Annotated in this window: 94 protein-coding genes and 3 tRNA genes (2 of these 97 running past the window's edge); 53 read left to right on the top strand and 44 right to left on the bottom strand. The window is 73.2% G+C overall.

Going from position 1 to position 115,343, the window contains the following annotated elements; all coding sequences use genetic code 11:
* Positions 1-1,243 carry the 5' portion of a vWA domain-containing protein gene (locus tag ABD981_RS25825; RefSeq protein ID WP_046907189.1) on the bottom strand. It extends 326 nt beyond the left edge of the window, so 1,243 of the gene's 1,569 nt are visible here — the first part of the coding sequence; the start codon lies at positions 1,241-1,243; its stop codon lies beyond the left edge, outside the window.
* 238 nt (positions 1,244-1,481) lie between these two features.
* Here ABD981_RS25825 and ABD981_RS25820 point away from each other — a divergent pair, with 238 nt between their 5' ends.
* Positions 1,482-2,192: a helix-turn-helix transcriptional regulator gene (locus ABD981_RS25820; protein WP_046907188.1), complete on the top strand. Its 711-nt coding sequence runs from the start codon at positions 1,482-1,484 to the stop codon at positions 2,190-2,192.
* 54 nt (positions 2,193-2,246) lie between these two features.
* Here the strand turns inward: ABD981_RS25820 and ABD981_RS25815 are convergent, their stop codons facing one another.
* Both ABD981_RS25815 and ABD981_RS25810 read right to left on the bottom strand, forming a co-directional pair.
* Entirely contained in the window at positions 2,247-3,095 is an 849-nt protein-coding gene (locus ABD981_RS25815) for an ABC transporter permease (protein ID WP_046907187.1), read from the bottom strand.
* Positions 3,092-5,911: an alpha/beta fold hydrolase gene (locus ABD981_RS25810; RefSeq protein WP_046907186.1), complete on the bottom strand. Its 2,820-nt coding sequence runs from the start codon at positions 5,909-5,911 to the stop codon at positions 3,092-3,094. The genes ABD981_RS25815 and ABD981_RS25810 overlap by 4 nt, the downstream gene beginning before the upstream one ends.
* Before the next feature lie 139 nt (positions 5,912-6,050).
* On the opposite strand from ABD981_RS25810, the gene ABD981_RS25805 reads away from it, so the two are divergent.
* Complete coding sequence (locus tag ABD981_RS25805) at positions 6,051-6,470, top strand: GNAT family N-acetyltransferase (protein WP_046907251.1); 420 nt, start codon at positions 6,051-6,053, stop codon at positions 6,468-6,470.
* A 236-nt stretch (positions 6,471-6,706) separates the two neighbouring features.
* Entirely contained in the window at positions 6,707-7,930 is a 1,224-nt protein-coding gene (locus ABD981_RS25800; protein ID WP_123954373.1) for a S8 family peptidase, read from the top strand.
* A gap of 58 nt (positions 7,931-7,988) precedes the next feature.
* Here ABD981_RS25800 and ABD981_RS25795 read toward each other — a convergent pair whose 3' ends face one another.
* From ABD981_RS25795 to iolC, 5 genes are read right to left on the bottom strand one after another with little or no spacing between them, the layout of a single operon-like run.
* Positions 7,989-8,615 carry a DUF4291 domain-containing protein gene (locus ABD981_RS25795; protein WP_046907185.1) on the bottom strand — a complete coding sequence of 209 codons (627 nt, stop codon included), beginning with the start codon at positions 8,613-8,615 and terminating at the stop codon, positions 7,989-7,991.
* Positions 8,616-8,669: 54 nt separating this feature from the next.
* Positions 8,670-10,172, bottom strand: a complete 1,503-nt coding sequence (gene mmsA / locus ABD981_RS25790) for a CoA-acylating methylmalonate-semialdehyde dehydrogenase (protein ID WP_046907184.1) — start codon at positions 10,170-10,172, stop codon at positions 8,670-8,672.
* A gap of 22 nt (positions 10,173-10,194) precedes the next feature.
* Positions 10,195-12,057 (bottom strand): 3D-(3,5/4)-trihydroxycyclohexane-1,2-dione acylhydrolase (decyclizing), encoded by a 1,863-nt coding sequence (gene iolD, locus ABD981_RS25785; RefSeq protein WP_046907183.1) that lies wholly within the window; start codon positions 12,055-12,057, stop codon positions 10,195-10,197.
* Positions 12,054-12,962 carry a 5-deoxy-glucuronate isomerase gene (locus tag ABD981_RS25780; protein ID WP_046907182.1) on the bottom strand — a complete coding sequence of 303 codons (909 nt, stop codon included), beginning with the start codon at positions 12,960-12,962 and terminating at the stop codon, positions 12,054-12,056. The genes iolD and ABD981_RS25780 overlap by 4 nt, the downstream gene beginning before the upstream one ends.
* A 46-nt stretch (positions 12,963-13,008) precedes the next feature.
* On the bottom strand, positions 13,009-14,001 hold the full coding sequence (gene iolC / locus ABD981_RS25775) for a 5-dehydro-2-deoxygluconokinase (RefSeq protein ID WP_046907181.1): 993 nt from the start codon (positions 13,999-14,001) through the stop codon (positions 13,009-13,011).
* Between the two features lie 112 nt (positions 14,002-14,113).
* On the opposite strand from iolC, the gene ABD981_RS25770 reads away from it, so the two are divergent.
* The gene (locus ABD981_RS25770) at positions 14,114-15,055 is read left to right on the top strand and encodes a sugar phosphate isomerase/epimerase family protein (RefSeq protein ID WP_046907249.1); all 942 of its coding nucleotides are present in this window, start codon (positions 14,114-14,116) and stop codon (positions 15,053-15,055) included.
* Between the two features lie 212 nt (positions 15,056-15,267).
* Positions 15,268-15,465, top strand: a complete 198-nt coding sequence (locus tag ABD981_RS25765) for a helix-turn-helix transcriptional regulator (protein ID WP_046907180.1) — start codon at positions 15,268-15,270, stop codon at positions 15,463-15,465.
* 76 nt (positions 15,466-15,541) lie between these two features.
* Here the strand turns inward: ABD981_RS25765 and ABD981_RS25760 are convergent, their stop codons facing one another.
* Positions 15,542-17,842 (bottom strand): MMPL family transporter, encoded by a 2,301-nt coding sequence (locus tag ABD981_RS25760; RefSeq protein ID WP_046907179.1) that lies wholly within the window; start codon positions 17,840-17,842, stop codon positions 15,542-15,544.
* Positions 17,843-18,006: 164 nt separating this feature from the next.
* On the opposite strand from ABD981_RS25760, the gene ABD981_RS25755 reads away from it, so the two are divergent.
* Positions 18,007-18,741, top strand: a complete 735-nt coding sequence (locus ABD981_RS25755) for a TetR/AcrR family transcriptional regulator (protein ID WP_046907178.1) — start codon at positions 18,007-18,009, stop codon at positions 18,739-18,741.
* On the opposite strand, the gene ABD981_RS25750 is transcribed toward ABD981_RS25755, so the two are convergent.
* Positions 18,719-19,933, bottom strand: coding sequence for a cation:proton antiporter (locus ABD981_RS25750; protein ID WP_046907177.1), 1,215 nt, complete (start codon positions 19,931-19,933; stop codon positions 18,719-18,721). The genes ABD981_RS25755 and ABD981_RS25750 overlap by 23 nt on opposite strands.
* Positions 19,934-19,997: 64 nt before the next feature.
* On the opposite strand from ABD981_RS25750, the gene ABD981_RS25745 reads away from it, so the two are divergent.
* The 3 genes from ABD981_RS25745 to ABD981_RS25735 all read left to right on the top strand — a co-directional run bounded on the left by ABD981_RS25745 (position 19,998) and on the right by ABD981_RS25735 (position 23,523).
* Positions 19,998-20,933 carry a PrsW family intramembrane metalloprotease gene (locus ABD981_RS25745; protein ID WP_046907176.1) on the top strand — a complete coding sequence of 312 codons (936 nt, stop codon included), beginning with the start codon at positions 19,998-20,000 and terminating at the stop codon, positions 20,931-20,933.
* Positions 20,934-20,999: 66 nt separating this feature from the next.
* Positions 21,000-21,221, top strand: coding sequence for a heavy-metal-associated domain-containing protein (locus ABD981_RS25740; protein WP_046907175.1), 222 nt, complete (start codon positions 21,000-21,002; stop codon positions 21,219-21,221).
* A gap of 76 nt (positions 21,222-21,297) precedes the next feature.
* On the top strand, positions 21,298-23,523 hold the full coding sequence (locus ABD981_RS25735) for a heavy metal translocating P-type ATPase (RefSeq protein ID WP_046907174.1): 2,226 nt from the start codon (positions 21,298-21,300) through the stop codon (positions 23,521-23,523).
* A 380-nt stretch (positions 23,524-23,903) separates the two neighbouring features.
* Here ABD981_RS25735 and ABD981_RS25730 read toward each other — a convergent pair whose 3' ends face one another.
* The gene (locus ABD981_RS25730; protein ID WP_046907173.1) at positions 23,904-25,193 is read right to left on the bottom strand and encodes a citrate synthase; all 1,290 of its coding nucleotides are present in this window, start codon (positions 25,191-25,193) and stop codon (positions 23,904-23,906) included.
* A gap of 179 nt (positions 25,194-25,372) precedes the next feature.
* A complete protein-coding gene (recD2, locus tag ABD981_RS25725) occupies positions 25,373-27,586 on the bottom strand; it encodes an SF1B family DNA helicase RecD2 (protein ID WP_046907172.1) in 2,214 nt (737 codons plus the stop codon).
* Positions 27,587-27,702: 116 nt separating this feature from the next.
* On the opposite strand from recD2, the gene ABD981_RS25720 reads away from it, so the two are divergent.
* Positions 27,703-28,161, top strand: coding sequence for a DUF937 domain-containing protein (locus ABD981_RS25720; RefSeq protein ID WP_046907171.1), 459 nt, complete (start codon positions 27,703-27,705; stop codon positions 28,159-28,161).
* 66 nt (positions 28,162-28,227) lie between these two features.
* Here ABD981_RS25720 and ABD981_RS25715 read toward each other — a convergent pair whose 3' ends face one another.
* The 3 genes from ABD981_RS25715 to ABD981_RS25705 are packed head-to-tail and all read right to left on the bottom strand — an operon-like array spanning position 28,228 to position 31,483.
* On the bottom strand, positions 28,228-29,001 hold the full coding sequence (locus tag ABD981_RS25715; RefSeq protein WP_046907248.1) for a sugar phosphate isomerase/epimerase family protein: 774 nt from the start codon (positions 28,999-29,001) through the stop codon (positions 28,228-28,230).
* 26 nt (positions 29,002-29,027) lie between these two features.
* Complete coding sequence (locus ABD981_RS25710; protein WP_240495170.1) at positions 29,028-30,329, bottom strand: dihydrodipicolinate synthase family protein; 1,302 nt, start codon at positions 30,327-30,329, stop codon at positions 29,028-29,030.
* Positions 30,326-31,483: a Gfo/Idh/MocA family protein gene (locus tag ABD981_RS25705; RefSeq protein WP_046907170.1), complete on the bottom strand. Its 1,158-nt coding sequence runs from the start codon at positions 31,481-31,483 to the stop codon at positions 30,326-30,328. Before ABD981_RS25705 ends, ABD981_RS25710 begins: the two co-directional genes overlap by 4 nt.
* Positions 31,484-31,625: 142 nt before the next feature.
* Here ABD981_RS25705 and ABD981_RS25700 point away from each other — a divergent pair, with 142 nt between their 5' ends.
* Complete coding sequence (locus ABD981_RS25700) at positions 31,626-32,696, top strand: LacI family DNA-binding transcriptional regulator (protein ID WP_046907169.1); 1,071 nt, start codon at positions 31,626-31,628, stop codon at positions 32,694-32,696.
* A 1-nt stretch (position 32,697) separates the two neighbouring features.
* Here ABD981_RS25700 and ABD981_RS25695 read toward each other — a convergent pair whose 3' ends face one another.
* Together ABD981_RS25695 and ABD981_RS25690 are read right to left on the bottom strand one after the other, a co-directional pair.
* A complete protein-coding gene (locus ABD981_RS25695) occupies positions 32,698-33,261 on the bottom strand; it encodes an AAA family ATPase (RefSeq protein ID WP_046907168.1) in 564 nt (187 codons plus the stop codon).
* A complete protein-coding gene (locus tag ABD981_RS25690; protein ID WP_046907246.1) occupies positions 33,258-34,289 on the bottom strand; it encodes an EamA family transporter in 1,032 nt (343 codons plus the stop codon). Before ABD981_RS25690 ends, ABD981_RS25695 begins: the two co-directional genes overlap by 4 nt.
* A 102-nt stretch (positions 34,290-34,391) precedes the next feature.
* On the opposite strand from ABD981_RS25690, the gene ABD981_RS25685 reads away from it, so the two are divergent.
* Positions 34,392-35,303: a LysR family transcriptional regulator gene (locus ABD981_RS25685; protein WP_046907167.1), complete on the top strand. Its 912-nt coding sequence runs from the start codon at positions 34,392-34,394 to the stop codon at positions 35,301-35,303.
* 245 nt (positions 35,304-35,548) lie between these two features.
* Positions 35,549-37,408, top strand: coding sequence for a glycoside hydrolase family 3 protein (locus ABD981_RS25680; RefSeq protein ID WP_046907166.1), 1,860 nt, complete (start codon positions 35,549-35,551; stop codon positions 37,406-37,408).
* A gap of 88 nt (positions 37,409-37,496) precedes the next feature.
* Here ABD981_RS25680 and ABD981_RS25675 read toward each other — a convergent pair whose 3' ends face one another.
* The 7 genes from ABD981_RS25675 to ABD981_RS25645 all read right to left on the bottom strand — a co-directional run bounded on the left by ABD981_RS25675 (position 37,497) and on the right by ABD981_RS25645 (position 48,177).
* A complete protein-coding gene (locus ABD981_RS25675) occupies positions 37,497-38,942 on the bottom strand; it encodes an alpha/beta hydrolase family protein (protein ID WP_046907165.1) in 1,446 nt (481 codons plus the stop codon).
* An 87-nt stretch (positions 38,943-39,029) separates the two neighbouring features.
* A complete protein-coding gene (locus tag ABD981_RS25670; RefSeq protein WP_046907164.1) occupies positions 39,030-39,434 on the bottom strand; it encodes a hypothetical protein in 405 nt (134 codons plus the stop codon).
* A 63-nt stretch (positions 39,435-39,497) separates the two neighbouring features.
* Entirely contained in the window at positions 39,498-39,833 is a 336-nt protein-coding gene (locus tag ABD981_RS25665) for a hypothetical protein (protein WP_046907163.1), read from the bottom strand.
* 165 nt (positions 39,834-39,998) lie between these two features.
* The gene (locus ABD981_RS25660; protein WP_345530390.1) at positions 39,999-43,760 is read right to left on the bottom strand and encodes an ABC transporter ATP-binding protein; all 3,762 of its coding nucleotides are present in this window, start codon (positions 43,758-43,760) and stop codon (positions 39,999-40,001) included.
* A 98-nt stretch (positions 43,761-43,858) separates the two neighbouring features.
* Positions 43,859-45,541 (bottom strand): thiamine pyrophosphate-binding protein, encoded by a 1,683-nt coding sequence (locus ABD981_RS25655; RefSeq protein WP_046907161.1) that lies wholly within the window; start codon positions 45,539-45,541, stop codon positions 43,859-43,861.
* Between the two features lie 102 nt (positions 45,542-45,643).
* On the bottom strand, positions 45,644-46,621 hold the full coding sequence (gene speB, locus ABD981_RS25650; RefSeq protein ID WP_046907160.1) for an agmatinase: 978 nt from the start codon (positions 46,619-46,621) through the stop codon (positions 45,644-45,646).
* Positions 46,622-46,704: 83 nt separating this feature from the next.
* Positions 46,705-48,177, bottom strand: a complete 1,473-nt coding sequence (locus ABD981_RS25645; RefSeq protein ID WP_046907159.1) for a sodium:solute symporter family protein — start codon at positions 48,175-48,177, stop codon at positions 46,705-46,707.
* 181 nt (positions 48,178-48,358) lie between these two features.
* On the opposite strand from ABD981_RS25645, the gene ABD981_RS25640 reads away from it, so the two are divergent.
* A complete protein-coding gene (locus ABD981_RS25640) occupies positions 48,359-49,798 on the top strand; it encodes a helix-turn-helix domain-containing protein (RefSeq protein WP_046907158.1) in 1,440 nt (479 codons plus the stop codon).
* Between the two features lie 9 nt (positions 49,799-49,807).
* Here the strand turns inward: ABD981_RS25640 and ABD981_RS25635 are convergent, their stop codons facing one another.
* Positions 49,808-50,413: a hypothetical protein gene (locus ABD981_RS25635; protein WP_046907157.1), complete on the bottom strand. Its 606-nt coding sequence runs from the start codon at positions 50,411-50,413 to the stop codon at positions 49,808-49,810.
* 163 nt (positions 50,414-50,576) lie between these two features.
* Here ABD981_RS25635 and ABD981_RS25630 point away from each other — a divergent pair, with 163 nt between their 5' ends.
* From ABD981_RS25630 to ABD981_RS25615, 4 genes are all read left to right on the top strand, one after another.
* A complete protein-coding gene (locus tag ABD981_RS25630) occupies positions 50,577-51,767 on the top strand; it encodes a helix-turn-helix domain-containing protein (protein ID WP_046907156.1) in 1,191 nt (396 codons plus the stop codon).
* A 78-nt stretch (positions 51,768-51,845) separates the two neighbouring features.
* Complete coding sequence (locus ABD981_RS25625; protein WP_046907155.1) at positions 51,846-53,003, top strand: acyl-CoA dehydrogenase family protein; 1,158 nt, start codon at positions 51,846-51,848, stop codon at positions 53,001-53,003.
* The gene (locus tag ABD981_RS25620; RefSeq protein ID WP_046907154.1) at positions 53,004-53,876 is read left to right on the top strand and encodes an acyl-CoA thioesterase; all 873 of its coding nucleotides are present in this window, start codon (positions 53,004-53,006) and stop codon (positions 53,874-53,876) included.
* A gap of 19 nt (positions 53,877-53,895) precedes the next feature.
* Positions 53,896-54,855 (top strand): cation diffusion facilitator family transporter, encoded by a 960-nt coding sequence (locus ABD981_RS25615; RefSeq protein ID WP_046907245.1) that lies wholly within the window; start codon positions 53,896-53,898, stop codon positions 54,853-54,855.
* Positions 54,856-54,986: 131 nt separating this feature from the next.
* Here the strand turns inward: ABD981_RS25615 and ABD981_RS25610 are convergent, their stop codons facing one another.
* Positions 54,987-55,769 (bottom strand): phosphatase, encoded by a 783-nt coding sequence (locus ABD981_RS25610; RefSeq protein WP_046907153.1) that lies wholly within the window; start codon positions 55,767-55,769, stop codon positions 54,987-54,989.
* Between the two features lie 58 nt (positions 55,770-55,827).
* A complete protein-coding gene (locus ABD981_RS25605; protein ID WP_046907152.1) occupies positions 55,828-56,436 on the bottom strand; it encodes an SACE_7040 family transcriptional regulator in 609 nt (202 codons plus the stop codon).
* A 105-nt stretch (positions 56,437-56,541) separates the two neighbouring features.
* Between ABD981_RS25605 and ABD981_RS25600 the strand changes: the two genes are divergently transcribed.
* The 10 genes from ABD981_RS25600 to ABD981_RS25555 all read left to right on the top strand — a co-directional run bounded on the left by ABD981_RS25600 (position 56,542) and on the right by ABD981_RS25555 (position 69,517).
* Positions 56,542-58,149 carry a carboxyl transferase domain-containing protein gene (locus ABD981_RS25600; RefSeq protein WP_046907151.1) on the top strand — a complete coding sequence of 536 codons (1,608 nt, stop codon included), beginning with the start codon at positions 56,542-56,544 and terminating at the stop codon, positions 58,147-58,149.
* Between the two features lie 26 nt (positions 58,150-58,175).
* The gene (locus ABD981_RS25595) at positions 58,176-60,116 is read left to right on the top strand and encodes an acetyl-CoA carboxylase biotin carboxylase subunit (RefSeq protein WP_046907244.1); all 1,941 of its coding nucleotides are present in this window, start codon (positions 58,176-58,178) and stop codon (positions 60,114-60,116) included.
* Positions 60,113-61,048 (top strand): hydroxymethylglutaryl-CoA lyase, encoded by a 936-nt coding sequence (locus ABD981_RS25590; protein ID WP_046907150.1) that lies wholly within the window; start codon positions 60,113-60,115, stop codon positions 61,046-61,048. Before ABD981_RS25595 ends, ABD981_RS25590 begins: the two co-directional genes overlap by 4 nt.
* 2 nt (positions 61,049-61,050) lie before the next feature.
* On the top strand, positions 61,051-62,211 hold the full coding sequence (locus tag ABD981_RS25585) for an acyl-CoA dehydrogenase family protein (protein WP_046907149.1): 1,161 nt from the start codon (positions 61,051-61,053) through the stop codon (positions 62,209-62,211).
* A gap of 163 nt (positions 62,212-62,374) precedes the next feature.
* Positions 62,375-63,427 carry an ABC transporter substrate-binding protein gene (locus ABD981_RS25580; RefSeq protein ID WP_046907148.1) on the top strand — a complete coding sequence of 351 codons (1,053 nt, stop codon included), beginning with the start codon at positions 62,375-62,377 and terminating at the stop codon, positions 63,425-63,427.
* Between the two features lie 3 nt (positions 63,428-63,430).
* Positions 63,431-64,333, top strand: a complete 903-nt coding sequence (locus ABD981_RS25575) for a siderophore-interacting protein (RefSeq protein WP_046907147.1) — start codon at positions 63,431-63,433, stop codon at positions 64,331-64,333.
* Positions 64,334-64,487: 154 nt separating this feature from the next.
* Entirely contained in the window at positions 64,488-65,948 is a 1,461-nt protein-coding gene (locus tag ABD981_RS25570) for a pyridoxal phosphate-dependent decarboxylase family protein (protein ID WP_046907146.1), read from the top strand.
* Positions 65,935-67,212, top strand: coding sequence for a lysine N(6)-hydroxylase/L-ornithine N(5)-oxygenase family protein (locus tag ABD981_RS25565; RefSeq protein WP_046907145.1), 1,278 nt, complete (start codon positions 65,935-65,937; stop codon positions 67,210-67,212). The genes ABD981_RS25570 and ABD981_RS25565 overlap by 14 nt, the downstream gene beginning before the upstream one ends.
* Positions 67,209-67,739 carry a GNAT family N-acetyltransferase gene (locus ABD981_RS25560; protein ID WP_046907144.1) on the top strand — a complete coding sequence of 177 codons (531 nt, stop codon included), beginning with the start codon at positions 67,209-67,211 and terminating at the stop codon, positions 67,737-67,739. Before ABD981_RS25565 ends, ABD981_RS25560 begins: the two co-directional genes overlap by 4 nt.
* Positions 67,736-69,517: an IucA/IucC family protein gene (locus tag ABD981_RS25555; protein WP_046907143.1), complete on the top strand. Its 1,782-nt coding sequence runs from the start codon at positions 67,736-67,738 to the stop codon at positions 69,515-69,517. The genes ABD981_RS25560 and ABD981_RS25555 overlap by 4 nt, the downstream gene beginning before the upstream one ends.
* A 73-nt stretch (positions 69,518-69,590) precedes the next feature.
* Here ABD981_RS25555 and ABD981_RS25550 read toward each other — a convergent pair whose 3' ends face one another.
* On the bottom strand, positions 69,591-71,216 hold the full coding sequence (locus ABD981_RS25550; protein ID WP_046907142.1) for a beta-N-acetylhexosaminidase: 1,626 nt from the start codon (positions 71,214-71,216) through the stop codon (positions 69,591-69,593).
* Positions 71,217-71,399: 183 nt separating this feature from the next.
* Here ABD981_RS25550 and ABD981_RS25545 point away from each other — a divergent pair, with 183 nt between their 5' ends.
* Both ABD981_RS25545 and glmS read left to right on the top strand, forming a co-directional pair.
* On the top strand, positions 71,400-71,675 hold the full coding sequence (locus ABD981_RS25545; RefSeq protein WP_046907141.1) for a hypothetical protein: 276 nt from the start codon (positions 71,400-71,402) through the stop codon (positions 71,673-71,675).
* A 41-nt stretch (positions 71,676-71,716) separates the two neighbouring features.
* Positions 71,717-73,534 (top strand): glutamine--fructose-6-phosphate transaminase (isomerizing), encoded by a 1,818-nt coding sequence (glmS, locus tag ABD981_RS25540; protein WP_046907140.1) that lies wholly within the window; start codon positions 71,717-71,719, stop codon positions 73,532-73,534.
* Between the two features lie 129 nt (positions 73,535-73,663).
* Here glmS and ABD981_RS25535 read toward each other — a convergent pair whose 3' ends face one another.
* Together ABD981_RS25535 and ABD981_RS25530 are read right to left on the bottom strand one after the other, a co-directional pair.
* Positions 73,664-74,227 carry a GPR1/FUN34/YaaH family transporter gene (locus ABD981_RS25535; protein ID WP_046907139.1) on the bottom strand — a complete coding sequence of 188 codons (564 nt, stop codon included), beginning with the start codon at positions 74,225-74,227 and terminating at the stop codon, positions 73,664-73,666.
* A 174-nt stretch (positions 74,228-74,401) separates the two neighbouring features.
* Positions 74,402-74,923: a universal stress protein gene (locus ABD981_RS25530; protein ID WP_046907138.1), complete on the bottom strand. Its 522-nt coding sequence runs from the start codon at positions 74,921-74,923 to the stop codon at positions 74,402-74,404.
* A 319-nt stretch (positions 74,924-75,242) separates the two neighbouring features.
* Between ABD981_RS25530 and ABD981_RS38945 the strand changes: the two genes are divergently transcribed.
* The 11 genes from ABD981_RS38945 to ABD981_RS25475 all read left to right on the top strand — a co-directional run bounded on the left by ABD981_RS38945 (position 75,243) and on the right by ABD981_RS25475 (position 87,411).
* Positions 75,243-75,596, top strand: a complete 354-nt coding sequence (locus tag ABD981_RS38945; RefSeq protein ID WP_382748329.1) for a hypothetical protein — start codon at positions 75,243-75,245, stop codon at positions 75,594-75,596.
* Positions 75,597-75,903: 307 nt separating this feature from the next.
* The gene (locus ABD981_RS25520) at positions 75,904-77,076 is read left to right on the top strand and encodes a helix-turn-helix domain-containing protein (RefSeq protein WP_046911184.1); all 1,173 of its coding nucleotides are present in this window, start codon (positions 75,904-75,906) and stop codon (positions 77,074-77,076) included.
* A 120-nt stretch (positions 77,077-77,196) separates the two neighbouring features.
* Positions 77,197-77,799 carry an oligoribonuclease gene (gene orn / locus ABD981_RS25515; RefSeq protein WP_046911185.1) on the top strand — a complete coding sequence of 201 codons (603 nt, stop codon included), beginning with the start codon at positions 77,197-77,199 and terminating at the stop codon, positions 77,797-77,799.
* Between the two features lie 105 nt (positions 77,800-77,904).
* Positions 77,905-77,977, top strand: a tRNA-His gene (locus ABD981_RS25510).
* Positions 77,978-78,117: 140 nt separating this feature from the next.
* On the top strand, positions 78,118-79,446 hold the full coding sequence (locus ABD981_RS25505) for an ABC transporter substrate-binding protein (RefSeq protein WP_046911186.1): 1,329 nt from the start codon (positions 78,118-78,120) through the stop codon (positions 79,444-79,446).
* 4 nt (positions 79,447-79,450) lie between these two features.
* Positions 79,451-80,419, top strand: a complete 969-nt coding sequence (locus tag ABD981_RS25500; protein ID WP_046911187.1) for a carbohydrate ABC transporter permease — start codon at positions 79,451-79,453, stop codon at positions 80,417-80,419.
* A complete protein-coding gene (locus ABD981_RS25495; RefSeq protein ID WP_046911188.1) occupies positions 80,419-81,243 on the top strand; it encodes a carbohydrate ABC transporter permease in 825 nt (274 codons plus the stop codon). The genes ABD981_RS25500 and ABD981_RS25495 overlap by 1 nt, the downstream gene beginning before the upstream one ends.
* A 137-nt stretch (positions 81,244-81,380) precedes the next feature.
* Positions 81,381-83,063, top strand: coding sequence for an aspartate-alanine antiporter (gene aspT, locus ABD981_RS25490; RefSeq protein ID WP_046911189.1), 1,683 nt, complete (start codon positions 81,381-81,383; stop codon positions 83,061-83,063).
* A gap of 31 nt (positions 83,064-83,094) precedes the next feature.
* Entirely contained in the window at positions 83,095-84,798 is a 1,704-nt protein-coding gene (gene aspT / locus ABD981_RS25485) for an aspartate-alanine antiporter (protein ID WP_046911190.1), read from the top strand.
* A 20-nt stretch (positions 84,799-84,818) separates the two neighbouring features.
* Positions 84,819-86,471 (top strand): bifunctional aspartate transaminase/aspartate 4-decarboxylase, encoded by a 1,653-nt coding sequence (locus ABD981_RS25480; protein ID WP_046911191.1) that lies wholly within the window; start codon positions 84,819-84,821, stop codon positions 86,469-86,471.
* A 172-nt stretch (positions 86,472-86,643) separates the two neighbouring features.
* Positions 86,644-87,411 carry an alpha/beta fold hydrolase gene (locus tag ABD981_RS25475; protein ID WP_046911192.1) on the top strand — a complete coding sequence of 256 codons (768 nt, stop codon included), beginning with the start codon at positions 86,644-86,646 and terminating at the stop codon, positions 87,409-87,411.
* 145 nt (positions 87,412-87,556) lie between these two features.
* Here ABD981_RS25475 and ABD981_RS25470 read toward each other — a convergent pair whose 3' ends face one another.
* The 3 genes from ABD981_RS25470 to ABD981_RS25460 form a co-directional block, all read right to left on the bottom strand.
* On the bottom strand, positions 87,557-89,059 hold the full coding sequence (locus tag ABD981_RS25470) for a glycoside hydrolase family 18 protein (protein WP_046911193.1): 1,503 nt from the start codon (positions 89,057-89,059) through the stop codon (positions 87,557-87,559).
* A gap of 171 nt (positions 89,060-89,230) precedes the next feature.
* Complete coding sequence (locus ABD981_RS25465) at positions 89,231-90,637, bottom strand: HAMP domain-containing sensor histidine kinase (protein ID WP_046911194.1); 1,407 nt, start codon at positions 90,635-90,637, stop codon at positions 89,231-89,233.
* A complete protein-coding gene (locus tag ABD981_RS25460; RefSeq protein WP_046911195.1) occupies positions 90,634-91,335 on the bottom strand; it encodes a response regulator transcription factor in 702 nt (233 codons plus the stop codon). Before ABD981_RS25460 ends, ABD981_RS25465 begins: the two co-directional genes overlap by 4 nt.
* Positions 91,336-91,369: 34 nt before the next feature.
* On the opposite strand from ABD981_RS25460, the gene ABD981_RS25455 reads away from it, so the two are divergent.
* The gene (locus ABD981_RS25455; protein ID WP_046911196.1) at positions 91,370-91,963 is read left to right on the top strand and encodes a hypothetical protein; all 594 of its coding nucleotides are present in this window, start codon (positions 91,370-91,372) and stop codon (positions 91,961-91,963) included.
* 67 nt (positions 91,964-92,030) lie between these two features.
* Here the strand turns inward: ABD981_RS25455 and ABD981_RS25450 are convergent, their stop codons facing one another.
* Both ABD981_RS25450 and ABD981_RS25445 read right to left on the bottom strand, forming a co-directional pair.
* A complete protein-coding gene (locus ABD981_RS25450) occupies positions 92,031-92,897 on the bottom strand; it encodes a spermidine synthase (RefSeq protein ID WP_046911197.1) in 867 nt (288 codons plus the stop codon).
* A gap of 73 nt (positions 92,898-92,970) precedes the next feature.
* Positions 92,971-93,408 carry a hypothetical protein gene (locus ABD981_RS25445; protein WP_046911198.1) on the bottom strand — a complete coding sequence of 146 codons (438 nt, stop codon included), beginning with the start codon at positions 93,406-93,408 and terminating at the stop codon, positions 92,971-92,973.
* A 234-nt stretch (positions 93,409-93,642) separates the two neighbouring features.
* Here ABD981_RS25445 and ABD981_RS25440 point away from each other — a divergent pair, with 234 nt between their 5' ends.
* Positions 93,643-94,929 carry an NsdA family TPR-like regulatory protein gene (locus tag ABD981_RS25440; RefSeq protein WP_046911199.1) on the top strand — a complete coding sequence of 429 codons (1,287 nt, stop codon included), beginning with the start codon at positions 93,643-93,645 and terminating at the stop codon, positions 94,927-94,929.
* Between the two features lie 39 nt (positions 94,930-94,968).
* Here the strand turns inward: ABD981_RS25440 and ABD981_RS25435 are convergent, their stop codons facing one another.
* Positions 94,969-95,565, bottom strand: coding sequence for a histidine phosphatase family protein (locus tag ABD981_RS25435; protein WP_046911200.1), 597 nt, complete (start codon positions 95,563-95,565; stop codon positions 94,969-94,971).
* Between the two features lie 142 nt (positions 95,566-95,707).
* Here ABD981_RS25435 and ABD981_RS25430 point away from each other — a divergent pair, with 142 nt between their 5' ends.
* The 7 genes from ABD981_RS25430 (at position 95,708) to ABD981_RS25400 (ending at position 101,950) form a co-directional block, all read left to right on the top strand.
* Complete coding sequence (locus tag ABD981_RS25430) at positions 95,708-96,589, top strand: phosphatase PAP2 family protein (RefSeq protein WP_123955082.1); 882 nt, start codon at positions 95,708-95,710, stop codon at positions 96,587-96,589.
* The gene (locus tag ABD981_RS25425) at positions 96,522-97,673 is read left to right on the top strand and encodes a hypothetical protein (protein WP_123955083.1); all 1,152 of its coding nucleotides are present in this window, start codon (positions 96,522-96,524) and stop codon (positions 97,671-97,673) included. Before ABD981_RS25430 ends, ABD981_RS25425 begins: the two co-directional genes overlap by 68 nt.
* Positions 97,664-99,247: a membrane protein gene (locus ABD981_RS25420; protein ID WP_046911203.1), complete on the top strand. Its 1,584-nt coding sequence runs from the start codon at positions 97,664-97,666 to the stop codon at positions 99,245-99,247. The genes ABD981_RS25425 and ABD981_RS25420 overlap by 10 nt, the downstream gene beginning before the upstream one ends.
* Positions 99,248-99,249: 2 nt before the next feature.
* Positions 99,250-100,587, top strand: coding sequence for an AAA domain-containing protein (locus ABD981_RS25415; protein WP_046911204.1), 1,338 nt, complete (start codon positions 99,250-99,252; stop codon positions 100,585-100,587).
* A gap of 164 nt (positions 100,588-100,751) precedes the next feature.
* Entirely contained in the window at positions 100,752-101,108 is a 357-nt protein-coding gene (locus ABD981_RS25410; RefSeq protein ID WP_046911205.1) for a hypothetical protein, read from the top strand.
* A gap of 148 nt (positions 101,109-101,256) precedes the next feature.
* Positions 101,257-101,886, top strand: a complete 630-nt coding sequence (locus ABD981_RS25405) for a bifunctional DNA primase/polymerase (protein ID WP_123955084.1) — start codon at positions 101,257-101,259, stop codon at positions 101,884-101,886.
* Positions 101,877-101,950: transfer RNA gene (locus ABD981_RS25400), tRNA-Lys, on the top strand. The genes ABD981_RS25405 and ABD981_RS25400 overlap by 10 nt, the downstream gene beginning before the upstream one ends.
* Positions 101,951-102,009: 59 nt before the next feature.
* Here ABD981_RS25400 and ABD981_RS25395 read toward each other — a convergent pair.
* The gene (locus tag ABD981_RS25395; protein ID WP_046911214.1) at positions 102,010-103,287 is read right to left on the bottom strand and encodes a M6 family metalloprotease domain-containing protein; all 1,278 of its coding nucleotides are present in this window, start codon (positions 103,285-103,287) and stop codon (positions 102,010-102,012) included.
* A 355-nt stretch (positions 103,288-103,642) separates the two neighbouring features.
* Between ABD981_RS25395 and ABD981_RS25390 the strand changes: the two genes are divergently transcribed.
* The gene (locus tag ABD981_RS25390) at positions 103,643-105,478 is read left to right on the top strand and encodes a putative bifunctional diguanylate cyclase/phosphodiesterase (RefSeq protein WP_123955086.1); all 1,836 of its coding nucleotides are present in this window, start codon (positions 103,643-103,645) and stop codon (positions 105,476-105,478) included.
* Positions 105,479-105,618: 140 nt separating this feature from the next.
* Here the strand turns inward: ABD981_RS25390 and ABD981_RS25385 are convergent, their stop codons facing one another.
* Together ABD981_RS25385 and ABD981_RS25380 are read right to left on the bottom strand one after the other, a co-directional pair.
* Positions 105,619-107,337 carry a glycosyl hydrolase family 18 protein gene (locus tag ABD981_RS25385; protein ID WP_046911207.1) on the bottom strand — a complete coding sequence of 573 codons (1,719 nt, stop codon included), beginning with the start codon at positions 107,335-107,337 and terminating at the stop codon, positions 105,619-105,621.
* Positions 107,338-107,593: 256 nt separating this feature from the next.
* The gene (locus ABD981_RS25380) at positions 107,594-108,691 is read right to left on the bottom strand and encodes an LLM class flavin-dependent oxidoreductase (protein WP_046911208.1); all 1,098 of its coding nucleotides are present in this window, start codon (positions 108,689-108,691) and stop codon (positions 107,594-107,596) included.
* A 340-nt stretch (positions 108,692-109,031) separates the two neighbouring features.
* Between ABD981_RS25380 and ABD981_RS25375 the strand changes: the two genes are divergently transcribed.
* Positions 109,032-109,790: an IclR family transcriptional regulator gene (locus tag ABD981_RS25375; protein WP_345530389.1), complete on the top strand. Its 759-nt coding sequence runs from the start codon at positions 109,032-109,034 to the stop codon at positions 109,788-109,790.
* Between the two features lie 110 nt (positions 109,791-109,900).
* A tRNA-Lys gene (locus ABD981_RS25370) sits at positions 109,901-109,974 on the top strand.
* 58 nt (positions 109,975-110,032) lie between these two features.
* Here ABD981_RS25370 and ABD981_RS25365 read toward each other — a convergent pair.
* From ABD981_RS25365 to ABD981_RS25345, 5 genes are all read right to left on the bottom strand, one after another.
* Positions 110,033-110,686, bottom strand: a complete 654-nt coding sequence (locus tag ABD981_RS25365) for a response regulator (RefSeq protein ID WP_046911210.1) — start codon at positions 110,684-110,686, stop codon at positions 110,033-110,035.
* Positions 110,626-111,963 (bottom strand): sensor histidine kinase, encoded by a 1,338-nt coding sequence (locus ABD981_RS25360; RefSeq protein ID WP_123955087.1) that lies wholly within the window; start codon positions 111,961-111,963, stop codon positions 110,626-110,628. The genes ABD981_RS25365 and ABD981_RS25360 overlap by 61 nt, the downstream gene beginning before the upstream one ends.
* A 73-nt stretch (positions 111,964-112,036) precedes the next feature.
* Positions 112,037-113,731 (bottom strand): AMP-binding protein, encoded by a 1,695-nt coding sequence (locus tag ABD981_RS25355; RefSeq protein ID WP_046911211.1) that lies wholly within the window; start codon positions 113,729-113,731, stop codon positions 112,037-112,039.
* Positions 113,732-113,757: 26 nt separating this feature from the next.
* The gene (locus ABD981_RS25350; protein ID WP_046911212.1) at positions 113,758-114,348 is read right to left on the bottom strand and encodes a lytic polysaccharide monooxygenase auxiliary activity family 9 protein; all 591 of its coding nucleotides are present in this window, start codon (positions 114,346-114,348) and stop codon (positions 113,758-113,760) included.
* Positions 114,349-114,479: 131 nt separating this feature from the next.
* On the bottom strand, positions 114,480-115,343 hold the 3' end of the coding sequence (locus tag ABD981_RS25345; RefSeq protein ID WP_345530388.1) for an SPFH domain-containing protein. The gene runs 1,935 nt beyond the window's last position; only the last 864 of its 2,799 coding nucleotides appear in the window; its start codon lies off the right edge, out of view — the gene reads right to left on this strand; its stop codon occupies positions 114,480-114,482.

The following is a 115,343-nucleotide window of genomic DNA, read 5'->3' as shown; positions in this document are numbered from 1 at the left end:
TGACGGGGTCGAGCCAGCGGACGGTGGCGGTGGCGACCCGCCCGCTCTTCCCGGGGCGGAGCCTGACCGCGTACAGCGCGGTGACGGTGTGCCCGGCGCCGATCTCGCCGCCGTCGACCCGGTCGTCGCGGAAGTCCTCGTCGGCGACCTTGCGGTTCTCGTAGCCGACGAGCCGGAAGGTCTCCACGGTCTTCGGATCGAAGGCGACCTGCGCCTTGGCGTCCCGGGCGCGCAGTTCGATGTGCGCGGGGAGCTGGTCGACGAAGACCTTGCGGGCCTGTTCGGGGGTGGAGACGTACGTGGTGTGCCCGTCCCCCTTGTCGGCGAGCCGCTCCATGAACGCGTCCCCGTACTCGCTGCCCACCCCGACCCCGAAGAGGGTGATCCCGTACTCCCGCCGCTCCTCGTCGATCCGTTCCAGGATGCCGTCGGCGTCGGTGTCGCCGGTGTTGGCGAGGGCGTCGGAGAGGAGGACGACGCGGTTGGTGGCGCCCTTGCGGTGCCCCTCGACGGCGACGTCGTACCCGGTGCGGACGCCGGCCCCGACGTTGGTGGAGGAAGAGGTCTCCAGGCCGTCCACGGCCTCGCGCATCCGCTCCCGGTTCCCGCCGACCCGGGTCATGGGGAGCTCGGTCTCGGCCTCGGCGCTGAAGGTGACGAGCGCGATCGCGTCGTCGTCCCGCAGCCGGCCGACGAGCAGCCGGAGCGACTCCTTGACCAGGTCGAGCCGGCCGGGCTCGTCCATGGAGCCGGAGACGTCGACGACGAACGTGAGGGCGGCGGGCGGGCGTTCGCCGTCGCTGGGCCGGGTCGCGAGCCCGACGCGCAGCAGCGACCACGCGCCCGCGCTCGTCCGCGCGCCGTCGAGGGTGACGCTGAACCCGTTGTCCTTCGGGCGCGGATACCCCGGCTTGAAGCTGTTGACGAACTCCTCGGGCCGTACGTCCTCGGGCGCGGGCAGCCGTCCCTCGGCGAGGGTGCGGCGGGCGTAGCCGTAGGAGGCGGTGTCGACGTCGAGGGCGAAGGTGGAGAGCCGCGAGGGCGCGTCCCCGCGCCCTTCCGGCGCCGCGTCCGGCGCCGCGTCGGGCGCCGCGGCGTCGGGCACCGCCCGCTCACCCCCCGCCCGGCTCCCGCCCTGATGCCGGGCCCCGTCCCCCGAAGCCCCGCTGCACCCGGCGACGAGCAGCACACCGGCGAGCGCACCCCCCACGCCCCTGGCCCTCGCCCTCGTCCAGATCCCCATCCCCATCTCATCTCCCCCTCGAATGGGCACACTTGTGCATCCGACGTCCTGTGAATGTGACGCCCGAGCAGGTGGGAAGGAGCAGACGAAGGAGTTGCGGATGGATCTCAATGCGGCAACGGCGCCGGGGACACACCGCAGTGGCAGGGACTCGCCACCTTTGTCAACAGGGGTTGTCACCGTACGCAGTCGCATGCATACATGGAGTGGCACACCGAACGGGCGGGGGTGGTGAGCAGTGACAGAGACTGCGGGCTCCGTGATGCTCGCCCGCTCGGCGATGGGCCGGGCCGGACCCGAACTCCAGCGCCCTCCCGGGCGCCCCGTCCGCGGCACCCGCCGGGTCAGCGCGGCCCTCGCGGGCCTGGCCGCCTCGGCCCGGCACGAGCTGCTGACCTTCGACGACCCGGCCGCCTCCGCGTCCCGCGCGATCCCCGAGCCGTTCCTGGAGCTGGCGGGAGCGTGCATGCGGGCGGCGGCGGAGCGGGCCGGCGAGGTCCGCCGCATCGTCCCGCGCCACGCCCTCCCCCAGATCGCGGGCGCGATCGGGGTGCCCGGCCGGGCGAGGGTCACCGACGCCATCCCCTTCAAGATGATCGTCGTCGACCGCACGGTCGCGGCCGTCCCCCTGGACCTGGAGCTGCACTACAACGGCCTGCTCCTGATCCGCGACCCGGTCGTGGTGGCGGCCCTGGTCCGCGCCCACCACACCTCCTGGGACACGGGCCAGGAACTCACGGGCCTCACCCTCCCCACCCGCGACCTCCCCCCACAACTCCGCCCCGTCCTGGAGGCCCTCCTCTCCGGCCTCACCGACGAGACCGCCGCCACCCGCCTCGGCATGTCCCCCCGCACGTACAGCCGCCGCGTCGGCGAACTGATGGCCGCCCTGGGCACGACGAGCCGCTTCCGCGCGGGGGCGGAGGCGGCTCGTCGGGGGTGGGTGTGAGGGCGTGGCCCCGCTGCCCCGGCACGCGGACGCCGGCGCCGGCGCCGGCGCCGGCTACGACACGATGTCCTTCCGCGCGAACCCCCGGAACGCCAGCGCGAAGAGGACGACCGCGTAGGTCACCGAGATCGCCGTGCCCTTGAGCATGCCCGACCACTCCAGTTGGGGCTGGAGCGCGTCCGCCCAGGCGAACTGCCAGTGGGCGGGGAGGAAGGCGCGCCAGTCGCCCAGGGCGGTGACCGCGTCCAGGACGTTGCCGATGATCGTGAGGCCCACCGCTCCGCCGACCGCGCCCAGGGGGGCGTCGGTGCGGGTGGAGAGCCAGAAGGCCAGGGCCGCCGTGACCAGTTGGGAGACGTAGACGAAGGCCGTCGCCAGGGCCAGGCGGACGAGGGCGTCGGAGGCCGGGAGGGCGCCGCCGGTGGGGAGCTTCAGGGGGCCCCAGCCGTACGCGACCGTGCCCGCGGCGAGCGCCACCAGCGGCAGGAGGAGCATGGCCGCCGCGCTGAAGGCCAGGGCCACCGTCAGCTTCGACCACAGGAGGCGGGCGCGCGGGACGGGGGCCGCCAGGAGGTAGCGCAGGGAGGACCAGCCGGCCTCCGAGGCCACCGTGTCGCCGCAGAACAGGGCGACCGGGATGACCAGGAGGAAGCCGGCCGAGACGAACAGGCAGGTCGCCGCGAAGTTGGCGCCCGAGGCCGTCGCCGTGTCCATCAGGGTGATGCGGCTGTTCTCCGAGCCGTCCGGCCCGCCGCCGATCGCGAAGGCCGCGATGAGGACGAAGGGGAGGGCGGCCAGGATCAGGCCCATCACCAGCGTGCGGCGGCGCTTGAGCTGCCGCAGGGCCTCCACGCGCAGGGGCAGGGTGCGGCCGGGCGCGTAGCCGAGGGCGGCGGCGGTCATGCGGTTTCTCCGATCAGAGTCAGGAACGCGTCCTCCAGGCGCCGGTGCGGCCCCACGCCCGTCACCGGCACCTCCAGGCGGACGAGTTCGGCGATCAGGGCGGTGGGGGTGGCGTGCGTCGTGTCGGTCAGGCGGACGAGGAGGCCGGCGTCGACCCGTACCGCGCCGAGCTTCTCCACCACGGCGTCCGGGACCGGGGCTCCCAGCGTGACCAGGAGCGTGTCGTCGGAACCGGTGATCTCCTCGACCGGGCCCGCCTGCACCAGGCCGCCGCGGTCCATCACCACGAGGTGGGTGCAGGACTGCTCGACCTCGGCGAGGAGGTGACTGGAGACGATCACGGTCCGGCCCCCGGCCGCGTACCGGATCATCACCTCCCGCATCTCCCGGATCTGCGGCGGGTCGAGGCCGTTCGTCGGCTCGTCCAGGATCAACAGGTCGGGCAGGCCCAGCATGGCCTGGGCGATGGCGAGGCGCTGCCGCATGCCCTGCGAGTAGGTGCGGACGGCGCGTTCCAGGGCGCCGCCCAGGTTGGCGATCCGCAGCGCCTCGTCCAGGTGCGCGTCCTCGGCCGGACGGCCGGTGGCCCGCCAGTACAGCTCCAGGTTCTCGCGCCCCGACAGGTGCGGCAGGAAGCCCGCGCCCTCCACGAACGCGCCGACCCGGGAGAGCACGGGGGCGCCGGGCCGGATCGCCTGGCCGAAGACCCGGATCTCGCCCTCGTCCGGGCTGATCAGGCCCATGAGCATCCGCAGGGTCGTCGTCTTGCCGGCGCCGTTGGGGCCCAGCAGGCCCAGCACCTGGCCCTGTTCCACGCGGAAGGACAGGTCGCGGACGCTGTACCGGTCACCGCCCCTGTACTTCTTGGAGAGGCCCGTGATCTGGAGCGGGACCCCGGCCAGGTCCGCGTCGGGGGCGGGCGGCGCGGCCTTGCGGCGGACCGTCAGGAGCAGGGCCGCGGCGAGGACGGCGCCCGCGAGCGGCAGGCCCCACACCCACCACGGCAGACCCGCCGCCTGCGTCGTCACGCCCGGCGCCGTCGGCACGGTCAGCGCGCTCTCGACCCCGACCGTGTACGTGGCGGGGGCGGCCGGCGAGGCGTAGCCGAGGTCCGTGGCGGCGAGGACCAGGCGCAGCCGGTGCCCGGCCGCCACCTCGTGGTCCACGGCGGGCAGGGTCAGGTCGACCGTGCGCCCGCGCCCGGCGTCCGTCACCCGTACCGGCGTCACGAGCTGGGCGGGCAGCACCTGCTGCCGCCCGTCCGGCCCCACGTCGTACACCTTGGCGAACAGGACCGCCGAGCCGTCCGGGGCGGTCGACGTCACCCGCACCGTGACGGTCGGCGCGCCGGTGATCCGCAGCGGAGCGGTCTGCGGGCGGGCGTCGAAGGCCGCGTACTGGCCGGGGAAGTCCAGGGACAGTCCCACGCCGAGCGAGGAGAGCTGCGAGAGTCCGCCGCCCAGGCCCGGGACCGCCGAGATCGCGGGCGGGTTCGCGCCCGCGGGGTTGGCGAAGCTGCGCGGCGGGCCCGCGAGCGCCACCGAGACGGGGCCGGCCGAGAGGCCCGGGTAGGCGTCGGCCGTCGCCCCGCGCAGGGTCGCCCTCCCGTCGGTGGAGTCGACGCCCCCGGTCCGGCTCACCCGGAAGGCGGGGCCGGTCGGGGCCGACGCCTCCCGCTTGAGGTGGCGGTCGAACCAGGCCGAGATCCGGGCCTCGACCCGGTCCGTCTCCCGGTCGCCGCCGTCGTGGCCGCCGGCCGTCCAGTCCACCGCGACCGGAGCGCCGTTCGCGGCGATGGTCCGGGCCATGGCGTCGGACTGGGCGAGGGTGAAGAGGGAGTCGGACCGGCCCTGGACGATCAGCGCGGGCACCTTGATGCGGGCGCCGACGGCGGACGGGCTGCGCGCCTCCAGGAGCGCGCGGGCGGCGGCGTCGGGCTTCCCGGCGACGGCGACGCGCTCGTACAGGGCGCACACCTCGGGGCTGAAGCGCCCACAGGCCGCCGAGCCCGATCCCGAGCCCGATCCCGTTCCCGTTCCCGACGCCGTTCCCGACGCCGATCCCGACGCCGATCCCGACGCCGGAGCCGAAGCCGGCCCCGGCCCCGCCTTGCCGTCGCGCGCGCCCACACCCGCGCCCGTGTCAACGCCCGCGCCCGTGCCGGCTCCGGCTCCGGCTCCGGCTCCGGCTCCGGCCGAGAAGAAGACGCCGGCCCAGAGCTTCTTGAACACGCCGTTAGGGAACAGCGCGTCGGCCAGGTTCCAGTAGGTGATCTGCGGGGCGACGGCGTCCACCCGCGGGTCGTACCCGGCGGCGAGCAGCGCCACCGCCCCGCCGTAGGAGGCCCCGGTGACGCCGACGCGCGGGTCGCCCGCCTTGTCGAGCAGCACCTCCGGCCGTGCGGCCAGCCAGTCGACGAGGCCCCGGACGTCCTTCACCTCGCGGTCCGGGTCGTTGAGCCCGATCTGCCCGGTGGACGCGCCGAACCCGCGGGCGGACCAGGTCAGCACCGCGTAGCCGTCCCGCGCCAGCTTCTCGGCCTGCCCCCGGACGTCGTCCTTGGAACCGCCGAAGCCGTGCCCGAGGAGCACGGCGGGGCGGCGGGCGGAGCCGCCCGCGGTGAAGTACGAGGTGTCGATCCGTACGCCGTCGAGGTCCAGCATCCGGTCCGCGCGGTGCACGGGCGGCGGGGCGTCGGAGGCGACGGCGGTCCAGGTGCCGGCGCCGCCCGCCAGCACGGCGAGGGCGGCGGCGACCGCCGCCCACCGCGGCAGACCGGGTCGCGGGAGGCCCCTCCGGGGAAGTCGCAGCTGCATGGTGTCGAGCCTAGGCGGACGGACGGCGGGGACTCGGCTGCCCCGGGGCGGAACTCGGCGGCCTTCTCAGGTCGTACGCAGTACGGTCCGCGTACACCAACCGCGGTATACGGGAACGGGGTACGGCATGGAGAGCGGCATGGAGATCCGGCGGGCGACGACGGTGGCGGAGCTCATGGCGGCGGAGCACCTGTACGACGGGCCGCCGCGGGAGGAGTGGGCGGAGGCGTTCCTCGGCGCGCCCGGCCATCTGATGCTCCTCGCGTACGCCCCGGACGGCACCCCCGCCGGCTTCGTGTCGGGGATCGAGATGCGCCACCCCGACAAGGGCGTGGAGCTGTGCCTGTACGAGCTGTCCGTGGCCGAGCCGCACCGGCGGCGGGGCGTGGGGCGGGCGCTCACGACCGCGCTGGCCGCGGAGGCGCGGGAGCGGGGCTGTTACGGGATGTGGGTGGGGGTCGACACCGACAACGAGGCGGCGCTGCGGACGTACGGGTCGGCGGGGGCGGCGGACGAAGGGGTGTTCGCGATGCGGGGATGGGGGTTCGGCACGGACTGAGGCGGACCGGCACGGACCGGGGCCGGCTCACGGCGCTTCAGGACACCTCGGGGCGCCCCAGGAGGCCGAAGGCGACCGAAAATCGCGCCCCTACGGCGTCCGAACCACACTCTTGTGTCGTTCATGCCAACCCGCGACCGTGGAACCACTCCGCACCCCGCACCGCCGCACCACACGCGTACCCGTACTTGCCCGTGCCCCGTCCCGGACAACGAAAGGTTCAGGTGCCCACCCCCATGAAGCGGACAACCCCCCGCGTCGCTCCCGGCGCCAGCTCCCGCACGGCCCGCACGGCCCGCCGCGTCGGCGCCCTCGTCCCCGTGCTCGCCCTCGCCGCCGGCCTCCAGTTCGCCGCCTCCCCCGCCGCGCAGGGCACGCCCGCCGGCGATCTGCGGCTCGCGCCCGCCGCCACCGCCGTCGAGAACGGCTGGATCGTCGTCCTCAAGGACGGCTCGACCCGTGCCGCCGACCTGGGCGTCTCGCCCCGCTACGAGTACCGCTCCGCGCTCAAGGGCTTCGCCGCCCCGATGTCCCGGGCGAAGGCCGCCGCGCTCGCGGCCGACCCGCGGGTCGCGTACGTCGAGCAGGACGCGACCGTCCGGGTGGCCGACACCCAGACCGGCGCGACCTGGGGGCTCGACCGGATCGACCAGCGGGACCTGCCGCTGTCGACGACCTACACGTACGACACGAAGGCCGCGAACGTCACCGCGTACATCATCGACACCGGGATCCGCACCTCGCACGGCGAGTTCGGCGGCCGGGCCTCGGTCGGCACGGACACGGTCGGCGGCGGGCAGAACGGCCAGGACTGCCAGGGGCACGGCACGCACGTGGCCGGCACCGTCGGCGGCGCCACCTACGGCGTGGCCAAGGGCGTGAAGCTGGTGGCCGTCCGGGTCCTGGACTGCAACGGCTCGGGCACCAACGCCGGGGTCATCGCGGGCGTCGACTGGGTGACGGCGAACGCGGTCAAGCCGGCCGTCGCCAACATGAGCCTGGGCGGCGGGGCGAACACCTCGCTCGACGACGCCGTGAAGCGCTCGATCGCCTCGGGCGTCACGTACGCGATCGCCGCGGGCAACGGCAACTTCCTCGGCCTCCCGGCGAAGGCCTGCAACTACTCCCCGGCCCGCGTCCCCGAGGCGATCACGGTCGGCGCGACGGACTCCGCCGACAAGCGGGCCTCGTTCTCCAACTACGGCACCTGCGTGGACCTGTTCGCCCCGGGCGTCTCGGTCACCTCGGCGTGGAAGGACAACGACGGGGCGACCAACACGATCTCCGGCACCTCGATGGCCGCCCCGCACACCGCGGGCGTCGCGGCGCTCTACCTGTCGGCCAACCCGGCGGCCACCCCGGCGCAGGTGTCGGCCGCCCTGGTGGCCAACGCGACCAGCGGCAAGGTCCAGGACCCGAAGACGGGCTCCCCGAACAAGCTCCTGTACTCGCGCTGGTAGCCCGGCCGGACGGGCCGGCTCGATCCGATCCGATCCGATCCGATCCTGACGACAGGGCCTAGTAGGTCAGCTGCCCGAGGAGCCCGTTCCCCACGGGGTACGGCCGCTCCTCGGGCAGCAGCCGTCCGGCCCGCTCCAGGTCCCCGTCCCGGACCAGCGCGTGGATCTCGTGGGCGAGCGGGGTGACGTCACGGATGCCGACCGTCCACTCGTCCGCGTAACGGCGGGAGGCCTCCCCCGCCAGGCCCAGCTGGAGGGAGCGGTACGGGAGCGGGCCGAGCCGCAGGCTGCGCTCGGGGTCCCACTGGACGCGGGCCGGGGAGCGCTTCAGCTCGCGCTGCCAGGTGGCCTGGTCGGGGTGGATGCCGCGCACGTAGTGGGAGAGGCACGCGTGGCGCAGGGCCCACTCGAAGCCCTCGCGGGTGATCTCGACGGCGAGGACGGTCTCCTGGTCGGCCTTCAGGCCCCAGCCGCAGCGGTACATCATCCACAGGAACGAGGGCTTGATCCAGGTCATCCGCTCGCGCTTCCAGGCGGCGGGGAAGCGCCCGTCACGGGCGGCCGGGAGACCGAGGGCGGGGCGGTAGGCCTGGTAGACGGTCACCGTGGTGTCGGTGTGGAGCGCGCGGATCTGGTGCTTCGGCGGCTGCTGCGGGCGGTCGTCGTGGTGCGGTGGAACGGACATGGCCCCCAGGGTGCGTCGGAACGCGCCCCGGGGGCCAGTGGATTTCCGCGTGCGTCAGTGGTTGCGCGGGAAGCCCAGGTCGACGCCCGACGGGCCCTCGGACGGGTCCGGCCAGCGGGTCGTGACGACCTTGCCGCGGGTGTAGAAGTGGATGCCGTCGTTGCCGTAGATGTGGTGGTCGCCGAAGAGCGAGTCCTTCCAGCCACCGAAGGAGTGGTAGCCCACCGGCACCGGGATCGGCACGTTGACGCCGACCATGCCGGCCTCGACCTCCAGCTGGAAGCGGCGGGCGGCGCCGCCGTCGCGGGTGAAGATCGCGGTGCCGTTGCCGAACGGCGAGGCGTTGATGAGGGCCAGGCCCTCCTCGTAGGTGTCGGCGCGCAGCACGCACAGGACCGGGCCGAAGATCTCGTCCTGGTAGGCCTTGGCGGTGGTGGGCACGCGGTCCAGGAGGGACAGGCCGATCCAGTGGCCGTCCTCGAAGCCCTCGACGGTGTAGCCGGTGCCGTCCAGCACGACCTCGCAGCCCTCGGCCGCGGCGCCGTGCACGTAGGAGGCGACCTTGTCGCGGTGGACGGCCGTGATGAGCGGGCCCATCTCGGAGCTCGGGTCGTTGCCGGGGCCGATCTTGATCTTCTCGGCGCGCTCGCGGATCTTCTCGACCAGCTCGTCGCCGATCGCACCGACCGCGACGACGGCGGAGATCGCCATGCAGCGCTCGCCGGCGGAGCCGTACGCGGCCGAGACCGCCGCGTCGGCGGCCGCGTCCAGGTCGGCGTCGGGCAGCACCAGCATGTGGTTCTTGGCGCCGCCGAGGGCCTGCACGCGCTTGCCGTTGGCGGAGGCGGTGGTGTGGATGTGGCGGGCGATCGGGGTGGAGCCGACGAAGGAGATCGCGGCGATGTCCGGGTGCTCCAGGAGGCGGTCGACCGCGACCTTGTCACCGTGCAGGACGTTGAAGACGCCGTCCGGCAGGCCGGCCTCGGCGAGCAGCTCGGCGATCTTGAGGGACGGCGACGGGTCCTTCTCGCTCGGCTTGAGGATGAAGGTGTTGCCGGTCGCGATGGCGATCGGGAACATCCACATCGGCACCATGGCCGGGAAGTTGAAGGGCGTGATGCCGGCGACGACGCCGACGGGCTGGCGGATCGAGGCGACGTCCACGCGGTTCGACACCTGGGTGGACAGCTCGCCCTTGAGCTGGGTCGTGATGCCGCAGGCCAGGTCGACGATCTCCAGGCCGCGGGCGACCTCGCCGAGGGCGTCGGAGTGGACCTTGCCGTGCTCGGCGACGATCAGCTCGGCGATCGCGTCGCGGTTGGCGTCGAGCAGCGCGCGGAACTTGAAGAGGATCGTGGTGCGCTGGGCGAGCGAGGAGGTGCCCCAGGTCGCGAAGGCGTCCTTCGCGGCGGCGACGGCGGCGTCCACCTCCTCCACCGAGGCGAGGGCGACCTGCGTGGTCACGGCGCCGGTGGCCGGGTCGGTGACCGGGCCCCAGTTGCCCGACGTGCCCTCGACGCTCTTGCCACCGATCCAGTGGTTGACGGTCTTCGTCATGACGGAATGCTCCTTCTGGCTGCTACAGGTGGCGGCGTCGGGCGGTGACGTGCCGGTCGTACTCCTCGCGGGCCTTGACCGCCGACGGGCGGGTCGACGTCTCGGCCACGGGCACATCCCACCACGCCTGGGCGGGGGGCGGGCCCGACACACTGTCTGCCGTTTCGGTCTCGACGTAGACACATGTGGGAACCGTCGCCTCCCGGGCGTCCGCGAGGGCTTCTCGCAGGTCACGCATGGTGTGTGCACGCAGCACCCGCATGCCGAGGGAGGCGGCGTTGGCGGCCAGGTCGACGGGCAGCGGCGGCCCGGTGAAGCCGCCGTCGGGGTCCCTCAGCCGGTAGTCGGTGCCGAAGCGCTCGGCGCCGACGGCCGCCGAGAGGCCGCCGATCGAGGCGTAGCCGTGGTTCTGCAGGACGACCAGCTTGATGGGCAGGCCCTCCTGGACGGCGGTGACGATCTCGGTGGGATTCATCAGGTACGTACCGTCGCCGACCAGCGCCCAGACGGGCCGGCCGGGCGCGGCGAGGGCGACGCCGAGGGCGGCGGGGATCTCGTAGCCCATGCACGAGTAGCCGTATTCGACGTGGTACTGGTCGGCGGACCGGGCCCGCCACAGCTTGTGGAGGTCGCCGGGGAGCGAGCCGGCCGCGTTGATCAGGATGTCGTCCCCGGTGACCAGGGTGTCGAGTGCGCCGAGGACCTGCGCCTGGGTGGGGCGTGCGTCCTCGCTCTCCGGGGTGTACGCGGCGTCGGTGCGCGCCTGCCAGTCGCGCCGGGCGTCGGCCCATCGGGCGGGGTCGCGGCGGGGGTGGTCGCCGAGCGCCTCGGTGAGGGCGGTGAGGCCCTCGCGGGCGTCGGCGACGAGCGGCAGGGCGGCCTGTTTGTGGGCGTCGAAGCCGGTGATGTTGAGGTTGAGGAAGCGGGCCTCGGGGTGGAAGAGGGTGCCGGAGGCGGTGGTGAAGTCGGTGTGGCGGGTGCCGACGCCGATGATCAGGTCGCTGGTGCGGGCGAGCCCGTCGGCGGTCGCGGTGCCGGTGTGGCCGATGCCGCCGACCTCGCAGGGGTGGTCGTACGGCAGGACGCCCTTGCCGGCCTGGGTGGTGGCGACGGGCAGGCCGGCCCGCTCGGCGAGGGTGCGCAGGGCGTCCTCGGCGGCGCTGTACTTCACTCCCCCGCCGGCGACGACCAGCGGCCGCTCGGCGTCCCGGAGCGCCCGGACGGCGGCGTCGAGCTCGGCCCGGTCGGGGCGGGGGCGGCGCACGGTCCAGGTCCGTTCGGCGAGGAACTCCTCGGGCCAGTCGTACGCCTCGACCTGCACGTCCTGGGGCAGGGCGAGGGTGACGGCGCCGGTCTCGGCGGGGTCGGTGAGGACCCGTACGGCGGCGAGGGCGGCCGGGATCAGCGCCTCGGGGCGGGTGATCCGGTCGAAGTACTTCGACACGGGCCGCAGGCAGTCGTTGACGGACACCTCGCCCGCGTAGGGCACTTCGAGCTGCTGGAGGACGGGGTCGGCGGGGCGGGTGGCGAAGGTGTCGCCGGGGAGCAGGAGGACGGGCAGCCGGTTGACGGTGGCGAGGGCGGCGCCGGTGACGAGGTTGGTGGCGCCGGGGCCGATGGAGGTGGTGACGGCGTGCACCCGGAGCCTGCGGGACTGGCGGGCGTAGCCGACGGCGGCGTGCACCATGGCCTGTTCGTTGCGGCCCTGGTGGTACGGCATGAGCCCGGGGTGCTCGACGAGCGCCTGGCCGATCCCGGCGACGTTGCCGTGGCCGAAGATGCCCCAGGTCGCGGTGACGAGCCGGCGGCGCACGCCGTCGCGCTCGGTGTGCTGGGCGGCGAGGAAGCGCACCAGGGCCTGGGCGACGGTGAGCCGGACGCTCATGCGTATCCCTCCGTGTGGTCGGGGTGGAAGCAGATCTTCCATTCCCGTTCGGGACCGGGTCCCGCCATGACGTTCAGGTAATAGAGCGGATGGCCGGGCTGGGCGATGGAGGGGCCGTGCCAGCCGTCGGGCACGAGGACGGCGTCACCGGCGCGGACCTCGGCGAGGAGTTCGGCGCCGCCGGGCCGGGAGGGGGTGATGCGCTGGTAGCCGTAGGCGCGGCCGGGGGGCCTGCCCGGGGCCCGGCTCGCGTCCTGGCCGGGGGTGGGACCGGGGGCCTGGCCCGGGGCGGGACCGGGGGCCTGGCCCGGGGCCTCGGCCACCTCGTAGTAGTAGATCTCCTCCAGCACGGACTCCTCGCCGGGGCGGTGCTCGTCGTGCTTGTGCGGTGGGTAGGAGGACCAGTTGCCGCCGGGCGTGACCACCTCCACGGCGATCAGCCGGTCGCAGTCGAAGGCCCCGGCGGCGGCGAAGTTGCGCACCTCGCGGGCGCGGTTGCCGCTGCCGCGGGTCTCGACGGGAACCTCCGGCGCGGGGCCGTAGCGGGCGGGGAGTCGTCGCTCGCACTTCGCTCCTGCCAAAGCGAAGCGGCCTCCCGCACCGGAGGCGATCTCGACGTGGGCGCCCCTGGGCACATAGGCGAAGTCCGAGACCCCGTCGAACACACTGGCGCGGCCTACGAGTTCGAGGATTTCCCCGTCGACGCGCACCGTACCGCCACCGGACAGCGGAAGCACCACCCATTCGCTGATACCTGTCTCGAACCGGTGGGTGCCGCCGGGCGGGAGGTCGAGCACGCGCAGCGCGCTGTGGGTCCAGCCGGCCCGCTCGGGGTCGATGTCGACGGCGTACGGGCCGCGGGCGGCGGTCCCGGCGGGGAGGTGGAGCGAGCGTGCGGAGTCCATGGTCAGCTCCCTACCCGCGGCGGGGGTCCGGGAGACCGGCCGGGCGTCATGGCGTGCGCTCCGGGATCGAGCCGGTGCCGGTCGCCAGGGCGAGGGCGATCTCGTCCTCGTACGGCATGGCGGGCGAGCAGGCGAGCCGGCCCGCGACGATCGCGCCCGCCGCGTTGGCCTCGCGCAGGACGCGCTCCAGGTCCCGGCCGGCCAGCAGACCGTGGGCGAGCGCCCCGCCGAAGGCGTCGCCCGCGCCGAGGCCGTTGACGACCTCCACCGGCAGGGGCGGCAGCTCGGCGGCGGTGCCGTCGGCGGCCAGGGCGAGCACGCCCGCGGGCCCCTGTTTGACGACGGCGAGCCGCACGCCCGCGGCGAGCAGGGCGCGGGCGGCGGCGTACGGCTCGCGCTCGCCGGTGGCCACCTCGCACTCGTCCAGGTTGCCGACGGCGACCGTGGCGTGCCGCAGGGCCTCCCGGTAGAGCGGCGGGGCCTCGTCGGGGTCCTCCCAGAGGGCGGGCCGCCAGTCCAGGTCGAAGACGGTGAGCGCGCTGTCGGGGTCGAGCCGCTCGGACCGCTCCCACAGCGCCGCGAGGGTGGCGGTCCGGCTGGGCTCGGCGCTCAGCCCGGTGCCCGTCATCCACAGGGCGCGGGCGGCGCGGAGCGCGGGGAGGTCCAGCTCGTGGGGGTGGATCTCCAGGTCGGGGGCCTTGGGACGGCGGTAGAAGTGGATCGGGAAGTGGTCGGGCGGGAAGATCTCGCAGAAGGTGACCGGGGTCGGGTGGGCGGCGACGTCGGTGACCCACCGGTCGTCCACGCCGAACGCCCGCAGTTCGCGGTGGAGGTACTCGCCGAAGGGGTCGGCGCCGGTCCGGCTGACGAGGGCGGTCCTGCTGCCCAGGCGCGCGGCGGCGACGGCGACGTTCGCCGGGGAGCCGCCGAGGAACTTGCCGAAGCTCTCGACCCGGGCCAGCTCCACCCCGCTCTGCAGCGGATAGAGGTCCACGCCGAGCCGGCCCATCGTGATCAGGTCGTACGGCTCCGACGTCATGCCACGTCACCTCTCGCCTCGGCGCCCCCGCCCCGCACCCAGGTCTAGTCGCCGGTCCGGAAGGCTGTCAACGGCATGTCCTTACATTCGGACCTGTGTCATCGTGGCGGTCATGACGAAGCCGTCGCAGCCGTCGAGTCCGTCGCCGTCGAGTCCCTCGTCCCTGTCCCGCATCCGGGTCGGTTCCGCCCCGGACTCGTGGGGCGTCTGGTTCCCCGACGATCCGCGGCAGGTGCCGTGGCAGCGCTTCCTCGACGAGGTGTCGGGGGCCGGGTACGAGTGGATCGAGCTCGGCCCGTACGGCTATCTGCCGACCGATCCGGCGCTGCTCGCCGAGGAGACCGCCGGCCGGGGGCTGAAGGTGTCCGCGGCGACCGTCTTCACCGGGCTCCACCACGGCCCGGCGGTCTGGGAGCGCACCTGGGCCCATGTCGCCGAGAACGCGGCCCTGGCCCAGGCCATGGGCGCCCGGCACCTGGTGGTCATCCCGTCCTTCTGGCGCGACGACAAGACGGGCGAGGTCCTGGAGGACCGCACCCTCACGCCGGAGCAGTGGCGGCATCTGACCGGGCTGACCGAGCGGCTCGGCCACGAGGTCCGGGAGCGGTACGGGCTGCGGGTGGTCGTCCATCCGCACGCGGACACCCATGTCGACACCGAGGAGAACGTCACCCGTTTCCTCGACGCCACCGATCCGGAGCTGGTCGCGCTCTGTCTGGACACCGGGCACTACGCCTACTGCGGCGGCGACAGCGTGAAGCTGATCGAGACCTACGGCGAGCGGATCGGCTACCTCCATCTCAAGCAGGTCGACCCCGCGGTCCTGGCGCAGGTGGTCGCCGAGGAGCTGCCCTTCGGCCCGGCGGTGGCGCGGGGCGTGATGTGCGAGCCGCCGGCCGGGGTGCCGGCCCTCGAACCGGTCCTCGCGGCGGCGCGGGCGTTGGACGTGGACCTGTTCGCGATCGTGGAGCAGGACATGTACCCCTGCGAACCGGACCGGCCCTACCCCATCGCGCTGCGCACCCGCCGTTTCCTCCGCTCCTGTGGCGCCTGATGACCGTGCGTCACTTACGTCACATCCGTCGCCCCTTCGTCACGCATGTCTCCGTTACGCGGGATTTCCGTCACAGGCGCTCGACAGGCGCTCCCCTCCCGTCAGGAGGCGTCGTTCACCGGGCACAGGCTCAGTGATCGCGAGTGCACACCCGGCAGCTCCCCCGACGGCGCCCCCGCCGCCGCTGCCGGGTTCGCAGGGAGGTGCCACGCATGACGGACAAACGGCTCTGGTCGTACAAGGACATCGCCGCCCACATCAAGGTGCAGCCGGACACGGTCCGCTCCTACCGGAAGCACGGACTGCTGCCGGCCCCCGACCACGTGGAGTCGGGCAAGCCCTACTGGTACGCGGACACCATCCGCGCCTGGGTCGCGAACCGTCCCGGAAACCGGAGCCGCCGGGACTGACGGACTTCCCCCCGCTTCCACGCTCCTCCCCCTTACGGGCCCCGCACCCCCCGAACCGTGGTGCGGGGCCCTCCGGTCATCCGACGCGCTCCTCCTCCCGGGCGGCACCCCGCTCCGGCCCGGCGGTCCCGGCGGTCCCTTCGCCCTCCGGGTCCCCGTCGGGCCCGGGGGTCCCCGCGGTCCCGGGGCTGCCGCCCTCGCTGATCCCGAAGCGGTCGTGGAAGCGGCGCAGCGGACCCGGTGCCCACCAGGTGAGGCGGCCGGTCAGCTTCATCACGGACGGCACGAGCAGGCTGCGCACCACCATGGCGTCCATGAGCACGGCCAGGGCGACCCCGAGGCCCAGCATCTTGGTGTTGGTGACCCGGGAGGTGCCGATGGCGACCATCACCACCGCGAGGATGACGGCGGCCGCGGTGATCAGCCCGCCGGTGCGCCGCAGCCCGAAGCGGACCGCGTGCTCGTGGTCGCCGGTGGCGTCGTACTCCTCCTTGATCCGGGAGAGCAGGAACACCCCGTAGTCCATGGAGAGTCCGAAGGCCACGCAGAACATCAGCACGGGCAGGGTGGTCTCGATGTCCCCGGTGGACGTGAAGCCCAGCAGGCCGGAGAGGTGTCCCTCCTGGAAGACCCAGACGACCGCGCCGAACATGGCGGTGAGGCTGAGCGCGTTGAGCACGACCGCCTGGATCGGGATGAGCAGGCTTCCGGTGAGCAGGAAGACCAGGGCCAGGGTGACGACGACGATGATCGCGGCGGCCCAGGGCAGCCGCTCGCCGATGGCGTCCTTGGAGTCGACGAGGACGGCGGCCGCGCCGGTCACGGAGGTGTCGAAGGGGGCCTTCTCCGCCCGCAGTTCGCCGACCACGCGCTGGGCGTCGGGGCCGACGGTCTCGCCCTCGGGGACGACGGTGAAGTAGGCGTGCCCCCGCCCGCCGGCCGGGGAGGTCACCGGGCCCTCGACCCGCGCGACCCCGTCGAGGGACTCGATCCGCTCGCGGTACCCGGCGTACTGCCCGGGGGTGGCCGCGCCCTCGGCGAGGACGGTGATCCCGCCGCCGGGGTTGCCGGGGAAGCCGTCCCGCAGCCGGTCCTGGACCACCCGGGACTCGGCGGTCGCCGGGAGCTGGCGGTCGTCGGCGGTGCCGAACTTCACGCCGAGGAAGGGCAGTCCGAGGAGCACGAGCCCGGTGGCCGTGGCCACGGCGAAGAGCGGAGCCCGCCGCATCACCAGGGCCGCCGTGCGCGCCCAGCCGGCCCCGGTCTCCCGCTCGGCGGCCCCGGCACCGGCCGCTTCGGACCCGGCACCCGACCGGCGCCGGAAGAGCCGCCGCAGGTCCAGGGCGTTGACCCGGTCGCCGAGCAGGAGGAGCGCGGCCGGCAGCAGGATGAGCGCGGCCGCGGCGGCGAGCAGGACGACCGCGATGCCGGCGTAGGCGAAGGAGCGCAGGAAGTACTGCGGGAAGACCAGCATCGCGGCGAGCGAGACGGCGACGGTGAGGGCGGAGAAGAGCACGGTCCGCCCGGCGGTGCGCAGGGTGGTGGCGACGGCGGTCCCGGTGTCGGCGCCGCCGGCCAGCTCCTCGCGGAAGCGGCGGACCACGAACAGGGCGTAGTCGATGGCGAGGCCGAGTCCGAGGGCGGTGGTGAGGTTCTGGGCGAAGACGGAGACGTCGGTGAGTTCGGTGATGCCGCGCAGCACGGCGTTGGTACCGAGGATGGCGACGATGCCGATGCCGAGCGGGAGCAGGGCGGCGACGGCGCTGCCGAAGACCATGACGAGCAGGACGAGGGTGATCGGCAGGGCGATCATCTCGGCCCGGAGCAGGTCCTCCTGGATGACCGTCTGCATCTCGTGGCGCACGGCGAGCGGGCCTCCGACGGAGACCTCCACCGGTCCGTGGGTGCCCCGGAACTCGGGGGCGATGCGCTCCAGGACCTCGCCGGCGGCCTTCTCCTCGCCGTCGATCCGGGCGGCGATCACGGCCCGGCGCCCGTCCTCGGAGCGGAGCGCCGGGGAGCCGGTCTGCCAGTAGGAGCCGACTCCGCCGACGCCGGGCTCGGCGTCGAGCCGCTCGGCGAGCCGGCGGGCCTCCGCGGCGACGGCCGGGGAGTCGACCCCGGCGGCTCCCGCATCGACGAGGAGCAGCAGATTGGGCTGGGAGGCGGGGAACTCCCGCTCCAGGACCTCCAGCGCATACGTGGACTCGGCGTCCGGGTCCTCCCAGCCGCCGCTGCCCATCCGGTCGCCGACGCCGCTGCCGGCGAGGACGGCGAGCGCGGTGATCACGAGCGCGACGAGGAGCGAGAGGCGTGGCCTGGCCGTCACGAACCGGGTCCACCCCCCGCCGGCGGACGGTTTCTTGACTTCGGCCATGACGCGGTGTCCCCTTCACCGTGACCCAGGCGCTCGCTTCCCGGCAGGTCGCATGGGTCGCCCATTGCCATAGACTGGCAAACACGAGTGATCACTCGCGTTTCTCAAGAATGCGAGCGACCTCTCGTGTTTGTCAAACGCGTTGAAGGGAGCTGGGGACAGCCATGTCCGGAGGAAGGTCCGAGGGCGGGCCCGCAGACAGGTCCGCGGACGGGCCCGGCAGGACCGCGGGCGGGGCCGCGGACGGCGTCGGGGACGGGGCCGAGGAGCCGAGGCCGCGCCGCCGCCAGGCCCGCGGCGAGCGCCGTATCGCACAGCTGCTGCAGGCCGCCGCCAACGTCTTCTGCGCCTACGGGTACACGGCGACCAGCACCAACGCGATCGCCCGCGAGGCCAGCGTCTCCCCCGGCACGCTCTACCAGTACTTCCCCAACAAGGAGGCGATCGCCATAGAGCTCGGCGAGCGGCTGCTCACCGAGATGCGGGAGGCGCACGGGCAGGCCTTCACCCCCGAGAACCTGGCGCTGCCGCTGCCGCAGATGCTGGACGCGGTGCTCGACCCGATGATCGAGTTCAACTGCCAGAACCCGGCCTTCCTCGCCCTGATGCACGGCTCGGAGGTCCCCGGCCGGATCGCCGAGGAGCACGACGCCCTGCACGCCTCGCTGCTGGCCCGGGTCGGCGACCTGCTCGCCCACTACCTGCCGGACAGCGGGCCCGCCGAGCGGGCCCGGATCGCCGACATGACCTTCGCCGTCGTCAAGGCCGGTCTCGCGCTCGTGCTCGCCGCACCCGAGGGCCCCGAGCGGGACGCGGTGGTCGCCGAGATGAAGAAGGCGGTGCTGCGCTACCTCGACCCGGTCGTCGGGGACGCGCTCACCAGGATTCCGAGCCCGTGACCCGCTCGGCCGGCAGCGCCTTCTCGCCGGCCCGCGCGCGCAGCTTCAGGGCGAGCAGCGGGAAGACGAGGACCGAGACCATCCCGGCCCCCACGAGGGCCGCCGCCTCTCCCGCCGTCAGCGCCTCGTCGTCCACGCCGATGGTGGTGATGGCGACGACGAGCGGCAGCGCCGTGGAGCCGTAGAGGACCAGCGCGCCCCGGTCCCGCCGGCCGAGGTCGCGCGGGGCGAGGAACCAGACGGGGGCGCCCCGCACCACCAGGAACAGCGCAAGGAAGAGCGGCAGGAGCAGCAGCGTACGGCCGCCGGCGAGCAGCGAGTCGAGGTCGAACTCGATGCCGGTGACGACGAAGAAGACGGGGACGAGGAAGCCGAAGCCGACCGCCTCGACCTTCTCCAGGATCAGCTCGCCGGATTCGGGGGCGGCCCCGGTCAGGACCAGACGGGTGATCAGGCCGGCCGCGAACGCGCCCAGCAGCACGTCGAGTCCGAGCGCCGTGGACGCGCCCAGCATCAGCGCGAGCAGCAGGAAGACGAAGCGGACAGCGAACTGTCCGCTGGTGTGCAGGGTCCTGGCGATGATCCGGGAGAACCAGGGCCTGCGCGGCCTCAGCGCCCAGTAGACCGCGCCCGCGGTGAGCGCGGCGAAGGCGGCGAGCAGGGCGGTCGACTGGGCGGGGTTGCGGCCGCTCAGCAGCAGCGCCATGGCGATGATCGGCCCGAACTCGCCCACCGCGCCGAAGGCCATCACCACCGACCCGAACCGGCCGTGCAGGTCGCCCGCGTCGCGCAGCACCGGCAGGACCGTGCCGAGCGCGGTACTGGTCAGCGCCACGCCGATGAAGACGCCCTTCTCGTACCCGCCGCCCAGCAGCACGCCGGCCCCGAGGCCGAGCACGAGGGCGGCCGCCCAGGCCCACCCGGAGCGCTTCAGGGTGTCGCCGCGGACCTTGCCGAACTCGATCTCGTACCCGGCGAGGAAGATCAGCATCGTGAGGCCGAGCTGCGAGAGGCCGTCGATCAGCGCGCTCGGCTTCGCCCAGTCCAGGACGTCGGGCCCGACGACGATGCCGAGCAGGATCTCGAAGATGACGAGCGGCACGGGGAGCCAGCGGCCGGCCCCGTAGGCGAGCAGCGGCGCCAGGACGGCGATCGTCATGATCAGGATCAGCGTGGTCCCCGAATGCGACATATCGGGTATCTACCATAAGCTCCGGTCAGATGGCCCGTCGGCGGAGGGACTTGGAGGTCTCGCTGTGTACGACCAGCAACCCCGCACCCATACACCGCCCCCGCCCCCGCCCGTCGAGACGCCCCGCCCCGGCCTCTGGCGCCGCTGCCTGTGGGGCGGCCTCGCCCTGTGGGCGCTCACCGCGGTCGTCACGTACGCGACGGAGAACACCACGCTGCTGCCGACGCTGATCCTGCTCGGCAGCTTCCTGGTGCCCGCGGTCTTCGTGCTCTGGGCCTACGAGCGGCACGGCCGGGACTTCGGGGTGCCGGTCATCCTCGGCTGCTTCGTCACCGGCGGGGTGCTCGGGGTGCTCGGCGCCTCCGTCATGGAGTACTACCTGCTGCACCCCTCCCTGTGGATGTTCCTCGGGGTCGGCCTGATCGAGGAGGCGGTGAAGCTCGCGGCGCTGATGTTCGTGGTGCGCCACCGGCCCTGGCTGCGCGGGGTGCGGGCCGGCCTGGTGCTCGGCGGCACGGTCGGCTTCGGCTTCGCCGCGTTCGAGAGCGCGGGGTACGCGTTCAACGCGGCCGTGACCATGGACGGCATCGACCTGCGCTCGCTGCTGGAGACCGAGATCCTGCGCGGGGTCCTCGCCCCCTTCGGCCACGGCCTGTGGACGGCCGTCGCGGGCGGGGTCCTGCTGGCCTACCGGCGGACCGACGGTCGCTTCCGCTTCACGGGGCCGGTCGTCGGCGCGTACCTCGGGGTGGCCGTGCTGCACGCGCTGTGGGACTCGATGCACGGCATCGCGCTGTGGCTGGTGCTCCGGCTCACCACCACGGACCTGGACCGGTCGCTCTTCGCCCAGGGCTACCTGCCGGACCCGACCGCGCGGCAGGAGCACCTCTTCACCCTCTTCTCGGTGGGCGGTCTGGTGCTGGTCACGGCGGCGGGACTGGTCTGGCTGAGGTCGCTCGCGAGACCCGGGCGGGGCGCTTCCTGGATTCATACCCCCTAGGGGTATAATATGTGCTAGTACGGCATAGGCGCACCGAAGCGCACCACCCCGGAAGAGGAGAACGTCATGGCCGAACTCACCACCGTCTACCAGGTCAAGGGCATGACCTGCGGGCACTGCGAGGGCGCGGTCTCCAGTGAGATCTCCGAGATCTCCGGGGTCTCCTCCGTCAAGGCCGTCGCCGCCACCGGCGAGGTCACCGTGACCTCCGCCGCCCCGCTCGACCCGGAGGCCGTCCGCGCCGCCGTCGACGAGGCCGGCTACGAGCTGGTCGGCCCGGCCGCCTGATCCCCGCGCCACCCGTGCAGGGCCGTACCGTTGCGGTACGGCCCTGTACTCGTTTCGGAAGCCCTGGGACCCCCACATGACCTCCACGACCACCGAGCTGACGATCGGCGGGATGACCTGCGCCTCCTGCGCGGCCCGCGTCGAGAAGAAGCTCAACCGGATGGACGGCGTGACCGCGACGGTCAACTACGCCACGGAGAAGGCGCGCGTCGAACACCCCGCGGAGGTCACGGTCGACGAGCTGATCGCCACCGTCGTCAGGACCGGCTACACCGCCGAGGAACCCCTGCCGCCGGAGCCCGAGCCGCAGACGGAAACGGAGCCGGAGACCGGGCCGGGAAGCGCCGCCGCGGCCGGGAACCCCGCACTCGCCGCGCTCCGGCAGCGACTGACCGTCTCCGCCGTCCTCTCCCTCCCGGTCGTGCTGCTCGCCATGGTCCCGGCCCTCCAGTTCGACAACTGGCAGTGGCTCTCGCTCACCCTCGCCGCCCCCGTCGTCGTCTGGGGCGGACTGCCCTTCCACCGCGCCGCCTGGACCAACCTGAAGCACGGCGCCGCCACCATGGACACCCTCGTCTCGGTCGGCACCCTCGCCGCCTTCGGCTGGTCGCTGTGGGCGCTCTTCCTCGGCGACGCCGGCACCCCCGGCATGCGGCACCCCTTCGACCTCACCGTCACCCGCGACCACGCCTCCTCCACCATCTACCTGGAGGTCGCCGCCGGAGTCGTCACCTTCATCCTCCTCGGCCGCTACCTGGAGGCCCGCGCCAAGCGGAAGGCCGGCGCCGCCCTGCACGCCCTGATGCGCCTCGGCGCCAAGGACGTCGGCGTCCTGCGCGGCGGCACGGAGGTACGGATCCCCGTCTCCGCCCTCCGCACCGGCGACCGCTTCGTCGTACGCCCCGGCGAGAAGATCGCCACCGACGGCACCGTCACCGAGGGCGCCTCGGCCGTCGACGCCTCGATGCTCACCGGCGAGTCCGTCCCCGCCGACGTGACCGCGGGCGACCCCGTCACCGGCGGCTGCGTCAACGTCTCGGGCCGCCTCGTCGTCGAGGCCACCCGAGTCGGCGCCGACACCCGGCTGGCCCGGATGGCCAAGCTCGTCGAGGACGCCCAGAACGGAAAGGCCGAGGTCCAGCGGCTCGCCGACCGGATCTCCGCCGTCTTCGTGCCCGCGGTGCTCCTGATCGCCCTCGGCACCCTGGTCGGCTGGCTGCTGGCGACCAGCGACACCACGGCCTCCTTCACCGCCGCCGTCGCCGTCCTGATCATCGCCTGCCCCTGCGCCCTCGGCCTCGCCACCCCGACCGCCCTCATGGTCGGCACCGGCCGCGGCGCCCAGCTCGGCATCCTCATCAAGGGCCCCGAGGTGCTGGAGTCCACCCGCCGCGTCGACACCGTCGTCCTCGACAAGACCGGCACGGTCACCACCGGCCGGATGACCCTCACCGAGGTGTACGCGTACGAGGGCGTCGACGAGGCCGAACTGCTGCGCCTCGCGGGCGCCCTGGAACACTCCTCCGAGCACCCGGTCGCCCGCGCCGTGGCGGCCGGCGCCGCCGCGAGGACCGGCGAGCTCCCCGTACCGAAGGCCTTCGAGAACGTGCCCGGACTCGGCGTGCGCGGCTCGGTCGACGGACACCTGGTGCTGGTCGGACGCGCCGCGCTGCTGGCGGCCGAGGAGATCGGCGTACCGGACGGGACGACCGGGCCCGGGGTCGTGCACGTCGCCTGGGACGGGCTCGCCCGAGGGACGCTGACGGTCGCCGACACGGTCAAGGAGACCAGCGCGGAGGCAGTCGCCCGGCTGCGCGGCCTCGGGCTGCGGCCGGTGCTGCTCACCGGGGACGGCCGGGAGGCGGCCGAGCGGGTGGCGGCGGAGGTCGGCATCGACGAGGTGATCGCCGAGGTGCTGCCGCAGGACAAGGTCGACGTGGTCCGCGGGCTCCAGGAGCGGGGACGCACGGTGGCGATGGTCGGCGACGGGGTCAACGACGCCGCGGCGCTGGCGACGGCCGATCTGGGCCTGGCCATGGGCACCGGTACGGACGCGGCGATCGAGGCGAGCGACCTGACGCTGGTCCGCGGGGACCTGCGGGTCGCGGCGGACGCCATCCGGCTCTCCCGGCGCACGCTGGCGACGATCAAGGGGAACCTGGGCTGGGCCTTCGGCTACAACGTGGCCGCGCTGCCGCTGGCGGCGGCGGGACTGCTCAACCCGATGATCGCCGGACTGGCGATGGCGTTTTCCTCCGTTTTCGTCGTGACCAACAGCCTGCGGCTGCGGCGCTTCACGTGAATTCACCTACACGTGACGCACAGGACCTTCACAAAGAGATCTAGATCACAGATATTTGGGGGTAACCATCTGGGCTGTTCGCGAGTCTAAGTGGGCGATGCCGAGAACGTCTTGGGGGACGTTCATGGGATGTCTTGGGGGACGTCCCAGGCAAGCGCGGCCGGGGCACGTGCACGGGGAGCTTTGAGCGGCCCTCCCGTACGTACCCCGGCAGACCGCGCGAGCAGACGCCCGGCCCGGATCCCGTGGGGGGAATCCGCACCGGGATATGGAAAGCGCCCCGACCGCCGACCCGTGGGGGGATCGGCGGCGGGGCGCTTTTCGCACCGCGGGGCCCGCCGGGGCGGGCCGTACCGGTCGTGCTCCTCGCGCGCTGCGCGTCAGCGGGACTCGACCGGGACGAAGTCGCGCTCGACGACTCCGGTGTAGATCTGGCGCGGGCGGCCGATGCGGGAACCCGGCTCCTTGATCATCTCGTGCCACTGGGCGATCCAGCCCGGCAGGCGGCCGAGGGCGAAGAGCACGGTGAACATCTCGGTCGGGAAGCCCATCGCGCGGTAGATCAGACCCGTGTAGAAGTCCACGTTCGGGTACAGGTTGCGCGAGACGAAGTACTCGTCGGAGAGCGCGTGCTCCTCCAGCTTCAGCGCGATGTCCAGCAGCTCGTCGGACTTGCCGAGGGCCGAGAGGACGTCGTGCGCGGCAGCCTTGATGATCTTGGCGCGCGGGTCGAAGGACTTGTACACCCGGTGGCCGAAGCCCATCAGGCGGACGCCGTCCTCCTTGTTCTTCACCTTGCGGATGAAGGAGTCGACGTCGCCGCCGTTGGCCTTGATGCCCTCGAGCATCTCCAGCACCGACTGGTTGGCGCCACCGTGCAGCGGGCCCCACAGCGCCGAGATGCCGGCGGAGATCGAGGCGAACATGTTCGCCTGCGAGGAGCCGACCAGACGGACGGTGGAGGTCGAACAGTTCTGCTCGTGGTCCGCGTGGAGGATCAGCAGCTTGTCCAGCGCCGAGACCACGACCGGGTCGAGCTCGTACTCCTGCGCCGGGACCGAGAAGGTCATGCGCAGGAAGTTCTCGACGTACCCGAGGTCGTTGCGCGGGTAGACGAAGGGGTGGCCGATCGACTTCTTGTACGCGTACGCGGCGATTGTCGGCAGCTTCGCGAGCAGCCGGATCGTGGAGAGGTGACGCTGCTCCTCGTCGAACGGGTTGTGGCTGTCCTGGTAGAAGGTGGACAGCGCGGAGACCACGGAGGACAGCATCGCCATCGGGTGGGCGTCACGCGGGAAGCCCTGGAAGAAGCGCTTGACGTCCTCGTGCAGCAGCGTGTGCTGGGTGATCTCGTTCTGGAAGGCCGCGAGCTCGTCGGCCTTCGGAAGCTCACCGTTGATCAGCAGCGAAGCCACCTCAAGGAAGGTGGACTGCTCCGCCAGCTGCTCGATGGGGTAGCCGCGGTACCGCAGAATGCCCTGCTCACCATCGAGGTAGGTGATGGCGGATTTATAGGCGGCGGTGTTGCCGTATCCGCTGTCCAGGGTGACCAGACCGGTCTGGGCTCGGAGCTTCCCGATGTCGAAGCCCTTGTCGCCGACGGTGCTCTCGACCACCGGGTAGGTGTATTCACCGTCCGCGTACCGCAGTACTACAGAGTTGTCGCTCACGTCATCCCTCACCGACGTAGTGCCTCTTCTTCGAGGTGCCCTGACTGTCTCTACCATCCCCCATTTGGCTCAGGAGAGTGCACTCGGGGTCGACCTTTGGGCCAATCGGCGGCACTCAGTGCCGCCAACCTGCTCATCCTGCCCCCTTCGCCCCGGTTCCGGAAGTCCTCCGTGATCTTTCACACCAGACTGCCCCCTGTGAGCCGATGTGCGAGTGCGGTAAAGCGCCGTCCGGCCGAAACCGTGCGGACCGCCTGGGCGATCGCGCGGCGGGAGCCGACCAGCACCACCAGCTTCCGGGCGCGGGTGACGGCCGTGTACAGGAGGTTGCGCTGGAGCATGGTCCAGGCACTCATGGTGACCGGGATCACCACCGCCGGGTACTCGCTGCCCTGGGAGCGGTGGATGGTCACAGCGTAGGCATGGGCGAGCTCGTCCAGCTCGTCGAAGTCGTACGGGACCTCCTCGTCCTCGTCGGTGCGCACGACGAGCCGCTGGTCGACGGGGTCGAGGGAGGTGACGACGCCGACGGTGCCGTTGAAGACGCCGTTGGCGCCCTTCTCGTAGTTGTTGCGGATCTGGGTGACCTTGTCGCCGACGCGGAAGACCCGGCCGCCGAAGCGCTTCTCGGCCAGGTCCGGGCGGGCCGGGGTGATCGCCTGCTGGAGGAGCCCGTTGAGCGAGCCGGCGCCGGCGGGGCCCCGGTGCATGGGGGCGAGGACCTGGACGTCGCGGCGGGGGTCGAGGCCGAACTTGGCGGGAATCCTGCGGGCGGCGACCTCCACGGCGACCCGGGCGGCGTCCTCGGTCTCCTCCTCGGCGAAGAGGAAGAAGTCCGGCAGCCCGGTCGTGACGGGCGGGAGGCCCTCGTTGATCCGGTGGGCGTTGGTGACCACCCCGGACTGCTGGGCCTGGCGGAAGATCCGGGTCAGCCGGACGGACGGGACCGGGCTGCCCGGGGCCAGCAGATCGCCCAGGACCTCGCCGGCGCCGACCGAGGGCAGCTGGTCCACGTCGCCGACCAGGAGCAGATGGGCCCCGGGTGCCACCGCCTTGACCAGCTTGTTCGCCAGCAGCAGGTCGAGCATGGAGGCCTCGTCGACCACGACCAGGTCCGCGTCGAGCGGCCGGTCCCGGTCGTAGGCCGCGTCGCCGCCCGGCTTCAGCTCCAGGAGGCGGTGGACCGTGGACGCCTCGGCCCCGGTCAGCTCCGCCAGCCGCTTGGCGGCCCGCCCGGTGGGCGCGGCGAGCACCACCTTGGCCCGCTTGGCGCGGGCCAGCTCCACGATCGAGCGGACCGTGAAGGACTTGCCACAGCCCGGGCCGCCGGTGAGCACGGCGACCTTGCGGGTGAGGGCGAGCCGCACGGCCTCCTCCTGCTCGGGCGCCAGCGAGGCCCCCGTCCGGTCCGCGAGCCAGGCCAGCGCCTTGTCCCAGGCCACGTCCCGGAAGGCCGGCATCCGGTCCTCGGCCGCCCCGAGCAGGCGCCGCAGCTGCCCGGCCAGGGAGAGCTCCGCACGGTGGAACGGGACCAGGAACACGGCGGTGACGGGCAGCCCCTCGGGCCCCGGCACCGTCTCGCGCACGACCCCCTCGGGATCCTCGGCGAGCTCGGCCAGGCACTCGATGACCAGGCCCGTGTCGACCTGGAGCAGCTTCACCGCGTCGGCGATGAGCCGCTCCTCGGGGAGGTAGCAGTGGCCCTGGTCGGCGGACTGCGACAGCGCGTACTGGAGGCCGGCGCGGACCCGGTCCGGGCTGTCGTGCGGGATGCCGACGGCCTGGGCGATCCGGTCGGCGGTGAGGAAGCCGATGCCCCAGACGTCGGCGGCGAGGCGGTAGGGCTGGTTCCGCACGACGGAGATCGAGGCGTCGCCGTACTTCTTGTAGATCCGCACGGCGATGGAGGTCGAGACGCCGACGCCCTGGAGGAAGACCATCACCTCCTTGATGGCCTTCTGCTCCTCCCAGGCCGCGGTGATGTTCTTCGTGCGCTTCGGGCCCAGGCCCGGGACCTCGATCAGGCGCTTGGGCGCCTCCTCCAGGATCTGGAGCGTGTCCAGGCCGAAGTGGGTCGTGATGCGGTCGGCGAAGACGGGGCCGATGCCCTTGACGAGGCCGGAGCCGAGATAGCGCCGGATGCCCTGGATGGTGGCGGGCAGGACGGTCGTGTAGTTCTCCACGGTGAACTGCCGCCCGTACTGCGGGTGGGAGCCCCAGCGGCCCTCCATCCGCAGCGACTCCCCCGGCTGGGCGCCGAGCAGCGAGCCGACGACCGTGAGCAGGTCGCCGGAGCCCCGGCCGGTGTCGACCCGGGCGACCGTGTAGCCGCTCTCCTCGTTGGCGTAGGTGATCCGCTCCAGGACCCCTTCGAGCACTGCCAGATTCGACATGACCCGAAGGTAGCGAAGGGCTCGGACATCCCGCCGGGCCTGTGGACGAACGCGGGCGTCCCCCTGTGGACAACTCCGGGATGCCGGGCCGCGGGTGGAACCGTAGCGTTTCCGTCATGAGTGACGAATCATTCCAGGACGACGTCCTGAGCGAGCTCGGCGACGACCGGCTCCAGGAGATCGCCGGTCTGCTCGGCACGGACTCCGACGGGGCCCGGGAGCTCGTGGGCAGCTCGGTGGCCGAGCTCTCCGGCGAGCTGCGCTCGGCCGCCGCGGAACCGGCCAGCGCGGACGAGGTCCGGGCCGCCGTCACCGAGGTCTCCACCGCCGAGCCGCCGCTCCAGGGCGTCGCGGCCTTCGGCGGCCTGGTGGGCGGCGGCCTGATGGCCGGCGTCCTCGCCAAGCTGGCCAAGCCCGCCGCCAACGCGGTCGCCAAGAAGACCGGCATCCCCGCCCCGACCGTCAACCGCGCGGTCGAGCTCCTGGTGCCGGTGGTCCTGGCCGTGATCACCAAGCGGGCGGCCACCCGGAAGGGCGGCGGGCTCGGGGACCTCCTGGGCGGCACGAAGAAGTAGCGGCGGCGCCGAGGGGCGGGCGGGGACCCACGACGCCCCGGCGCCCCGGGCTCCCTCCGCCCCGGCTCACACCGCCAGGAACGCCTCCAGCGTCTCCTCCAGGACCTCCGCCCCGTCCCTGGCCCACAGGCCGTCGTTGAAGAGCTCGACCTCCACCGGTCCGGTGTATCCGGCCCGTTCGACGAGGGCCGCCCAGCCGGGCAGGTCGATCGCGCCGGTGCCCAACTGGCCCCGGCCGTGCAGGACTCCGGCCGGCAGCGGGGTGGTCCAGTCGGCGAGCTGGAAGGAGTGGATGCGGCCCGCCGCGCCCGCGCGGGCGACGGCCGCCGGGGCGCGGTCGTCCCACCACAGGTGGTAGGTGTCGACGGTGACGCCCACCCGCTCGGCGGGGAACCGCTCGGCGATCTCCAGGGCCTGGTCCAGGGTGGAGACGGCGCAGCGGTCGGAGGCGAACATCGGGTGCAGCGGCTCGATGGCCAGGCGGACGCCGCGCTCCTCCGCGTACGGGGCGAGGGCGCCGATCGCGTCGGCGATGCGGGCGCGGGCGCCGGGCAGGTCGCGGCTGCCCTCGGGGAGGCCGCCCGAGACGAGGACGAGGGTGTCGGTGCCGAGCGCCGCCGCCTCGTCGATCGCCGCACGGTTGTCCTCCTCCCAGCCGTCGGTGGTGAAGAAGCCGCCCCGGCACAGGGTGGTGACGGCGAGCCCCGCGTCCCGTACGAGGGCGGCGGCGTCCTCGGTCCCGTACGCGCGGACCGGTTCGCGCCACAGGCCGATGCCGGGGATGCCGAGCCGGACGCAGTGGGCGACGAGTTCGGGCAGGGGCAGCTGCTTGACGGTCATCTGGTTGATGCTGAAGCGGTCGGGGTTCACGCGGGGACTCCGTACACCGTGAGCAGGGAGCGCATCCGGGAGGCGGCGAGCTCCGGGTCGGGGAACAGGCCGAGGCCGTCGGCGAGTTCGTAGGCGCGGGCGAGGTGCGGCAGGGAGCGGGCCGACTGGAGGCCGCCGGCCATCGCGAAGTGGTCCTGGTGGCCGGCCAGCCAGGCGAGGAGGACGACCCCCGTCTTGTAGAAGCGGGTCGGGGGCTCGAAGAGGTGGCGGGCGAGCGGGACGGTGGGGTCGAGGAGGGCGCGGAAGCCCTCGGTGCCGCCGGTGCCGCCGGCGTCCCGGGTGTCCCGGGTGTCCCCGGTATCCGGGGCGCCCCCGGTGTCCCGGGTGTCCCGGGTATCCGGGGTGCCCCCGGTGTCCCCGGTGTCCCGGGTGCCTCCGGTGCCCCCGGCGTCGAGGAGCCGGACCGCCTCGGCGGCCAGGGGGCCCAGGGGGTCGAAGACGCCGAGCAGGGCGTGGCTGAAGCCGTGTTCGTCGCCGGCGATCAGTTCGGGGTAGTGGAAGTCGTCCCCCGTGTAGCAGCGCACGCCGCGTGGCAGCCGGCGGCGCAGGTCGACCTCGCGGCGGGCGTCGAGGAGGGAGACCTTGATGCCGTCGACCTTGCCGGGGTGGGCGGCGATGACCTCCAGGAAGGTCTCGGTGGCGGTGTCGAGGTCGGCGGAGCCCCAGTAGCCGTCGAGGGCGGGGTCGAACATCGGGCCGAGCCAGTGCAGGATCACCGGTTCGCCCGCCTGGCGGAGCAGCTGCCCGTAGACGTCGAGGTAGTCCTCGGCGGACGTGGCGGCGGAGGCGAGGGCGCGGGAGGCCATGAGGACGGCCTGGGAGCCGGTCTCCTCGACGAGGGCGAGCTGTTCCTCGTAGGCCGCGCGGACGGTGGGGAGGTCGGCGGGGCCGGTGAGCTGGTCGGTGCCGACGCCGCAGGCGATCCGGCCGCCGACCGCCTTGGCCTCGGCGGCGGAGCGGCGGATCAGTTCGGCCGCGCCCGCCCAGTCGAGGCCCATGCCGCGCTGGGCGGTGTCCATGGCCTCGGCGACGCCGAGGCCGTGCGCCCACAGGTGGCGGCGGAAGGCGAGGGTGGCGTCCCAGTCGACGGCGGCGGGGGAATCGGGGCTGGTGTCGGCGTACGGGTCGGCGACGACGTGCGCGGCGGAGAAGACGGTACGGGAGACGAGGGCGCCGCCGACGGCCCCGAGGCGCGCGGGCTCGGCCCGCGGCCGGTACTCCCGCAGACCGCCGCCCGCGCGGGGGAGGCGGATCGGGGCCGGGCCCGCCGGGCTCACAGGGTCACCTCCGGGACCTCCAGGCGGCGGCCCTCCGCGGCCGAGCGGAGGCCGAGTTCGGCGAGCTGGACGCCCCGGGCGCCCGCGAGCAGGTCCCAGTGGTAGGGCTCGCCGAGGGCGACGTGGCGCAGGAAGAGCTCCCACTGGGCCTTGAAGCCGTTGTCGAACTCGGCGTTGTCCGGGACTTCGTTCCACTGCGAGCGGAAGGAATCGCCGGCGCCGAGCGGGAGGTCGGGGTTCCAGACCGGCTTGGGGGTGGCCGAGCGGTGCTGGACGCGGCAGCCGCGCAGTCCGGCGACGGCGGAGCCGTGGGTGCCGTCGACCTGGAACTCGACGAGTTCGTCGCGGTGGACGCGTACCGCCCAGGAGGAGTTGATCTGGGCGACGGCGCCGCTCTCCAGCTGGAAGATGCCGTACGCGGCGTCGTCGGCGGTGGCCTCGTACGGCTTCCCCCGCTCGTCCCAGCGGCGCGGAACGTGGGTGGCGACGTGGGCGGTGACGGCGGTGACCCGGCCGAAGAGCTCGTGGAGCACGTACTCCCAGTGCGGGAACATGTCGACGACGATGCCGCCGCCGTCCTCGGCGCGGTAGTTCCAGCTGGGGCGCTGGGCCTCCTGCCAGTCGCCCTCGAAGACCCAGTAGCCGAACTCGCCCCGTACGGACAGGATCTCGCCGAAGAAGCCGCCGTCGATCAGGCGCTTGAGCTTGCGCAGTCCGGGGAGGAAGAGCTTGTCCTGGACGACGCCGTGGCGGATGCCGGCGTCGCGGGCGAGGCGGGCGAGCTCCAGGGCCTCGTCGAGGCCGGCGGCGGTGGGCTTCTCGGTGTAGACGTGCTTGCCCGCGGTGACGGCCTTCCTGATCGCCCCGGCGCGGGCGGTGGTGACCTGGGCGTCGAAGTAGATCTCCACGGTGTCGTCGGCGAGGACCGCGTCGAGGTCGGTGGACCACTCGGTGAGCCCGTGCCGCTCGGCGAGGGCGCGCAGGGCCGGCTCGCGGCGGCCGACGAGGACCGGCTCGGGCCACAGGGTCTCGCCGTTGCCGAGGTCGAGGCCGCCCTGGTCGCGCAGGGCGAGGATCGAGCGGACGAGGTGCTGGCGGTAGCCCATGCGTCCGGTGACGCCGTTCATGGCGATGCGGACGGTTCTGCGTGTCACGGAGCTCTTCCTCTCACCGGCTGTCGCGCGCTTCCCGGTCCGCCGGGCAACCGCGGCCCCAGCCGATAGAAAGCGCTTTCTATCGGCGATGACGCTAGCCTGCCGACATCACCGCCGACAAGGGCCTGGAGGTACGTACGCGATGACCGTCACCCTGGCGGACGTGGCCGACCGCGCGGGGGTCTCCCCGGCGACCGTCTCGCGCGTCCTCAACGGCAACTACCCGGTCGCCGCCGCCACCCGGGAACGGGTGCTGGCCGCGGTCGACGAGCTGGACTACGTCCCCAACGGGCCCGCGAGCTCGCTCGCCGCGGCCACCTCCGACCTGGTCGGGATCCTGGTCAACGACATCGCCGACCCCTTCTTCGGCATCATGGCCGGGGCGGCGCAGAGCGCGATCGGCGAGGGCGGACCGGGCCGGGCCGGGGGCGGCGAGAAGCTGGCCGTCGTCTGCAACACGGGCGGTTCGCCCGAGCGCGAACTCACCTATCTGACCCTGCTCCAGCGGCAGCGCGCCGCGGCCGTGATCCTGACCGGCGGCTCCCTGGAGGACCCGGGGCACCTCGCGGCGACCGCGGCCAAGCTGGCGCGGCTGGCCGACGGGGGCACCCGGGTGGTGCTGTGCGGGCGGCCCCCGCTCCCCGGCGACACGACGGCGGCGACGCTCGCCTTCGACAACCGGGCGGGCGCGCGCCGGCTCACCGAGCACCTGCTGGAGCTCGGGCACCGGCGGATCGGCTACGTGGCGGGGCCGGCGGACCGCACGACGACCCGGCACCGCCTGGAGGGCCACCGGGCGGCGCTCGCCGCGGCGGGAGTGCCCGAGGGGCCTGCCGCGCACGGTCGCTACGACCGGTCCTCCGGCTACGAGGCGACCAGCGAACTCCTGCGCCTCGACCCGGAGTTGACCGCCATCGTCGCCGCCAACGACACGGTCGCCCTGGGGGTCTGCGCGGCCCTGCGGGACCGGGGCCTGAGCATCCCGGACGACGTCTCCGTCGCGGGCTTCGACGACCTGCCCTTCTCGGTCGACGCGGTCCCCGCGCTCACGACCGTACGGCTCCCCCTGCACGAGGCGGGCGTCCGCGCGGGCCGCCTGGCCCTCGGCACGGAACCGGCCCCGCCGGGCGGCCTGGCGACGGTCCCGGCGGAGCTGGTGGTGCGGGGATCGACGGGGCGGCCGCGGGGGTGGCCGGCCGACGCCGGGGGCTGAGCTACTTCTCCGGCGTCAGGCCGGTCGCCGCGAGGACCGCGGCGACGGTCTCCTCGACCGTCTGGTCCGCGTTGTCGATCCAGACGCCCTCGCCGGAGAGCTCTTCGCGCATGGCCTCGTCGAGGAAGGCCCAGTTGGTCGTGAGCTTCTTGTGGCGGGCGTTGTTGCGCTCCCAGGCCTTCTCCGGGCCGGGGGCCAGGACCACCACGTGGAGCGGGCCCGCCTTCACGTGGGCGCGGTAGAAGTCGAGGTGGGAGCGGCGGACGACCACGTCGTCCATGACCGCCAGGAAGCCGGCCCCGACGAAACTGTCCGCCAGGAGGCAGCCGTTGCGGGCGCGCAGCAGGATCTGCCGGTCCGCCTCCGGGTCGCCGTCCGGGCTGGGCCAGCGGCCGCCCTGGACGATCAGCTCCTGGAGGTGGTCGACCTCGATGTGCGCGGCCCGGTCGAACCGGGCCGCGACGGCCGCCGCGACGGTGCTCTTGCCGCTGCCCGGGATGCCGACGAGGAGCAGGGTGCCGGCGGCGGGGGCGGGGGTGTCGACGGTGACGTTCTCGAAGGTCATGCACGCTCTTTCGGTACGGGGTCCGCGAGGGCCGCGGGGGTCGTGACGCCCGCGGGGGCCCCGGAGTTCGGGACGCCTGCGGCGTTCCGGGCGTTCTCGGGGGTCTTGATCAAGGGCACGTGCACGTTACGTTCCCGGTCCCCCGCCGCGCCAGCCCTTTCCGCGGCCGGCCGCCGGCCCGCCGTCACCGAGGTCAGGGCGACGCCCCCGACGAGGAGGGCGGCGGCGCACCAGCGCAGGGGGCTGACCGCCTCGCCCAGGAAGAGGGCCGCGGAGGTCATGCCGAAGACCGGGACCAGGAGGGAGAAGGGGGCCACCGAGGAGGCGGGGTGCCGGCGGAGCAGCCAGCCCCAGGCGCCGAAGCCGAAGACGGTCGTGACCCAGGCGACGTAGACGATGACGCCGGCGCCGGTCCAGTCGAGCCCGCGCAGCGCCGCCAGGTCCCGCTCCGGGCCTTCGAGGAGGAGGGAGAGGGCGAGCAGCGGCAGGACGGGCACGGTGCTGACCCAGACCATGAAGTTGAGGGCGTCGGGCGGGGCGGCCTTGCGGGTGAGGACGTTGGAGACGCCCCAGCACGCGGCGGCGGCGATGATCAGGGCGAAGCCGGTGAGGGGGCCCGAGGCGCCCTCGTCGACGGCGGCGACGCCGATGCCGGCCAGGGCGACGCCCATGCCGAGCAGCTTCACCCGGCCCGGTCGTTCCCCGAGCGCGAGGAAGGCGAACAGGCCGGTGAAGACGGCCTGGACCTGGAGGACCAGGGAGGACAGGCCGGCCGGGGCACCGAGGTCCATGCCGGTGAAGAGCAGTCCGAACTTGGCCACCCCGAGGGCGAGTCCGACGCCCACGATCCACTTCCACGCCACCTTGGGGCGCCCGACGAAGAAGACCGCGGGGAGGGCGGCGACGAGGAAGCGGAGGGCGGAGAAGAGCAGCGGCGGGAAGTGGTCGAGGCCGATCTCGATGACGACGAAGTTGACTCCCCAGACGGCGGCGACCAGGGCGGCGAGGGCGAGGTGGGCGGGGCGCATACGGACGAGGATCACCCGGCCGGACCGTGTAGCACCAGCACGGATCCCTTCATGGTTGGATGAAGTACCGCTACATCCACAGGAGCGTCCCGGGAGGCCCCCGTGCTCGATCTCGGACGTCTGCGCGCCCTGCACGCCGTCGCCGTCCACGGCAGCGTCGGCGCGGCCGCCGCCGCCCTCGGCTACACGCCCTCCGCCGTCTCGCAGCAGATCGCCAAGCTGGAGCGGGAGACCCGCACGACCCTGCTCGAACGCAGCGGCCGCGGCGTCAGGCTCACCGACGAGGCGCACCAACTCGCCGACACCGCGCAGCAATTGATGTCGCTCGTGGAGGCGGCGGAGGTCCGGCTCGAAGAACGCCGGGGGCTTCCCGCGGGGCGGCTGACCATCGGCTGTTTCGCGAGTGCGGCGCGCGGCCTGATGCCCCGGGCGCTCGCCGGTCTGGCCCGCCGCCACCCGGATCTGGACGTCCGCCTGTCGGAGGTGGACCCGCACCTGTCCGTGGACCTGGTCGGGCGGGGCGTGATCGACCTGGCCGTCGCGCACGACTGGGACATCGCCCCGCTCCCCGTACCGCCCGGGGTGGAGCAGGCGGTGATCGGGGACGACCTGTGCGACGTCCTCGTGCCGGCGGGGCACCCGCTGGCGGCGCGGGAGTCGGTGCGCCGGGAGGAGCTGACCCAGGAGCGGTGGATCACCCAACCGCCGGGGACGGTGTGCCACGACTGGCTGATGCGGACGCTGCGGGCCACCGGCTGCGAGCCGCTGATCGCCCATCAGGCGGAGGAGAACCACACCCAGGTCGCCCTGGTCGCCGCCGGGCTCGGGGTCGCCCTCGTGCCGCGCCTGGGCCGCGGGGCGCTGCCGCCGGAGGTGGCCCCGGTGCACCTCGATCCGATGCCGACCCGGCGGCTGCGGGCGCTGTGGCGGACCGGGGCGGCGCGGCGGCCCGCGATCACCGAGACCGTCCGCACCCTCCAGGAGCTGTGGCCCGAGGTGGCCGCCGCGTCCTGAGGCGGCCACCCGCGGAAGCCCGGAGCCGGAGCCGGCCCGGAGCCGGACCCGCCCGGAGCCGGACCCGCCCGGAGCCGGCCCCGAGCCGGGTGGGGACAGGGCGCGAAGGGTGGCATAAGCACGGCAAGCGCCCGTGTTTCTGTGCGGGTCCTTGACCTGGCAGTTACTTTCGGGCTATCCGTGGCTTCTTGGAAGTTTCCTTCACTCTTCCTCCCACCACCCTGCACGGCCGGAAGGAGCAACAGTTGCACCACCGCGCCCCCTCCTCGGATCCCTCGTCCGACCGCTCGCCCTCCCCCTCCCGCCGGACCCTCCTCACGGTGACCGCCGTGGCCGCGGCCGCCGCCGTCACGGGCGTGACCGTCCCCGCCGCCCACGCCGGCGAGCGGCGCCACGGCGACCGCGCGCTCCGGGACCTCGTCTCCGGGATGTCGCTGGAGGAGAAGGTCGGCCAGCTCTTCGTCATGCGGGTGTACGGCCACTCCGCCACCGCCCCCGACCAGGCCGACATCGACGCCAACCTCAGGGAGATCGGCGTCCGCGACGCCGCCGAGCTCGTCGAGCGCTACCACGTCGGCGGCATCATCTACTTCGGCTGGGCCCACAACACCCGCGACCCGCACCAGATCGCCGAGCTCTCCAACGGCATCCAGCGCGCCGCCCTCGCCCAGGCCACCCCGATCCCGCTGCTCCTGTCGACCGACCAGGAGCACGGGGTCGTCGCCCGGATCGGCGAGCCCGCCACCCTGCTGCCCGGCGCCATGGCGCTCGGCGCGAGCGGCTCGCACGAGGACGCCCGCGCGGCCGGCCGGATCGCGGGCGCCGAGCTGGCCGCCCTCGGCATCCGGCAGGACTACGCACCGGTCGCCGACGTCAACGTCAACCCGGCCAACCCGGTCATCGGCGTCCGCTCCTTCGGCGCCGACCCCGAGGCCGTCGCCGGACTGGTCGCGGCGCAGGTCAAGGGCTACCAGCGGGCCGGGGTCGCGGCCACCTCCAAGCACTTCCCAGGCCACGGCGACACGGCCGTCGACAGCCACAACGGGCTGCCCGTCATCACCCACACCGCCGAGCAGTGGGCGGCCATAGACGCACCGCCGTTCCAGGCCGCGATCCGGGCCGGCATCGAGTCCATCATGACCGCGCACATCGTCGTCCCCGCGCTCGACCCGAGCGGGGACCCGGCGACCCTGTCCCGGCCGATCCTCACCGGCATCCTGCGCGAACGGCTCGGCTTCGACGGCGTGGTGGTGACCGACTCGCTCAGCATGGAGGGCGTGCGCACCAAGTACGGCGACGACCGCGTCCCCGTCCTCGCCCTCAAGGCGGGCGCCGACCAGCTGCTCAACCCGCCGAAGCTGGACCTCGCCTGGAACGCGGTCCTGAAGGCCGTCAAGGACGGCGAGCTGACCGAGGCGCGGCTCGACGAATCGATCCTCCGGATCCTGCGGCTGAAGGCCCGGGTGGGTCTGTTCGAGGACCCGTACGTCACCTCCGACGGAGTGGACCGCACCGTCGGCACCCGCGCCCACCTGGACCGCGCCGACCGGATCGCCGAGCGCACCACGACCCTGGTGGTCAACGAGGAGGGCTTCCTCCCGCTGAGCCGCCGCACCCACCCCAAGGTGCTGGTCGTCGGCGCCGACCCGGCCTCGCCGTCCGGTACCACCGGCCCGCCGACCACGGTGCTGGCCGCCGCCTTCGCCGAGCTCGGCTACACCGCCACGTCGGTGTCCACCGGCACCGTCCCCACCGCCGCTCTGATCGAGCGGGCGGTGGCCGCCGCGGCCGGCCAGGACGTCGTCGTCGTGGGGACGTACAACCTCACGCCGACCACGAGCCAGCTCACCCTGCTGGCCCGGCTCACCGCGACCGGGGTGCCGGTGGTGACCATCGCGCTGCGCAATCCGTACGACGTCGCCAGGATCACAGGACAGCGGGCCAGCCTCGCCACCTACTCCTGGACGGACGTCGAAATGCGCGCCGCCGTACGGGTGATGGCGGGCCGGGTGAAGCCGCGCGGCCGGCTGCCCGTGGCCGTGCAGAGCGCCGCGGACCCCGCGCAGGTGCTGTACCCGGTCGGCCACGGCCTCTCGTACCGCTGACGCTCCCCCGGACGGCCGTGAGCCGACACCCCGCCTCCCGCGGGGTGCCGGCTCACGGCTTCGTGCGGCGTCGTAGGGCGCCGCGGAGCTACGGGCGCAGGCCGTGCTCGCGGGTCGCGTCCTCGTCGACCGCCCGGTCGATGCGGGCGTCGAAGCGGGCCAGCGGCTTGGCCGCCGCGACCGCCGGGGCGTCGACCCCGGCCCAGGCGAGGATGCGGGCGGTGGCCTTGGCCTTCTCGGCCTCGACCAGACCGGCCACGTTGGCACCGTGGTTGGCGCCCGGCGCGTAGTACACGTAGCTGTCGCGCGCGCCCTTGCCGAGGTGGAAGGGCTCGGAGCCCCACGGGTCGTTGCCGCCGTAGACGAACAGCATCCGGTTCGCGTTCTTCCGGACCCACTGGTCCACGTCCCGCATGACCCACGGCTTGAACTTCATCGGGATCTCGCGCGGCACGAAGTTGCGGGCGGGCTGGTAGCCGTAGCGGCTCAGGCCGGCCAGGTGCGGCTGCTTGATGCTGGGCGAGCCGAGCTCGGTCGCCGCCTGGTAGTAGTACGGCGTGTACGGCTCCAGGCCCTGGTCGGTGTAGGCGGACCAGCCGGAGTAGGCGTCGATCGTGTCGTAGACGACGTCGTCGCTCGCGGTCTTGGCGTCCGGGATCTGGTCGCAGACGTCCTGGCCGTAGTACTGCCAGAAGCCCCACACGAAGTCCAGGGCCACGGCCTCGTAGGCCTTGTCGAGCGAGCCGATGGTGTTGAAGGTGGCGCCCTCGGCATTCGCCCAGGCCTCGTACTTCTTCTCCAGCGGCTCACGGCGCACCAGCGCCTCGCGCTGCATGGCGTTGAGGCGGTCGCGGCAGTCCTTGGTGCCGACGTTCTCGAAGAACCGGTCGTACGCCGAGTCCTCCTTGTCCACCACGTCGTTCGGCGCCACGTAGGCGACGACACCGTCCATGTCACGGGGGTAGAAGCGCTCGTAGTAGGTGGCCGTCATGCCGCCCTTGGAGGCGCCCGTGGAGAGCCACTTCTTGCCGTAGATCGACTTCAGCGCGGTGAAGATGCGGTGCTGGTCGCTGGCGGCCTGCCAGATGTCCAGCTTCGACCAGTCGGCGGGCTGCGGCCGGGACGGCGTGAAGAACCGGTACTCCATGGAGATCTGGTTGCCGTCGATGATCCGGGTCGGCTCGGCCCGGCTCGGGGTGGTGCTCAGCCCGTAGCCGCTGGTGCGGAAGACGGTGGGCCGGTCCGTGTCCTTGTGGAGGACCGAGATGCGCTGCTTGAACGTGCCCGCCCAGGGGCGGTGGTGGTCGATCGGCTGCTCGTAGTTCAGGACGAAGTAGCGGTAGCCGGCGTACGGCTTCTCCTCGATCAGGCTCATCCCGGGGATCGCCAGGATGCGGTCCTTGATGTCCGTGCTCTGCGCGTCGGCGACGGCGGTGCCGGCCGTCTCCGTGTCCGCGGCGGTGGCCACGCCCGTGGATCCGACGGTGCCTATGAGCACCGAAAGCGACACCAGCCATCTGAGCGACTTACGCATTCACCCTCCCCTTGATTCACAACGGTGTCGTGAACCTAGCCGGGTCAACGTGCGGACCGCCAGACCTGGTTGGGCATTACATACGGTTCAGCACAGGATCCAGCCGGTCGCGGTGCCCCGGCCGGCGATCGCGGCGGAGGCGCGGACGCAGCGGTTGAGCGCGTGGACCGTGACCGGCCCCGCCTGCCGGGCGAAGCGCCCCGAGTTCACCGCGGCCCGGCCGCCGCGCGGCTGAAGCGACACCGTCATGACCCGCGGGCCGCCCGGCCGTCGGGCGACGACGAGCGCGCAGACGTAGTGACGGGTGCGGTAGAGGCGCAGCTCGCCGGTGGCGAATCCGACCGTACGGGTGGGCCGCCCGTGGCAGACGGAGGCGGCCTCGGCCGGGCTCGCGGCGGGCCCGGCGACCACCAGGCCGCCGGCGGCGAGCAGCAGGGCGAGCAGGTACGCGCACAGCCGCCGTCTCGTCCCGCTCCGGAGCTCACCGCGCATGTGCGTCCCTCCCCTCGCTCCTGCCGTACGTGCATACGACGCACCGGAGGCCCGTTCGGTTGCCTACGCGAAGGTGGTGACGACCAGCAGGAGGAAGACCAGCTCGGCGGCGACCTGGGTGCCGAGGGCCGCCCTGCGGACCGTCTCGCGGGAGGCGGCGAGCGCGACGACCAGGGCGACGGCGGCCAGACCGAGGCTGGCGCCGTACGTCCAGCCGGGGTTGGAGCCGCAGTTCTCGGCGTAGCCGAGGCAACGGCCGGCGTGGTCCGCGCTGAGCGCGAGGATCCCGGCGAGCACGGTGGCGGGCACCAGCAGCCCGGCCGAGACCAGGGCCCAGACGCGGACGCGGCGGCCGGGCGCGGGGGCGGGAGCGGGAGCGGCGGGGACGGGGTTGCTCATAGCCGCATCAGACCGCATCCCGGGTCCCCGCGCATGGGCGCGGGTACTCATCTTCGCCCCGCGCCCGGAGCCCCCGCCGGAACCCCGCGTCGGGAGCCCGCGCCGGAAGCCGCCCCCGAAGCCGCCCCCGAAGCCCGCGCCCGCGCCCGCGCCCCGGCGTACCGGTCACACCCGCTCGGGCTCCGCCTCGTCGGCGTCCTCGGCGCCCTCGGCCCCCTCGCCGATGAAGGTCCGCCACAGTGCGGCGTACACCCCGTCGAGGGCCAGCAGCTCCTCGTGGGTGCCGTCCTCGGCGACCCGGCCGTGGTCCATCACGATCACCCGGTCGGCCCGGGCCGCCGTGGTGAGCCGGTGGGCGACGACCAGGGTGGTCCGGCGACCGGCGAGCCGGTCGGTGGCCGCGTTGACCTGCGCCTCGGTGGCCAGGTCCAGGGCCGCGGTGGCCTCGTCGAGCAGCAGCACGTCGGGGTCGACCAGCTCGGCGCGGGCCAGGGCGATCAGCTGGCGCTGGCCCGCCGACAGGTTCCGGCCGCGCTCGGCGACCTCGTGGAGGTAGCCGCCGTCCAGCGTGGCGATCATGTCGTGGGCGCCGACCGCGCGGGCCGCGGCCTCCACCTGGGCGTCGGTGGCGTCCGGGCGGCCGTAGGCGATGGCGTCGCGGACCGTCCCGGCGAACAGGTACGCCTCCTGCGGCACGACACCGAGCCGGTGCCGGTACGCGGTGAGGTCGAGCGCGCGCAGGTCGGTGCCGTCCGCGGTGACCCGGCCGCCCGTCGGGTCGTAGAACCGGGCGACCAGCTTGACCAGCGTGGACTTGCCGGCGCCGGTCTCGCCGACGAAGGCGACCGTCTGGCCGGCCGGGATCCGCAGGTCGATGCCGGTGAGCGCCTCCTCCTCCGTCCCGTACGCGAAGGACACGTCCTCGAAGGCGATCTCGCCGCGCAGCGACAGCACGTCGAGCGGGGCGTCCGCGGCGGCGGTGGAGGTCGGCTCCTGGAGCAGCTCCTGCATCCGCTTCAGCGAGACGGCGGCCTGCTGGTAGCCGTCGAAGACCTGGGAGAGCTGCTGCACCGGGGCGAAGAACAGGTCGATGTAGAGCAGGTAGGCGACCAGGGCGCCGGTGGTCAGGGTGCCGGCTTCGATGCGGTTCGCGCCGACGATCAGGACCGCGGCGGCGGCCACCGAGGACAGCAGGGTGACGAACGGGAAGTAGACCGATATCAGCCACTGGCCGTGCACCCGGGCCTCGCGGTACTCCTCGCTGCGGGCCGCGAAGCGCTCGGCGCCCGCCCGCTCGCGCCGGAAGGCCTGCACGATCCGCAGCCCCGCGACCGACTCCTGGAGGTCGGCGTTGACCCCGCTGATCCGCTCGCGGGCCAGCTCGTACGCCTTCACGCTGGCGCGGCGGAAGTAGTAGGTCGCGACGGCGAGCACCGGCAGGGTCGCGAAGACGACCAGCGCGAGCTCGACGTCGAGGACGAGCAGGGCGCCCATGATGCCGAAGAAGGTGACGACGGAGACGAAGGCGGTGACCAGACCGGTCTGCAGGAAGGTCGACAGGGCGTCGACGTCCGTGGTCATCCGGGTCATGATCCGGCCGGTGAGCTCGCGCTCGTAGTAGTCGAGGCCGAGCCGCTGGAGCTGGGCGAAGATCTTCAGCCGCAGCGCGTACAGGATCCGCTCGCCGGTGCGGCCGGTCATCCGGGTCTCGGCGGTCTGCGCGACCCACTGGACGAGCACGGTCACCAGGGCGAGCGCGGAGGCCGCCCAGACGGCGCCGATGGCGAGCTGGTTCACGCCCTTGTCGATGCCGTGCCGGATCAGCACCGGCAGCAGCAGGCCGGCGCCCGCGTCCAGGGCGACCAGGCCGAGGCTGATCAGCAGCGGCGCGCCGAAGCCGCGCAGCAGCCGGCGCAGCCCGTAGGACTCCTCGGGGGAGACGGCGCGGGCCTCGTCGATGCCGGGGGTGTCGGTGGCGGGCGGCAGGGCCTCGACGGCGGCCAGCAGCTCGGGGGTGGCCCCCGGGGCGCCGGGTATCGCCGCGTCCCGGTCCTCGGTCTCCTCGCGCACCCACAGGGCGGGGGTGATCCCCCGCTCGGCGTCGAACTCGGCGTCCAGCTCGGCCCGCAGGGTGCGGTCCTCCGGGACCTCGGCCGGGAGGGTGTGCCCGGGCGAGACGGCGCCCAGCTCGTCGGGGTCGGTGAGCAGGCGCCGGTAGAGCGCGGAGCGCTCCTCCAGCTCCTCGTGGGTGCCGATGTCGGCGAGCCGGCCCTCGTCGAGGACGGCGATCCGGTCGGCGAGGCCGAGGGTGGAGCGGCGGTGGGCGATGAGCAGGGTGGTGCGGCCCGCCATGACGGACTTCAGGGCCTCGTGGATCTCGTGCTCGACCTTGGCGTCGACGGCCGAGGTGGCGTCGTCGAGGAGCAGCAGCCGGGGGTCGGTGAGGATCGCGCGGGCCAGTGCGACGCGCTGGCGCTGGCCGCCGGAGAGGGTGAGGCCGTGCTCGCCGACCTTGGTGTCGTAGCCCTGGGGCAGCTCGGCGATGAAACGGTCCGCCTGGGCGGCGCGGGCGGCCGCCTCGATCTGCTCCTGGGTGGCGTCGGGGACGCCGTACGCGATGTTGGCGCGGACCGAGTCGGAGAACAGGAAGCTGTCCTCGGGGACCAGGCCCACGGCGGCGCGCAGCGAGTCGAGGGTGAGCTCGCGGACGTCGAGGCCGCCGACCAGGACGGCGCCGTGGGTCACGTCGTAGAAACGGGGCAGCAGCAGCGAGACGGTCGACTTGCCGGAGCCGGAGGCGCCGACGACGGCGACGGTCTCGCCGGGCCGGATCTCCAGGGAGAAGCCGTCCAGGACGGTGCGGCCGTCCTCGTACGCGAAGGAGACGTCGTCGAACTCGACGCCGGCGGGCACGTCGGCCGGGAGCTCCTTGGTGCCGTCCTTGAGGCTCGGCTCGGTGTCGATCAGCTCCAGGACCCGCTCGACGCCGGCGCGGGCCTGCTGGCCCACGGTGAGCACCATGGCGAGCATGCGGACCGGGCCGACGAGGGAGGCGAGGTACGAGGAGAAGGCGACGAAGGTGCCGAGGGTGATCTGGCCCTTGTAGGCCAGCCAGCCGCCGAGGGCGAGCACGGCGACCTGGCCGAGGGCGGGGACGGCCTGGAGGGCGGGGGTGTACTTGGCGTTGAGCCGGATGGTGCGCAGCCGGCCCGCGAAGAGCTTCCGCCCGGCCTCGCGGATCTTGCCGGTCTCCTGCTCCTCCTGCCCGAAGCCCTTCACGACCCGGACCCCGGTCACGGCCCCGTCGACGACGCCCGCGACGGTGGCGGCCTGCGCCTGCGCGTACCAGGTGGCGGGGTGGAGGCGGGTGCGGCTGCGGCGGGCGATCCACCACAGGGCGGGCGCGACGGCGACGGCGACGAGGGTCAGCGGCAGCGAGAGCGCCGCCATCACGGCGAGCGAGATGAGGAACAGCAGCACGTTCCCGATGGTCATCGGGAGCATGAACAGCAGGCCCTGGATGAGCTGGAGGTCGCTGGTGGCGCGGCCGACGACCTGCCCGGTGGACAGCTCGTCCTGGCGCCGGCCGTCGAGCCGGGTAATGGTCCCGAACATCTCGGTGCGCAGGTCGTGCTGCACGTCGAGGGCGAGCCGTCCGCCGTAGTAGCGCCGGACGTACGTGAGGGCGTAGACGACGACGGCGGACGCGACGAGCAGCCCCGTCCACAGCCCCAGCGATCCGGTCTTCGCGCCGATGACGTCGTCGATGATCACCTTGGTGATCAGGGGGACGAGCGCGAGCACGGCCATGCCCGCGAGGGAGGACCCCAGCGCGAGCACGACGTTCGCCTTGTAACGCCACGCGTACCCCGAGAGCCGGCGCGCCCAGCCCCGCTCCCCCGCCTGTTTCTGCCCCACCGCCGCCACGTGGCGCCTCCCGTCCGTCCTGCTCTACCGGAAGGGCCAACGCGGGCGACGTGCGATTTCATCCCGCCGCAACAAAGTGGCGGACGGGCGGGTGGGCGTCAGAGGTGGGTGGGCTCGAACATCCGGAGCAGGGCCGGGAGGACCACCACCGACGGGCCGGGGGTCTTCAGGGCCGCCGCCAGGTCGTCGGCGAGGGTGTCCGGGCTCGACAGCACGGCCGGGACGCCGAAGGACCCGGCGAGGGCGACGAAGTCCGGACGGGCCAGCTCGGTGGCGGTGGCCTCGCCGAAGGCGTCCGTCATGTACTCGCGCAGGATGCCGTAGCCGCCGTCGTCGACGATCAGCCAGGTGACGTCGAAGCCGTACTGCTTCGCGGTCGCCAGCTCCGCGATCGAGTACATCGCGCCGCCGTCGCCCGAGACCGCGAGGACGGGCCGCGTCGGGTCGGCGGCGGCCGCGCCGAGCGCCGCCGGGAAGCCGTAGCCGAGGCCGCCGGCGCCCTGGGCGGAGTGCATGGTGTTGGGCCGGCGGGGGTCGAAGGCGGACCAGGCCCAGTAGGCCAGGATCGTCATGTCCCAGAAGCTGGGCGCCGCGTCGGGCAGCGCCGCCCGGACGGCGTCGACGATCCGCCGCTCCAGGCCCAGGTCCTGGGCGTCGAGCCGCTCGCCGACCTTCGCCAGCACGGTGCGGACCCGCTCGGGCGCGGTCGGGTCGGGGCGCTCCGGCACCGTCTCCAGGAGGGCCTGGAGGGCGAGCCGGGCGTCGGCGTGGATGCCGAGGGCCGGGTGGTTGGACTCCAGCTTCCCGGCGTCGGCCTCGATCTGGATCACCCGGCCGCGGGGGGCGAAGGTGTGGTAGTTCGAGGACAGCTCGCCGAGGCCGGAGCCGACCACGAGGAGGACGTCGGCGTCCTCCAGGAAGTCGGTGGTGTGCCGGTCCTCCAGCCAGGACTGGAGCGACAGCGGGTGCTCCCAGGGGAAGGCGCCCTTGCCGCCGAAGGTGGTGACCACCGGGGCGTTCAGCCGCTCGGCGAGCGCGAGGAGCTTGCCTGAGGCGTCGGCGCGGACGACCCCGCCGCCCGCGATGACCGCGGGCCGGGCCGCCTTCGCGAGCAGGTCGGCCGCGACCGCCGTCAGCTCGGGGCGCGGGGCGACCTCCTCGGGCGTCGCGTCCATCGCGGTCACGACCGGCAGGGCGGTCTCCGCGAGCAGGACGTCCTGCGGGATCTCCACCCACACCGGCCCGTGCGGGGCGGTGAGCGCCGACTCCCAGGCCGCGGCGATCGCGGACGGGATCTGGGACTGGGTGCGGACCGTGTGGACCGACTTGACGACGTCCCGGAACGAGGCCTGCTGGTCGCGCAGCTCGTGCAGGTAGCCGTGCCGGCCGCCGCCGAGCCCGGCCACCGGGACCTGGCTGCCGATCGCGAGCACCGGGGCGGAGGCGGCCGCCGCCTCCTGGAGGGCGGCGAGCGACATCAGGGCGCCCGGCCCGGTGGAGAGCAGCAGCGGGGCCGCCTCGCCGGTGACCCGGCCGTACGCGTCGGCGGCGAAGCCCGCGTTGTTCTCGACGCGCAGTCCGACGTAGCGCAGCGAGGAGCGGCGCAGGGCGTCGAACATGCCGAGGGCGTGCTGGCCGGGGAGGCCGAAGACGGTGGTCGCGCCGAGCCCGGCGAGGGTCTCGACGACGAGGTCGCCGCCGTTGCGCCCGGCGGGCGGGTTGAGGGCGGCGGCCGTCTGGGCGGCCGTGGGGCGCAGGACCAGGTCGTGGTCGTGGGTCATGGAGGTCCCTTGGCGTGGCTCGGTGGTCGGGTGCGGCCCGGTGGGGGGATGGGGGTGATCGTTCCGTCCCGCGGAACGATCACCCGCACCCTCCTCGTCGCGCTACTTGGCCGCGCGGCTCGCCGCGATCTGACGGGACATGATCGTCGTCAGCTCGTACGCCGTGTGGGAGGCGGCGACGGCGGTGATCTCGGCGTGGTCGTACGCGGGGGCGACCTCGACGACGTCGGCGGAGACCAGGTTGCAGGAGGACAGGCCGCGCAGGATCTCCAGCAGCTCGCGGGAGGTCATGCCGCCGGCCTCGGGGGTGCCGGTGCCGGGGGCGTGGGCCGGGTCGAGGCAGTCGATGTCGATGGAGATGTAGAGCGGGCGGTCGCCGATGCGCTGGCGCAGCTGGTCGGCGACCTCGTCGGCGCCGCGGCGGTAGATGTCCGCCGAGGTGACGATGCCGAAGCCCATCTTCTCGTCGTCGGTGAGGTCCTGCTTGCCGTACAGCGGGCCGCGGGTGCCGACGTGGGAGAGGGCGGAGGTGTCGAGGATGCCCTCCTCGACGGCGCGGCGGAACGGCGTGCCGTGGGTGTACTCGGCGCCGAAGTAGGTGTCCCAGGTGTCGAGGTGGGCGTCGAAGTGGAGCAGGGCGACGGGGCCGTGCTTCTTCGCGACCGAGCGCAGCAGGGGCAGCGCGACGGTGTGGTCGCCGCCCAGGGTCATCATGCGGGCGCCGGTGGCGAGCAGGTCGTCGGCGGCGGCCTCGATGGTCTCGACGGCCTCGTTGATGTTGAACGGGTTGGCCGCGATGTCACCGGCGTCGGCCACCTGGGCGAGGGCGAACGGGGAGGCGTCCTGCGCCGGGTTGTAGGGGCGCAGCAGGCGGGAGGCCTCGCGGATGGCGTTGCCGCCGAAGCGGGCGCCGGGGCGGTAGGAGACGCCGCTGTCGAAGGGGATGCCGACCACGGCGACGTCGGCGGTGCCGACCTCGTCGAGCCGCGGCAGCCGGGCGAACGTCGCGGGACCGGCGTACCGCGGGATGCGGGACGAGTCGATCGGGCCGCGGAAGGCGTTCTGGTCGCTGCTGCTCATGGTCGGGTCCTCCTGGGGTGTTTCGGTGGCTCCGGCCGGCCCCGGGTCACGGGGCCCGCCGGACGTCTGCGGTGCGGCCGCCGTCAGGCGGTCGCGGGTGCCGGGACCGGGGGGTCGGGCTCGGCGGGGGTGTCCTGGCCTGCCAGCCGGGCGCGCCAGTTCGCGAGCACGGCGGCGTCCGTCGGGCGGGTCGCCAGGGAAACGATCACATATGCGGCGAGCGAGGCCAACAAACCATAGTAAACAGGCTCATTTGCCAAGATTCCGTAAGCCCACATCAGGCCGATCACGGCCAGGCCGCCGACACCGACCGCGGCGAGCGCGCCCTGGACGGTGCCGCGGCGCCACAGCAGGCCGCCGAGGATCGGCACGAGCAGGCCGGCGACCAGCAGGTTGTAGGCGACGGTGAGGGCCTGGACGACGTCGTTGAGGGCGAGGGCGATGCCGATGACGGCGACGCCCATGACCAGGATGAAGAGCCGGTTGCCCTTCACCTCGTCGTGCTCGCCCTCGGCCTTCTTCACCACGGCCCCGCGCAGACGTGACCAGATGTCGTTGTTGGCGACGGTGGCGCAGGCGATGAGGGCGCCGGAGGAGGTCGACATCACGGCGGCGAGCGCGGCGGCGAGGACCAGGCCCCGGACGCCCATGGGCAGCTCGTCCTTGACGATGGTGGCGAAGGCGTGGTCGGCGCTGGGCAGCTTGGGGTACATCACCTTGGCGGCGGTGCCGATGACGGCGCCGGCCAGCGCGTACGCCAGGCAGTAGGTGCCGGCGACGGTGCCGCCCCACTTGGCGACCCTGTCGGTGCGGGCGGTGAAGACCCGCTGCCAGATGTCCTGCCCGATCAGCATGCCGAAGGTGTAGATCAGCACGTAGGTGAAGATCGTCTCGCCGCCGATGCCGAGGGGCTCGAAGTACGAGGTGGGCAGCGCGGCCTTCATCTCGGCGAAGCCGCCGGCCTTCACCACGGCGATCGGCAGCAGCAGGAGCAGCACGCCGACGGTCTTCACCACGAACTGCACCATGTCGGTGAGGGTGATGGACCACATGCCGCCGAGCGTCGAGTAGGCGACGACGATGGTGCCGCCGAGGACGATCGCGACCGTGCGGGGCAGGTCGAAGAGGACGTCGAAGATGGTGGCGTACGCGATGGTCGAGGTGACCGCGAGCATCAGGGTGTACGCCCACATGACGACGCCGGAGATGACGCCGGCCCGGCCGCCGTAGCGCAGGTCGAGCATCTCGGAGACCGTGTAGACCTTCAGCCGGGCGATCCGCGCGGAGAAGAACACCGACAGGGCGAGCAGCCCGAGGCCGATGGTGAAGACCATCCAGGCACCCGAGAGCCCGTACGTGTAGCCGAGGCCGACGCCGCCGATGGTGGAGGCGCCGCCGAGGACGATCGCGGCCATGGTGCCGGAGTACATCCAGGGCCCGAGGCGGCGGCCCGCGACCAGGAACTCGCTCTTGGACCTGGCGCGGCGCATGCCCCACCAACCCATCGCGAGCATGCCGGCCAGATACAGGACGATCACTGTGTAGTCGACGGCCATGGGGCCCTCCTTCGCTCACCTCGGTGGCGTGTCGTGCAGGGGAAGTGACCGGAAGCTGGTCGCGGGGACATCCGCCCGTACCCGCGGCCTCCGGATGGCACGACAGTAGGTGGCCGGAATGAGACGCTGAAGTGTACGTTTCATCCACTGCTCACACGCTGGATGTACGAAGGGTCCACCCATGGCCGCCCCCGACCCCGCGACACCCCCCGCGCCCCCGGTCCCGCTGACGGCCCTGCTGGCCCGCAAGGAACTGGGGCTGCGGCTCCTGGCGGGCCCCGGCGAGGTCTCGCTCCACTGGGTGCACACCTCGGAGATGGCCGACCCCTACCCGTACCTCCTGGGCGGCGAGCTGCTCATGACGGCGGGCGTGCAGCTCACCGATCCGGCGCACTACGTGGCGCGGGTCGTGGCGGCGGGGGCGGCGGCGCTCGGCTTCGGGGTGACACCGGTGTACGACACGGTGCCGACGGCGCTGATCGAGGCCTGCGAGCGGCACGGCCTGCCGCTGCTCGAAGTGCCGCCCGCGACCCCGTTCACCGCTGTCGCGCGGGCCCTGTGGCGCCTGATGGCCCAGGCCCGGACGAACGAGCTCCGCAGGGTGAGCGAGGCCCAGCAGTCCCTGGCCGCGGCCGCCGCGAGGCCGGCTCCGGTCCCGGCGGTCCTGGGCGCCCTGGCCGCCCGGCTCGGCGGCCGGGCGGTGCTCTTCGGGCCGGAGGGTACGGAACCGACGGCGGCCGGCCGCGAGATCCCCGCCGAGGCGGCCCGGGCGCTCACCGAGCTGGCCGGCGTGCTGGGCCCCCGCCCCGGCGGCCCGGCCACGGCGAGCGGCGACGGGGGCGGGCTGCGCCTCACCGCCTACGCGCTGGGCGGCGGCGAGGGCCTGACCCTGGGCGTGGCGACGGAGACCCGCGAACCGGGCGACCACACCATCGCGGGCGTCGCCGTCGTCCTGCTCTCCCTCCTCACGGCCCCGCACCGGGCGGCCGACGTGACGCCCCGGGACACGGCCCTGGTCCGGCTGCTCCTGGGCGCCTCCCCCGCGGACGCGCTCGGCCCGGGCCCCTGGACGGTGGTCCACGCGCGGGGCGGCGACGGCACCCCGTTCGCGGCGGCGAGCCTGGCCGCCGCCCTGGGCACGGCCCTGCTGGACCCGGGCACCGCGCCCGACGACGACGGGGAGGACCACGCGACCCCCGTCCGCCTGGTCCTCCCCGGCTCCGCCCCGCTCACCGCCCAGCCCGGCTGGACCCTGGGCGCCGGCGCCCCCGCCGGGCCCGGCGCGCTCGCCGCCGCCGACGCCCAGGCGGCCCGCGCCCTGCGCCGGGCGGAGGCGACCAGGACCCCGCTGGTCCGGCACCGGCCGTCCGGCCTGGCCGGTCTCGTCGACGAGGACGAGGCCGCCGCGTACGCCCGCGAACTCCTGGCCCCGCTCACCCCGCCCCTCGCCGAGACCCTGCGCACCTGGCTGTCGCTGCACGGCAGCTGGGACCGGACGGCCGCGGCGACGGACATCCACCGCAACACGGTCCGCCAGCGGATCGCCCGCTGTGCGGCGCTCCTCGGCCGGGACCTGGACGACCCGGACGTACGGATGGAGCTGTGGTTCGCGCTCAGGTGAGCCCGACGCTCAGTGGAGCTTGTTCACGGCCGTCTTCGTCGTCGTCTTGAAGGCGGTCAGCGGGGCGTCCTTGAGGTCGCCCATCTGACCCCAGCGGACGAAGGTGACGGTCCTGCCGTCCCGGCCCACCGCGAACAGGTGGATGTCGGTGTTGCCGACCTGCGGGTCCGCGGTGTCCAGGCTGTAGACCCAGGCGCCCTCCTCGACGGCGACCTTGCCGTGGAAGGCGCTGACGGCCTTCAGGCCCGGGTTCTGCCGCTCCAGCAGGGGGCCGCAGCCGGCGAGGGACTTGCGGAGGGTGTCGACCAGCTTCACGGCGTCGGCCTCGGTGCGGGCGACGGTGGTGATCTGGACGCCGTTGGTGTCGAGCTGGGTGCTGAACTCGCGGTAGCGGGTGTTCTGCGCCGGGATCTTGTACGGGGCGCAGAGGGCGCCGCCGTTCTCCGGGACGCCGTCGAAGACCTGGGTGGCGGTCCACGGCGTCGACGACGGCGGCATCTGGGAGGCGGCGAGGAAGGCGGGCTGGGCGGCGGCCTGCGCCGGGGCCGTCGCGAGGGCCGCGAGGCCCAGGGCGGCCGCGGCGGCGGTGGCGAGTGCGGTACGGAAGCCGTTCATGGTGGTGGATCCCCCGTCGGGTCGTTCGGTCAGTGCTCCACCAGCGTCGGGCCGGCGCCCGCCGCCTGCAACGGGGACGCGCCCACCACCCGTCCCGGAACCATTCCACCCCTGCTGACGTGCAAGGACGTGAAGGGTGGAACGCAGGGGCGAGGGGGATGGAATGCCGAAGGACGCCGCCGTCGAGGAGTTCGCGCGGCTCGTGCGCGCGCTGAAGGCACGGGACGGACGGAGCTACGAGGCGCTGGGCCGGCGCCTGAGCGTCAGCGCGTCCACCCTCCACCGCTACTGCTCGGGCGCGACCGTCCCGGAGGAGTTCGCCGTGATCGACCGTCTCGCCCTGCTGTGCGGGGCGGACGAGGAGGAGCGGCGGGCCCTGGAGGCGGCCTGGACCCTCGCGGACGGCGCCCGCCGCCCTCCGACGGCGGCGCCCGATCCCGAGCCCGAGCCGAGGCCCGGCACGGCGCCCGAGGCAGCGCCCGACGCAGCGCCTGAGCCCGGCCCGGCGCCCGATCCCGAGCCCGTTGCGGCGCCCGCGCCTGAGCCCGAGCCGACACCCGCACCCGCGCGCGGGCCGGGCCTCCCGTCCGAGCGGCGGAGGCGCCGGTGGGGGCGGGTGGGCGTGGTCGCCGGAGCGCTGGCGGCCGTGGGGGTGGTGACGCTCGGAGCCGTGCTCCTGCCCGGGAAGACCCGGGAGCGGACGGCCGAACCACCGGCGCCGCTGACGTGGACGGTCGCCTCGCACCTCTGGAAGAACGGGTGCGGGCACACCTATCTCGTGCGGCGGACGCCCCCGCCCCCGCCGGAGGCGGCCGACGCGGGCCGCTGGGCGGCGGCGCAGGGGGCGGTGCACGGCGGGGAGACGCTGGTGCGGGTGTCGGTGCAGGGCAAGGGCGCGGCGGCCGTGGTGCTCCAGGCCCTGCACGTGCGGGTGGTGGAGCGGGGCGCGCCGCTGCCGTGGGCGGCGTACCGGATGGACGACGGGTGCGGCGGGGCGGTGACGCCGCGCCGTTTCGAGGTGGACCTGGACCGGCCGCGGCCGGTGGCGCGGGCGCTGGACGGGTACGACGCCTCCGGGCAGGAGGGCCGGACGCTCCCCGCGGTCTCCTTCCCGTACGCGGTCAGCGTCGCCGAGCCGGAGGAGCTGCTGGTCTCGGCGGGGGCGGTGGGCTGCGACTGCCGCTGGTACCTGGAGCTGGAGTGGAGCTCGGAGGGCCGCACGGGCACGGTCCGGATCGGGGACGAGGACGGGAACCCCTTCCGGACGAGCGGGGCGAAGGGGCGCCCGACGCACGGGTACGACTCCGCACGCCGGGCCTGGATCACAGACGCGGAGTCTGGACAGGCCGGGTGACCGCTGGGTAACTTCGAAGGCGACAGACTGAGCAAGCGCTTAGACAGCTGGCCGCCCGCACACCGGAGGAGACGCACCGTGCGCCGTACCGTATTCAACGAGGACCACGAGGCGTTCCGGGAGACCATCCGCGCCTTCATCGAGGCCGAGGTCGTCCCGGTCTACGACGAGTGGTTCGCGGCCGGCCAGGCGCCCCGCGAGTTCTACGACAAGCTCGGCGAGCTGGGCATCTTCGGCATCAACGTGCCGGAGGAGTTCGGCGGCGCCGGCCTGGACACCCACAAGTTCGAGGCCGTCCTCTACGAGGAGACCTCCCGCGCCGGCGTGCAGTTCGGCGGCTCCGGCGTGCACGTGCTGCTGGCGCTCCCCTACATCAAGATGCTCTCCACCGACGAGCAGAAGAAGCGCTACCTGCCGAAGTTCGTCACGGGCGAGGAGATGTGGGCGCTCGCCATGACCGAGCCGGGCACCGGCTCCGACGTCGCGGGCATGAAGACCACCGCCAAGCTCTCCGAGGACGGCACCCACTACGTCCTCAACGGCGCCAAGACCTTCATCACCGGCGGCGTCCACGCCGACCGCGTGATCGTCTGCGCCCGCACCTCCGCCGCCTCGGCCGAGGACCGCCGCTTCGGCATCTCGCTCTTCGCCGTCGACACCAAGTCCGAGGGCTACTCCATCGGCCGCAAGCTGGACAAGCTGGGCCTGCGCACCTCCGACACCGCCGAGCTGGCCTTCGTCGACGTCAAGGTCCCGGTCGAGGACCTGCTCGGCGAGGAGGGCAAGGGCTTCTCCTACCTCGGCCACAACCTGGCCTCCGAGCGCTGGGGCATCGCCTTCGGCGCCTACGCCCAGGCCAAGGCCGCGGTGCGCTTCGCCCAGCAGTACGTCACGGACCGCACGGTCTTCGGCAAGCCGGTCGCCTCCTTCCAGAACACCAAGTTCGAGCTGGCCGCCTGCCAGGCCGAGGTCGACGCCGCCGAGGCCGTCGCCGACCGCGCCCTGGAGGCCCTGGACGCGGGCGAGCTGTCCCCCGCCGAGGCCGCCAGCGCCAAGCTGTTCTGCACCGAGGTCGCGCACCGCGTCATCGACCGCTGCCTCCAGCTGCACGGCGGCTACGGCTACATGAACGAGTACCCGATCGCCCGCCTGTACGCCGACAACCGCGTCAACCGCATCTACGGCGGCACCAGCGAGATCATGAAGTCGATCATCGCCAAGTCGATGGGCCTGTAAGTGCCCGAAGCGCACACCGCACTGGATGACCTGCTCGATCTGCTCGACCTGGAGCGGATCGAGCGGGACATCTTCCGGGGCGAGTCCCGCCCCTCCATCGTCCCCCGCGTCTTCGGCGGCCAGGTGGCCGCGCAGGCGCTGGTGGCGGCCGGGCGGACCGTCCCCGAGGACCGCCTCGCGCACTCGCTCCACGCGTACTTCCTGCGCGCCGGGGACCCGGGCGCGCCGATCGTCTACACGGTCGACCGGATCCGCGACGGACGTTCCTTCACCACCCGCCGGGTGGTGGCCGTCCAGCACGGGCAGCCGATCTTCCACCTCTCCGCGTCCTTCCAGACGTACGAGGAGGGCCTGGACCACCAGGCGGCCATGCCGCCCGCCCCGGACCCGGAGTCCCTGCCGGCCCCGGCCGAGATGCTCCCCCGCCACCTCCCCCGCGAGGTCGCGGACCGGCTCGTCGAAGCCCGTGCGGCGGTCGACCTCCGCTACGCCGAGGTCCCCCCGTGGGGCACCGTCGGGCAGCCCCGCGAGCCCCGCTCGCAGGTCTGGTTCCGCACCAACGGCAAACTCGCGGACGACCCCCTCCTCCACATCGCCCTGGCGACCTACGTATCGGACATGACGCTCCTGGACTCGATCCTCCTGGCCCACGGCCGGGGCGGCTGGGCGGTGGGCGACGTGGTCGGGGCGTCACTGGACCACGCCATGTGGTTCCACCGCCCGTTCCGGGCCGACGAGTGGCTCCTGTACGACCAGGAGTCGCCGACCGCCTCCGGCGGGCGCGGGCTCGGCCAGGCGCGCATCTTCACGCAGGACGGCCGGCTGGCGATCTCGGTCATCCAGGAGGGTGTCGTTCGCGTTCCGCGCCGATGACCGGACATACCGTCCGATCATGGCGGAGAACGGCGAGAGCACCTTCACAGTGATCGTGGCGGCGATGGCCAACCTGGGCATCGCCGCCGCCAAGGCCGTCGCGGGCGTGGTCAGCGGCTCCAGCGCGATGCTGTCCGAGGCCGCGCACTCCCTCGCGGACACCGTCACCGAGTTCATGCTGCTCACCGCGCTCAAGCGCAGCGAGAAGCCGGCCGACGAGGACCATCCGCTCGGCTACGCGAACGAGCGCTACGTCTGGGCGATGCTGGCCGCGGTCGCCACCTTCGTCGGCGGCGCCGTCTTCTCCCTCTACGACGGCATCCACACCCTCGTCGAGGGCGAGGAGCTGGGCGACCCGCTGATCTCGTACATCGTCCTGGGCGTCGCCTTCGTCCTGGAGGGCTTCAGCCTCCGCACGGCGGTCAGGCAGGTGAAGGGCGAGGCGGCCCGCGTGAAGACGCCGTTCAGCCGCTATCTGCGGCTCACCCCCGACACCACCGTCAAGGCCGTGGTCATGGAGGACTCGGCGGCCCTGGCCGGCCTGATGCTGGCGGCCGGCGGTCTGCTGGGCGTCGAGATCACCAGGTCGAGCGTCTGGGACGGAGTGGCGTCGATCCTCATCGGCCTCCTCCTCGTCTACGTGGCCTGGGTGCTGGGCCGCTCCAACGCCGAACTCCTCATCGGCCGCCCGCTCCCCCGCGTCATGCGGCAGCGGGTCCGCGAGGAGCTGCTCGCCGTGGACCACGTGGTCGGCGTGCTGGACCTGACGACGCTGATCCAGGGCCCGGACGAGGTGATGGTGGCGGCGAAGGTCGACTTCAGGGACATGGCGACGGCGGCACAGGTCGAACAGGCCTGCGAGACGGCGGAGGAACGCCTCCGCACCCGCTTCCCGGCCATCCGCCGCGTCTACCTGGACCCGACCCCGGGCCGCACCCGGCCGACGGACGCGAGGGGGCCGGAGCCGGAGCGGGGGTAGGGGTGTCCGGACGTGGCGGCGCCCGGAGCGGGCGAAGCGAAGTGAAGGTCGCAGTCCGGGCACCCCTGCCCCCGCGGAGGTTCCGGCCCCCGGCCCACGACGGGGTTCGGACCGCCGCCCCGCGTCGGGGCTCAGCCGCCCAGGCCCGCCGCGTCCAGCAGGTACGCGGTCAGCGGCTCGTAGTACCGCGGGTCCACGACGTGGTCGTCCAGCGGCACCGTGACCTGCATGGTCCCCTCCGCCTCCGCCAGGAACAGCGCGGGGTCGTTGCAGTCCGCGTACCCCACGGACTCGATCCCCCGCTGGGCCGCCCGCCCGGCCCAGCCGTGGTCGGCGACGACGAGGTCCGGAGCGGCCTCGCCGAGCGCGGCCAGGCCGTCGAGGATCGCGTTCATCGGCTCCGGGGAGTGGGTGTGCCAGAGGCTGGCGCCCCGCTCGAAGACGGCGACGTCGGCGAACTGCACGACGTACCCCTCGTCGGCGGTCAGCCCGCCGGGGATCCGCACGACGTCGCACCCGCGGGCCCGCAGCGCGGCGGCGACCCGGCTGTGCGCGTCGATCAGGGCGCCGGGGTGGCCGGTCGCGAACAGCACCCGCTCCTTGGAGGCGGCGGCCTTGGCGAGGCGGGCGGCCAGGCGGTCGAGGGCGGCGACGGTCAGCTCGGGGTCGATGGTGTCCTGCCCGGCGCGGTGCGCCGGGTCGTCGACGACGCCGCACCGCTCGGCCATGACCGCGAGCACGTCCTGCTCGTCGGTCCACCGGTCGCCGAACTCCAGGCCGAACCAGTAGTGCCGGTCGCCGTTGGCGAGCCTTCGGTAGTGCGCCAGGTTGTTGTCGCGCGGGGTGGCGACGTCTCCCGCGATGCGGGTCCGGACGAGGTGCTCGACGAGGGCGGGGCGGCTGAGTATCGGCATGGGGCCATTCTGCCGGGTGGGTCCGCGGTACGGCGGGGTCCGGGTCCGTCGTCGGCGATCAGGCCCCCGGCCGCCCCAGCGCCCCGAACGCCCCGTGGGCCAGGGAACGCAGGAGGCGTTCCATCTCCGTGCGGCCCAGCGGTGCGCCCAGGTGCGGGGTCGAGTTGAGGAGGCCGAAGACCGCGTGGACGCCGGCGCGCACCTCGTACTCGCCGGCCGCCGGGTACAGGTCGCGGACGACGGCGACCCACAGCTCGACGTACTGCCGCTGGAGCTGCCGGACCCGCTTGCGGTCCTCGTCCTTGAGCCGGTCGAGCTCGCGGTCGTGGAGGGTGATCAGCGGCCGGTCGTCGAGCGCGAAGTCGATGTGGCCGTCGATGAGGGAGCCGAGGACGGCACGGGGGTCTCCGTCGGATTCGGCGACCCGCAGGCGGCCGCCGTCGAGGAGCCGCTCGCTGATGCCGACGAGCAGCTCGGCGAGCATCGCGTCCTTGCCGGGGAAGTGGCGGTAGAGCCCGGGGCCGCTGATGCCGACGGCGGCTCCTATCTCGTCCACCCCCACGCCGTGGAAGCCGCGCTCGGCGAAGAGGCGGGCGGCTTCCTTGAGGATCTGCTCGCGTCGCGTCAGGGCGTCGGTCCGTCCGGTCGGGGTCGGCGTCGTGGTCATGGATTCGATTCTAGACAACCCCGTTAGCGGTCGTTAACCTGAAGCCCATACGTTAACGCTCATTAACCAAGCGGACCGAGTGGACCGAGCAAGGGAGCTCGACGGATGCAGCAGGCACCTGTGCTGACGAGCGCGGCGGACCCCGCCTCGCCGGCCTGGCAGGCCAACGAGGCGGCCCACCACGAGCTGGCCGCGACGCTCCGCGCCAAGCTGGCCGCGGCCGCGCTCGGCGGCGGCGAGAAGTCCCGCGCCCGGCACACCGCGCGCGGCAAGCTGCTGCCGCGGGACCGCGTGGACACGCTGCTGGACCCGGGCTCGCCCTTCCTGGAGCTGGCCCCGCTCGCGGCGAACGGGATGTACGGCGACCAGGCCCCCGCGGCCGGCGTCATCGCGGGCATCGGCCGGGTGAGCGGCCGCGAGTGCGTGATCGTCGCCAACGACGCGACCGTCAAGGGCGGCACGTACTACCCGATGACGGTGAAGAAGCACCTGCGGGCGCAGGAGGTGGCGCTGGAGAACCGTCTCCCCTGCCTCTACCTGGTCGACTCCGGCGGCGCCTTCCTGCCGATGCAGGACGAGGTCTTCCCGGACCGCGAGCACTTCGGCCGCATCTTCTACAACCAGGCCCGGATGTCCGGCGCCGGCATCCCGCAGATCGCGGCGGTCCTCGGCTCCTGCACGGCCGGCGGGGCGTACGTCCCGGCGATGAGCGACGAGGCCGTGATCGTCCGCAACCAGGGGACGATCTTCCTCGGCGGCCCGCCGCTGGTGAAGGCGGCGACCGGTGAGGTCGTGACGGCGGAGGAGCTCGGCGGCGGCGAGGTGCACTCGCGGATCTCCGGCGTCACCGACCACCTCGCGGAGGACGACGCGCACGCCCTGCGGATCGTGCGCAACATCGTCGCGACCCTCCCCGAGCGGGGCCCGCTGCCCTGGTCGGTGGAGCCGGCCGAGGAGCCGAAGGTGGACCCGGCGGGGCTGTACGGAGCGGTGCCGGTCGACTCGCGGACTCCGTACGACGTGCGCGAGGTGATCGCGCGGGTCGTGGACGCCTCCCGCTTCCAGGAGTTCAAGGCCGAGTACGGGCAGACGCTGGTCACCGGCTTCGCCCGGATCCACGGGCACCCGGTCGGCATCGTCGCCAACAACGGCATCCTGTTCGCCGAGTCCGCCCAGAAGGGCGCGCACTTCATCGAGCTGTGCGACCAGCGCGGGATCCCGCTGGTCTTCCTGCAGAACATCACCGGCTTCATGGTCGGCAAGGCGTACGAGCACGGCGGCATCGCCAAGCACGGCGCCAAGATGGTGACGGCGGTGGCCAGCACGCGGGTGCCGAAGCTGACGGTGGTGGTCGGCGGTTCGTACGGCGCGGGCAACTACTCGATGTGCGGCCGGGCGTACTCCCCCCGCTTCCTGTGGATGTGGCCCAACGCCAAGATCTCGGTCATGGGCGGCGAGCAGGCCGCGTCGGTCCTCGCCACGGTCAAGCGCGACCAGCTCGGCGACGCGTGGAGCGCCGAGGAGGAAGAGGCCTTCAAGGACCCGATCCGCGCGCAGTACGAGACGCAGGGCAGTGCCTACTACGCGACGGCCCGGCTCTGGGACGACGGGGTCATCGACCCCATGGAGACCCGGCAGGTCCTCGGCCTCGCCCTGACCGCCTGTGCCAACGCGCCCCTGGGTGACCCCCAGTTCGGCGTCTTCCGGATGTGAGGGTTCCCCAGGAGATGCAGAGCGAGATGCAGCAGATGTTCGACACCGTTCTCGTGGCCAACCGGGGCGAGATCGCCGTCCGGGTCATCCGCACCCTGCGGGAGATGGGCGTCCGCTCGGTGGCCGTGTACAGCGACGCCGACGCCGACGCCCGGCACGTGCGGGAGGCGGACACGGCGGTGCGGATCGGCCCGCCGCCGGCCGCCGAGTCGTACCTGTCCGTGCCGGCCCTGCTCGACGCGGCCCGGCGCACCGGCGCGCAGGCCGTCCACCCCGGCTACGGCTTCCTCGCGGAGAACGCCGGGTTCGCGCGGGCCTGCGCGGACGCGGGCCTGGTCTTCATCGGGCCCTCCGCCTCGGCGATCTCCCTGATGGGCGACAAGATCCGGGCGAAGGAGACCGTGAAGGCGGCCGGGGTCCCGGTCGTCCCGGGCGCCGCCGATCCCGACATCGTCGAGGCCGCCCGCGAGCTGGGCGCGCCGGTGCTGCTCAAGCCGAGCGCGGGCGGCGGCGGCAAGGGCATGCGGCTGGTGCGGGACCTGGCGGTCCTGGAGGAGGAGATCGCTGCGGCGCGGCGCGAGGCCCGGTCCTCGTTCGGCGACGACACGCTCCTCGTGGAGCGCTGGATCGACCGCCCGCGGCACATCGAGATCCAGGTGCTGGCGGACGCGCACGGCAACGTGGTGCACCTGGGCGAGCGCGAGTGCTCGCTGCAGCGGCGCCACCAGAAGATCATCGAGGAGGCGCCGAGCGTCCTGCTGACCCCGGAGCTGCGGGCGTCGATGGGCGCGGCGGCGGTCGAGGCGGCGCGGTCCTGCGGCTATGTGGGCGCGGGCACGGTCGAGTTCATCGTGCCGGGCGGCGACCCGTCCTCGTACTGCTTCATGGAGATGAACACCCGGCTCCAGGTCGAACACCCGGTGACGGAGCTGATCACGGGCCTGGACCTGGTGGAGTGGCAGCTGCGGGTCGCGGCGGGCGAGCCGCTGGGCTTCGCGCAGGAGGACGTGCGACTGGACGGCTGGGCGATCGAGGCGCGGATCTGCGCCGAGGACCCGGCGCGCGGCTTCCTGCCCTCGGGCGGCACGGTGCTCGCGCTGCACGAGCCGCAGGGCGGCGGGGCGCGCACGGACTCGGGGCTGAGCGAGGGCTCGGAGGTCTCCTCGCTCTACGACCCGATGCTGTCGAAGGTCATCGTGCACGGGCCGGACCGCCCGACGGCCCTGCGTCGGCTGCGCGCGGCCCTGGCCCGGACGGTGACCCTCGGCGTCCCCACCAACGCGGGCTTCCTGCGCCGCCTCCTCGCCCACCCGGACGTCGTCACGGGCGACCTGGACACGGGTCTGGTGGAGCGGGACGCGGAGTCCCTGGTCCCCCGGGGCGTGCCGGAGGAGGTGTACGCGGCGGCGGCCGCGGTGCGTCTCGCGGGGCTCGCCCCGGCGCCCCGGGACGGCTGGACGGACCCGTTCTCGGTGCCGAGCGGCTGGCGGCTGGGCGGCACCCCCGCTCCGACGGCCTTCCCGCTGCGGGTGCCGGGGCTCGAACCCGTGACGGTCGGGGCGCCCGCGGACGCCGCGGTGTCGGACCGGTCGGTGACGGTGGCGGTGGACGGGGTGACCCATCACTTCCACCGGGCCGGCGCCTGGCTCGGCCGGGACGGCGACTCCTGGCACGTGCTGGACCACGACCCGGTGGCCGCCGCGCTCAGCGGGGCCCGGCACGGCGGGGCCGACACGCTGGCCGCGCCGATGCCCGGCACCGTGACCGTCGTGAAGGTGGCGGTCGGGGACGAGGTGGAGGCCGGGCAGAGCCTGCTGGTGGTGGAAGCGATGAAGATGGAGCACGTCATCTCCGCCCCGCACGCCGGCACGGTCACCGAACTGGACGTCACTCCCGGCACCACGGTCGCCATGGACCAGGTCCTGGCCGTCGTCGCCCCGCGCGAGGAGAAGGAGGAGCAGGCATGAGCGGTCTGCCGATGACGGTGACCGATCCGGCGCTCCCGGCCCGGGTGCGGATCCACGAGGTGGGGCCCCGGGACGGGCTGCAGAACGAGAAGACGGTCGTCCCGACCGGGGTGAAGGCCGAGTTCGTGCGGCGGCTGGCGGCGGCGGGTCTGTCGACGGTCGAGGCGACGAGCTTCGTGCATCCCAGGTGGGTCCCCCAACTGGCGGACGCGGAGGAGCTGTTCCCGCAGGTCTCCGGGCTGCCGGTGCGGCTTCCGGTGCTGGTGCCGAACGAGCGGGGCCTGGACCGGGCGCTCGCGCTCGGCGCCCGTCACGTCGCCGTGTTCGCCTCGGCCACCGAGTCCTTCGCCAAGGCCAACCTGAACCGGACCGTGGACGAGGCGCTCGCCATGTTCGAGCCGGTGGTGACCCGGGCGATAGAGCAGGGCCTGACGATCCGCGGCTATCTGTCGATGTGCTTCGGCGACCCGTGGGAGGGCGCCGTCCCGGTCGAGCAGGTCGTCCGGGTGACGAAGGCGCTCGCCGAGATGGGCTGCGACGAGCTGAGCCTGGGCGACACGATCGGCGTCGCCACCCCGGGGCACGTCCAGGCGCTGCTGACGGCGCTGAACGAGGCCGGGGTGCCCACCTCCCGCATCGCCGTGCACTTCCACGACACCTACGGGCAGGCCCTGTCCAACACGCTCGCCGCGCTCCGGCACGGCGTGACCACGGTCGACGCCTCCGCGGGCGGCCTCGGCGGCTGCCCGTACGCGAAGAGCGCGACCGGCAACCTGGCCACCGAGGACCTCGTGTGGATGCTCGACGGCCTCGGCATCGAGACCGGGGTCGACCTGGCCGCCCTGACCGCCACCAGCGGGTGGATGGCCGAACAACTGGGCCGTCCGAGCCCGTCCCGTACCGTAAGAGCGCTCTCCCACAAGGAGTCCTGAGCATGTCCCTCGACCACCGGCTCTCCGAAGAGCACGAGCAACTCCGCCGCACCGTCGAGGAGTTCGCCCACGACGTCGTCGCCCCGAAGATCGGCGACTACTACGAGCGCCACGAGTTCCCGTACGAGATCGTCCGCGAGATGGGCCGGATGGGCCTGTTCGGCCTGCCGTTCCCCGAGGAGTACGGCGGGATGGGCGGCGACTACCTCGCCCTCGGCATCGCCCTGGAGGAGCTCGCCCGGGTGGACTCCTCGGTGGCGATCACCCTGGAGGCGGGCGTCTCGCTGGGCGCGATGCCGGTCTACCGCTTCGGCACCGAGGAGCAGAAGCGCGCGTGGCTGCCCCGGCTGTGCTCGGGCGAGCTGCTGGGCGCGTTCGGCCTGACCGAGCCGGGGGCCGGCTCCGACGCGGGCGGCACGCGCACGACGGCGGTCCGGGACGGCGACGAGTGGGTCATCAACGGCTCGAAGTGCTTCATCACCAACTCCGGTACGGACATCACGGGTCTGGTGACGGTCACCGCGGTGACCGGCCGCAAGGCGGACGGCCGCCCGCTGATCTCCTCGATCATCGTGCCCTCGGGCACGCCCGGCTTCACGGTCGCGGCGCCGTACTCGAAGGTCGGCTGGAACGCCTCGGACACCCGTGAGCTGTCCTTCCAGGACGTGCGCGTCCCGGTGGCGAACCTGCTCGGCGAGGAGGGCCGCGGCTACGCGCAGTTCCTGCGGATCCTCGACGAGGGCCGGATCGCGATCTCGGCGCTGGCGACGGGGCTGGCGCAGGGCTGTGTCGACGAGTCGGTGAAGTACGCGAAGGAACGTCACGCCTTCGGCCGCCCGATCGGCGACAACCAGGCCATCCAGTTCAAGATCGCGGACATGGAGATGCGGGCGCACATGGCCCGGGTCGGCTGGCGCGACGCGGCGTCCCGGCTGGTGCTGGGCGAGCCGTTCAAGAAGGAGGCGGCGCTGGCGAAGCTGTACTCCTCGACGGTCGCGGTGGACAACGCCCGCGAGGCGACCCAGATCCACGGCGGCTACGGCTTCATGAACGAGTATCCGGTGGCCCGGATGTGGCGGGACTCGAAGATCCTGGAGATCGGCGAGGGCACCAGCGAGGTCCAGCGGATGCTGATCGCGCGGGAGTTGGGCCTGTCCGCCTGACCCACGACCGCCCCGGCGAAGCCCGTCGTCCCCCTCGGGGGCGGCGGGCTTCGTGGTGCCCGCGGGCGCTTTCGACCCCGGCCCTGTCGATCCTGATGAGGTTAGGCTAACCTACCTTCGACTACCCAGGCCGACCCCGGCTCGTACCGAAAGCGACTTCGCCATGCCCAGCACCGCCCGAGCCACCTTCCTCACCCGCCGCGGCCTGCTCGCCGCGGGCGGCGCCCTCGGGCTCGTCGCCACGCTCACCGCCTGCGGCGGCGGCGACGGCAAGGCCGGCGACGCGCCCGCCAAGGCCGCCGAGAAGGCCGGCCCGTGGAAGTTCACCGACGACCGCGGCATCGCCGTCGAGGCGAAGACCACCCCGAAGAACATCGTCGCCTTCACCGGAACCGCCGCCGCCCTCAAGGACTTCGGCGTCGAGGTCAAGGGCGTCTTCGGCCCGACCACGGTCAAGGACCCGAAGACCGGCGCGGTCACCCCCGACGTGCAGGCCGGCGACCTCGACATCAACAAGGTCAAGGTCATCGGCAACGTCTGGGGCGAGTTCAAGATCGAGGAGTACCTCAAGCTCCAGCCCGAGCTCCTCGTCACGGACATGTGGGAGAAGAACGACCTCTGGTACGTGCCGGCGGAGCAGAAGGACAAGATCACCAAGATCGCGCCGAGCGTCGCCCTGTGGGCCGCCGACAAGTCCATGCCGGCCGTCCTGCAGCGTCACGCCGACCTCGCCGCCTCGCTCGGCGCCGACGTGAACACCGAGCAGATCAAGAAGGACAAGGCCCGCTTCGAGGCCGCCGCCGAGCGCGTCCGCAAGGCCGCCCAGGGCAAGAAGGACATCAAGGTCCTGATCGGCTCCGGCTCCCCGGACCTCTTCTACGTGTCCACCCCGGTCCGCCCGACCGACACGCTCTTCTTCAAGGAGCTCGGCGTCAACATCGTGACGCCCACCAAGCTGGACCAGGGCGGCTGGTTCGAGGGTCTGAGCTGGGAGAACGTCGACAAGTACAAGGCCGACATCATCATGCTCGACAACCGCACCTCGGCCCTGCAGCCCGAGGCCCTGAAGGCCAAGCCCACCTGGGCCGCGCTGCCCGCCGTCAAGGCCGGCCAGGTCATCCCGCGCGTGACCGAGCCGATCTACTCGTACGCCAAGTGCGCCCCGCTCCTGGAGGACCTGGCCAAGGCCCTCGAGAACGCCAAGAAGGTGTCCTGACCCATGACGCACGCCGAGACCGCCCCGTTCCAGTTCTTCAGCCTCCAGGTCGACCGGACGCGGCGGCTCGGCCCGACCCTGGTCCGCGTCACCTTCACCGGTGAGGACCTGAAGGGCTTCGCCGCCGGGGGCCGCGACCAGTCGCTCTCCCTCTTCCTGCCGCACCCGGGACAGGACGCCCCCGTCCTGCCGCCGCTGGACGACCCGGACATGTACGCCGTCCTCGGCGCCTGGCGGGCCATGCCCGACACCGAGCGGGCCGTGATGCGCTCGTACACGGTCCGCGCGCAGCGGCACTCCCCCGCGCCCGAGGTCGACATCGACTTCGCCGTGCACGAGGACGGCGGCCCCGCCTGCCGCTGGGCGCAGCACGCCAAGCCCGGCGACCGGGTGGTCGTGCTCGGCCCGGCGGTCGCCGAGAACACCGGGGTGCGCTTCCGGCTCCCCGAGGACGCCGACTCCGTGATGATCTGGGGCGACGAGACGGCCCTGCCGGCCGTCTCCGGGATCCTGGAGTGGCTGCCCGCGGAGACCCGCGCCCACGTCTACCTCGAAGTCCCCTACTCCGGCGACCGCATGGAGCTGGCGACCGAGGCCGACGCGACGATCACCTGGCTGGTGCGGGAGGAGGGCGCGCCCTCCGCCGTCGACGCCGTCACGGCCGCCGAGCTCCCGGGCGAGGCCCCGTACGTCTGGATCGCGGGCGAGTCCGGCGCGGTGAAGGCGCTGCGCCGGCACTTCGTGCGCGAGCGCGGCCTGGACAAGCGGCGGGTCACCTTCGTCGGCTACTGGCGCAAGGGGCTGTCCGAGGACGCCCTGCGCGAGGTGCCGGACGAGACGACCCAGGACGCGGCGCAGGACACCCCCCAGGACGCGGCGCAGGACGGCGCTCCCGCGGCGGCGTGACCGCCGGGGCTCGTGCCCCCATACCCCCCCCACAGGGCCGACGGCCCCTCAACCTTCGCGGGTTGGGGGGCCGTTGTTGTGCATTGAGATTAGGTTAGGCTAACCTTACTTTTGCCTTGACCGACCGCGTCCCCCACCCCGGAAGGGCCCCCACATGCGTTCCCACCTGCTCAACGACACGACGGCGGAGTCGTACCGACGCTCCGTCACCGAAGGAGTGGAGCGGGTGGCGAGGAAACTGGCCACGACGCAGGGCCCGTTCAGCGGGGTCACGCCGGCCGAACTCGCCCCCGTGGTCGACGCCGTGGACCTCGACCGGCCGCTCGGTGACGCCTCCGCCGCCCTCGACGAGCTGGAGGACGTCTACCTCCGCGACGCGGTCTACTTCCACCACCCGCGCTACCTGGGGCACCTCAACTGCCCCGTGGTGATCCCCGCCGTCCTCGGCGAGGCCGTCCTCTCCGCCGTCAACTCCTCCCTCGACACCTGGGACCAGAGCGCAGGCGGCACCCTGATCGAGCGCAAGCTGATCGACTGGACGACCGGCCGGATCGGCCTCGGCCCCTGCGCCGACGGCGTGTTCACCAGTGGCGGCACCCAGTCCAACCTCCAGGCGCTGCTGCTGGCCCGCGAGGAGGCGAAGGCCCCGGCCGGCCTCTCCGGCCCCGCCGACCTGGCGAAACTGCGGATCTTCTCCTCCGAGTGCAGCCACTTCAGCGTCCAGAAGTCGGCCACCCTCCTCGGCCTCGGCGCCGACGCCGTCATCTCCATCCCGGTCGACCGGGACAAGCGCATGCAGTCGGTCGTCCTCGCCGCCGAACTGGAGGCCTGCCGCGCCGAGGGCCTGGTCCCGATGGCGATCGTCGCCACCGCCGGCACCACCGACTTCGGCTCCATCGACCCGCTGCCCGAGGTCGCCGCCCTGGCCGCCGAGTACGGCGCCTGGATGCACGTCGACGCGGCCTACGGCTGCGGACTGCTCGCCTCTCGTACCCGCCGCGAGCTGCTGGACGGCATCGAGCTGGCCGACTCGGTCACCGTCGACTTCCACAAGTCCTTCTTCCAGCCGGTGAGTTCCTCCGCCCTGCTGGTCCGCGACGGCGCCACCCTGCGCCACGCGACCTACCACGCCGACTACCTCAACCCGCGCCGCACCGTCGCGGAGCTGATCCCCAACCAGGTCGACAAGTCCCTGCAGACCACCCGCCGCTTCGACGCCCTCAAGCTGTGGATGACCCTGCGCGTCATGGGCGCCGACGGCGTCGGCGAACTCTTCGACGAGGTCTGCGACCTGGCCCGGGCCGGCTTCGAGCTGCTCGCCGCCGACCCGCGCTACGACGTGGTCGTCCAGCCGCAGCTGTCCACCCTGGTCTACCGCTACATCCCCGAGACCGTCACCTCGCCCGCCGAGATCGACCGCGCCAACCTCTACGCCCGCAAGGCCCTGTTCGCCTCCGGCGAGGCCGTGGTCGCCGGCACCAAGGTCGACGGCCGCCAGTACCTGAAGTTCACCCTGCTCAACCCCGAGACGACCGTGGCCGACATCGCCGCCGTCCTCGATCTGATAGCCGGCCACGCCGAGCAGTACCTGGGAGAGAACCTTGTCCACGCCTGAGACGACCTACGACTTCATCGGCATCGGTCTCGGTCCGTTCAACCTCGGCCTGGCCTGCCTGACGGAGCCCATCGACCAGCTGAACGGCCTGTTCCTGGAGTCCAAGCCGGACTTCGAGTGGCACTCGGGCATGTTCCTGGAGGGCGCCCACCTCCAGACGCCGTTCATGTCGGACCTGGTCACGATGGCCGACCCGACCTCCCCGTACTCCTTCCTCAACTACCTGAAGGAGAAGGGCCGGCTCTACTCCTTCTACATCCGCGAGAACTTCTACCCGCTGCGGACGGAGTACAACGACTACTGCCGCTGGGCCGCCGGGAAGCTCTCCACCATCCGCTTCTCGACCACCGTCGCCGCCGTGTCCTTCGACGAGGCCGCCGAGGAGTACGTGGTGGCCACCGAGACCGGCGAAACGTTCCGCTCGCGCCGGATCGTGCTCGGCACCGGCACCCCGCCGCACATCCCCGACTCCTGCGCCGGGCTCGGCGGCGACTTCCTCCACAACTCGCGCTACCTCCCGAACAAGGAGGCGCTGCAGCGCAAGAAGTCGATCACCCTGGTCGGCAGCGGCCAGAGCGCCGCCGAGATCTACTACGACCTCCTCGCGGAGATCGACGTCCACGGCTACCAGCTCAACTGGGTGACCCGCTCCCCGCGCTTCTTCCCGCTGGAGTACACCAAGCTCACCCTGGAGATGACCTCCCCCGAGTACGTGGACTACTTCCACGCCCTCCCGGAGGCCACCCGCTCCCGCCTGGAGACCGCGCAGAAGGGCCTGTTCAAGGGCATCGACGGCGAGCTCGTCGACGCGATCTTCGACCTGCTCTACCAGAAGAACCTGGCCGGTCCGGTCCCCACCCGCCTGCTCACCAACTCCGCGCTGCGCTCCGCCGCGTACGACGAGACCGCCGGGAGCTACGCCCTCGGCTTCCGCCAGGAGGAGCAGGAGAAGGACTTCACCGTCGAGACCGAGGGCCTGATCCTCGCGACCGGCTACAAGTACGCCGTCCCCGCCTTCCTGGAGCCGGTCCGCGACCGCCTCCGCTGGGACGCCCAGGGCCGCTTCGACGTGGCCCGCAACTACTCGATCGACACGACGGGCCGCGGCGTCTTCCTGCAGAACGCCGCCGTGCACGCCCACTCCGTCACCTCTCCCGACCTGGGCATGGGCGCGTACCGCAACGCGTACATCATCGGGGAGATGCTGGGTGCCGAGTACTACCCCGTCGAGAAGACCATCGCTTTCCAGGAGTTCGCGGTATGACCGTATCGATACGCCCGCTCGACCCGCTCAAGGACGCGGAGCTGATCCACCCCTGGGTCACCCACGCCAAGGCCGCCTTCTGGATGATGCAGGACGCGAAGCTCCAGGACGTCGAGCGCGCCTACATGGAGATCGCCGCCCACCCGCACCACGACGCCTTCATCGGCCTCGTGGACGGCGAGCCCGCCTTCCTCATGGAGCGCTACGACCCCGCGGAGGCGGAGCTGGTCGGCCTCTACGAGGCGCAGCCCGGCGACGTCGGCATGCACTTCCTCGTGGCCCCCACCGACACCCCCGTGCACGGCTTCACCCGCCTGGTGATCACCGCCGTCATGCGCGAGCTGTTCGCCGACCCGGCCACCGCCCGCGTGGTCGTCGAGCCGGACGTCCGCAACACCGCGGTGCACGCGCTCAACGCCGCCGTCGGCTTCGTCCCCGAGCGGGAGATCCAGAAGCCGGAGAAGGCCGCCCTGCTGAGCTTCTGCACCCGCGCGCAGTTCGAGGCCGCCACGGGAGCAGCCGTATGAGCACCTTCACCGACCCCGTCGCCCACCTCACCCCCGAGCGCTGGGCCGACGCCAACCGGGCGCTGATCCGCAAGGGCCTCGCCGAGTTCGCCCACGAGCGGCTGCTCGACCCGCAGGAGCTGGGCGAGGGCCGCTACCGGGTGCTGAGCGACGACGGCCGCACCGAGTACCGCTTCACGGCCGACCGCTTCGCCCTCGACCACTGGCAGATCTACCCGGACTCCATCAGCTGTCACCAGGGCAGCGAGCAGCTCCCCCTCGACGCGCTGCGGTTCATCACCGGGCTGCGCGGGGCGCTGGGCCTGAGCGACGAGATCCTCCCGGTCTACCTGGAGGAGATCTCCTCCACCCTGGCCGGCACGGCGTACAAGTCGACCAAACCGCGCGTGACGGCCGCGGAGCTGGCCCGCTCGGACTTCCAGGCCATCGAGACCGGGATGACCGAGGGCCACCCCTGCTTCGTCGCCAACAACGGGCGGCTCGGCTTCGGCGTCGACGAGTACCGCGCCTACGCCCCCGAGGCTGCCACCCCGGTCCACCTGGTGTGGCTGGCCGCGCACCGCGACCGCACCACCTTCACCGCCGGGGCCGGCATCGACTACGAGTCCTTCGTCCGGGCCGAGCTCGGCGACCGGGCCGTCGACGGCTTCGCCGCCGCCCTCGCCGCCCGCGGCCTGGACTTCGCCGACTACCTGCTCGTGCCGGTGCACCCCTGGCAGTGGTGGAACAAGCTGTCCGTCACCTTCGCCGCCGAGGTCGCGCAGGAGCGCCTGGTGTACCTGGGCGAGGGCGACGACGCCTACCTGGCGCAGCAGTCCATCCGCACCTTCTTCAACAGCTCCGACCCGGCGAAGCACTACGTCAAGACGGCGCTTTCGGTCCTCAACATGGGCTTCATGCGCGGGCTCTCGGCCGCCTACATGGAGGCCACGCCCGCCATCAACGACTGGCTGGCCGGGCTGATCGAGTCGGACTCCGTCCTCAAGGCGGCCCGCTTCTCGATCATCCGCGAGCGCGCGGCGGTCGGCTACCGGCACCTGGAGTACGAGGCCGCCACCGACCGCTACTCGCCCTACCGCAAGATGCTCGCCGCGCTGTGGCGCGAGTCGCCGGTGGCCTCCCTCGGCGAGGGCGAGCGGCTGGCGACGATGGCCTCGCTGCTGCACGTCGACCACGCGGGGGCGTCCTTCGCGGGCGCGCTGATCAAGGAGTCGGGCCTCACCCCGACCGAGTGGCTGCGCGGCTACCTGGACGCCTACCTGCTGCCGGTGCTGCACTGCTTCTACGCGTACGACCTGGTCTACATGCCGCACGGCGAGAACGTGATCCTGGTCCTCGACGAGCGCGGGGCGGTCGCCCGGGCGGTCTTCAAGGACATCGCCGAGGAGATCTGCGTCATGGACCCGGACGCGGTCCTGCCGCCGGCGGTGGAGCGCGTCCGCGCCGAGGTCCCCGAGGACATGAAGCTGCTGTCGGTCTTCACCGACGTCTTCGACTGCTTCTTCCGCTTCCTGGGCGCCACCCTGGCCGCCGAGGGGGTCCTGGACGAGGACGACTTCTGGCGCGCGGTCGCCGCCTGCGTGAAGGGCTACCAGGCGGCCAACCCGGCGCTCGCGGACCGCTTCGCGCAGTACGACGTGTTCGCGGAGACCTTCGCGCTGTCCGCGCTGAACCGGCTCCAGCTGCGCAACAACCGGCAGATGGTGGACCTGGCGGACCCGTCGGGGGCGCTCCAGCTCGTCGGCGACCTGGTGAACCCGATCGCGCGGTTCGCCTGACGGACCCCACGGCCCGGCGCGGGCCCCGGCGGAGTACGGTCCTCCGCCGGGGCCCGCGCCGTCGTGCGTCCCGCTACTCAGCCGCCCACGGGACCTGCGGCGAGCGGTAGTAGTCGATGCCCAGGGCGGTCAGCCGCGGCCCCTGCTGGGCGAGCCGCAGCCGGTACGCCTCCCAGTCGTGGGCGGCCGCCGGCGACCAGCCCAGTTCGGCGATGCCCGGCAGGCGCGGGAAGGCCATCTGGTCGATGTGGGCGCTCTCGGAGACCGTCTCGGTCCACAGCGGCGCCTCGACGCCCCGGACGGCCGACTCGGGCACGCCCGGCAGCAGGGCGGCGGGGTTCCAGTCGTAGGAGCGCCGCACCTCGACGTATCCGGCCCAGGACAGGCCCAGCTTGGTGTCCTTGGTGTACTTCATGTCGAGGTAGGCCCGGTCGGCCGGCGAGAGGATCACTCCGGTGCCGTTCCGCGCCGCGGCCGCGACCTGCTCCTTCTCCGCCGCCGAGCTGCGGTCCAGGCCCCAGTACTGGACGAGTGCGCCCTCGGCGGGCCGGGCACCGGTGAGCTGGTGCCAGCCGACGACGGTCTTGCCGTACTTCGCGACGATCGGCTGCACCCGGTCCATGAAGGCCGTGTAGTCGGCGTGGCTGGTGGAGTGCGCCTCGTCGCCGCCGATGTGCAGGTAGCGGCCCGGGGTGAGGGCGGCCAGTTCGCGCAGGACGTCGTCGACGAAGTCGTAGGTGATCTCCTTCGGCACGCACAGGGAGCTGAAGCCGACGTTCGTGCCGGTGTAGAGCGGCGGGGCGACGCCGTCGCAGTTGAGCTCGGCGTAGGAGGCGAGGGCCGCGTTGGTGTGGCCGGGCAGGTCGATCTCGGGGACGACCTCCTGGTAGCGGGAGGCGGCGTAGCGGACGATCTCCCGGTAGTCGTCCTTGGTGTAGAAGCCGCCGGGTCCGCCGCCCACCTGGGTGGAGCCGCCGTAGGTGGCGAGCCGAGGCCAGGAGTCGACGGCGATGCGCCAGCCCTGGTCGTCGCTGAGGTGCAGGTGCAGCTTGTTGACCTTGTAGAGGGCGAGCTGGTCGATGTAGCGCTTGACCTGGTCGACGGTGAAGAAGTGGCGGGAGACGTCGAGCATCGCGCCCCGGTAGGCGAAGCGCGGGGTGTCGGTGACGGTGCCGCCGGCCACCTCCCAGGGCCCGGCCTGGACGGTCCGCTTCTCGACGGCCGCGGGCAGCTGCTGGCGCAGGGTCTGGACGCCGCGGAAGAGCCCGGCGGGCCGGTGGGCGGTGAGGGTGACGCCGCCGCGGCCGGAGCGCAGCTCGTACCCCTCCTCGCCGAGCGCGGTGGCGCGCGGGGAGAGCCGGAGCAGGATGCCGCCGCGGGCCTCGTCCTCGTCGACGACGGGCAGCGGGTAGCCGGTGGAGGGCCGCAGCAGTCCGGCGAGGTAGCGGCCGATGGCGCGGGACTCCCGCTCGCCGGCCCGGTCGGCGCCGTCGGCGTCGATGCGGACGGCGGTGGAGCGGGTGAGGGCGTACGGGGCTCCGCCGGGGGTGACGGAGGCGGGGGCGGGCACGATCGCGCCGAGCGGCCGTAAGGCCTCGGACCGCGGGGCGCCGGCCGCCCCGACGGTCGAGAGGCCGGCGGCGAGGAGCAGGAGGGAACCGAGGAGTCGCGGAAACGTTCTGCGCTGTCTCACGGGCATGTCCCTTTCGATGGGCGTGCGGCGAGCGGTGCGTATCCGAACAGTCACCATGCGTACCCTGCGCCCCAGCGGCGGTCAAGGTGTAGACCAATTAGCCCATCCGGGGGCGTGATCATGAGCTCTGTTGCCCGATATCGGGCAGGATTCTTGCAATGCCCCTCGGGTACCCCTCAGTATTCACGGGTGCTCGAACGTCGACCGTCGCACGACGACCTCATCGACCATCTGGTCCGCAGCACCGCGCTCCAGCGCGGTGAGGCCGCCCGGGTGGTGCTCGACGTGCTGGCGTACTTCGACGAGTCGACCGAGGAGTTCGTCCGGCGCCGTCATCGCGAGCTGCAGTCCGGCGGTTCCGTCAACGCCGAGATCTTCGAGCGGATCGCGGGCGAGCTCCCGCACCGCGCGGTGGCGCCACCGGAGCTCTCGCTCCGGCAGCTGCGCCGCATCGTCTACGGCTGAGACGGCCGGGCACATCCACTGACCTTGGAGGATCAACACCTGTGTGTGGAATCGTCGGTTACATCGGCAAGCGTGACGTGGCCCCGCTGCTGCTCGAAGGACTGCAGCGCCTGGAGTACCGGGGTTACGACTCCGCGGGCATCGTCATCACCAGCCCGAAGGCCGCCGGCCTGAAGATGGTGAAGGCCAAGGGCCGGGTCCGTGACCTGGAGGCCCGTGTCCCCAAGCGCTTCACCGGCACCACCGGCATCGCCCACACCCGCTGGGCCACCCACGGCGCCCCGAGCGACATCAACTCGCACCCGCACCTGGACCCCGAGAACAAGGTCGCCGTCGTCCACAACGGCATCGTCGACAACGCCCAGGAGCTCCGCGCCAAGCTGGAGGCCGACGGCGTCGTCTTCGCCTCCGAGACGGACACCGAGGTCATCACCCACCTCATCGCCCGCTCGCAGGCCGAGACCCTCGAGGAGAAGGTCCGCGAGGCGCTCAAGCACATCGAGGGCACCTACGGCATCGCCGTGATGCACGCCGAGTTCAACGACCGCATCGTGGTGGCCCGCAACGGCTCCCCGGTCGTCCTCGGCATCGGCGAGAAGGAGATGTTCGTCGCCTCCGACGTCGCCGCCCTGATCGCCCACACCCGCCAGGTCGTCACCCTCGACGACGGCGAGATGGCCACCCTCAAGGCCGACGACTTCCGCACGTACACGACGACGGGCGCGTCCACCACCGCCACCCCGGAGACCGTGGAGTGGGAGGCCGCCTCGTACGACATGGGCGGCCACGACACGTACATGCACAAGGAGATCTCCGAGCAGCCCGACGCGGTCGACCGCGTGCTGCGCGGCCGGATCGACGACCGCTTCTCCACCGTGCACCTCGGCGGCCTCAACCTGGACGCCCGCGAGGCCCGCTCCATCCGCCGGATCAAGATCCTCGGCTGTGGCACCTCGTACCACGCCGGCCTCATCGGCGCGGGCCTCATCGAGTCGATGGCCCGCATCCCCGCGGACGCCGAGCCGGCCTCCGAGTTCCGCTACCGCAACCCGGTCGTGGACCCCGACACGCTGTACATCGCCGTCTCCCAGTCCGGTGAGACCTACGACGTGCTGGCCGCCGTCCAGGAGCTCAAGCGCAAGGGCGCCCGGGTCCTCGGCGTCGTCAACGTGGTCGGCTCCGCCATCGCCCGCGAGGCCGACGGCGGCATGTACGTGCACGCCGGCCCCGAGGTCTGCGTCGTCTCCACCAAGTGCTTCACCAACACGGTGGTCGCCTTCGCGCTGCTCGCCCTGCACCTCGGCCGCATCCGCGACCTGTCCGTCACCGACGGCAAGCGGATCATCGAGGGCCTGCGCCGGCTGCCCGGCCAGATCGAGGAGATCCTCAAGAGCGAGGACGACATCAAGAAGCTGGCCAAGGAGTACGCCGGCGCCCAGTCGATGATGTTCATCGGCCGCGTCCGGGGCTACCCGGTCGCCCTGGAGGCCTCCCTCAAGCTGAAGGAGATCTCCTACATCCACGCCGAGGCCTACCCCGCCTCCGAGCTGAAGCACGGCCCGCTCGCCCTGATCGAGCCGGCCCTGCCGACGGTCGCCATCGTCCCCGACGACGACCTGCTGGAGAAGAACCGCGCCGCCCTGGAGGAGATCAAGGCCCGCAGCGGCCGCATCCTCGCGGTCGCGCACCAGACCCAGGAGAAGGCCGACCACACCATCGTCGTGCCGAAGAACGAGGACGAGCTCGACCCCATCCTGATGGGCATCCCGCTCCAGCTCCTCGCCTACCACACGGCGCTCGCCATGGGCCGCGACATCGACAAGCCGCGCAACCTGGCCAAGTCCGTCACGGTCGAGTAGCGGCGCCCCGGGCCTGTCCCCCGGAGCCCCGCACCTCGTGGGCCTGTCCCCCGCGAGGCTCGGCCGGACACCACAGCGGTCCCCGTGCATCCCAGGTGCACGGGGACCGCTGCTCTTCTCGGAGAGGGCTCAGCTCGCGGCCGCCGCCCCGCGGCCGGCGCGGGCCACGGACGTGGGCCAGCCCGCCACCGCGGCCGTGGCGCCGTACCAGGCGGCGAGCCCGGCGACCGCGGCGACCCAGCCGCCCGCCTTGTCGAGGCCCGCGTTGTCGGCGAGGGCGCCGATGCCGAGGAGCAGCAGCGCGACGAACAGCAGCCCGTACACGCCCTGCCCGAAGAGCCCGCTGCCGCCGGCCGCGAGGGTCAGGGTGAGCGCGAGCAGCGCCCACAGCAGCAGGAACAGCCCGGCGGCCTCGGACGAGCCGTCGCCGCCGACGCCGGTGCCCCAGGTGAACCAGAAGGCGCCGAGCGCCGAGTACGCCGTGCCCGTGCCGGCGTCGCCGGCGCGCAGGGCGAGCAGGCCGACGAGGAACAGGGCGACGCCTCCGACGAAGGTGGCGAGACCGGCGGCGTCGGAGGGGCCGACGTGGTCGATCACGCCGGTGGATCCGATGCCGAAGGCGAGCAGGGTCAGTCCGAGGGCGAGGTTTCCGAGCGTGGCGGTGGTGTTTCCCGCGGCGGCTTCATTGGACACGGCGGGCTCCCTTCAGGTGCGCAGTTGTGCTGCTTGGGCCACTTTGTTCCGGTGGTCTTTATGTACCCTTCACAAGCGCACAATTCACCTGACGAAGGCCGAAATATTGGCCGGATCAAGGGAGTTGAAGCAGATGCCGATGTGACGGCGACACGGGACGCGACGCCGCCGGGCCTACGGGATGACGACGACCGGACGCTGCGCGCGGCGCGCGAGCCGGCCGGCCACCGAGCCGAAGATCCGGCCGACGATGCCGTGGGTCGAGCCGACCACGATGGCGTCGGCCGCGTACTCCTTGCCGACCTCCTCCAGCTCGTGGCAGATGTCCCCGCCGCGCTCGACCAGGATCCAGGGCACCTCGGAGAGGTGCTCGGCACAGGCGAGCTCCAGGCCGAGGACCTCGGTGCGGTGGTCCGGCACGTCGACGAAGACCGGCGGTTCGCAGCCGGCCCACACGGTGGTGGGCAGCCGGTTGGCGACGTGCACGATGATCAGGCCCGACGCCGAGCGACGGGCCATGCCGATCGCGTAGGCGAGGGCGCGCTCACTCGACGTGGATCCGTCGAAGCCGACGACGACTCCGTGCCGGAAGGCCGGATCGCAGGCGTGACGTGGCTGTTCCACCGCGAGGGGGTCGACCGTGGAGTCGGCGACGCGCTTGCGGTCCGCGGGTTCGGGGAATTCGTGACCGGCCATCGGTGTCTCGGCGAAGAGAGTCCTCTTGGGAGGGACGGAAAGGGGAGGCGGAACAACGGTTGGCGGCTGAGCTGTGTCCGGGAATCATCTTCCCAAGCCCATACCCCCAAGGGTACGGCCGCACTCCTCCCGTGCCCAGGGGTGCCGCCGGACGCCCGTACGGCGTTCCAGGGAGCATGCACGAGCCCCGCGCCGAAGCGCAATGCCGCTTGTGCCCTACAGGTGTCCGGACGGGGGCCAAACGGACGCCCCCGGCAGTGACCGGAACGTTCCGTTCCTCGTTCCCACAGGTCACGCCACCGTCGCAGGGAGTCCGCCCGTGCCCGCACCCTCGCCCTCCGCCGCCGTCGCGCCCGCCGACGCCCCCGCCGCCCCCTCCGCCGCCGCCCGGCCCCCCGTCCCGCGCGGGCGCCGCCGGGCGACGGCGGCGGAGGGACCGGGCGCCCCCGGGCCGGACGCGGCGAGCGACGTGGTGCGCTGGGCGGTCTTCTGCTGCGTGCTCGTCCCGGTCGTCCTCGTGGTCTACGGGACCTCCCTCGGAGGCGCGGCCGGCACCGCCCTGGGGCTCGCCGCCGTGACGGCGGCCTGCCGGGTGTTGCTCCGGCGCTCGGAAAATGGGTTGCGTGCCGAGCGCGTGCGCCCGCGTACTGAGCCTGGACACCCTCGGAGTTGACAGGGTCGTACGGCGATTCCCATATGTTTTCAGCCAAGTTCCGGCTACCGGTGACCCCCTGGCCGAAGACCACTCAACCCGCGTAGTGCTTGGCCGCACCGCTCTGGACTGCATCGACCGATCGAACGCTTCACGCCAAGTGGCCATGTCGACAATCCGCCGGGCGGAGAACTTGTCACGCCGGCGGCACGGGACGCAGTAGATTCGATCATGGGTACCGAAGACTGGGGTCTCGTGCAAAACCGAGGGGAAACGTGGCACAGCGACACGACCAGGGAGACGCCAACACCGAGGGGGGCTTAGCGTCATGAGCCAGGACCACTCCGTCGCACCGGAGGCGGCACGGAAGCTGTCCGGGCGCCGCCGTCGCGAAGTCGTCGCGGTACTGCTGTTCAGCGGTGGGCCCATCTTCGAGAGCTCCATCCCGCTCTCCGTGTTCGGCATCGACCGTCAGGACGCGGGGGTGCCACGCTACCGGCTCCTCGTGTGCGCCGGCGAGGACGGCCCCCTGCGGACCACAGGGGGACTCGAACTCACCGCGCCGTACGGCCTGGAGGCCATCAGCCGCGCCGGCACCGTCGTCGTGCCGGCCTGGCGCTCGATCACCTCGCCGCCGCCCCCGGAGGCGCTCGAAGCGCTCCGCCGGGCGCACGAGGAGGGCGCGCGCATCGTCGGCCTCTGCACGGGGGCCTTCGTCCTCGCCGCGGCCGGCCTGCTCGACGGCCGCCCGGCGACCACGCACTGGATGTACGCGCCGACGCTCGCCAAGCGCTATCCGTCGGTCCACGTGGACCCGCGGGAGCTCTTCGTCGACGACGGCGACGTGCTGACCTCCGCGGGCACGGCGGCCGGCATCGACCTCTGCCTGCACATCGTGCGGACCGACCACGGCACGGAGGCCGCGGGCGCCCTGGCGCGCCGGCTGGTCGTCCCGCCGCGGCGCAGCGGCGGTCAGGAGCGCTACCTCGACAGGTCTTTACCCGAAGAGATCGGCGCCGACCCGCTGGCCGAGGTCGTCGCCTGGGCGCTGGAGCACCTCCACGAGCAGTTCGACGTGGAGACCCTGGCGGCCCGTGCGTACATGTCACGGCGGACCTTCGACCGCCGGTTCCGCTCGCTGACGGGCTCCGCCCCGCTGCAGTGGCTGATCACCCAGCGGGTGCTCCAGGCACAGCGGCTCCTGGAGACCTCCGACTACTCGGTCGACGAGGTCGCGGGCCGCTGCGGCTTCCGCTCCCCGGTGGCACTGCGCGGCCACTTCCGGCGCCAGCTCGGCTCCTCGCCGGCCGCCTACCGGGCGGCGTACCGGGCCAGGCGTCCGCAGGGCGACGGCGGGGCCGCGGTCCTCGACGCGGTCGTGCCGGCTCAGGTCGGTGCCGGGCCGCGCCGGCCGGTGAGCCCGCTGGAGCCGGGCAAGCTGCCGTCGGACGCCTTCGCCCACGGCCGGGCGGCCCTGCCGGGCCAGCGCAGCGCGCCGTAGGCCACCCCGTACCGCGCCGCCACAAGCCGCGCACCGAGAAACCGACGGGCCCCCGGGACACCTCCCCGGGGGCCCGTCGGGCATCCCCCGGGCAGGGGGACACCCCCTAAGGTAGGACGCATGAACGATCGCATGGTGTGGATCGACTGCGAGATGACCGGGCTCTCGCTGACGGACGACGCACTCATCGAGGTGGCCGCGCTGGTCACCGACTCGGAACTGAACGTGCTCGGCGACGGCGTGGACATCGTGATCCGCCCGCCGGACGCGGCCCTGGAGACGATGCCGGAGATCGTGCGCGAGATGCACACCTCCTCCGGCCTCCTCGACGCGCTCGCCGAGGGCACCACCCTCGCCGACGCCGAGGCCCAGGTGCTCGCCTACATCCGCGAGCACGTGAAGGAGCCCGGCAAGGCCCCGCTGTGCGGGAACTCGGTCTCCACCGACCGCGGCTTCCTGGCCCGTGACATGCCGGCACTGGAGAAGCACCTCCACTACCGGATCGTCGATGTGTCCTCGGTCAAGGAGCTGGCCCGCCGCTGGTACCCGAGGGCGTACTTCAACAGTCCGGAGAAGAACGGCAACCACCGGGCCCTCGCCGACATCCGCGAGTCCATCGCCGAGCTGCGCTACTACCGCGAGGCGGTCTTCGTCCCGCAGCCCGGACCCGACTCGGAGACCGCGAAGCAGATCGCCGCCAAGCACGTCGTCCCCGCGGAATGAGCCCCGCTCGCGCCCTTCGAACAACGCGGGCGCGAGCACCCTCAAACACCCTGTAGACTTCTTCTCGGCCGGTCGGGGAAACCTTCGGGAAAACCGCCGGTCGTGGTGGGTATAGCTCAGCTGGTAGAGCACCTGGTTGTGGTCCAGGATGTCGCGGGTTCGAGTCCCGTTACTCACCCTGATGACGAAGGCCCCGGTTCGAAAGAACCGGGGCCTTCGTCGTCGTGAGGGCCCTGCGGCACCCGTGCGGGTGAGTTCCCGCCCGCCCGGCGAGCTGCCGCCCGGCCGCGCGGCCGGGCGCCGGTACGGTCGGGGCCCATGGGGAGCGGGCGGAGGCGGGCGGGCCGGTACGGGATCGCCCTGGCACTGCTGCTGGCCGCGGGACTCTCCGCCGGCTGCGCGAGCGACCCGCCCGGTCCTGCCCGGGCGCGGGACGCCGGGGCGGGCGGGGAGCGACCGGTCACCCTCACCGTCGGGGTGTTCGGCAGCTTCGGGCTGAAGGAGGCCGGGCTCTACGACGCGTACATGCGGCTGCACCCGGACGTCGCCGTCCGGCAGAGCTCCGTGGAGCGCAACGAGAACTACTACCCGCAGCTGATCACCCACCTCGTCACCGGCTCCGGCCTCGCCGACGTGCAGGCCGTCGAGGTCGGCAACATCGCCGAGGTGGTCACCACCCAGGGGCACCGCCTGGAGGACCTGGGGGCGGCGCCCGGGGTCGAGCGGGAGGCGTTCCTGCCGTGGAAGTGGGCCCAGGGCACCGGCCGGGACGGGCGCACGGTCGCGCTCGGCACGGACATCGGGCCGCAGGCCGTCTGCTACCGCAAGGACCTGTTCGCCCGGGCCGGGCTGCCCACCGACCGGGAGGCCGTCGGGCGGCTGTGGGCCGGGGACTGGCGCCGGTTCCTGGAGGTGGGGCGGCGGTTCGCCGCGCGGGCCCCGAAGGGGGTGGCGTTCACCGACTCGGCCTCCGGGGTGATGGCGGCGGTCCTGGTCGGGGCGCCGCTGCGGTTCTACGACGGGCGGGGCGAGCTCGTCGTCGGCTCCAACCCGGCCGTGCGGGAGGCCTGGGACCTCGGGGCGGCCTTCGCCCGGCACGGACTGACCGCCCGGCTGCAGCAGTTCACCCCCGGCTGGGACCACGGCTTCGCCGACGGCGGCTTCGCGACCGTCGTCTGCCCGGCCTGGATGCTCGGCTACATCGAGGACAAGGCGGGTCCGGCCGGCCGCGGCCGCTGGGACGTGGCCGCGGCGCCGCGCTCCGGCAACCGGGGCGGCTCCTTCCTCGTCGTCCCGTCGGCCGGGCGGCACCGCGCCGAGGCGGTCCGGCTCGCGGCCTGGCTGACCGCGCCCGCCCAGCAGGCCCGGCTCTTCGAGCGCCGGGGCAGCTTCCCGAGCGCCTCGGCGGCCCTGGCGCTGCCCGTCGTGGCGGCGGCCCGCCACCCCTACTTCGGCGACGCCCCGGTGGGCGCGATCTTCACGGCGGCGGCGCTGGGCGTCCCCCGCGCCCCGGTCGGCCCCAAGGAGGGGCTGGTCGCCCAGCACCTGTCCGACGGCGGGATGCTCCAGGTCGAGCAGTCGGGGCGCGACCCGGACGAGGCCTGGGCGGGCGTGCTGAGGTCGATCGACAACGCGCTGGACCGGTGACGGGGTGACCAGCGAGGCCGGGGCCCTGCCCGCCGCCGCGCCGGGCGAGCACGCGCCGGGCGAGCACGCGCCCGCCGTACGGCGCCGGGCGCGCGGGGCGGCGCGCTGGGCCCCGTACGGGCTCGTCGCCCCCTTCTTCCTGCTCTTCGGCGCCTTCGGGCTGTTCCCGCTGCTGTACACCGGCTGGGCCTCGCTGCACCGGGTGGAGCTGACCGCGCCGGACGAGCGGCGGTGGGTGGGGCTGCGGAACTACACCCGGCTGCTGGACGACCCGTTCTTCTGGAACGCGCTCGGCAACACCTTCACCATCGGGGTCCTGTCGACCGTCCCCCAGTTGCTGCTCGCGCTGGGCATGGCGCACCTCCTCGACGTACGGCTGCGGGGGCGGGCCTTCTTCAGGCTGGTGGCGCTCGCCCCGTACGCCACCTCCGTGGCCGCGGCGACGCTGGTCTTCGCGCTGCTCTTCGGGCGGGAGCACGGCCCGGTCAACTGGGTGCTGGGCGGGGCCGGTCTGGCCCCGGTGGACTGGCAGAACGGGCCGTGGGCCTCGAAGGCGGCGGTGTCGGCGATCGTGGTGTGGCGGTGGACCGGGTACAACGCGCTGATCTACCTGGCGGCGATGCAGACGGTGCCGCGCGAGCTGTACGAGGCGGCGGCCCTGGACGGGGCGTCACGGTGGCGGCAGTTCGTGCACGTCACGCTGCCGGGGCTGCGGCCGGCGCTGCTGTTCACCGTGGTGGTGTCGACGATCGGGACGACCCAGCTCTTCGGCGAGCCCCTGCTGTTCGGCGCCGGGGCGGCGGCCACCGGCGGGGCGGACCACCAGTTCCAGACGCTGGGGCTCTATCTGTACGAGCAGGGCTGGGTGAACCTGCACCTGGGGCGGGCCGCGGCGATCGCCTGGGTGATGCTGCTGGCGCTGGGCGCGGTGTTCGGGGCGGCGCGGCTGCTGGGCGCCCGGAGGGCGGGCTGATGCGCACGGAGAAGGCCGGCCCGGGCACGTACGCCCTGCTGGTGGTGTTCGCGGCGGTCTCGCTCGGACCGCTGCTGTGGGCGGCGGTCGCGGCCTCCCGCACGTCGACCCGGCTGGCGGGCACCCGGCCGCCGCTGCGCTTCGGCCGGAACCTGCCGGAGAACCTGGCGGTGGCCTGGACCGACGCCCGTCTGGGCGCGGCGCTGGGGAACACGCTGCTGGTGGCGGGGACGGTGGCGGCGGGCACGGTCCTGGTGTCGACGCTGGCGGGCTTCGCCTTCGCCCGGCTGCGGTTCCGCTTCCGGGGCGCGCTGCTGGCCCTGGTGGTGGCGACGATGCTGATCCCCCCGCAGCTGGGGGCGGTCCCGCTGTACCTGCTGGTCGCCCGGCTGCGCTGGACGGACGGGCTCCAGGCGGTGATCCTGCCGGGCCTGGTGTCGGCGTTCGGGGTGTTCTTCATGCGGCAGCACCTGCTGCGGGCGCTGCCGGCCGAGCTGGTGGAGGCGGCGCGGGTGGACGGGGCGGGGGTGCTGCGGGTGGTGTGGCACGTGGTGTTCCCGGCGGCGCGGCCGGCGATGGCGGTGCTGGGCACGCTGACCTTCGTGGCGGCGTGGAACGACTTCTTCTGGCCGGTGCTCGTCCTGACGCAGCCGGGGAACCCGACGGTCCAGGTGGCGCTGACGGGGCTGGGGCGCGGCTACGTCCCGGACCAGACGGTGGTGATGGCGGGGGCGGTGCTCGGGACACTGCCGCTGCTGCTGGTCTTCGCCGTGCTGGGGCGGCAGATCGTGGGCGGGGTGATGCGGGGCGCGGTGAAGGGGTGATCCGCCCGGGGAAGCCGGACCTGGCGGCGGATCACCCTTTCGGGCGAAGCGAAAGGCTCCGCCGATCATCCGACTGTTAGCTTCCCCTTATGTCCGATATCTTCGCATTTCTCCGCCCGTGGGCGAGGTGAGGCCGGATGGGAGTCCTGCGTGACCATCCCGAACTGGCCCTCTTCCTCTGCCTCGCCGCCGGCTACCTCGTCGGCAAGCTCCGCGTCGGACCCATCACCCTCGGCGGCATCTGCGGCACGCTGATCGTCTCGCTGCTGCTCGGCGCCTGGGCGAAGATCACCATCTCCGACGACGTGAAGACGATCTTCTTCGCGCTCTTCATCTTCTCGCTCGGCTACATGGCCGGACCGCAGTTCTTCGCGAACCTCAACAAGAAGAGCCTGCGCTTCTTCACCCTCTGCGTCATCGAGGTCGTGTGCGTCGTCGGGATCGCCCTCGGCCTGGCGAAGGCCTTCGACCTTGACGTCGGCACCGCCGCCGGCATCCTGGCCGGTGCCGCCACCGAGTCGGCGGTCGTCGGCACGGCCACCGAGTCCATCGGCAAACTCGGCAACCTGACGCAGGCGCAGATCACCGAGTACCAGGGGCACGTGGCCACCGCGTACACGGTCTGCTACCTCTTCGGCCTCATCACCATCGTGATCTACACCAGCCAGATCATGCCGATGATGATGCGGATCAACCTCCGGGACGCCTCGCGCGAGCTGTGGGAGAAGATGCGCGGCGGCTCGGGCGGCCTGGAGGACGACGAGCGCGAGGCGCTGCCCGGCATGGTCGGGCGCACCTTCCTGGTCACCCACGCCGACGGCACCCTCGTCTCCCAGCTGGAGCGGTCCAACGGCAGCCGGGTCACGGTCGAGGCGGTGAAGCGGGGCAGCAAGGTCCTCACCCCTCCCCCGCCCGACTTCGAGCTGACCCTCTCCGACCTGGTGCTGATGGTCGGCCGGCGGTCCAACATCATCGACGCGGGGCGGCACGTCGGCCCCGAGACCCCGGCCATCCCGGGCCTCGACACCCCGCTCGCCACCACCCAGGTCTCGCTCACCGACAAGACGGTGGAGGGCAAGTCGCTCGACACGCTCACCACCGAACACCCGGAGATCGCGAACGGCGGGGTGTACGTGACCGACGTGCTGCGCAACGAACAGCACCTGCCGGCCACCCCCGAGACCGTCGTGCACCGCGGCGACGTCCTCACCCTGGTCGGCTCCCGCTCGGGCCTGGGCCGGCTCGCCTCGAAGGTCGGCGCGATCGTCAAGAACGACTCCACCGACTTCGTCTACCTCGGCCTCGGCATCGTCGTCGGCTCGCTCATCGGCCAGATCGTGGTCCGCTTCGGCGACGTCCCCATGTCGCTCGGGACCGGCGGCGGCTGCCTCATCTCGGGGCTGCTCTTCGGCTGGTTCCGCTCCCGCAAGCAGACCTTCGGCGCCTTCCCGCCGCAGGCCGCCACCACGATCAAGGACCTGGGCCTGGCGGTCTTCATCGCCTGCACGGGCCTGGTCTCGGGCCCGCAGGCCGGACCGCTGCTCAAGGAGTACGGGGCGCTGCTGCCGTTCGCCGGGATCGCGATGGTCCTGGTCCCCGCGACGATCTCGCTGATCGTCGGCCGCAAGCTGCTGAACATCGAGAAGCCGATCCTCATCGGCGCCATCGCGGGCCAGCAGTGCTCGACCCCGGCGATCACCTCCGTCACCCAGGTGGCCCAGAGCTCGGTGCCGATGCTCGGCTACACGATCACGTACACGCTCTCGAACTTCCTGCTCCCCCTGACCGGCCCGCTGCTCGTCGGAATCCTCGGAGCGTGAGAGGACGCATGGTGAGAGGACACACGTCCCAATGATCGACTTCCTCAACCGGAACATCTTCCAGCCCCACCCCGAACTGCTGATCTTCATCACCGTCGCGCTCGGCTTCCTGTTCGGCAAGCTCCGCTACAAGGCCATCGCGCTCGGCGCGGTGACGGGCTGTCTGGTGGCGGGACTGCTGCTGGGCGCCCAGTTCAAGGTCACCATCGACGGCACGGTGAAGAACCTCTTCTTCACGCTCTTCCTCTTCGCGCTCGGCTACAAGGTCGGCCCGCAGTTCTTCCGCGGACTGAAGAAGGACGGCATGCCGCAGGTGCTCAACGCGGTCGTCGTCTGCGTCACCGGCCTGCTGGTCTCCTGGGGCTTCGCCGTGATGCTCGGCTACGGCCCCGGGCTCTCGGCCGGACTGCTCGGCGGCGCGCTCACCCAGTCCGCCGTCATCGGCGTCGCCCAGGACGCCATCGGCAACCTGCCGGGGCTGTCCGCCGCCCAGATGAAGAACGAGGAGAACCTGGTCGCGATCGGCTACGCGGTCACCTATCCGCTCGGCACGATCCTCTGCGCCATGCTCCTCGCCAACTTCCTGCCCAAGCTCTACAAGCGCGACCTGGCCGCCGAGTCGGCCCGGCTCGCGAAGGAGATGGACGCCCCCGGGGACAACCCCGACCTGGCCGAGGGCTACTACGAGGTCGTCCTGCGCGCGTACGAGATGGACCACTCCCCGCTGGTCGGGCGGACCATCGACGACTTCGAGAACCAGCAGAAGGAGCTCGGGCACCGGATCTACATCACCCGGGTCCGGCGGGAGGGCCGAATCCTCGAACACGACCAGCAGACGGTGCTGCGCTCGGGCGACGTGGTCGCCGTCAGCGCCCTGCGCGGTTCGCTGATCGAGTTCGACGCCCGCACCCACATCGGCCCCGAGACCGACGACGTGGAGCTGCTCGGCTACCAGACCGAGAGCCTGCACGTGGTCGCCTCGGACAAGGCGCAGCTCGGCAAGACCATCGCGGAGCTGCGGCGCGAGCCGTTCATGGTCGGCGTGTACATCGACAAGCTGTACCGCTCGGGCGCCGAGTTCCCGTACCGGCTCACCACCCAGCTGGAGCGCGGCGACACGGTGGTCCTGAACGGCCCGAAGCGGCTGGTCGACCCGGCGGGCGCGGCGATCGGCAAGCCGGTCCCGACCTCGTTCGCCACCGACATGCTCTGGGTCGGCCTCGGCGTCTTCCTCGGCGGCTGCATCGGCATCCCGGCACTGACCGTCTCGGGCGTGCCGATCTCGCTGTCCACCTCCGGCGGCGCGCTGATCATGGGTCTGGTCTTCGGCTGGATCCGCGGCAAGTACCCCACGTACGGCAACGTGCCGCCGGGCGCCCAGTGGTTCATGGACACCCTCGGCCTGTGCCTGTTCGTCGCGGTCGTCGGCATCAACGCCGGCCCGAGCTTCACCAGCGGGCTCTCGACGGCCGGCTGGGGGCTGCTGGTCTGGGGCGCGGTGGCCACGGTGATCCCGCTGATCGTGGGCTTCCTGGTGGGCCACTACGTCCAGAAGATCCGCTTCCCGATCCTGATGGGCGTGCTGGCCGGCGGCCAGACCACGACCGCGGCGATCGGCGCGATCAACGAACAGTCCCGGTCGCAGATCCCGACGCTCGGCTACACGATCCCCTACGCGGTGGGCAACGTGCTGCTGACCATCTGGGGCGCCGTGATCGTCATCCTCAACCACTGACCCGACCCGGAAGGACCCCCGTGCCCAAGACCACGTTCACCCGTCAGGAGATCCAGTCCTTCGCGCAGCTCTCGCCCTTCGAGCTGAAGGACAAGTTCATCCAGATCGCGCAGGCGGCGCAGGCCGACAAGCCCGGCCAGAAGGAGAAGTCGCAGACCCAGATGCTCAACGCGGGCCGCGGCAACCCGAACTGGGTCGCCACCGGTCCCCGCGAGGCGTTCTACGCGCTCGGCTACTTCTCCCTCTCCGAGTCGCGCCGGGTCTGGACCGCCGACAACCTCGGCGGCATGCCCGAACTCGCCGGCGCCGGCGCCCGCTTCGACACCTTCGTGCGGCAGCACCCGGACCTGCCCGGCATCGAGCTCCTGCAGAACAGCGTCGCGTACGCGATCGAGCGCTTCGGCTTCGACAAGGACGCCTTCGTCCACGAGCTGACCGACAGCACGATCGGCGACAACTACCCGGTGCCGGACCGGATCCTGCACCACACCGAGCAGATCGTCCGGGGCTACATCGCCGACGAGATGTTCGACAAGCGCCCGCCGGCCGGGAACATCTCGTACTTCGCGACCGAGGGCGGCACCGCCGCCATGTGCTACATCTTCGACTCCCTCATGAAGAACGGGATCCTGAAGAAGGGCGACCGGATCGCCCTGATGGTGCCGGTGTTCACCCCGTACATCGAGATCCCCGAGCTCGACACGTACGAGTTCGACGTCGTCAACGTCAACGCGAGCCTCTTCGCCGAGACCGGCGTCCGCGAGTGGCGCTACCCGGCCGAGGAGGTCGAGAAGCTCGCCGACCCGTCGGTGAAGCTGGTCTGCGTCGTGAACCCGTCCAACCCGCCGTCGCTCGCGATGAGCCAGCGGGTGGCGGACCAGATCAAGGACATCGTCGCGACCCGGAACCCGAACCTGCTGGTCGTCACGGACGACGTGTACGGCACCTTCGTCGAGGGCTTCCGCTCGCTCGCGGCCGACCTCCCGCGCAACACGCTGCTCGTGTACTCCTACTCGAAGCACTACGGCTGCACCGGCCACCGGCTCGGCGTCATCGGCCTGCACGACGACAACGTCATCGACGAGATGATCGCGAAGCTGCCGCGGCCGGAGAAGGAGCGCCTGAACAAGCGGTACGGGACGCTGACCCTGGAGCCCGAGAAGATCCGCTTCATCGACCGGCTCGTCGCCGACTCCCGGCAGGTCGCGCTCAACCACACGGCGGGGCTCTCGCTGCCGCAGCAGGTGCAGATGTCACTGTTCTCCCTCTTCGACATGCTGGAGGAGGGCCAGGCGTACAAGCACAAGATCCGGGCCATCGTGCGCCAGCGCCTCGACCTGCTGCTCGAAGGCGCCCAGATGAAGATCGCCGACGACCCGAAGCGGGCCGGCTACTACATCGAGCTGGACCTGCTCGCGGAGGCGGAGCGGGTGCACGGGAAGGACTTCGCGGACTTCCTGGAGAAGAACTACGAGCCGGTGGACCCGCTGTTCCGGCTGGCCGAGCAGACCAGCGTGGTGCTCCTGAACGGCGGCGGCTTCGACGGCCCCGAGTGGTCGGTGCGGGTGTCGCTGGCCAACCTGGACGACCTGGACTACCTGAAGATCGGGCACCACCTGCGGGGGATCTTCGGCGACTACGCGGAGGAGTGGAAGACCGCGCGGGCGGGGTAGCCGGGCCGTTGTCCACAGGGCGAGGGCTTTTCTGTAGTGGGCGTTAGGGAATCTGATACGGTGAGTCCGTTCTTGGTTACCTGGCGCTCACTACGGATGCGCGGGTCAGGGCCGGTTCCGGACGGGACCGGCCCCGACCGGGCCCGCGTACGGCTCACCACGGGGGACTTCCATGACCGCGCACGCTCTGCTCCTGGCCCACGGCTCCGGCGGGGGCATCGACTCCCACTTCGGCCCGATCCGCGCCGCCCTGACCGCCGGCGGACGCCGGGTCGTCGGCTTCGACCTGCCGGGTACGGGCTCCGCGCCGCGCGCCGCCGCCCCGCTCGACCTGGACGCGCTCGCCGACGGCCTGGTGGCGGAGGCGGACGCGGCGGGCGTCGGGCGCTTCGCCGTCGCCGGGTACTCGCTGGGCACGACCGTCGCGGTCCGCGCCGCCACCCGCCACCCGGAGCGGGTGAGCGGACTCGTGCTCACCGCCCCCTTCGCCCGGGCGGACCACACGCTGCGCCAGGCCTCCTACCTGTGGCGGGACCTCGCCGAGAGCGGGCAGCACGAGCTGGTGGCCCGCCTCCTGGTGCCGTTCGTCTTCAGCCCGGCCATGCTCGACCCGATGAGCCCCGGGGTGGTCGAGGGCGTCGTGCGGCTGACCGCCGAGTCCGTCCCGGCGGGGACGCCGGACCACGCCGACCTGGTGACCCGGGCGGACGTGCGCGCGGACCTGGCCCGGGTGGGCGTGCCGACCCTCGTCATATCCACCACCGAGGACCGGCTCGTCTCCCCCGCCCTGCACCGCGCGGTCGCCGCGGGCATTCCCGGCGCCCGCCTGACCGAACTGGCCACCGGGCACGCGCCGTTCGCGGAGAACCCGGCGGCCTGGGGGAAGCTGACCGTCGAGTTCCTGGAGGAGCTGGAGGGACTGCGGGAGCAGGAGGGCTGACGCCCACCCGGGGAAGGGGAAAAGGGGGCGCGCCCCGGCCGGTGGTGGGGGTGGACTTCCGGCCGGAGCGCGCGGTGTGGGGGGTACGGGGCCCTGGGCCCGCGGGGGAGCCCAGGGGGAGGTCCGCCTCGGGGAACTCCCGGGGCTATCGGTAGGCGGCGAAGGCCTTGGTGAAGGCGAGCGGCTGCTGGAGGATCGAGGAGCAGGTGGCGTCCGCGTAGCCGATCGCGCCGGCCGCGCACTGCTTGTCGCGGGTCGAGGACCACATCGACAGCCAGCCGATGCCCTTGGACTTCGCGAACTCGACCAGCTGGGTGGCGTCGTCGACCCGGAAGACCTCGCTGGAGACGTCGTTGACGCCGATCATGGGGGTGACGGCGACGGTCTTCCAGGCGGCCGCGTCCGACAGGCCGAGGACGCCCTTGATCTGGGCCTGGGTGGCGGTGGCCGCCGAGACGGCGTACTGGCCCATGTCGCCGCTGTAGGCCGGTCCGTAGTCCATCGCCATGATGTTGACGGCGTCGACGCGGACCCCGTTGCGCTTGGCGTCGGCCAGCAGGTCCACGCCGGGCTGGGTCAGGCCCTCGGGCATGACGGGCAGGGTGAAGGAGACGTTCAGCCCCGGGTGGGACTTCTGGAGCTGGGCGATGGCCTGGGAGCGGCGGGTGTTGGCGGCGGTGTCCGGGAGGGCGGCGCCCTCGATGTCGAAGTCGACCTTGGTCAGCCCGTACTGGTCGACCGCCTTGCCGTACGCGGCGGCGAGGGCGGTGGACGAGGAGCAGTTGAGGGCGAGTTCGTGGCCGGCCGCGCCGCCGAAGGAGACCCGGACGTCACCGCCCTTGGCGCGCAGGGCGCCGATCTGGGCGGCGACCTTGTCGGAGGCCAGGTCGGTGACCCCGCCCCACAGCGGCGCGCAGGCACCGCCGGAGGTGAGGAAGGCGAGGTTGAACTCCTTGACGCCGGTCCGGTCGGCGGTGGAGAGCAGGTCGTACGCGGGGTAGAGGGAGGTGTCGACGTAGGGGGCGTAGCGGGCGGGGGCCGCGCCGGGCGGGGTGGTGGCGGTCGCGGTGGGCGCCGGGGTGACGGTCGCGGAGGCCGTGGGGGTGGCGCTCCGGGTGGGGGTGACCGTCTTCGTGGGGGCGGGGGTGGCCGTGGGAGCGGCCGTGACAGTGGGCTGGTCGGAGGGGCGGCCGCTGGGGGTGGGGGCGGGGCCGCCGGCGGAACAGGCGGACTTGTTGATGAGGCAGCCGACCGGGTCCCCGGCGGTGCCGGAGGAGGAGGTGACGAAGCCGACGGTGACGGACCCGCCGGGGGCGAGCTGCCGGTTCCAGCCGGCGGGCTTCACGGTGACGTGGCGGCCGGAGACGGTGTGGTCGCCGTTCCAGAGGGAGCCGATGGAGGTCCCGGCGGGCAGGTCGAACTCCAGGGTCCAGTCGGACTGGGGGGTGGAGGTCTCGTTGGTGATGACGTACTGACCGGTGTAGCCGCCGGTCCAGGCGCTGGTCCTGGTGTATGCGGCACCGACGGCGGCGGCCTGTGCGGTGCCGGTGAACGCGAAGGCGGCGCCGCCGATCACGGCGGCGGCGACGACCGCGCCGACGGCCTTGGTCCTGCCGCTCGCCCTGCGCCGGTGCGAACTGGTGCCCATCGCGTGCCTGCCTCTGCGTGCCGGGAGTGGGGGGTGGATCGGGGGTGCGGCAGCACGCTAGCGGCAGGGAAACGGACAAATGAGCACGAGGGGGCCGGGGTTGAGGATTCTTAGGATCCGCTTAAGGGAGGCATCGGGACGCCGAAAGGTTGGCGGCCCGCGTGGCCCCCGTCAGACCTTCTGGCGCCGTCCGCGGCGTCCCGCGGCCGACCCGGCGCGGCGGCCCCGGCGGCCCCCGTCACCGGCGGAGCGGCGCCCGTCGAGGCCGATCCAGATGCGGACCTCGGTGCCGCCGAGCACCGAGTGCCCGATGCGCACGTCGCCGCCGGTGGACTCCGCCATGCGGCGCACGATGTCGAGGCCGAGTCCGGTGGAGCCGTCCCGGCCGCCGCTGTTGCCGCGGGCGAGGGCGGCGGCGGGGTCGTCGATGCCGGAACCGGCGTCGGAGACCAGGATGATGACGGCGTCGTCGCCGTTGTGGAGGTCGACCGAGAAGGCGGTGCCCACCCGGGTGTGCCGGAAGACGTTGCCGAGCAGCGCGTCGAGCGCGGCGACGAGTTCGGGCCGGGCGACCGGGATGCGCACGGGGCGGTCGACGCCCGCGACCCGCACCTTGCGGTCCTCGTCCTCGGCGAGCGCCGACCAGAAGTCCATCCGCTCGCGCACCACTTCGGAGGCGTCGCAGCCCGCCAGGGGCGCGGTCGGCTGGGTCTGCGGCTTGGCCTCGCGGGCGGTGCGGATGATCGTGTCGACCTCGCGCTCCAGCTGCTCGACGGCGGCCCGGGTCTGCTCGGCCGCGGGACCCGAGCCCAGCGAGGCCGCGTTGAGCCGGAGCACGGTCAGCGGGGTGCGCAGCCGGTGGGACAGGTCGGCGGCGAGTTCGCGTTCGTTGGCGAGCAGTTGGAGGACCTGGTCGGCCATCGAGTTGAAGGCGGTGGCGGCGGACTTGAGCTCCGGCGGGCCCTCCTCGCGGACCCGGGCGCCCAGTTTGCCCTCGCCCAGCTCGTGGGCGGCGCGCGCGAGCCGCTGGGCGGGCTGGACCATGCGCACGCCGAGCCGGTCGGCGACCGCGACGGAGCCGACGATGAGGGCGACGCCGACGGCGGCGAGGACCAGCCAGGCGGTGGCGACGCCGTTGGTGACCTCGCCCTCGGGGACGAAGAGTTCGACGATGGCGACCCGGTCGGAGCTGACCGCGGTCGGCTGGAGCAGCACCGAGCCGCCCGGCACCTCGGCGATGGTGGCCCGGCCCAGCGCACGGGTGGTGGCCAGGTTCTCGTCGGTGGCGCGCCGGGTGCCGACCTCGATGCCCGCGGCGCCGGGCCGGCCGGGCGGCGCGGGGAGGTGGACGGCGAGCCGGCCCTCGGCCCCGTCGTCGGTGGTGGCGACGGCCCGCTCCAGCTGTTCCCGGTCGGTGGTGATCGCGAGGACCGGCGCGAGACCGGCGGCGCGGCGCTCGGCGTTGGAGAAGGCCCGGTCCCGGGCCATCTCCTTGACGACCAGGCCGAGCGGCACGGCGAACGCGACGACGACCATGGCGGTGACGGCGAGCGACACCTTGACCAGCGCCCATCTCACGGCTGCGGCTCCAGCGGCGGTTCCAGCTTCACACCCACCCCGCGCAGGGTGTGGAGGTAGCGGGGGCGGGCGGCCGTTTCGCCCAATTTGCGTCGCAGCCATGACAAATGTACGTCAATGGTCTGATCGTCCCCGTAGGACTGCTGCCACACCTCGGCGAGCAGCTCCTTGCGCGGCACGACCACCCCTGGCCGGCCGGCCAGGAAGGCGAGCAGGTCGAACTCACGGCGGGTCAGGTCGAGCGCGGCTCCGTCGAGGGCCGCCTGCCGGCGCAGCGGGTCGATGGCGAGCCCGCCCACCCGGATCTCCCGCGGCGGCGGCACCTCGCCCGCCGAGGACCGGGCCCGGCGCAGCACGGCCGCCATCCGGGCGGACAGGTGCTCTACGGAGAAGGGCTTGGTCAGGTAGTCGTCCGCGCCGTCGTTGAGCAGCCGGACGATCTCCGCCTCGTCGTCCCGCGCGGTCGCGATGATCACCGGGACATCGGTGATGCCGCGCAGCATCTTCAGCGCCTCGGCCCCGTCCAGGTCGGGAAGTCCGAGGTCGAGAATGACCACGTCGAAACGGAAATGGGCGACCTCGCGCAACGCCTCCAGGGCCGTGCCGACGCTGCGCACCAGGTGCGACGCCTCGGTCAGATGCCGGATGAGGGCGGAGCGCACGAACTGGTCGTCCTCGACCACGAGCACACTTGCCATGGGGCGCACCGTACGCCATTCAGGGGATGGCAGTATGAGCAGGATGCGAAGAGGACTGGTTCACGCGCTGGCGTGGTCGCTCGCCACGGGCGGAGCGGTCACGCTCTCGTGGTGGGGCGTGCACACGGTGCTCGCCGGCACGGTCTACGACCCGCCGCGGGCCCTGCCGATCCCGAGCGGCGTCGGCCCCGCCACCGGCTCCGACCCGGTCACGTCCTCGACCCGCACGACCGGTTCCCCCACGACGGCCCCGCCGACTCCCCCGGCCACCACGCCGCCGGCGACTCCCCCGGCCACGCCCCCGTCCCACCGCCCCACCCGCCCGGCGTCCGCGACGAGCACCCCCGGGGGCTCGGGCGGGACGGGCACGGCACCGGACAGCGGCGGCTCCGGGGGCACGGGGAACGTCAAGAGCTACGGCACCGACGGCGGCCGTGCGGTCTTCGACCTCGGCCCGTCCTCGGCCGAACTCGTCAGCGCGACCCCCGAGTCGGGCTGGCAGATGCAGGTGTGGAAGCAGACGACCTGGATCCGGGTGACCTTCACCAAGGGCAGCCGGGAGATCTCCGTCTTCTGCGTCTGGCACGACACCGCGCCGCGCGTCGAGATCGACGAGCAGGCGATCTAGGCCGGGCCCGGAACGTGGCGCCGACTGGTCGCAGGGCCAGGCGGGACTTCCCGGACGCGCCCCGACCTCAGCGGAAGACGGAGGCGGGCGGTACGGGCGAGGGCTTGGCGCTCGCGTCGGTGACCGGGGCCGCGCCGCCGGTGAAGTCGGCGAGCGCCCGCCCGTGCTCGACCCGCCCGGCGTGCGGGTCGGTCGCCACCCGCCGGGTCAGCTCGGCGACCGGGAGCTCCCGGTCGGAGGCCAGCAGCACGGCGTTGCCGAAGCGGCGGCCGCGCAGCACGGTCGGGTCGGCGGTGAGGGCCAGCTCGGGGAAGACGGTGGCGGCGGTCGCGATCTGGCCGCGCAGATGGGCCAGCGGCGGGCCGTCGGCGAGGTTGGCCGCGTAGAAGCCGCCGGGCCGCAGCACCCGCCTGACCTCGGCCAGGAACTCGGTGCTGGTCAGGTGCGCGGGCGTGCGGGCCCCGCTGAACACGTCGGCGATGATCAGGTCCGCCCAGCCGTCCTGCACCTTCCCGAGCCCGGCCCGGGCGTCGGTGGAGCGGACCCGGATCCGGGCGGTGGCGTCGAGCGGCAGCTCGCGGCGGACCAGCTGCACGAGCGGCCCGTCGAGCTCCACGATCTGCTGGGTGGAGCGGGGCCGGGTGGCGGCGATGTACCGGGCGAGGGTGAAGGCGCCGCCGCCGAGGTGCACGACCTGGATCGGCCGGTTCGGCGGGGCGGCGAGATCGGCGATGTGCCCGAGGCGCCGCTGGTACTCGAAGGTGAGGTGCGCGGGATCGTCGAGGTCGACGTGCGACTGCGGGGCGCCGTCGATCAGCAGCGTCCAGCCGCGCGGCCGCTCACGGTCGGGTATGAGTTCGGCGAGCCCGCCGTCGACGGTCTCGACGACGGCGGCGGCCGATGCCGCCCGTTCCCGCTGTTTGTTCCTGGCCACGGCCCCATTATCGACGCAGCCGGCGGCGCTCCGCCCGACGAGCCCGACGGGCCGGAGGAGCACCCGCGGGTGATCAGCGGCAGCCGTCCGCCGCCTCGATCAGCCGGGCCGCCTGACCGAGCGCCTCCCGGAGCATCGCGGGGTCGGTGACCTCGCCGCTGTCGCCCGGGGGCAGCAGCCAGTCCGCGGGGCGCGGGGTGGCACCGTCCGGGCCGGGCAGCTCCGGCAGTTCCGGCAGGCGCAGCCCCCGGCCCAGCGTCTCGGTACACGCGCTGCCCGGCATGTCCCAGCCCGCCGCCGTCCCCGGCGGGACCAGGAAGCCGAGCGTGTCGCAGGCGCCGTCGTGGAGCACCGGGCCGACGGCGGGGGCCCCGCCGCGGCGCAGGATGTCCACGGCCTCCAGGCCCTGCCGGGCCGGCACGGTCACCAGGTCACAGGGCTCGGCCGGGGACGCGCTCGCGTCCGGCGTGGGCGCGTGCATCGCGGTGGACTGTGATGCGGTCTCCGCCATGGGACCCCTCCTCACTCCAGCTCACTCCAGAGGAGACACGTTCCGTCCCTCCGCATGGTTCAACGCCCGTGGACGTCAACGGCTACGGCGGCACGCCGCCGCAAAGGATGGCAGTTCATGGCAGATCGCAGGCGAGATATCCGATTTGTTTGCAAACCCTGCGTGCGCGGCCGGTCACAGCAGGTACGTTCTTGCCCCGCCGGAACACCGGCAGCACCAGGAGAGGGCTCGGCCATGGCGTTGTCACGGGCAGTTCCCAATCTCGCCTTCCGCAGACTCCGCGGCCGGCACTCGCCGGCGGAGTTCGCCGCGACGGTCCGCCGGGCCGCGCGGGAGATCGGCGAGCAGGTCGCATGCGACGCCCGCTACATCGGGCGCGTGGAGGCGGGCGAGATCCGCTGCCCCAACTACGCGTACGAGCGGGTGTTCCTGCACATGTTCCCCGGACTGAGCCTGGCGGACCTGGGGTTCTCGGCGCGGGAGGCCGTTCGCGGCCGGCGGCCGGCCGTACCGGCCGGGGCACCGCCGCCCCTCGCCATCACCACCCGGAACGATGAGGAGAGCGACGTGCTGCGTCGCGCATTCATGACCGGCGGTACCGCCACCGTGGCGGCCGCCTCGCTGGGACTCGGCGGCTCCGCCGTCGCCATCCCCGCCCCCCGTGGCGTCCACCGTGTCGGCGACGCCGAGGTACGCGCCGTCGAGGACGCCGTGCGCCAGATCCGCCTGCTCGACGACCGGCACGGCGCCGACGGCCTCTACCAGCGGGCCACCCAGCCGCTCCGTACCGCCTACGCCCTGCTCGACGCGGGCGTCAGCGCCCGCCGCTCCACCGCCGACCGGCTGCACAACGGCGCCGGCGAGCTGGCCATCTCGGTCGGCTGGCTCGCCCATGACTCCGGCCGCCTCGACGACGCCCGGTCCCACTACGCCGAGGCCCTCGCCACCGCCCGGGTCGCCGGGGACGCCGCCCTGGAGGCGCACGCCTTCTGCAACACCTCGTTCCTGGCCAGGGACGCGGGCCGGTACCGGGAGGCGGTACGGGCGGCCCAGGCGGGACTGCGGGCCGCGCAGCCGCTCGGCTCCGCCCGGCTGCTCACCCTGCTGACCCTGCGCGAGGCCGGGGCCTGGGCCGGACTCGGCGACAGGTCCGCCTGCACCCAGGCCCTCGGCCGGGCCCACTCGCTCTTCGCCCGGGGCGCCGGGGAGAGCGACCCCGAGTGGATGTCGTTCTTCGGCGAGCCCGAGCTGGAGGCCCTGGAGGCCCAGTGCTGGTCGATGCTGGGCGACTGGTCCCGCGCGGCCCGGCACGCCCACCGGGCCACCGTCCTGCAGGACCCGCACTTCGCCCGCAACCTCGCCCTCTACCGGGCCCAGCTCGCCGGGAACCTCGCCCACGCGGGCCGGCCCGAGGAGGCCGCGGCCCAGATGCAGCGGGTGGTGGACTCCCTGGACGGCGTGGACTCCTCCCGCATCCGCACCCTGCTCGCGGAGACCCGCCGGGTCCTCGCCGCGTACTGACGGGCGCCGGGCGCCGCACCCGCCCGCACCCCGTACCGGCTACGGCTCCAGGTGTCCGGTGTCGTTCCAGCGCTCGACGGCGGGCGCTCCGTACGCCCAGCCCAGGACGGACAGGCTGGTCGGGTCGAGGCGGATGCGCGAGGCGAAGAAGACGTCCTCCCCCATCCACCGCGCGGCGATCGACCGCAGGATGTGCCCGTGCGCGAAGACCAGCACGTCCCGGTCGGCCGAGCGGGCCCACTCCACGACCTGGTCGGCCCGCGCCGAGAGCTCCGCCAGTGTCTCGCCGTCCGGGACCGCGTCGCGCCAGATGAACCAGCCCGGCCGGACCGCCTGGATCTCGGCCGGGGTCATCCCCTCGTAGGCGCCGTAGTCCCACTCCATGAGCGCGTCCCAGTTCTCCGCGCGCTCACCGAAGCCGGCCAGGTCGCAGGTCTCCCGCGCCCGCACCAGCGGGCTGGTGCGCACCTCGACCCCGTCGAGCCCGGCCCACGGGCCGCGGCCCAGCCGCTCGCCGAGCAGCTTGGCCCCGCGCCGGCCCTCGTCGAGCAGGGGGATGTCGGTCCTGCCGGTGTGCTTTCCCAGCAGCGACCATTCGGTCTGGCCGTGCCGGGCGAGCAGGATGCGCGGTGCCATGGGGTCTCTCCGGGTGTTCACGGAACGGTTCGGTTCCATCATCGCCCACGTGAATTCCGGGTGGCGTCCGGGCAACCTCCCGCCGCCCGCCGGCGTCCTCCCACGATCGGGATCGGGGAGAAGCGCGGAACTGGGGGCTCGGATGCGCAGACCACGGTGGTGGACGGAACTCGCACTGATCGGGGCGGTGTACGCGGCCTACTCCTGCGGGCGGCTGCTGGCCCGCGGAGACGTGGACACCGCGGTCGCGCACGGTCTCGCGATCCTGCGGATCGAGCAGGTCCTGGGGATCGACGCCGAGCATCCGCTCAACCGGCTGTTCACGGCGGCGCCCGCGCTCGGCGTGCCCGCCGACTTCGTCTACGCCTCGCTGCACTACCTGGTCACCCCGGCCGTCCTGGTCTGGCTGTTCCGGCGCCGGCCCGCGCACTACCGGGCGGCCAGGACCTGGCTGATGCTCTCCACCCTGCTCGGTCTCGTCGGCTTCACGCTGCTGCCCACCTGCCCGCCCCGGCTGCTCGACCCGGGCCACGGGTTCGTCGACACGATGGCGCGGTTCAGCGGGTACGGGTGGTGGGGCGCGGAGGCCAGTGCCCCGCGCGGGATGGGCGCGCTCACCAACCAGTACGCGGCGATGCCCAGCCTGCACGTGGGGTGGGCGCTGTGGTGCGGGGTGATGCTGTGGCGGCACGGCCGGACCCCGCTGTCCAAGGCGCTCGCCGCCGCATATCCGCTGCTCACCGCGCTCGTGGTCATGGGCACGGCCAACCACTACCTGCTGGACGCGGTCGCCGGGGCGGCCGTGATGGGGGCCGGGCTGCTGCTCGCCCCGTACGCGACGCGCCTCGCCGACCGGGTCGCCGGGCGCCTCTCCGCCCGGGGCGCGGGTGGGGCGTTCGGTGCCGAATCCGCCCGAAACTCCCCGGCTGTCAGTGGCGGATGGGAGACTTCCGCGGGTGAGCGCATCCCTCGACAGCGGACCGCAGCCGCCGCCGCAGACGACCCTCAGGCATCAGCTCGCTGAGCTGCGCGGACCGGCCACGGTGCCGCGTCCGCTCGACGCGCGGGCGCTGGCCGCGCTGGCCGCCAACCCGGGCTGCCGACGGCGCGCGCTGCTCGACGGCGCCGGGGTGGACAAAGCGGCGCTGGCCGAGAAGCTGGGTTCGCCCTCGGGCTTCGGCCAGTCCCAGTTCGCGATAGCGCGGGGCAACGCGTTCGAGGCCAGGGTCAAGGCCGACGGCGGGCGCGAGCTGCTGCGGCTGCTCGGCATCGAGGAGCCCTCGGCCGTGGACCTGCCGGACCTCACGGCGGCCGGGCCCCAGGGCCGGGCGGCCCGGACGGCGCTCGCGCTGCGGGAGGCGACCGCGGCCGGCCGCTGGGCGCTGCTCGACCACCCGATGCTGGCCGTGGAGGTGGCGGGCGCGCCCGTCTACCTGGAGCCGGACGTGGTGATGGTGCACCCCGACGGGCGGTGGACGGTCGTGGAGATCAAGTCCTTCCCGATGATCGACGGTTCGGCCGACGCGGCGAAGGTGGGCGCCGCGGCCCGCCAGGCCGCGGTCTACGTGCTGGCCCTCGGCAGGGTCGCCGCCGTCACGGAGGGCGCGCGGGTGGCGCACTCGGTGCTGCTGGTCTGCCCCAAGGACTTCTCCAACCTGCCGACGGCCTCGGCGGTCGACGTGCGCAAGCAGCTGTCGGTGACGCGGCGCCAGCTGGAGCGGCTGACCCGGATCGAGGAGATCGTGGAGGCGCTGCCGGAGGGCGTCTCCTTCGACGTGGCGGAGTGCTCGGCGGAGCAGCTGACCGGCTCGGTGGAGGCGGTGCCGCACGCGTACGCGCCGGAGTGCCTGGCCGCCTGCGAGCTGGCCTTCCACTGCCGGGAGCGGGCCCGGGCCGCGGACGTGGTGGAGGCCCTGGGCCGTTCGGTGCGCGGGGAGCTGGGCGGTCTGACGACGATCGGCGAGGTGCTGGCGGCGGCGCGGGGCGGAGGGGACGCCCCCTGTGCGCGCCGGGCCGAGGGCTCGGCGGAGGCGGACCCGGACGATCCGGCGGTGGCGGCACTGCGCCGGGCGCAGGCGCTGCGGACGGAGGCCCTGGCATGCCGCTGATCTCCACGCTGGCCCGGATGGAGGCCGTCGAGGCGGGCCGGGCCCGCCCGTTGGCCACGGTCCGCCACCGGCACCTGTCCGCGCGCCCGCTGGTCCTGGTCCCCCTGACGACGGCCGGTGAGGCGGGTGCGCCGCTCGGGGCCCTGGTCGGCACCGACCCGGCGGAGCCGCGGCTGCTGGTCGTGCCGCAGCCGCGCGACCGGGACCTGCGCTTCGCGTTCCTCGCCGAGCTGGCCGACGCCGTCCTGCCGTACGTGGACTCCTTCACGGAGGTCGTGGAGGCGGCCGAGCGCTCCGAGACCGACCCGGAGACCGGCAAGAAGGTCAAGGTCGAGGTCGAGCTGTGCGCGGACGCCCCGCAGTTGGTGGTGCCGGGCCGGGCCGCCGTCGAGTACGTGCGTCTGCTCGGGCGCTCGACGCGGTTCCGGCGGACGGCCGAGCAGGACCCGGAGACGCCGTTCCCGGCGCCGCCGCGGGTGCCGCTGCTCGGCCGCTGGCTGACGCACTTCGGGGAGCGGGCCCGGGTGCCGGGCTCCTCGCTGCTGGTCGCCGCGACGGACCTGCTCAACCGGCACTGGGCGACGGGACAGTCCTCCCTGGAGGACCAGCACCTGGGCTCCCTGCTGGCCTGGATCGACCCGCCGGAGGGCGAGAGCGGGGCCGAGGCGGCGCTGCGGGCGGAGCTCGGACGGGACGCGCAGGGGCAGTTGCTGTGCCCGCCGGCCGGCCCGGCGACCGACCCGGCCTTCGACAACCGGCTGCTCGCTCCCGCGATCGAGCGCTACGACCGGGCCCGGCAGGCGCTGGGCGCCGCCGAGGACGGCGAGGCGGCCGAGGCGGGTCTGGCCGAACTGCAGCGGGCCGAGCGGGAGATCCGCCGGCTGCTCGTCACGCAGCTGAAGCCGGCCTGGGACGCGACCTGGCGGGCCCTCGGCCTGCTGCGGGAGCTCCCGGTCGGGGACCGGGTCGCCGACCGCTGGACCCGGGACCGCTGGTCGTTCACGGGCCAGCGCGACCGGATCGCCGCGGGCGAGCCGCCGCAGCCGCGCCGGGACGACGCCGTGACCGCGGCGCAGAAGCTGGCGGCGCGCGAGCAGGCGCAGGCCCAGTTGGAGGCGCAGGAGGCGCTGGACGACCCGTTGGTCCTGGCGGGGCGGCGGCTGGCGGGCGAGGCGTTCGCCGGGGAGGTCGTGGAGGTGACGATGACGCGCACGGAGAAGGGCCGTCCGCGCCCGCTGCTCACCGTCCGCACCGAGGACCTGCCCCATCTGGCCGAGGACGTGAAGGTGTACCGCTCGCTCGACGGCAGGCCGCAGACCGCGGAGTTCGTCCGGCGGGAGCCGGACGGCGCGCTGGTGCTGCGGGTGACGGACCGGATGGGCCGGGCCAAGGAGCCCGCGGAGGGTTCGGTGCCGGAGAAGGGCGAGCGGATCGCCTGGACGCTGTTCGAGCACGAGGCGCGGGTGGGCGCCAAGCTGCCGGACCCGGAGGAGACCCCGTGGACGCACGGCGGTCCGCCGCGTGCGGACGCCGTGGAACCGCCCGACGCCGTGACGCCGGAGGACCTGCTGTGAGCGTGGCCCGAGACCGCTTCGACCCCTCGGCGGAGGCCGCGCGGGCCACCCGCGAGATCCTGGCCGACACGCTGCACGGGGCGGCCCGCGGCGTGGTCGTGGACTCGCCCCCGGGCGCCGGGAAGTCGACGCTCGTGGTGCGCGCCGCGCTCGAACTGGCCGAGGCGGGGCGCCCGTTGATGGTCGTCGCACAGACCAACGCGCAGGTGGACGACCTGGTGCTGCGGATCGCGGAGAAGCAGCCGGAGCTGGCCGTGGGCCGGCTGCACTCGAACGACTCCGCCCCGTACGACAAGGCGCTCGACGAGCTCGGACAGGTGCGGAAGTCGGCGAAGGCCGGGGAGCTCACGGGGCTCCCGGTGGTCGTGTCGACGGCCGCGAAGTGGGCGCACGTGAAGAACGTCGAGCCGTGGGCGCACGCGATCGTGGACGAGGCGTACCAGATGCGTTCGGACGCGCTGCTCGCGGTGGCGGGGCTCTTCGAGCGGGCGCTGTTCGTGGGCGACCCGGGGCAGCTGGACCCGTTCTCGGTGGTGGGCGCGGAGCAGTGGGCGGGGCTCTCGTACGACCCGTCGGCGAGCGCGGTCTCGACGCTGCTCGCGCACAATCCGGAGCTCCCGCAGCACCGCCTCCCGGTGTCCTGGCGGCTGCCCGCCTCGGCGGCGCCCCTCGTGTCGGACGCCTTCTACCCGTACACGCCGTTCCGCAGCGGCACGGACCACGGGGACCGGCGGCTCTCCTTCGGGGTGGCCTCCGACGGCTCGGGCGCCGACCGGGTGCTCGACGAGGCGGCGGAGTCGGGCTGGGGCCTGCTCGAACTCCCGGCCCGGCACACCCCGCGCACCGACCCGGAGGCGGTGCACGCGATCGCCGTGGTGGTCCGCCGCCTCCTGGACCGCGGCGCCGCCGCGGTCTCGGAGCGCTCGGCCGCCCCGGCCCCCGTCACCCCGGACCGGGTCGCCGTCGGCACGGCCCACCGCGACCAGGCCGCGGCGGTACGGGCGGAGCTCGCCCGGCTCGGCGTGACGGGCGTGACGGTGGACACGGCCAACCGCCTCCAGGGCCGGGAGTACGACGTGACGGTCGTCCTGCACCCGCTGTCCGGCCGCCCCGACGCGACCGCCTTCCACCTGGAGACCGGCCGCCTGTGCGTCCTGGCCTCCCGCCACCGCCACGCCTGCGTCGTGGTCTGCCGCGCGGGCGTCGGCGAGCTCCTGGACGAGCACCCGTCGACGGAGCCGGTGCAGCTGGGCGTCACGGTGAAGTTCCCGGACGGCTGGGAGGCCAACCACGCGGTGCTGTCCCACCTGGAGGAGCACCGGGTGCGCTGGGCGCCGTGACGGGAGCGGCGTGACGGGTCCCTCGTGACGGGAGCGGCGCGACGGGGGGCGCGGCCCGTGCGTCGGGCGCCGGTGGGTGCGCCCTGGGGCGCTCTTGCCAGGCGCGGGAGAATGGATGGTGGCCCGGGTGTCCGGGCCGCCTGTGTGCGAGGAGGAGAAGGACGATGGCGGAACCCGCGGAACGGAGCGGACAGCGGCGGGTCAGGCCGGCCCCGCTGATCTTCGAGCCTGCCGAGGCGACCGCCGACCCGGAGCACTTCTTCGACCTGGAGTCGATCGAGGACCCGCGGGAGCTGCTGGCCAGGGCGACGGAGCTGGCCCTGGCCTTCCGCGCGGCCACGGACCGGGCGGTCGAGTTCCAGGCGGTCGCGGCGGCCCAGCTGGCCGATCCGCGCCGGTTCGACCGGCTCACGCCGGCGGCCGTGGCGGAGCGCGCGGAGTGGACCGAGGACTACGCCCGCAAGATGATCGAGTTCGGCGAGGGCCTGATCCGCACGAGCGGCCGCGACCCGGAGGAGTGAGCCGACGCCGTCCCCCGTATGGGGGAACCGGCCGCCGGTCTGACTGCCTGGCATATGCCGGGGCGCAAGATACTCCCCCGGCCCCCGCCGTGTCCGGGTTTCCGGCAACCCGCCGAAACGGAACGGTCACGCCCGGTACACCTTCCGTATGACCACGTGGCTGCGCGACGAGACGACCCCGTACGAGATCCTCCGGGCCCTGCGGGACCTGGACGAGGGGCGGCACCAGGCCGCCCGGGTCACCGAGGAGGGGGCCGCCTGGCTCGCCTCCGCCGTCGCCGGGCCGCGGTCCCTGCTGGAGCTCTGGGAGGAACGCCCCTGCGCCCCGGCCGTGCTGCCCTGCGGGACCGCCTTCGACGTGGTGAACGTGGAGCCGATCTTCGGGCGCCGGATGCTGGACCGGCTCTGGGCCGAAGGGCCCGGCTCCGGGCCGGTCGCCACCCACCGGGGCCGGATGCTGCTCTTCGCCGCCCCGGGCACCGCCCAGCGCTTACCGTCCCTGCTCGACTGGGAGGAGTGGGGCCAGGCCGTGCCCCGGCCGCTCTGTCACGGCACCGGCGACGCCGTGACCATCCCGCCGCTCACCCCGCACGACACGGCCGGCCCCCGCTGGCTGGTCGCCCCCGACACCCGCTCTCCGTGGCTGCCGGGCCCCGAGGTGCTGCTCTGGGCCTGCGTGCGGGCGGCCAGGGCGGCCTCCGCCGCCGACGTGCGCGTATCGATTTTTCCTTCCGCGGATCCGGGTGCTAATGTCTACGACGTCAGCAGGCGCCGCTAGCTCAGTTGGTTAGAGCAGCTGACTCTTAATCAGCGGGTCCGGGGTTCGAGTCCCTGGCGGCGCACCGACGGAAGAAGCCCCTCGCGCAAGCGGGGGGCTTCTTCGTGTTCGCGGTACGGGGCGTCAGCGGGCGGCCTGCGGGCCCGTGACGCGGACCGTCCAGACGCCCGCCTTCGACCGGTCGGCGACCTCCACCCGGACGCCCGTCCCCGGCACCGTGAAGGACTCCCCCTCCGCCAGCGGGGCGTCCGCGAGCGGCGGGTAGACCGAGCGGTCCCAGCAGGCCTCGGTGTCCGGGTGGGTGTCCACGACCTCGACCGGCCCGTCGCCGGAGGCCGCCTCGTTGCGGACCCGGTAGACGAGCACGCCCTCGGTGCAGGTGTCCCGGTCGTTGCCGGTCGCCGCGCGGGCCTCGATCGCGAGGACGCTGTCCTCACCGGTGCGGACGACCGCGAGCCGGGTCCCGACCGTGCCGCCGGCGACGGGGGCCGAGGCCACCGGCTCCAGGCTCACCGTGCGGGTGCCGGGGCCGCGGACACAGGCCACCTGGGAGCGGTCGAGCCAGCCCAGCTTCCACTTGTGCCAGGCGAAGAGGTCCGGGGCGAGCCCGAACTGGCTGCCCATGACGTCCCAGTCGCCCACGAAGGTGTCCCAGTCGCCCTTGCCGTCCACCGGCCGGTGGTAGAGGTCGGGCAGGTCGAAGACGTGCCCGGTCTCGTGCGCCAGCACGTTCCGGTCCGGCGGGTGGCGCTCGAAGACCGTGACGACCCGCTTGATCTCCGTCCCGTCGACCTCCAGCGGGTGTTCCAGGTTGACCACCTTGGTGGCGTCCGAGTCCACCCCGGGCGCGTCCGGGTCGGCGACCAGGTAGACGACGTCGTAGCGGGAGAAGTCGACGGAGTCGTCGGCCGCACGGACCGCGTCGCGCAGATAGGCCGCGCGGTGCTCGGCGTCCCAGTCCCGCCGTATCGCGTAGGCGGAGGAGTCCCGCGGCATCCGGGTCCAGGCGGTCTGGGCGTGGGTGCGCAGGCGGAAGCGCCCGTAGGAGGCGCGGTCGAAGAACTCGGCCGTGCCGGGGAAGTGGTCGGCGGCGAGCTCGGCCGGGCCGGTCAGGGGCTCGGAGTCCGGGAAGGACAGGAAGACCATGACCGCGTCGAGGGTCCGGGTGGGCCGCGGATAGGACCCGTTCCAGGTATCGAGGCCGAGCGAGTGATGCGCGGCGGTACGGGGCAGGGCGCAGGGCCCGGCCGAGGGCGCGGCGACGGCGGGACCCGCCACGAGGCCGGTCGTGGCGAGCGCCGCGAGGGAGGTGAAGGCCGCGGCCCCGGCGCGCAGGCGCGAACGTGGCGCTCCTCCGGGCACTCCCGCGGGTGCTCCCCCGGGTGGCTGCTGACCCCTCACGTGGACCTCCGGCTCCGGAATGCGCGACACCTCACCCACCTTGTGATGGTTTGCGGCGTTTCGCACCTTTCCGCTGCCCCGGTCGGGTGAGCGGGACCCGCCGGGTCGACGCGACACGGACGCGCAGCGGCTCACGGAAAGTCACATTCGGTCAGGGTGGCGTCGGCCCGTGTCAGACCCGAGCAGAAACGATCGGGCGAGGGCGTCGGGTGGGCAGCCTCACAAGCCGCGCGGGCCCCGCGCCGGGCCCGGGAGCTGGAATGGCGCCCCGGCCAGCCTCTATGATCGGCACACTTTCCTTGGCCGACCATTCCGACCACATCTGTACGGCCCGAACGCACTACGGGAGCGAGCGGTGAGCGGAACCCCCGAAGAACCGGTGCACCCGTCGGCGGAGCCCGTGCTCACGGAGCGTCACTCGTCCGAACTCCGGGACTGCTCCGCCGCCTTCCGCGCCGCCCGGCTCGCGATGGCCCTGGTCGACCAGGACGGCACCGTCGTCGCCGCCAACGACTCGCTCGGCACCCTGCTCGGCACCGAGCCCGCCGCGCTGCGCGAGCAGGCCGCCGCCGACCTCGTCGACCTCGCCTCCGACGGGCGCACCTGGCACGCGTACCGCGAGGTGCTGCGCGGCCGGCGCTCCCGCTTCCGCTGCACCCGCCGGCTCAAGCACCCGGACGGGCGCTCCCTGTGGGCCGAGGTGACGGTCGCCCCGGTCCCGGACAGCCCGCGGGTGCTGCTCTCGGTCGCCGACATCAGCGAGCGCCGCGAGCTCCAGGCGCGGCTGCGCCACCTCCAGATGCACGACCCGGTCACCCGGCTGCCCAACCGCGCCCTGTTCTTCGAGCGCCTCACCGCGGCCCTGGAGAGCGCCGCCCTGGACGCCCAGGACGGTGACCCGAGGGACCGGTCGTACGAGTCGTACCAGTCGTACGGGCATGGCGGAACAGGGCGGATCGGCATCTGCTACCTCGACCTGGACGGCTTCAAGGCGGTCAACGACACGCTCGGCCACCGGGTCGGCGACCGGCTGCTCGCCGCCGTCGCCGGGCGGCTCACCGAGTGCGCGGACCACTACGGCTACACCCGCAGCGGCGGCCACCTCGTCGCCCGGCTCGGCGGCGACGAGTTCGCCATCCTGGTGGAGGAGTCCACCGGCACCGAGCAGCTGGCCGACCTGGCCCAGGCCGTCCTGGCCTCGCTCCAGCGCCCGTTCGACCTGGCCGGGCAGCGGCTCTCGGTCTCCGCCTCCATCGGCGTGGTCGAGCGGACCGCCCACGGTTCGACCGCCACCTGCCTGATGCAGGCCGCCGACACCACGCTGTACTGGGCCAAGGCCGACGGAAAGAGCCGCTGGACCCTCTTCGACCCCGAGCGCAACGCCCACCGGATGACCCGGCAGGCGCTCAGCTCCACCCTGCGCCCGGCCGTGGAGCGCGGGGAGTTCGCGCTGGAGTACCAGCCGCTCGTGGACCTCGTCGACGGGGCGGTGCGCGGGGTCGAGGCGCTGGTGCGCTGGAACCACCCGCAGTTCGGCACGCTGGCGCCGAATCGGTTCGTCGGGATCGCCGAGGAGGACGGCTCGATCGTCGAGCTCGGCCGCTGGGTGCTGCACACCGCCTGCCGCCAGGCCCGGCAGTGGCAGAAGGACCACCCCGGCGACCGGCCGATCTTCGTCAGCGTCAACGTGGCCGTGCGCCAGGTGTGGGACTCGGACCTGGTGGCCGATGTCGCCGGCATCCTCGCCGAGACCGGGCTCGCCCCGCACCTGCTCCAGCTGGAGCTCACCGAGTCCGCGGTGATGGGCTCGGCCGGCCGGCCCCTCCAGGCGCTGCAGGCGCTGAGCGACATGGGCGTGCGGATCGCCATCGACGACTTCGGCACCGGCTACTCGAACCTGGCCTATCTGAGCCGACTGCCCGTCTCGGTGCTGAAGCTGGACGGCTCCTTCGTCCGCGGCTTCCAGGACGAGGAGCACGCCAATCCGGCGGACGAGCTCATCGTGGAGGCGCTGGTGCAGCTCGCCCACCGGCTGGGGCTCACCGTCACCGCCGAGTGCGTGGAGACCTCGGGGCAGGCCACCCGGCTGCGCCGGATCGGCTGCGACACCGGGCAGGGCTGGCTGTACTCGCGGCCGGTGGCCCCGGACCGCATCGCGAAGCTGATCGGGGTCGCGCCGCTGCCCGTCTGAGCGGGCGGCGGGGACGCGCCCCGCCCCGGGTCCGGGCATGGAACTGCCCCCGGCCGGAGGGACATTCCGGGCGGGGGCAGTGGTTCATGCGGTGGAGCGAGGGGTCGGTGCGGGTTCAGCGGGGGTGCGGCGGGACCTGGTCAGCAGGCGCCCTGGTCCTTCCACACGCCCCACTCGCCGGTCGTGCCCGGCTCCTCGTTCTGGGTCCACCACTGGGCCTTCCAGGTGCGGCCCTTGTGGGAGACCGTCGAGCCACCGGTGTAGACCGTGCCGGCCACGTACGCCGGGGCGGTGCAGCCCGTGGGCGGCGTCGTCGGCGGGGTGGTGGGCGGCGTGGTCGGAGGGGTGGTCGGCGGCGTCGTGGGCGGGGTGGTCGGCGGCGTCGTGGGCGGCGTCGTCGGGGAGGTCGGCGAGGAGCCGACGGCCGTCACGATCTGGTTGAAGAGCGTGGCGTTGGCGTCGAGGCCGAGCAGCGAGTACATCATCGCGCCGGCGAGACCGCGCTGGTGGGCGTAGTCGGCGCGGGCCTGGATGGTGCGCTGGTCGAGACCGGTGAAGAACTCGCCGTCCTTGTAGAAGTAGGCGGACTTCGCCTGGTCGTCCCAGAAGGTGGTGGCGGGGTTGTCGACGATGCCGCCGAGCTCCTTGTAGTGCGCGATGCCGGGCTGCTGGCTCAGCGGACGGGCACCGGAGGCGCCGGTGGCGGGCTGGGCGAGGCCGTTGGCGGTGCCGGCGGGGACGCCCTTCCAGCCGCGGTAGTAGAACTCGTAGCCCAGGGTCAGCTTGCCGGCCGGGAAGCCGCCGGTGATGCCGTAGGCGGGCTTGCCGTCGATCCAGGAGTCGATGGCGTTGTCGATCGAGTACTTCTCGGTGCCCGGCTTGATCGCGTCGGTCGGGTCGTTGGTCCCGGAGTAGAGCGGGGACTGGTGGTACGTCGGCCCGTCGCCGTCCCAGGCGCCGTGCATGTCGTACGTCATGATGTTCGCGTAGTCGAGGTACGCGCCGATCTTGTCCGTCTCGATGTTCTTGATCTTGTCCTGGCCGGCCGGCAGGGCGGCGGTCAGCAGGTACTTCTTGCCGCCGTGGGCGGCGCCGTACTCGTCGAGCTGCTTGCGGAACTCGGCGAGCAGGAGGGTGAAGTTCTGCTTGTCCTCGGGGGCGTAGTGGTTGCCGAGGTGGCCGTCGGCCGAGCCCGGGTACTCCCAGTCGATGTCGATGCCGTCGAAGATGCCGGCCGCGGTGCCGGGGCCGCCGAAGCCGCCCTCGACCGGGAGGTCGCCCTGGATGTACTGCTTGATGCAGGAGGCGACCAGCTTCTTGCGGCTCGCGTCCGTCTTGGCCGCGTCCGAGAAGTACTTGGAGTAGGTCCAGCCGCCCAGCGAGATGTTGATCTTCAGGTTGGGGTGCTTCGCCTTCAGTTCCTTGAACTGGTTGAAGACGCCCACGATCGGCTGGTCCCACTTGTCGGCCACGCCATCGACGCTGTCCGCGGCCGAGAAGGACTTCTGGTAGTCGGCGTACGAGTCGCCCGCGCCGTCACCGGCGTTGGGGTTGTTGTCGTCGCCCGCGGCCTTGTTGGCCTGGAAACAGGTGAGGTCGGTCGGGTGGATGTTCCCGAACGAGTAGTTGATGATGTCCAGTTTGGCCGCGATGCCCCGGGTGTCGAGGTGCTTGGGGTAGAACGCGTTTCCGTACACGCTCCACTGGTCGTAGTAGGCGATCTTCACGCCACCGGTCGACGGAGCGGAGGCGGCGCTGTCGGCGGCCTGTGCGGAACCGATGCCGACGGTGGCGGCGAGCGCGCCGGCGGCGAGGGCGGAGCTGAGAACTGCGGCGATCACTGGTCTGCGGGGGTGCACGTGCGGCCTCCGGTTGGGATGGCGGTACGGAAGTTGGAGCAGTGATATCCGGCGCATGAACAGTGCGTCAATGGTCTGAACCAGATTGAGGACTAGACCAATTGGCGAGAGAAAGCCCTCGTCAGGGCCTTCCGGAGGGCTCGCAGCACACAACGGAACCGCCCGCCACCACAGGTGACGAGCGGTTTAAGGTTCACTTAGGGATCGGCCGCCGGTTCGTTCAGGTCCGAACCAACGGCCTCGCGAAATCCAGGTTTTACTCCCCCGCGGCCGACGTCACCGGCGCCTCGGGGAGCACCGGAAGCCCGTACGCGTCGGCGATCAGCTCGTAGCTGCGCACCCGCGCGTCCCCGCCGTGGGCGTTGGCCGTGATCATCAGCTCGTCCGCGCCGGTCCGCTTCCCGAGCCCGTCGAGCCCCTCGCGCACCTCGTCCGCCGTGCCGTACACGATGTTCGCCAGCCAGGACTCGACGAACTCCCGCTCGGCCGCGGTGAAGGGGTACGCCTCCGCCTCCTCCGGCGTCGGAATGAGCCCCGGCCGGCCGGTGCGCAGCCGCAGCATCGACAGCGCGCCGGTCAGCACCTGGCGGCGGGCCTCCTTCGGGTCGTCGGCGGCGAGCGCGGCGACGCCGATCAGCGCGTACGGCGCGTCGAGCACCGCCGAGGGCCGGAAGGACTCCCGGTAGAGGTCGAGCGCGGGGATGGTGTTGTGCGCGGAGAAGTGGTGGGCGAACGCGAAGGGCAGACCGAGCGTTCCGGCCAGTCGCGCGCTGAAGCCGGAGGAGCCCAGCAGCCAGACCGGCGGCCGGCCCTTCGGCCCCTGCACCGGCCCCGGCACGGCGTGGATGCGGGCGTACGGGTGCCCGTCCGGGAAGTCGTCGTCGAGGAACCGGGTCAGCTCGGCGAGCTGCTGCGGGAAGTCCTCGGCGCCCTCGTTCAGGCGGTCGCTGCGGCGCAGCGCGGCCGCGGTGGCGCCGTCCGTGCCGGGCGCGCGCCCCAGCCCGAGGTCGATCCGGCCCGGGGCGAACGCCTCCAGGGTGCCGAACTGCTCGGCGATCACCAGCGGCGCGTGGTTGGGCAGCATCACGCCGCCGGAGCCGAGCCGGATGCGGCGGGTGTGGGCCGCGAGGTGGGCCAGGATCACGGCCGGCGAGGAGGAGGCGACCCCGGGCATGGAGTGGTGTTCGGCCACCCAGTGCCGGTGGAATCCGCGCCGCTCGGCCAGCCGGCTGATCTCGACGCTGGTCGCCAGGGCCTGGGTCGCGGTGCGCCCGCTGCCCACGGTCACGAGGTCCAGTACGGACAGCGGTACGGGCGCGGTGCCCCGCGCCTCTCCTCGAATCGCGTCGCTCACCGTGGGCGGCCTTCCTGCGCAGGGACGTCTGTACGGGGAGGCACAACAGGAGGCTGTCTCCGTTTATTCCGTCCCCGGCCGGCTCCACCCGCCCCCGGGCCCCCGGACCGAAAAAATCTTCACGTCCGGAACGCGCCGAACGCCCGTACGGAAACCCTCACGCACGGCCCTGACCTCAGCCTCTACCGCAGGGCTGTGACCCTGGCATATGCCAGAGTGGCGCGCCCCAGCGTACGGCCCCTGAGCACCGCATCAATCTCGCCAACAGCCGCCCCGTATCGGGCCCTTGGCGGCTATCGTGGTACGGAAGCTAGCGGTCACAACCTGGTAGGGGGAAACCGTGGCGCTGAAGCCCGAGCCCACCGCGCCGTTCCACTCGGTGCAATACGCGCTGCGCGTGCTGGAGACCGTCTCACGGCACGGTGGCGGCGTGTCGGACGTGCAGATCGCACGGGAGACCGGTCTGCCCGTCGCCCATCTGTCGTCCATGCTCCTGATGCTCAGGCGCGAGGGATACGTGGAGCAGGTCTCCGACGGCGCCTATGTGATCGGCGACTCCCTCGTCCTCCTCGGTTCCGGCCTGACCCGCCGCGAGGCCCTGGAGCTCAAGCTGCAGGAGACGCTGACCGAGCTGCGCGACTCGGTCGGCGCCGCCGTCTACATCAGCCGGTACATCGACGGCGAGGTGAAGATCACCCAGTTCACCGACGGCCCGCGCACCCCGAAGGTCAACGAGTGGGTCGACTTCCGCTCCGCGGCGCACGCCAGCGCGGTCGGCAAGTGCCTGCTGACCCAGCTCGACCTGAACGGGCGCCGCGACCACCTCTCCCGGCACAAGATCGCCCGGCTGACCTCCCGGACGATCACCAACGAGAAGGTGCTGTTCTCCAAGCTGGACAGCCAGCCGCCGACCGTCCCGGTGCTCGACCTCCAGGAGTACGCGGTGGGCACGGTCTGCGCCGCCGTCCCGCTGACGGCGGGCTCGGCCGTGGGCTGCCTCGCCCTCTCGCTGCCGATCGAGCACGCGCACCGGCTGCGCTCGGCGGCCGACACGCTGAACCGGCGGGCCGCGCCGGTGGTGCTGTCACTGGCGATCTGACCGGCTCGGGCGGCGCCGACGGAGACGGGTCCCGGGGGTGGACCCCGGGGCGGCTCCCGGGGTGGTCGGGAGCACCCCTCGGGACCAGGTAGTATTTTCTCTGTCAGCAGGCGCCGCTAGCTCAGTTGGTTAGAGCAGCTGACTCTTAATCAGCGGGTCCGGGGTTCGAGTCCCTGGCGGCGCACCGACAGAGGAAGCCCCTCGCGAAAGCGAGGGGCTTCCTTGTTTTCCGTCCGCCGGTCTCAGGCCTTCAGGTAGGCCAGCACCGCGAGGACCCGGCGGTGGGTGTCCTCCGCGGGCGGCAGGTCCAGCTTGGCGAGGATGTTGCCGATGTGCTTGCCGACCGCCGCCTCCGTGACGACCAGCCTGCGGGCGATCGCCCCGTTGGAGTGCCCCTCCGCCACCAGGCCCAGCACCTCCCGCTCCCTCGGCGTCAGCGCCGCCAGCGGATCGCGGTGCCGGCGCAACAGCTGCCGCACGACCTCCGGGTCGACGACCGTGCCGCCCTCGGCGACCCGGACGAGCGCGTCCAGGAACTCCTCGACCTGGCCGACCCGGTCCTTGAGCAGGTAGCCGACGCCCGTGCCGTCCCCCGCGTCGAGGAGGTCGGCGGCGTAGCTGCGCTGGACGTACTGGCTGAGCACCAGCACCGGCAGCCCCGGGCGCTCCGCCCGCAGCGCGACGGCCGCGCGCAGCCCCTCGTCCTGGAAGTCCGGCGGCATCCGTACGTCCGTGACGACGACGTCCGGATCGTGTGCGGCGACGGCGTCGCGCAGGGCCCCGGCGTCGCCGACGGCGGCGACCACCTCGTGGCCGAAACGCGCCAGCAGCCCGATCAGGCCCTCGCGGAGGAGGACGCTGTCCTCGGCGAGGACGATGCGGAGCGAACGCCGCACGGGATCTCCACTCGTAGAACGGTCGGCCCGCCGGGCGGGCTGGTGATCGAAAGTGTGCCATCGAGCACGGCGAGCCGGTCGGCGAGCCCGGTCAGCCCGCTCCCCCGGGCGGGATCGGCCCCGCCGCGCCCGTCGTCCTCGACGGTGAGCCGCAGCAGCCCGTCGGCGTGCCGGGCCGTCAGCCGGGCCCGGCCGGCACCGCTGTGCCGGGCGAGGTTGACGAGGGCCTCGCGGGCGGCGAAGTAGGCGGCGCTCTCGACGGCGCCGGGCAGCCGGGGAAAACCGGACCCGCGAGCACCGGCGCCCGCGCCCCCGTCTGCCGCGACCTCCAGCTCGACCGGGACCGTCGAGCGGTCCGCCGCGTCGGCCAGGGCCTCGGCGAGACCGTAGTCGGCGAGGACCTGCGGGTGGATGCCGTGGATCAGCTCGCGCAGCTCGGTCAGCACCAGCCCGGCCTCCTCGTGCGCCTTCGCCAGCTGCTCGGCGAGCGGCCCCGGCGGGGCGTCGTACCGGGCGAGCCCGAGGGTCATGGTGAGCGCCACCAGCCGTTGCTGGGCCCCGTCGTGGAGGTCCCGCTCGATCCGGCGCCGCTCGGCCTCGAAGGCGGCGGCGAGCCGGGCGCGGGAGGCGGTGACCTCGCCGATCCGGTCCCGCAGCTCGGCCTCGCGCGGGGCGAGCAGGGCCCGGGCGAGGGCGGCGCGGGCCCCGGCCAGGGCGGTGAGCGGGTAGAGCAGCAACGGCAGCAGGACCAGTCCGAGCAGGGCGGCGGCGAAGGCCTGCGGATACGAGGTGACCAGGTAGGCCTTGACCACCTTCGCCTCCTCCCCGCCGGCCGCCGCGAGCTGGACGGGCGCGCTCAGCAGGGCGGCGGGCAGACCGAGCCCGACGGCGAGCACGAGCAGGTCGAGCGGCCAGAGCACGGTGGCGGACAGCACGGCGTACGCGAGCTCCCGCCAGGTGGCCTGCTCCCGCGCCCGGACCCGCAGCCAGGCGGCGAGCCCGGGACCCTCGGGGACGCGGTGCGGGTCGGCGGCCGGGTCCCGCTCGACGAGCAGCAGCCGCCGGCGCTCCAGCCCGCCGAGCCCGACGCCGGCGAGCAGCAGCAGCGGCAGCCCCACGAGGAGGAGCGAGAACCCGACCAGCACGAGGAGGACGAGCAGGGCGAGCGCCCCGAGGGCCACGCCGGACGCCAGGTACGCGACGGCCCGCCACGGCCAGCCGGTCCGGAGGAATCGACGGGGCCGGGCCAGCGCCTGCCAGGGGGTACGGGGCTCCATGGGGCATCACGTTAGGCGGGGCTACGGGGGCGGGGCCATGGGCGCAGGGGGTGTGCGGGAGGTGGGGCTGGGCCTACCGTTCCCGGGGCTGCCCGGCTTCCGTGGCGGGCTGTCCGGGGAAGGGGTGCCCCCGCTCCGCGTACTCCGCGCGCAGGACCTCGCGGGCCTTCGGCGTCAGGGGTTCGTACGGGGCGGTGGGGGTGGGGCGCCACCAGGTGGGGTCGGGGGAGGCGAGGGCGGTGCGGCGGAGGGCCACGCGGTGGATCTTGTTGGTGGCGGTGAGGGGGAGCTCGGGGACCACGCGGACGAAGCGGGGCGGCATCTTCGTGCCGAGGTCCGACTGGGCCGCGAGGAAGTCGGCGAAGGCGGCCGGGTCGAAGGCGGCGCCGGGGCGCAGGGCCAGGGCGGCCATCACCTGGTCGCCGGCGGCCGGGTCGGGGACCGCGTACACGGCGACTCCGGCGGCGCGCTCCCAGCGGGCCAGGATGTTCTCGATCATCGCCGCGGCCAGGTTCTCGCTGTCGACGCGCAGCCGGTCGTCGGTGCGGCCCGCGAAGTAGAGGAAGCCGTCCGCGTCCCGGTAGAAGAGGTCACCGGTCCAGTACCAGCCGTCGCGGAGCCGGGCGGCCATCGCCTCGGGGTTGCGCCAGTAGCCCTCGAAGGGGTTGCGGCCGCGGTTGACCAGCTCGCCGACGGCCTCGTCGGCGTTGAGCAGGACCCCGGCCGGGGAGAAGCGGGCCGCGGGGCACTCGCGGCGGGTCTCCTGGTCGACCACGGCCAGGTCGTCGGCGGGGGCGGCCCGGCCGATCGCGCCGGGCGGCGTGTCCGGGGTCCGCTGGATCGCCGCGCCGCCCTCGGACGAGCCGTACCCCTCGACCAGCCGGGCCCCGTACCGCGCCTCGAAGCGGGCCGCGTCCACCGCGCCGGCCTCGGTGCCGAAGCCGAGCCGGAGGCTGTGGTCGCGGTCGTGCGGGGTCTCGGGAGTGGCGAGCAGGTACTGGACGGCCCGGCCGACGTAGGTGAAGTAGGTGGCGCCGAAGGCCCGGACGTCGGGGAGGAAGCGGGAGGCGGAGAAGCGGGCGCGCAGGGCGATCCCGGCCCCGGCGACGAGCGCGGGGGCCCAGTCGGCGATCACGGCGTTGCCGTGGAACATCGGCATGCAGATGTAGTGGGTGTCCTCGGCGCGTATCCCGAAGTGGGAGACGAGGGAGGCGCCGGCCGCGGCGAGCCGGCCCTGGGAGCAGACGGCGGCCTTCGGCGCCCCGGTGGAACCGGAGGTGAAGGAGAGCAGGAGGCGGCTGTCGGGGCCCACGGGCCGGACGGGGACGAGCTCGTCCGGGGCGGTGCCCTCGTAGGGGGCGAGGAGGGCCCGGTAGGCCTCGGTGTCGGTGACCAGGATGCGCAGGCCGGGGAGGGGGAGCCCGTCGAGGAGGGGCAGGTGGGCGCGCTGGGTGATCAGCACCCGGCAGTCGGTGTGCCGGATGTCGCGGGCGAGTTCGGCGCCGCGCCGGGTGGGGTTGATCCCGGCGACGGCGGCCCCCGCGAGGGCCGCCGCGCCGAGCCAGAGCGGGTACTCCGGTGTGTTGTCGAGCAGGAGGCCGAGGTGCGGCTCGCTCCCCGGCCGGTCGGGCATCAGCTCCGTGAGCAGCGCCGCGCGCGCGGCGGCGCCGGCGGCGACCTGGTGGTGGGTGAGGGTGGTGTGCTCGTCCCTCAGTCCGGTCCGGTGGTCGTCCCACTGGCGTCGTACGAGCTCCGCGACGGTCCCCATGGGGGCGGATGCTAACTGACACTACGTCAGAACTGAACGTCCGAGCACGCGTAGAAGGCGTTCCCGGTGTCGGCGATCGTCCACACGGCCAGGATGACGGCCTTGCCGCTCTTGCCCGCCGGGATGGTCCCGGAGTGCGAGAGCGTGGACGGCGGCTGCTGGTTGTTGTAGGGCACGACCAGGAAGGGCTGGGTGTCGAGGTCGGCCCTGGTGAGGGCCTTGGTCCCGGTCCAGCCGTTCTTGGTGATGTAGTAGCGGAAGTCCGTGGTCGCGTGGCGGGCCGTGAACTGCCAGCGGAAGGTGTAGCTCTGACCCGCGGTGACCTTGGTGGTGGGCCAGGCGCCGCCGCGGGGGTCGTCGAGCTGCGAGAAGCGGGAGTTCCCGCCGGCGCAGATCCTGCCGTCGGCGGGGCCCGCGGCCGGGAAGCCCTTGAGCCCCTCGACCGACTGCGGCTCCCACTGGATGTCGCCGCAGTTCTTCACGGTGCCGTTGGCACAGAGCTTCTGACGGCTGATCGGCGAGTCGGTGTAGCCATGGCTGCTCGCACTGCTGGTGGCGAAGAGCGAGGCGGCTGCGACGCCGAGCGCCACGGCCGCCACTCCTGTCTTTTTGCGCATGCTGTCGCTCCAGGAGAACGTGGGGGAGTTCTGTGGGTCGTGCTGCACGCGTGCGGTGACACTGATTCCGGTCTAGACCAAGTACCAAGGTATGGCCGGAAGTTGAGCATGTCCATACCAATGGGTGAGGGTCACGCACCCTCCCCCGGCGCCGTCCGGCCCGTGTAGAACGCCACCGTCAGGTCCTTCACCAGCGCCTTGCGCTCGTAGTCGTCCAGCTCCACCAGACCACGGGAGGTCAGCCGGTGGACCACGTCGTCCACCGCGTCCACGACCGAGGTCAGCACGCTGTCCCGGTGCTTCGCGTCGAGCGCCGCGATCCGGCGGCGCTGCATCGCGGCGGCGACCTCCGGGGCGTACTCGATCCGCGTCGGCTGCGCCGAGAACACATCGATCCCGACCGGCGCGCACTCCGCCGACAGCACCCTCGTCAGCGCCTCGCCGACCGCCTCCGCGTCGCGCAGCGTCGGCGCGTCCTCGTGGAACGCGTCGGCCGGGAGCTGCGACAGCACCCGGGCCATCGCCGCCTCGACCTGCTCCCGCAGGTACTCCTCGTGCCGGGCCACGCCCAGCGCGGCCCGGACCGTGTCCCGGATCCGCCACACCACCAGGACGACGACGTCCAGCGCCGTTCCCTTCGCGTCCACCGCGGGAAGCGGCTCGCTGCGCCAGTGCCGCAGGCGCACGTCCACGCGGCGGCGCTTGAGCAGCGGGCTCACCCAGAGCAGCCCCGTCCTGCGGACGGTGCCGCGGTAGTCGCCGAACAGCGTCAGGACCAGCGCGTAGCCGACCCGGCCGCGGCCGAGCCCGCCGAGGAAGAACAGGGCGACGACCACGCCGAGCGCGAGCAGCCCCCACTGGGCGAGCGGGATCCCGTGGTACGGGCGCGGGGGCAGCCGCAGCATCCGCGCGAGCTCCTCGGGCACGACCCCCGTCCACCACACGAGCGCCGCGCACCCCAGCAGCGCGAGCACCCCGCCGGCCACCCCGACCCA

Origin of the sequence: Streptomyces showdoensis (genome assembly GCF_039535475.1) — a bacterium.
Classification (GTDB): Bacteria; Actinomycetota; Actinomycetes; order Streptomycetales; family Streptomycetaceae; genus Streptomyces; species Streptomyces showdoensis.
This window is presented reverse-complemented; position numbering and strand designations above follow the sequence as displayed.

Coding starts and splice junctions, on each gene's coding strand:
- ABD981_RS25815 (WP_046907187.1), bottom strand. CDS start 3,095: ATGACCGCCGCCGCCCTCGGCTACGCGCCCGGCCGCACCCTGCCCCTG.
- ABD981_RS25810 (WP_046907186.1), bottom strand. CDS start 5,911: ATGCAGCTGCGACTTCCCCGGAGGGGCCTCCCGCGACCCGGTCTGCCG.
- ABD981_RS25805 (WP_046907251.1), top strand. CDS start 6,051: ATGGAGATCCGGCGGGCGACGACGGTGGCGGAGCTCATGGCGGCGGAG.
- ABD981_RS25800 (WP_123954373.1), top strand. CDS start 6,707: ATGAAGCGGACAACCCCCCGCGTCGCTCCCGGCGCCAGCTCCCGCACG.
- ABD981_RS25795 (WP_046907185.1), bottom strand. CDS start 8,615: ATGTCCGTTCCACCGCACCACGACGACCGCCCGCAGCAGCCGCCGAAG.
- mmsA (WP_046907184.1), bottom strand. CDS start 10,172: ATGACGAAGACCGTCAACCACTGGATCGGTGGCAAGAGCGTCGAGGGC.
- iolD (WP_046907183.1), bottom strand. CDS start 12,057: ATGAGCGTCCGGCTCACCGTCGCCCAGGCCCTGGTGCGCTTCCTCGCC.
- ABD981_RS25780 (WP_046907182.1), bottom strand. CDS start 12,962: ATGGACTCCGCACGCTCGCTCCACCTCCCCGCCGGGACCGCCGCCCGC.
- iolC (WP_046907181.1), bottom strand. CDS start 14,001: ATGACGTCGGAGCCGTACGACCTGATCACGATGGGCCGGCTCGGCGTG.
- ABD981_RS25770 (WP_046907249.1), top strand. CDS start 14,114: ATGACGAAGCCGTCGCAGCCGTCGAGTCCGTCGCCGTCGAGTCCCTCG.
- ABD981_RS25765 (WP_046907180.1), top strand. CDS start 15,268: ATGACGGACAAACGGCTCTGGTCGTACAAGGACATCGCCGCCCACATC.
- ABD981_RS25760 (WP_046907179.1), bottom strand. CDS start 17,842: ATGGCCGAAGTCAAGAAACCGTCCGCCGGCGGGGGGTGGACCCGGTTC.
- ABD981_RS25755 (WP_046907178.1), top strand. CDS start 18,007: ATGTCCGGAGGAAGGTCCGAGGGCGGGCCCGCAGACAGGTCCGCGGAC.
- ABD981_RS25750 (WP_046907177.1), bottom strand. CDS start 19,933: ATGTCGCATTCGGGGACCACGCTGATCCTGATCATGACGATCGCCGTC.
- ABD981_RS25740 (WP_046907175.1), top strand. CDS start 21,000: ATGGCCGAACTCACCACCGTCTACCAGGTCAAGGGCATGACCTGCGGG.
- ABD981_RS25735 (WP_046907174.1), top strand. CDS start 21,298: ATGACCTCCACGACCACCGAGCTGACGATCGGCGGGATGACCTGCGCC.
- recD2 (WP_046907172.1), bottom strand. CDS start 27,586: ATGTCGAATCTGGCAGTGCTCGAAGGGGTCCTGGAGCGGATCACCTAC.
- ABD981_RS25720 (WP_046907171.1), top strand. CDS start 27,703: ATGAGTGACGAATCATTCCAGGACGACGTCCTGAGCGAGCTCGGCGAC.
- ABD981_RS25715 (WP_046907248.1), bottom strand. CDS start 29,001: ATGACCGTCAAGCAGCTGCCCCTGCCCGAACTCGTCGCCCACTGCGTC.
- ABD981_RS25700 (WP_046907169.1), top strand. CDS start 31,626: ATGACCGTCACCCTGGCGGACGTGGCCGACCGCGCGGGGGTCTCCCCG.
- ABD981_RS25695 (WP_046907168.1), bottom strand. CDS start 33,261: ATGACCTTCGAGAACGTCACCGTCGACACCCCCGCCCCCGCCGCCGGC.
- ABD981_RS25690 (WP_046907246.1), bottom strand. CDS start 34,289: ATGCGCCCCGCCCACCTCGCCCTCGCCGCCCTGGTCGCCGCCGTCTGG.
- ABD981_RS25675 (WP_046907165.1), bottom strand. CDS start 38,942: ATGCGTAAGTCGCTCAGATGGCTGGTGTCGCTTTCGGTGCTCATAGGC.
- ABD981_RS25670 (WP_046907164.1), bottom strand. CDS start 39,434: ATGCGCGGTGAGCTCCGGAGCGGGACGAGACGGCGGCTGTGCGCGTAC.
- ABD981_RS25665 (WP_046907163.1), bottom strand. CDS start 39,833: ATGAGCAACCCCGTCCCCGCCGCTCCCGCTCCCGCCCCCGCGCCCGGC.
- ABD981_RS25655 (WP_046907161.1), bottom strand. CDS start 45,541: ATGACCCACGACCACGACCTGGTCCTGCGCCCCACGGCCGCCCAGACG.
- speB (WP_046907160.1), bottom strand. CDS start 46,621: ATGAGCAGCAGCGACCAGAACGCCTTCCGCGGCCCGATCGACTCGTCC.
- ABD981_RS25645 (WP_046907159.1), bottom strand. CDS start 48,177: ATGGCCGTCGACTACACAGTGATCGTCCTGTATCTGGCCGGCATGCTC.
- ABD981_RS25640 (WP_046907158.1), top strand. CDS start 48,359: ATGGCCGCCCCCGACCCCGCGACACCCCCCGCGCCCCCGGTCCCGCTG.
- ABD981_RS25635 (WP_046907157.1), bottom strand. CDS start 50,413: ATGAACGGCTTCCGTACCGCACTCGCCACCGCCGCCGCGGCCGCCCTG.
- ABD981_RS25630 (WP_046907156.1), top strand. CDS start 50,577: ATGCCGAAGGACGCCGCCGTCGAGGAGTTCGCGCGGCTCGTGCGCGCG.
- ABD981_RS25615 (WP_046907245.1), top strand. CDS start 53,896: ATGGCGGAGAACGGCGAGAGCACCTTCACAGTGATCGTGGCGGCGATG.
- ABD981_RS25610 (WP_046907153.1), bottom strand. CDS start 55,769: ATGCCGATACTCAGCCGCCCCGCCCTCGTCGAGCACCTCGTCCGGACC.
- ABD981_RS25605 (WP_046907152.1), bottom strand. CDS start 56,436: ATGACCACGACGCCGACCCCGACCGGACGGACCGACGCCCTGACGCGA.
- ABD981_RS25600 (WP_046907151.1), top strand. CDS start 56,542: ATGCAGCAGGCACCTGTGCTGACGAGCGCGGCGGACCCCGCCTCGCCG.
- ABD981_RS25595 (WP_046907244.1), top strand. CDS start 58,176: ATGCAGCAGATGTTCGACACCGTTCTCGTGGCCAACCGGGGCGAGATC.
- ABD981_RS25590 (WP_046907150.1), top strand. CDS start 60,113: ATGAGCGGTCTGCCGATGACGGTGACCGATCCGGCGCTCCCGGCCCGG.
- ABD981_RS25585 (WP_046907149.1), top strand. CDS start 61,051: ATGTCCCTCGACCACCGGCTCTCCGAAGAGCACGAGCAACTCCGCCGC.
- ABD981_RS25580 (WP_046907148.1), top strand. CDS start 62,375: ATGCCCAGCACCGCCCGAGCCACCTTCCTCACCCGCCGCGGCCTGCTC.
- ABD981_RS25575 (WP_046907147.1), top strand. CDS start 63,431: ATGACGCACGCCGAGACCGCCCCGTTCCAGTTCTTCAGCCTCCAGGTC.
- ABD981_RS25570 (WP_046907146.1), top strand. CDS start 64,488: ATGCGTTCCCACCTGCTCAACGACACGACGGCGGAGTCGTACCGACGC.
- ABD981_RS25560 (WP_046907144.1), top strand. CDS start 67,209: ATGACCGTATCGATACGCCCGCTCGACCCGCTCAAGGACGCGGAGCTG.
- ABD981_RS25555 (WP_046907143.1), top strand. CDS start 67,736: ATGAGCACCTTCACCGACCCCGTCGCCCACCTCACCCCCGAGCGCTGG.
- ABD981_RS25550 (WP_046907142.1), bottom strand. CDS start 71,216: ATGCCCGTGAGACAGCGCAGAACGTTTCCGCGACTCCTCGGTTCCCTC.
- ABD981_RS25530 (WP_046907138.1), bottom strand. CDS start 74,923: ATGGCCGGTCACGAATTCCCCGAACCCGCGGACCGCAAGCGCGTCGCC.
- ABD981_RS25520 (WP_046911184.1), top strand. CDS start 75,904: ATGAGCCAGGACCACTCCGTCGCACCGGAGGCGGCACGGAAGCTGTCC.
- orn (WP_046911185.1), top strand. CDS start 77,197: ATGAACGATCGCATGGTGTGGATCGACTGCGAGATGACCGGGCTCTCG.
- ABD981_RS25505 (WP_046911186.1), top strand. CDS start 78,118: ATGGGGAGCGGGCGGAGGCGGGCGGGCCGGTACGGGATCGCCCTGGCA.
- ABD981_RS25495 (WP_046911188.1), top strand. CDS start 80,419: ATGCGCACGGAGAAGGCCGGCCCGGGCACGTACGCCCTGCTGGTGGTG.
- aspT (WP_046911189.1), top strand. CDS start 81,381: ATGGGAGTCCTGCGTGACCATCCCGAACTGGCCCTCTTCCTCTGCCTC.
- aspT (WP_046911190.1), top strand. CDS start 83,095: ATGATCGACTTCCTCAACCGGAACATCTTCCAGCCCCACCCCGAACTG.
- ABD981_RS25475 (WP_046911192.1), top strand. CDS start 86,644: ATGACCGCGCACGCTCTGCTCCTGGCCCACGGCTCCGGCGGGGGCATC.
- ABD981_RS25470 (WP_046911193.1), bottom strand. CDS start 89,059: ATGGGCACCAGTTCGCACCGGCGCAGGGCGAGCGGCAGGACCAAGGCC.
- ABD981_RS25460 (WP_046911195.1), bottom strand. CDS start 91,335: ATGGCAAGTGTGCTCGTGGTCGAGGACGACCAGTTCGTGCGCTCCGCC.
- ABD981_RS25455 (WP_046911196.1), top strand. CDS start 91,370: ATGAGCAGGATGCGAAGAGGACTGGTTCACGCGCTGGCGTGGTCGCTC.
- ABD981_RS25445 (WP_046911198.1), bottom strand. CDS start 93,408: ATGGCGGAGACCGCATCACAGTCCACCGCGATGCACGCGCCCACGCCG.
- ABD981_RS25440 (WP_046911199.1), top strand. CDS start 93,643: ATGGCGTTGTCACGGGCAGTTCCCAATCTCGCCTTCCGCAGACTCCGC.
- ABD981_RS25435 (WP_046911200.1), bottom strand. CDS start 95,565: ATGGCACCGCGCATCCTGCTCGCCCGGCACGGCCAGACCGAATGGTCG.
- ABD981_RS25430 (WP_123955082.1), top strand. CDS start 95,708: ATGCGCAGACCACGGTGGTGGACGGAACTCGCACTGATCGGGGCGGTG.
- ABD981_RS25420 (WP_046911203.1), top strand. CDS start 97,664: ATGCCGCTGATCTCCACGCTGGCCCGGATGGAGGCCGTCGAGGCGGGC.
- ABD981_RS25410 (WP_046911205.1), top strand. CDS start 100,752: ATGGCGGAACCCGCGGAACGGAGCGGACAGCGGCGGGTCAGGCCGGCC.
- ABD981_RS25405 (WP_123955084.1), top strand. CDS start 101,257: ATGACCACGTGGCTGCGCGACGAGACGACCCCGTACGAGATCCTCCGG.
- ABD981_RS25360 (WP_123955087.1), bottom strand. CDS start 111,963: ATGGAGCCCCGTACCCCCTGGCAGGCGCTGGCCCGGCCCCGTCGATTC.
- ABD981_RS25355 (WP_046911211.1), bottom strand. CDS start 113,731: ATGGGGACCGTCGCGGAGCTCGTACGACGCCAGTGGGACGACCACCGG.
- ABD981_RS25350 (WP_046911212.1), bottom strand. CDS start 114,348: ATGCGCAAAAAGACAGGAGTGGCGGCCGTGGCGCTCGGCGTCGCAGCC.